Below are 112,050 nucleotides of genomic sequence, written 5' to 3'. Positions count from 1 at the left end.
GTCCCCTTGCAGCAGGTCGCCGACGAATCGGACGTATCGCAGCGGCAGCGGGTCCAGCAGGCCGTTCTCCAGCTGGAACTGGCGGATCTGCTCGGCGGTCGGGTTCGCGCCCTGGAAGTAGGCGTACTCCGGCTTGCTGTTGGAGAAGCGCATCACGATGAACACGAACGCGACGACGCCGAGCACCAGCGGGATCAGGATCAGCACCCGCCGCGCGAGCATTCTGGCGATCAGGATCATGGCGGCTCAGATGCGCTTGGCCTGGAGCAGGTTGATGCCGGGGTATGCCTGCGCCCGGACGCCGGAGACCTTCTTGGGGTCCCAGGCGGTCATCAGCTCGGTGTGGACGACGGGGTAGAGGACGGCCTGCTCGGCGATGACGTCCAGATATTTCTGGACCTTGGCGGCCTTGGCTGCCTTGTCCGGCTCCTTGGTGGCCTCGTCCATCATCGCGAACAGGGCCTTGGCGTCCTTGCTGCCGTCGAAGTGGGCGTACTTCATCCAGAGCCCGCCCTCGACGAAGTTGTAACGCAGGATCAGGTCGGCGTCCATGCCGAACTGGTTGGGGTTCGAGGCCGCCGCGACCACCTGGTAGTCCTGGAACTGGTCCATCTTGGTGAACAGCGCCGCCGTGTCCTGCGGCTCCAGCGTCGTCTTGACGCCGATCGCCTCCCACGAGGCGGCGATGGTCGGCAGGCAGTCGGCGATCCAGCTCACGTTGACGGCCATGAGGTTGACCGTCAGGTTGCTGACCCCGGCCTCCTTCAGCAGCGCCTTGGCCTTGTCCGGGTCGTAGTCGTAGACGACCGCGGCCCGCTTGTGGTCGGGGTGCCCCTCGTTGAGGAAGGAGCTGGAGGCGGTGCCGTGGCCCTTGAGCGCCACGTCGATCATCTTCTTCTTGTCGATCGCGTAGTGCAGCGCCTGCCGTACGCGCACGTCGTCGAACGGCTTGGTGCCCGTGTTGAACATCAGGAACATGTGGTTCATGCCCGCGCCGCCCTCGACCGTCAGCCCCTGCTGCTTGAGCTGGTCGACGTTGGCGTACGGGATGTTGTCGGCGATCTGCGCCTCCGCCGAGCCGCCGGAGATCTTCGCGACCCGGGCGGCCGCGTCGACGATCGTCAGCCAGTTCATCTGCTTGACCGTCGCGGGCCGGGGCCCGTTGTAGCCGTCGAACGCCTCGAACGAGGTGTTGGACTTGGGGTTGTGCGCGGTCATCTTGTACGGGCCCGAGCCGACGGCCTTGCCGCTCTTGGCCTGGTCCCACGCTCCCGGCTGGGAGAAGACGTGCTTCGGCATGATCTTGGCGATGGTGAGCCGGGGCGCCGCGTCCGGGAAGGCGAACTTGAAGACGAGCTCCACCGTGCGGTCGTCGACCTTCTTGACCTCCTCCAGCCAGGAGCGGAAGAAGTTGCCGACGAGCACGTTGGCCTCGGGGTCGAGCACCCGCTCGAAGGTGAACACCACGTCGTCGGCGGTGACCGGCTGCCCGTCGTGCCACTTGGCGCCCTCGCGCAGCGTGAACTTCCACGTGGTGGCGTTCAGGTCGTCGGGCAGGGCCGTGGCCAGCGCCGGGTACGGCTCGCGGGTGATGGGGTCGGTGTCGAGCAGGCCCTCGTAGATGTGGGTGATGCCGGCCATGGCGAAGGCCGAGGCGGTCTGCGTCGGGTCCCAGCTCTGGTCGTTGCCGTAGCCGATGACGGCGGTGATCAGGTCTTTGTTGGATCCCGCGCCGACCGAGCCGGTCGAAGCCGGGCCTCCGCTGCATGCGGCCAGAGTGGACGCGATGATCGCGGCCGCCCCTGTCGCTCCGCTGTAACGCAAGAAGTCGCGGCGGCTGAACTCAGGGCTCACGGATGCCTCCCGGGGGGTAGCCCAACGTAGAACGTGGGACATCCCATGTCCTATCTTTTGCGTAAGGTGGACGCTAGATGCGAGGCCTGGTTGCGGTCAACAGGAGGTTTCCGGAATGTTACGCACCAGTCCGCAGAGAAGGGATCTTTCATGACCACTGCCCCGCGCTCACGGCTCAGCCGTGCCGTCGAGGCCCAGGAGGGCGTCAAGGAGCTCATCCTCAAGCGCGGGCTCAAGGCGGGCGACCCCCTGCCCACCGAATCCGAGCTGATGGAAGAACTGCGCATCAGCCGCAACTCGGTCAGGGAGGCGCTGAAGGCCCTGCAAGCCGTCGGCATCGTCGACATCCGCCACGGCTTCGGCATGTTCGTCGGCCGCATGTCGCTCGCCGGGTTAGTCGACGAGCTGACCTTCCACAGCCGCATCACGCTCCAGAACGGCCGCAACGCCCTGGCCAACCTCATCGAGATCCGCGAGATCCTCGAAGTCGGCCTGGTCCAGCGGCTCATCGACCTGGGCGACGCCGCCGACCTCACCGCCGTCGCCGACGTCATGGCCCGCATGGAGGCCGAAGCGCTGGTGGACGACATCTCCCCCGAGACCGACCGGCTCTTCCACGACCTGCTCTACCGGCCGCTCGGCAACCCCGTCGTCAGCCAGCTCCTCGGCGCGTTCTGGGACGTCTACCACCAGTTGCGCGACCATCTCGGCGCCCCGGACGAGTCCCCCGCCGACGTCGCCCGCCGCCACCGCGACATCTACGTGGCGGTCCAGGCGGCCGACAAGCCGGCGGCGGTCACGGCCGTCATCGCCCACTTCGACGGCGTCCGCAACCGCCTGGCCCGCCTCACCCTCACCTGACCCCCGCCCCCGGCCTCCCTCGGCCGGGGGTGTCGTCACCAGCGCCGGTAGACCTCTTCGGCCCATCCGTACAGGCCGGAGATCTCCACGACCTCGCCGTCGTCGGCCACGACCGTGCCCTGGTAGTGGCCGAACGCCTGGGCCTCCCGGGTGCGCATGTAGAGGGCGCGCTTGATGTCGGCCTCGCGGACGTGCTCGGGGACGAACTCCAGGTCCACCCGGTCACCGGTGATGCGCCACGGCGCGTTCCAGTCGGTGGTGTCGTAGCGCCAGACCAGCTCCTCGCTGATCTTGTGCACCCGGCCGTCGAGGATGAGCGCGTTCTCGACGCTGCCGGTGCCGTCGGTCCACTTGCCGCCGAGCTGCACGGCCACGTCCCGGCCGCCGGGGCGGCCCGAGGCGGCGCCCCAGTTCCACAGGATCTCGCCGGGCCAGCGGCCCCGGCCGAGGTCGAGCGTGGCCAGCGCGTCGCCGGCGGCGAACGCGTACGTCCTGCCGTTGACGCGCACGGTGCCCTCGGCGGGGCGGCCCACGTCCTTGACCGTGTACTGGAAGCGGCGGGTGCTCCACGGCACCACCAGCGACAGGCTCTCGCGGCCCGGCACCCGGTGCACGAGCAGGTCGGCCTCCATCTCGGCGGACTTCAGCCGCAGCCGGGTGCCGTCGGCCGTCTCGTCCACGCTGATCCGCACCGGACCCGCGCCGATGCGGACGCTGCCCTCGCCGCTGCGCGCGGAGAACGACACGCCCCGGGCCGGGACGAGCAGGCCCTTGCTGGTCACCTGCTCGCCGGTGCGGCGGTCCAGGAAGAACGCCGACTCGCCCGCCAGGTAGTCGAGGCTGCTGGCGCTGAACGCGAACACCTGGCCGGGACTGGTCACGCACCAGTAGTCCCAGCGCATGGTGCGGCCCCAGCCTCGGAGGTTGGCGCGGTGCAGCGGGGTGCGGCTCCAGCCGACGGCGGCGGGGTTGAGCCGCCCGTCGGGCAGGCACAGGTCGACCCGGCTGGTGATCTCGCGCTCGGCGACCGCGCGCGGGCTCGTGTTCATCGTGCTCTCCGTCATCGCCCCAGCCCGATGCTGAGGTACTTGTACTCCAGGTAGTCGGCCACCCCGTGGTGCCCGCCCTCGCGGCCGTAGCCGCTGCTCTTCACGCCGCCGAACGGCGCCTGCGGCGGCGCGAGCGGCCCGCCGTTGACGGTGACCATGCCGAACTGCAGCTCCTCGGCCACCCGGACGGTCCTGCTCAGGTCGTTGGTCCACACATAGGCGGTCAGCCCGTACGGGGTCGCGTTGGCGCGTTCGACGACCGTGTCGCAGTCGTCGAACTCCAGCACCGGGGCGACCGGCCCGAACGTCTCCTCGCGGCAGACGAGCATGTCCTCGGTGACGCCGCCGAGCACGGTCGCCGGGTAGAACGTTCCAGCACCGCCGGGGTGGACCCCGCCGGTCAGCGCCTTCGCGCCGTGGGCCAGGGCGTCCTCGACGTGCCTGGCGACCTTGGCGACGGCCCGTTCGTCGATGAGCGGGCCCAGCTCGGCGGCCTCGGCCTGCCGGACGAGCTCGGCGGTGAAGGCGGCGCTCAGCGAGGAGTGCACGAAGATCCGGTTGGGCGAGGTGCACGCCTGGCCGGCGTTGAGGAACTTGCTGCGGGCCACGGCCCGCGCGGCGGCCACCGGGTCGGCGTCGGGGAAGACGAGCACGGGCGCATGCCCGCCGAGCTCGACGCTGAGCCGTTTGACGTCATGGGCGCTCTGCCTGATCAGCTCCCTGCCGACCTCGGTGGAGCCGGTGAACGACACCTTGCGCACGCGCGGGTCGGCCATCACGGCGGCCCCGAACGCGGCCGGGCGCGACGTGGTGACGAGGTTGAACACACCCGGCGGCAGCCCGGCGGCGACGAACGCCTCGGCGACGGCGACGGCCGACAGCGGGGTCAGCTCGGCGGGCTTGAGCACGACCGTGCAGCCCGCGGCGAGCGCCGGGCCGAGCTTGCGCGTGATCATCGAGACGGGAAAGTTCCACGGCGTGATGCCGGCGACCACGCCCACGGGCTCGGGCAGCAGCCAGATCCGGTTGTCGGCGTGCGCGCCCGGCACGGTCTCGCCGTAGAGGCGGCGGGTCTCCTCGGCGGCCCACAGCAGGTGGTCGGCGCCGGACAGCACCTCGCCGGTCGCCTCGGCGAGCGGTTTGCCCTGTTCGGCCGTCATGACCGCGCCGATCGCGCCGGCGCGGGCCGCCAGCTCCCGGGCGGCGGCGCGCATGAGGTCGGCCCGCTCGTGCGCGGGCATGGCCCGCCAGCCCGGCAGCGCGGCGCAGGCGGCGTCGATCGCCTGCCCGGTCAGCTCCGGGCCGCAGTCGGCGACCTCGGCCAGCGGCTCGCCGGTGGCGGGCGCGTACACGGTGAACGTGCCGCCGGCCTCCCGCCAGTCGGCCCCGATGAGCGCCCGTCGTGTGTCAGCCATGTGTCTCCTGGATTCCTTCGATCAGCGCCTTCATGGCGGCCATCTCGTGCGCGTGCTGCAGCTCGCTGGCCAGCGAGATGTCGCCGGCCACCAGGGCGTTCCTTATGGCGACGTGCTCGGCGTGCGATTCGGGCAGCCGCCACGGGACCAGGCGGAAGCCGCGCTGGGCGGTCTCCGTCCTGGCCCACAGGCCCTGCAGCATGCGGTGGGTGAGCTTGCTGTTCTCGGTGTCGCACAGCAGCGAGTGGAAGCGCCGGTTGAGCCGGGCGAACGCGGCCACGTCACCGGCGCCGACGGCGATCTCGCACTCGGCGAGCACCGCGTCGACCTCGGCCAGCCGCTCGCCGGCCAGCGGGCGGCCGTCCAGCTCCAGCGCGAGCGCGGTCAGCGCGGCCCGCACGCTGTAGAGCTCGCGCACGTTCTCGACGGTGAACGCGGCGACGACGGCGCCCACGTGCGGGCGTTCGACCAGCCACTCCTCCGAGCAGAGCTGCTTGATGGCCTCGCGCACGGGCGTCTCGCTGATGCCGACCGCCTCGGCCACCACCCGGGTGGTGATCTTCGTGCCGGGAGGCGCCTCACCGGTCATGATCAGGTGCTTGATGTGCTCGGCGGCCAGATCCGCCTTGGTGCGGAACGGGGAACGCGATTCGGCCATGGTGGGGAGCCCTTCAGACCCGCTGGACGGTGAGCGGCTCGATCGCCGCATGATCAAGCTCTACACCGAGTCCGGGTCCTTCCGGAACGGCTACGAGACCGGAGGAATCGGGCAGCAGCGGTGCGGTCAGCATGGCGTGGAACACCTCCGGGACGATCACCGGCGGATCGTAGGGGTACTCCAGCCAGTCGCAGTTCGGCAGCGAGGCGCAGAGCTGCAGGTTGCCGGCCACGCCGAGGCCGGTGGCCCAGGCGTGCGGGATCACCTTGCGCTGCCGGGCGGCGGCCATCGCGCCGAAGTCGCGCAGCGCGCCGATCTCCTCGCTCTCGTTCGCGTCCGGCTGGAAGATGTCGAAACAGCCGTCCTCCAGCATGCGCACGAGCTGGCCGATGCCGCGGTTGTGCTCGCAGCCCGCGATCGGGATCGGCGAGGCCGCGGTCAGCTCGCACAGCGTGCGGTAGTCGTGCCGGGGCAGCGGCTCCTCCAGCCAGGCGACGCCGAGACCGGCCAGCTCCCTGGCCGTGGTGAGCGCCCGGTCGTAGTCCCAGATCAGCCGGGTGCCATCAGGGGCGTAACGCCAGCGGGCGGCGGCCTGGTTGGCGTCGACCATGAGGGCCACGCCGGGGCCGACGGCCTCGCGCACGGCGGCGACCTGGGCCACGTCCTCGGCGATGGTCTTGGCGTGGACGCGCAGCTTGATGCCCTGGAACCCTGCGGCGACGGCCTTGAGGCTGTCCTCGACCCGCTGCTCGGGGGTGCGGACCTCGCCGAAGCTCGCGTAGGCGCGGACGGCTCCCGCGTGCCCGCCCCACAGCTTGTACAGCGGCTGCCCGCACGCCTTGCCGACGGCGTCCCACACGGCGACGCCGACGACCCACGGCCTCGGGAAGACGTACTCGGCCACGTACCGCAGCCGGTTGGCGACGTGCGTGGTGGCGAAGGCGTCCAGGCCCACGAGCTGCGGCCGGATCCAGCCGCGGATCGCCTCCAGCAGCATCGGCCCGGTGCCGTGGCCCATGTCGCCGCCGGACACGCCGACGATGCCCTCGTCGGTCTCGACCTCGACGATGACGGCCGACATGGCCCGGTGCGCGCCCTCCGGCGCCCACGACGGCACGAACGGCCGGGGGTAGGGCAGCTCGATGACGCGAGCGCGCACGTCTGTGATCCTCATCGGCCCATCACCCCTTGGTCGCGCCGTCCGCGAGACCCTTGATCAGGTACTTCTGCACGAGCAGCGCGAACACCACGACGGGCAGCACGGTCAGCACGCCGACCGCGGCCAGCGGCCCCCACATCCCGCCCTTCTCGGTGTCGGCCGCGATGCCGGCGATCGCCACCGGGATGGTGACCGCCCTGTCGTTGGTGAGGATGAGCGCGAACAGCAGCTCCTCCCAGGCCAGGATGATGCAGAAGATCAGCGTCGAGACCAGCCCGGTGATGCTCGTCGGCACGATGACGCGGAAGAACGCACCGAACCGGGAGCACCCGTCGATCATCGCGGCCTCCTCCAGCTCCTTGGGCAGGCCGCGGAAGAACGCCCGCATCAGCCACACCACGTACGGCACGAGGAAGGTCACGTACGCGAGGATGACGGTGATGTACTGGTCGGTGAGCCCGAGCTTCCTGGCGACCAGGAACAGCGGCACGACCAGCGCGATCGGCGGCACCGCGCGGGAGGCGAGGATGAGCCCGCCGACGACGCCGGCGCCGCGCATCCTCATCCGCGACAGCGCGTAGCCGGCCATCGAGCCGGCGATCATGGAGATGGCCGAGGCGCCCACCGCGATGATGATCGTGTTGACGATCCGGGGCAGGATGCGCGCCTGGTGGAAGTAGCTGACGTAGTTGTCGAGCGTGAACTCGCTGAGCCACCGGGGCGGCACCGTGAAGATGTCCTTGGGCAGCTTGAACGAGATGCTCACCATGTAGAGGACGGGGAACAGGAAGGCCAGCGTCACCAGGATCGCCCCGGCGATGGCCGCGTACCTTCTCACCATCGGTTCTCCAGACGCCGGCTCACGCGGAACAGGACAAAGGTGATGAGCATCGTGACGACGAGCACGATCGTGGCCATCGAGGACGCCGAGCCGAACTCCAGGCTCCTGAACCCCTTCTCGTAGATGTAGAGGTTGACCACGTTCGTCGCGTTCCCCGGCCCGCCCTTGGTGGCGGCCAGCGCGATGTCGAACATCTTGACCGCGCCCAGCCAGCGCACCACGAACGCCGCCGCCATCACCGGCACGAGCAGCGGCAGCGTCACGTGCCGCAGCGTGGCCCACCTGCCGGCGCCGTCGGACTTGGCCGCCTCGTACACGTCACCGGGCAGCGCCATGATCCCGGCGGAGGCGATCAGCACCACGAACGGCGTCCACCGCCACGTGTCGATGATGATCACGCTGGCCATCGCGAGCACCGGGTCGCCGATCCACTCGACGGGCCCGATGCCGACCAGCCCGAGCGTGTAGTTGACCACGCCCCAGAGCGGGTCGAGCAGCATCCGCCAGACGCCGCCCGCGACGACCGGCGCCACCACCATCGGGATGAGGAACAGCGCCCGCAGCACCCCGCGCCCCCGCCAGGGCACGTTCAGCAGGAACGCGATCGCGAACCCGAGCACCATCTGCAGCGGCAGCGCGATCACCAGGTAGACGGCCGTGACCCGCAGCGACTCCAGGAAGCCGGGGTCGTTCAGCACCGCCTCGTAGTTGCGCCAGCCGACCCAGCCCGTCGGCTGGAAGGTGGCCAGGTCGAAGTCGGACATGCTCACCCAGAGCGTGTAGAAGATCGGGTAGAGCAGCATGCCCGCCAGCAGGACCAGGGCCGGGGTGAGGAAGAGCCAGGCGGTGCCCGGCTCTCCCAGCCTCACGCGTCTCACTGGCCGTAGCCCTTGGTCTTCAGCAGCTCGGTGATCTCCTTCGCGGCCTGGTCGATCGCCTGCTGGGAGGTCGCCTGGCCGGACATGGCCCGGCTGGTCTGCAGCGCCAGGATCTGCTGGACGGCGTCGGACTCGGGCAGCCTGGGCCGCCACATCTGGCCCTTGCTCGCGACCTCGTAGCCGTCCTTGAGCGCCTGGTAGACCGGCCCGGCCCACTCGGCGGGCGGGGTGCCGTCGAGGGTGGAGTTACGCGCCGGGAAGGTGCCGAACTCCTTGCCGACGAACTGCTCGCCCTGCTTGGAGGTCACCCACTGCAGCCACGTCCAGGCGGCGGCCGGGTGCTCGGACTTCTTGGAGATGCCCGCCGACCAGATGCCGCGGTGCGCGCCGGGCCCGGCGGTGCCCGCGGGCATCGTGGTGATGCCGACCTCCTCGGGGGTCAGCGTGGTGGTCTCCTTGTCGACGGCCGTGCCCTTGAAGACGCTGCCCCACATGAACATGGTGGCCGTCTTGCCCTGCCGGAACGCCTCCAGCGGCTCGTTGAACTGGTAGGTGGAGGCCCCGGGAGGCGCGTACTTGAGCATGTCGACCTGCGTCTGCAGCGCCTTGACCCCGGCCTCGCCGGCGAAGGCGACCTGCATCTTGTCGTCGAGCAGCTTGCCGCCGTTGGAGTTGAGCACGGTCTGCCACACGGTGGGGGTCAGCGGGTCCTTGGTGAAGTACGTGCCCACGGCCCACGAGTCGGTCTTGCCGTCGCCGTCGGTGTCCTGGACGAGCTTCTGGGCGTCCGCGAAGTACTGCTCCCAGGTGGTCTCGGCGGTCGGCTCGGCGACCCCGGCCTTCTTGTAGAGCGACTTGTTGTAGAACATCAGCAGCAGGTTGGAGCGGACGGGCACCGCGTACTGCTTGCCCTCCCACTCCCCCGCGGCGAGCGGCGTCGCGTGGAAGTCGGCCCAGTCATACTCGGGGTCGTTCCACTTGGCCAGTTCCTGGCCCTTGAGGTCGTAGAGGGCGCCGGTCTTGGCGAGCTGCGGGATCCACGGGTCGTCGGCGAGCACCGCGTCGTAGGTGGCGGTGGTGCCGGTCAGCTCCAGCATGGTCTTGGCGAGCTGGTCGTTGTACGGGATGCCGTCGATGGTGACCTTGATGTTCGGATACTTCTTGTTGAACTCCGGCACGAGCTTGTCCTGCCACTGCTTGGCGAACGCGTCGTTGGCGATCACGCGGATCGACACGGGCTGCTGCGCGGTGCCGAGCCCGCCGCCGTCTGCCGGGACCTCCTCGGCCGACGAGCCGCAGGCCGCGACGGCCAGACCGAGCACGGCTACGGCCGCGACCAGGCGGGTGCTTTTCAAGACTTCTCCTCCGGGGGAAATGGGGGTTTACGCGGTGGGGTCGATCGCGAGCTTGACGACGTCCCTGCCGTCGAGGGCGTAGCCGCCGCCGAGGGCTTCGAGCGCCTCGCGGACCCTGCCGAGCGGCAGGCGGTGGCTCACCACCTGCTCGTACGGCCTGCCGCCGCGTTCGAGGATGGTCAGCGCCTCGTGGTAGCGGCGCTGCATGTCGGGGCCGGCGCCGTACACGCCGGCGATCGTGATGTCCCGCTTCAGCAGGTCGCTGTACGGGTTGAAGGGGATGGCGCCGCGGTCGGTGAAGTTGCCGAGTTCGGCGAGCACGCCGCCGTCGGCGACCAGGCCGAGCGCTTCGCGGAACGCCTCGGGCGAGCCCGCGGTGCCGATGACGGCGTCGGCGCCGTCGCGGCCCAGCGCGTCGAAGATCTCCTGGCGGCGCTTCCCGGGGCCGTCGCCGAGCCCGACCACGGCGTCGGCGCCGAGGCGGGCGGCCAGTTCGAGCCGGGCGCCTGGCGCGCCGACGGCGACGATCCGGGCGGCCCCGGCGGTGCGGGCGGCGGCCACGGCCATCAGGCCGATCGCGCCGGCGCCCTGGACCACGACGGTGGAGCCGATCCGGATCGCGGAACGTTCCACGCCGTGCAGCGCCACGGACAGGGGCTCCTGCAGCACCGCCACCTCGGGGGGCAGGCCGGTCCGGTAGAACACGGTGCCCGCGTTGGAGGCGTACAGGTGGGTGGCGAAGCCGCCGGTGAGGTGCGGCGGGCGGTCGGCGGGCGAGGCGAAGCCGTAGGAGGGGCGGCGGTCGGGGCAGTTGCCGGGCCGGCGCCGCACCTGGCAGTCGTAGCACCGGCCGCAGCTCAGGGACGGGAAGACGCCGACGCGGTCGCCGACCGACACCGGCCGGCCGGCGTGGTCGGTGGTGACGCCCTCACCGAGGGCGGCGAGGGTGCCGACGATCTCGTGGCCGAGCAGCGCGGGGAAGCGCACGCTGGCCAGCCGGCCCCGGTAGATGTGCGCGTCGGTGCCGCACATGCCGCAGAGCTCGACCTTGAGGACGAACTCCCCGGGGCCGGGGCGGGGCAGCGGGTAGTCGCGTACGTCCACCGGTCCCGCGACGTCGGTGACGATCGCCGCGTGTGCCGTCGCGTCCATCCACCGCCTCCACATTCTGCTTTCTATAGAATGCAGCAGACGTTAGTTTGTGGTGTTTTGGCCGGTCAAGGCTTGTTATCGGAATGTTTTCTGGCCCACTACGCTGGAGGACATGGCGGAGTTGGCAGTCCCCGACGGGGCGTGGACGTTCGACGGAGAGACGGTCCGGATCGTGCCCGGCAGCGGCCGCGAGGTGCACGAGCTGCGCAAGGCGCTCGGCGAGCTCGTCGTCCCGCTGGAGGCCGTCGCCGGGGCGACGTTCGAGCCGTCACGCAAGGGCGGCCACCTGCGGCTGCGGCTGCGCCGGGGCGCCGACCCGCTGACCGACGTGGTCGCCGGCTCGCTGACCGCCCCCGCCGACCCCTACCGCCTGGCCGTCCCCAAGGGCCGCACCGGCGCCGCCGAATACTACGCCGACGAGATCCGCGACGCGCTCGCCGCGTGGCAGACGCCCAGCGGGCCGACGGACGACTACCTGCTGCCCGGCCCCGACGTGCCGATCAGCGCGTCCGCCGGTGACGGCACCGTCGCCTTCGACGGCGAGCGCGTCCGCATCGAGTGGACCGCCTTCGCCAGCACCGCCAAGGACGAGGCCGGCCCGCAGGAGTTCCCGCTGACCGACCTGGTGGCCGTGGAGTGGAAGCCGCAGTCCGGCCTCGGCTACGGCACCCTGCGCTTCCGCGCCAAGGGCGACGGGCCCGACAAGCAGCCGCAGAAGGACCCGCGCTGCATCTCGTGGGGAGTGCAGCGCTTCGGCGGCACGACCGCGCTGGTCGCCGCCGCCGTGCACGCCCGCATCCCGCGCGGCGTCGCCGAGCTGCCCCCCGCCCCGGCCCCGGCGGGCGACGTGGACGTGGTCCTGCGCCACCTCGCCGAGCTCGGCGAGCTGCACCGCTCCGGCGTGCTCAACGACGAGGAGTTCGCCTCGGCTAAGCAGGCCCTGCTGCGCCGCCTGGAGTGAACCGCTCGTCCGGCACGCAGTGCGTCATCTTCAGCCCGGTGACGTCACGCGGCCCGTTCCTGCCCAGCTTGGCCAGCCGGTCCCGGTCCTCGTCCGTCAGGTCCTGCTTGGGCAGCGGCTCCAGCCCGGCCACGTCGTCCGGCGTGATGCCCAGGCCCTCGCCCACGCGCAGCCCCAGGTCGTCCTCCACCAGCAGGAAGTGCCACACCATGCGCTCCTGGATGCGCCGGTCGCACTGCTTGAGCTGGGTGACGAAGTTGTCCACCAGGTCGTCGCGCTCCCACTCCTCCATCAGCAGGTAACGCTGCCCGGCCTGCACGTAGTCGTTCGTGCGCGGGATGCGCCTGCGGGTGAGGCGGCCGGTGATGACCGGGCCCTCGATGTCCTCCGTCGGGTACTCGGCCTCGCGCAGCCCGCCCACCAGCGACGGCTCGTAGTTGATGTGCGGCGACTCGCCGCCGGTGTCGACGAAGTACGTCATCTGCCCGTCACGCTGGTTGGTGCGGATGCTCGCGTTCTTCGCCTGGTTGACCGGGAGCTGCAGGTAGTTGGGGCCGACCCGGTAGCGCTGCGTGTCGCTGTAGGAGAACGTCCGCCCGACCAGCATCTTGTCGTCGGAGAAGTCCAGCCCGTCGACCAGCACGCCGGTGCCGAACGAGATCTGCTCGTTCTCGGCGAAGTTGTTGTCCACGTTGCGGTTGAGCACCATCCGGCCCACCGGCCGCGCCGGGAACTCGTTCTCCGGCCACACCTTGGTGTCGTCCAGCGGGTCGAAGTCCAGCTCGGGGTGCTCGTCGTCGCTCATCACCTGCACGAGCAGCTCCCACTCCGGGTGGTCGCCGCGCTCGATCGCCTCGTGCAGGTCCTTGGTCGCGTGCCCCAGCTCGGTCGCCTGGATGATCGCCGCGTCGGCCGCCGTCATGCTGCGCACGCCCTGCTTGGGCATCCAGTGATACTTGACCAGGAACGACTCGCCCTGCTTGTTGGTCCACTTGTACGTGTTCACGCCGAAGCCCTGCATGTGCCGGTAGTCGGCCGGGATGCCGCGCGGGCTGAACAGGTTGACCAGCATGTGCATGCACTCGGGCGTCTGCGACATGAAGTCGAAGATCCGGTTCGGCTCCTGGCGGAACGTCACCGGGTCCGGCTTGAGCGCGTGGATCACGTCGGGAAACTTGATCGCGTCCCGGATGAAGAACACCGCCAGGTTGTTGCCCACCAGGTCCCAGTTGCCGTCCTCGGTATAGAACTTGACGGCGAACCCGCGCGGGTCGCGGGCCGTCTCCGCCGAGTCACGGCCGCCGATCACCGTGGAGAAGCGCACCGCGAGATCCGTGCGCTTGCCCGGCTCCTGGAACAGCTTGGCCCTGGTGTAGCGGCTGACCGGCTCGTCGCCGATCTTCCCGTACGCCTCGAAGAACCCGTAGGCGGTGGTCCCCCGCGCGTGCACCACCCGCTCCGGGATGCGCTCGCGGTCGAAGTGGCTGATCTTCTCCAGGAACTGGTAGTTCTCCAGCGTGGCGGGCCCTCGCGCGCCCACCGTCCGCTGGTTCTGGTTGTCGTAGACAGGGTGGCCCTGCCGGTTCGTCAGCACTTCGCGACGGTCACCAACGTCACTCATGTCACCGTTTCCTCTCCTCGGATGACCCCTTTCCCGCCCTGCCCTCAAGCCGCCGTGCGACACCGGCAAAGACTTCGCCCCTCTGGTCAGCCGCCCTTGCCCGCCAGGTCGAACACCTGCAGCGTCGCCCCCGCGCCGTCGACGCGCCAGAAGCGGGCGCGGCCCTGGCCGCCCTGCCAGACGCGGATCACCTCGGCCCGGCCGTCGCCGTCGTGGTCGCCCACCGACCACGTCCTGATCGAGCCGCGCTCCCAGTCCTTGAGCCGCTTGCCCGCCGGGCCGCGCTCGGGGCCCCGATGGCTGAACGACAGGCCGGGGCGGCGCACGCCCGCCGGGGAGCCGGTGAGGATCTCGGCCCCGCCGACGACCCGCGCGTGCATGCCGATGACCTCGCCGGAGACCAGGTCGTCGGCGCCGTCGCCGGTCAGGTCGCCGGCGTGCAGGCTGCCCCGGACGCCGTCGAGCACCTGCGGCTCGCGGTCCGCGCCGCCGTAGAAGACGCGGGTGATGCCCTCGACCGACGGGTCCTCCGTCTCCATGCCCGGCTCGTTGTTGCGTGCTCCGCTGTCGCCGATCGCCACGTCGCGGCGGCCGTCGCCGTCGAAGTCGCCGAACACCGCCGAGCTGCCCGTGGCCACCTCGCGGAAGTCCTTGCCGGTCAGCAGCCAGGCGTGGGCCTGCTCGCCGTCGTCGGGCCCGTACACGACCAGGTCCGGCCCGTACGGATCGGTGACCATCCTGCCGGGCCACTCGCCCTCGGGGAGCGGACGGCCGCTCCGGCGGGCGGGCTCGCCGGACCTGGTGAACGGGCCGTGCAGGCGGACGAGCCTGCCGCCGGTGCCGTCGGGACGCGACGTGGTCGCCAGCAGGTCGGCGGCGTCGTCGCCGTCGAGGTCGGCCACGCCGGAGTGACTCCCGTACGGCAGGACGGCGGCCGGGCCCCGGCCGCCCCAGAAGATCATCAGGGACCGGTCGGGGATGACGACGTCCGCGCAGCCGTCGCCGTCGAGGTCGGCGAACTGCGGGGGCACCTCGCCGGACATGGCGCCGTCACCGGCGACGTAGGCGGTGGCCGGGTCGAGCCCGCGCGCCGACCCGTGCACCACCACGAGCTGGGCCGGCTCCCGCCAGTCAGCGCCCGTCCGGACGAACGCCAGATCGGCGTAGCCGTCACCGTTCACGTCACCGGGTTCGGCCTTGCCGGAGCACCGGGGCCGCGACGGCGGCGCGGCGGCCGGGGTCACCGAGACCGGCACGGACTCCGGCGCAGACTCCGGCGCGGGCTCCGGCGTGGGCGGGCGTGTCGGCGCGGCGGGGCCCGGCCCTGCGGCGGCGCACCCGGCGAGCATCGACGACACGAGTAAGACTCCGAGCTTTCTCGCCATGGCCGCCCACTATGCCGCATCCGGCCGAGCAACTCCCTGACACGGACTGTAAGTGTACGATTACTCTCTGTGTCCGATGTCGTTACTCCGTGAAGGGGAGAACCATGCGTTCGCACTCCGCTCTGGCCGCCGCCGCCGGCGCCCTCATGCTGGTCCTGGCGGTTCCCGGCTCCGCCTGGGCCGCCACGGGCCAGTTCCGCTACTCGTACCAGACCGCCGACGGGTACGACGCCGTCGGCTTCATCAACAACCCGCCGAGCCGGACGTGCATCGACATCCAGGGCGCCGGCTCCGACGGCACGTCGGCCGCCTACGCGCCCAAGAACCTGACCGACGCGACGGCCACCGTCTTCCTGGAGCGCGGCTGCGCGGGCGACGTCTACTACAGCCTGCGCCCCGGCGCGGGAGCCTCGGACCGCCTCCTGGTGCGCTCCGTCGTCTTCTCCTGACCCCACGGCACGACGGAACCCCGGCCCGGCGATCCGAGCCGGGGTTCCGCTCGACAGACAAGGCCGCCTTCTCGCACACCAAGATATTTCACGTCGTAAAAGATGTTCGACGGAAAGAACAGGCATGGGTACCACCGGCCGGCCGGGCACACGGTGGAGTGGTCATCGGCTCGCCTCGTAGACGATCTCGACGCGCCGGTTGAGCGCCCGGTTCTCGGCGCTGGGCCGGTTGCCGACCATGTTGGGCACCCGCGGCCTGGTCTCGCCGTGGCCGGAGGCCCTCAACGTGACGGACCGCCCGGAGAGCAACCCGGCGAGGACGCCGCGCACGGCTTCGGCGCGACGCTGGGACAGGCGGCGGTTGTAGGCCTTCGAGCCCTGGTCGTCGGTATGCCCGGCGATCTCGATGACGCCGTCGGGCGCGTCGGTCCTGATGCTGTCCGCGATCCTCGCCAGCCGGGTCCTGGCTGCCCCGGTCACCTCCCACTTGTCGAAGGCGAAAAGCACGTCGCTGGTCAGGGTGACGGTGACGGTCCTGTCGTCGCGGGTCTCGCTCTCCGAGGCGTCCAGGGACTCCACGGTGAGCCGGACGTTCTCGACGAGGTGCCTGATGTCCTCAACGGGAAAGACGTCGTCTGCCCGGGTCCCGGCTGAGGCCGGGGTGTACGTGGTGAGCAGCAGCATCGACGCCGTTCCGAGGCTCAGAGCCAGCCGTCGGCGCGCCGCCCGGGCCTCGGTCACCGAAGTGGCCGTGACCGGCTCACGCGATCGGGACATCGCTCATGATTCCGAAGCCCGGGACCTCGACGTGCACCTTGGTGACGTCCGGGGGCGGAGCGGCGAACGTCGCGTAGAAGGGAAGGCTCTCGCCCTCGTCGATGACCACGCTGCCGCTGGTCGTGGAGCACAGACAGGCGAAGTGGCCGGTGCGTCCGGGCCGGTACCGCTTGGCGTTGCCGGCGTCCACCAGGGAGAGTCCGCCCACCGTGTAGTCGGTCGGTCCTTTGCCCAGGTCGTTGCCGATGCGCCAGGAGGGCCCGTCCTCGTTGCTGATCGTGAGGCTGAGCGTGGTCATCTTCCCCTCCCGCTGGAGCTGGGTGATGGTCACGGTCATGTCGCGCCCCTCACGCTCGAACCGCTGAGACGCGATCGGGGCAAGGGCTGACGGAGATACGGCCGGTGTGGTGGTGGTCGTCGTCTCGGGTGACGCCGACGAACTCGGCCGGGCCGCGGAGGTCCCGGTGGAGTTCGCCGCACGAGCGCCGTCCTGGCGCTCTCCACCGCCGCCGGGCCCGCCCACCGCACCGCAGGCCGTCAGGGCTATCACGAGAGCCGGAACCCCTGTCAGAGCTGCGACATGCCTTGTCATCGGGAGACTCCTCATCGCCTTTCACTTCATGCGCGTCCGGGAGATGCCATCGTCGTGGTCCGCCGCGACGCCGGCCATGGGGTTATCCCTAGATGTCGCCGCCCGGATGGCGGCTTTCGCCGACTTTGCGGTGGTAGTTGATGTCATGGGTGCCGATCGGCGTGATCTCTGCGAAGGAGGGTTCATGACATTCAGAACCAGGTACGGCATCGTGGCGCTGGCCGTTCTCGCCAGCGTCGTGTACGTCGCCGGCACCGGCTGGCTGGACGACCCGCACGCCGCGCCGCTCTGGGACCTGGCCGGGGTGGCGGGACCCTTATGGGCGGCATGGGTCTACATCGTCATGGGGCTGATCGTCTGGTCGCAGCGGCACGTGAGCTCGCTGGGGCGGCGGACGGTCGCGATCGGGTTCACCTGGTTCACGGCTGGATTGCGCTCCTTCGACCACCCTGTCCTGGCGGGGATCGGCGACCTGGCGCCCGGGGTGCTGTTCGTGGTCTTCGCCTACGCGGTCTTCGCCTCGTCGCCCGGCTTCCCCTTCACCGCGGCGGGGCTGCTCATCAGCCTCCTCGGCTGGCTGGCCGGCGGAGTGACGGCGATGGAGCTGTTCCTGCCCGTGCCCGGTCTCGGGCTGCTCCTGGCCGCGCTGGTGACCTGGCCGATCGAGGTCATGGTCCGGGTGATCTGCGCGGGCAACACGCGCGTACGCGGGCTGCTCGCGGAGAACGAGCACCTGCACGGCGAGGTGAAGGACGCCAGGGGCAAGGTGGTCGAGGCGATGGACGCCGGGCGCCGCAGCATCGAACGCGACCTGCACGACGGCGCGCAACAGCGCCTGGTGAACGTCGGCATGTCACTCACGCTCGCACGCACACGCCTGGCCGAACCGCCGGAAGCCGGGGCGGCGCTCAACCGGGCGATGATGGAGCTGGAGGCGGCCCTGGAGGAGCTGCGCGAGCTGGCCCGTGGCGTCTACCCGGCGATCCTGGCGGACGCCGGCCTCGGGCCCGCGCTGGAGTCGCTGGCCGAACGCGCGGCCCTGCCCGTCGTTCTGGAGGACCTGCCCGCGCGCCGGCTGCCCTCCCGTGTCGAGGAGACCGCCTACTTCCTCACCTCCGAGGCCATCGCCAACGCCGCCAAACACGCCAGGGCCTCGCAGGTCGTCGTACGGCTTCGGGACGAGGGCAGCCGGCTGGTCCTGATCGTGAGCGACGACGGCGCCGGGAACGCGGACCCGTCGGGCAGCGGCCTGCGCGGGCTCGCCGACCGGGCCGCCGCCATCGGCGGCCACGTGCGCGTGCACAGCCCCGCGAGTGCGGGCACCCGTGTGACAGCGAGCCTGCCCGTCCCTGACCCCGCGACACAGGGTTATCCCTCTGTTCACCACCCCGCACGCGAGCGAGCATGATCACACCGAGCCCGCCGGCGGTCGTGGGCAAGCCATCTCCCCTGGGTCCGACGCGTGCGCGTGACCGCCGTCGCCGTTCCACATCTGGAGGTTTCATGAGGATGAAGAGCGTTCTGACCGCGGCCGCCGCGTTCGCGGCCCTGAGCGTGCTCACGCAGGCCGCGGCTGCCGACGCCACCCCGCCGGACCCCGCTCCGGGCGGGCCGCAGCGGCCGTACGAGCCCGACGTCGAAGCCACGGACAACATCGACTCGCTGTCGGTGACGGCGACTCGCGGGGCCGGCCGGAGCGTGACGATCGCCTTCGACCGGCGCAGCCGCGCCGCGACCGGCGACGTCCCGGCCGGGCCACGGCGGTTCGTCTTCCTGTTCGATCGTTCGGTGAGCTTCAACCCCGAGGCGTTCCCCACGTGCGCTCGCGCCGTGATCGAGCAGCAGGGGGTGCGGGCGTGCCCGGCCGGGTCGCGAATCGGAGGCGGCCGTGGCGAGTTCCCGAGCGGCGAGCCGCAGGAGGTACACGCCTTCAACACGCGGATCGGGCGGTCACCCGGGGTGCTGGTGGTGCTGCCGGCTTCGGGGGTGATCCTGGAGCAGACGCTGGAACGGGTCACGTCCCCGTACCGGAAGGACTACCGATGGGCGCTGGACGAGATCGTGCCGCCCACGGCCGTCCCACCCCAGGACCGCGTGGGCACCACCCGTTTCCAGCTCTCCTTCGGCGCCACCCGCCGGCACCACGGGCGCACCGTCGGCTTCGCCGAGACCACCGCGAGAACGGGCGGGGAACTCCGCTTCGGCCTGTGGACCGAGTTCGTCACGGGGCAGGTCCTCCTGCCCACCGCCAGGACGCCGCTGAAGGCGGGCCAGAACGGCTGATCAGCGCCGTAGATACGCGAGGACCGCGAGGACCCTGCGGTTGTCGTCGTCCGTGAGCGCCAGGTGCAGCCGGTCGAAGATGTTGCGCACGTGCGCCTCGACCGTCTTGACGGTCACGCTCATCGCCTTGGCGATGGCCGCGTTCGTACGCCCCTCGGCCATCAGGCCCAGCACCTGGCGCTCCCGGCCGGTCAGCTCGTCGAGCGGATCTCGCGTCCGCCGGCGCCGCAGCAGCCGGTCGACCACCGACGGATCGAGGACCAGGCCGCCCGCCCCGACGCGCCGGACGCCGCTCTCCAGGTCGTCCAGCCGGTTGACCCGGTGCTTGAGCAGGTAGCCCGCGCCGCCGACTCCGCCGTCCTCTCCGAAGAGCTGACCGGCGTGGTGCGTCTCGACGTACTGCGACAGGACCAGCACGCCCAGCCCGGGATAGGCGTCACGCAGCTCCCGCGCCACGTCGAGACCTTCGGCCGTGTACGTCGGCGGCATGCGGACGTCGACCACGACCACGTCGGGCGGGTCCTGACGGACGAGGCTGATCAGCCACCCCGGGTCACCCGCCTGGCCCGTGACCTGGAACCCGCGTTCGGTGAGGAGCCGGGCGAGCCCTTCGCGGAACAGCAGACAGTCGTCGGCGACCATCACCCGCATCCGTTACCGGCCTTTCGCGCGCTGCTCGATCATGCTCAACCCTACGGCCGGGCCGCGCGCCCCGCGCGGACCGGGCGGGGCGACCAACGGGCGCCCGGGGTGACCAGGCCCGGCTCGTAGGCGTGGACGACCAGTTGGGCGCGGCCCCTTGCGCCCAGCCTGGACATCGTCCTGCTGACGCGGGTCTTCGCGGCGGCGTGGCTGATGGTCAGGTGGGTGGCGATCTCCTCGTTGGACAGGCCGGTCGCCACCAGCGTCAGGACCTCGCGTTCCCTGTCGGTCAGCCGGTCCGGACCGGGCCTGGCACCGGGCGGCCGACGACAGCGCGGTGCCGTCGGCTGTCGGCGGTCGAGCCTCCCGGAGAGGCCGTGGCCGCGCGCGTCTTCCTGGCGGTTCACCAGCGACTTCCACCATCCCGTGCACCTCCACCTGCTGACGCGCAACGGCGGACCGCCCCTGCCGACCGACGCCGGCTGGAAGGACACCGTGGACGTGCGCCCCTACGAGGTCGGCGTCTGACCGGATCGGCTCACGCCACCCGAAGCGTCTCCGGCCGACAGGCTGCGCTACCGGTGGAGGTAGCGCAGGCGGGATGGATCATGCCGCGCTCGCGCTGACAGGCTCGATCCGGTCGGCGGGCTCGGCGGAGCCCGCTCGCGATGGAGATCAGGGGGATCAGATGCGCGACCTCACACGGGACATCGACAGTTTGCCTTTCCTCGACGTGTACTCCGCTGACTACGTCTCGGACCCGCTGGGCATGATCGAGGCGCTCGGGCCGGGCGTCCCCGTCGCCCGGAGCCCGCGCGGGGTGGAGTTCCTCAGCTACGACCTGGCGCGGTCACTGCTGCGTGACGAGCGGTTCACGGTGGGCTTCGCCGAGCTGCTCACCGCCTGCGGGCTGAATCCGGGCGATGTCGCGTACCGCTACAGCGTCGCGAACACGGCGGCGCTCGAGGGTGAGGCCCACCGGCGCCAGCGCCGGCTGCTGGGGCCGCTGCTCGGCCCGGTGGTGATCGAGCGCTCCCGGGGCGTGGCGCGCCTGATCGCCGCCGGGCTGCTCGACAGCCTGCCGGGCGACGAGTTCGACTTCGCCAAGGCCGTCGCGCCCCACGTGCCGGCCGCGTACTTCTGTCATCTCATCGGCGCGCCCGCCGAGGACCACGAGCTGGTCGCGGCCTGCTCGGACATGCTGCTCAAGGCGTTCCGCGCCGATCCCCGCCATCGTGACGAGATCGAACGCGGCGCCCGCACGCTGGTGGACTACGCCCGCGCCCACATCGAACGCCGGCGCGCCGAGCCAGGCGACGACGTGCTCTCCCAGCTCCTCGTGGCGGAGCGGCGGGGCGAGACGACCACGGAGGAGATCCTCGAAATCCTCTTCACGCTGCTGACGGCCAGCACGGACAACACGAGCGCGGCCCTCTCGCACACCGTCATGGCGCTCGCCGCGCATCCGGACCAGTGGCGCCTGCTGCGCGAGGACCCCACACTGATCCCGAGCGCGGTCCAGGAGAGCCTGCGGGCGCGTCCGAACGTCTGGTCGGACCCGAGGCTCGGGAGCGCGGACCAGGAGTTCGCCGGGCTGGCGATCCCCTCGGGCACGTGGCTGTTCGCCTCGGTGATCGCCGCCAACCACGATCCGTCGGTCTTCACCGACCCGAAGCGGTTCCGGATCGGCCGTACGCATCCGAGACCCGTGCTGAACTTCGGCTCCGGGCGGCACGCGTGCCTGGGACGCCTGATCGCGCTCGTCGAGATCGAGGAGACCGTGCGGCTGCTCGTCGAGCGGTTCGCGAAGATCGAGGTCACCGGGCCGGTCGTCCGGGACGGGCAGCCGCACGGCGACTTCGTCCGCGCCCTGCCCGTCCGCCTCACACCCGCCCGCCCCGGCACGCGCTAGAGACGGGCGCCGCGGTCAGCCGAGGTAGGCGGCGCGGACGCGCGGGTCGGCCAGCAGGTCCGTGCCCGGCCCGGACATGGTGGTCCGGCCGAGGTCGATGACGTAGCCGTGGTCGGCCAGCATGAGAGCGGCCAGGGCGTTCTGCTCGACCATGAGGATCGTCGTCCCCTGGTTCCGGAGCAGGGCGATGGTGTCGAGGATGCGCCGGATCATGATGGGCGACAGCCCCATGGTGGGCTCGTCGAACATGAGCAGCGCCGGCCGGGCCATCAGGGCGCGGCCGATGGCCAGCATCTGCTGCTCGCCTCCGGAGAAGAGGCCCGCCCGTTGCGTACGGCGTTCCCCCAGGACGGGGAAGAGGTCGTAGACGCGGGTCATGTCCTTCGCGACGTGGCGGTCCCGGCGCAGGTGGCCGCCCAGGCGCAGGTTCTCCTCGACGGTCATGCCGGCGAACAGGCGACGCCCCTCGGGACAGTGCGCGACGCCGGCGGCGAGGACGGCGTGCGCCGGCAGGTGGTGGATGGGGCGGCCCCGGAGGCGGATCTCGCCGCGGTGCGGGCGGAGCAGGCCCGACACGGCCTTGAGCACGGTGCTCTTGCCCGCGCCGTTGGTGCCGACCAGGCAGACGATCTGCCCCTCCTGGACGGTGAAGCCGACGTCCTTGACCGCCTCGATCGCGCCGTACGCGACCGCGAGTCCGTTCACTTCGAGCATCAGGCCGCTCCTAGGTAGGCGTCGATGACGCGCGGGTCGGCGCGTACGGTCTCCGGCGGCCCGCTGGTCAGCAGGCGGCCGCGCACAAGCACGTGGACGTGGTCGCAGAGGGAGAAGATGAACCTGGTGTCGTGCTCGATCACGACCACGGAGATCCCGCGCCGGCGGATGGCGTCGATCAGGCGGCTGACGGCGGCCGTCTCGGTGGCGTTCATGCCGGCGGTCGGCTCGTCCAGCATGAGCACCGACGGGTCGCCCGCCAGCGCCCTGGCGATCTCCAGGCGCCGCTGGTCCCCGTACGCCAGGCTGCGGGCGGGGGCCTGACCGGCCGGGTCGAGCCCGACGAAGGCCAGTTCGGCGCGGGCGCGTTCGACGGCCTCCCTCTCGCTCCTGCGGAACCCGGGGCCGTGCAGGAGCGCGTTCAGCAGGCTCTGCCTGATCCGGGTGTGCCGGCCGACGAGCACGTTGTCGAGGACGGACATCTCGGAGAACAGGCGGATGTTCTGGAAGGTGCGCGCGATGCCGCCGCGGGCCGCCTCGGCGGCGTCGGCCACGAGCGGCCGCCCGTTCAGCACCACCTGTCCGGACGTGGGTGCGTACAGGCCCGTCAGGCAGTTGAAGAGGGTGGTCTTGCCGGCGCCGTTGGGGCCGATCAGCCCGACCACGCCGCCGTCGGGCACGGTGAGCGAGACGTCGTCCAGCGCGAGGAGGCCTCCGAAGGACATGAACAGGCGCTCTGCGACGAGAGTCATGAGGACACCAACCCCTTGGGCCGGAAACGCATGATGAGGATGAGGGCGAGCCCGAAGAGCATCAGCCGGTAATCGCTGAACTCGCGCAGCTTCTCCGGCAGCACGAACAGCAGCGAGGCGCCCACGAGCGCACCGGGCACCGTGCCCATGCCGCCGAGGATCACCGCTGCCAGCAAGGTGACCGATTCGCTGAAGTCGAAGCTCTCGTAGCCGACCGTGCCGAGCTTGTGCGCGAAGACCGCGCCCGCCAGGCCCGCCAGCGTGGCGCCCACCAGGAAGGCCAGGATCTTGGCCCGGCCGGTGCGCACGCCCATCGCCCTGGCGACGTCCTCGTCCTCTCTGATCGCCAGCCAGGCCCGGCCGGTGCGGCTGTGCTTGAGGTTGGCCAGGACCGCCATCGTGCCGGCGACCAGGAGCACGGTCAGCGCGTAGTAGAGGAAGCCGGCGGGCAGCCCGCCGACCGGCTGGTCGAAGCCCTGCCCGAAGAGGGTGATCGGCGGGATCCCCGGGATGGAGTTGGCGCCGCCGGTCAGCCCGCCGATGTCGTTCTGCGCGGCCCGGAAGAAGATCTCGCCGAACGCGAGCGTCACGATCGCCAGGTAGTCGCCCCGCACGCGGAGGGTGGGCGCGCCCACCACGACGCCGAGCAGGCCCGCCACCACCGCGCCCGCGAGCGCCGCGACCGGGAAGGACACCACGTGGGCCAGGTTCGCGGCGGTGAAGGCGCCGATGCCGAGGAAGGCCACGTAGCCGAGGTCGAGCAGCCCTGCCAGGCCCACGACGATGTTGAGCCCGATCGCGGTGGCCGCGTAGATGCCGATGGTGGAGGCCACCGTCATCCAGTAGCCGGTTCCGGCCTCGGTGAGCGGCAGGAGCATGGCGCAGGCCAGCAGGACGGTGAGGCTGAAGGCCCGGTGCCGTTCGGCCAGGGCCGAGAGCCAGGAGAGCACCCCGTACGCGGACAGGATGCCGAACAGGCCGACGGCGAATCCGAGGAACGACAGGAACTCGGCCCCTCCGTGCGGGTTGGTCGCCCGGCTCTGCCCGCCCGCCGTCAGCATCGCCGACACCGCCCACAGCAGGGCGGCGAAGGCCGCCACCAGGATCGGCCAGGCCAGCGCGCGGGACGGAAGCTTCCACGTGGGGGCCGGTTCCCTCCGGCCCAGCCAGATCAGCAGGGCGCCTCCGGCCAGCGTCACCGGCCCGCCGAACGACAGGACGCCGAGCGCGGCCAGGAACGCGGTGTGGACGAGCGCGATGACGGCCGCGCCCGCGCCCGCGGCCCGGCTCGCGCGGGGCAGCATCGCGGCCAGCCCCAGGAGCAGCAGGTGCAGGCGGAAGCCGGTGACCAGGTACGGGGCGTCGAAGAACTGCAGCGTGGCCAGGCCGGGATAGGCGCCGCCGGGGATGACGGCCGACGCCCACGGCGACAGCGCCCCGAGCAGCACCAGCGCGGCGCCCGGCGCGGAACGCCAGGCGGAGCGCGGCTCACGCGGGGACGGCGCTTCGGTGACCGGGCGGTCCCGGACGAAGGAGGACGTCATGCCCGCACCCTCTCCGGCCGGCCGAGGAAGCCCTGCGGGCGGAACATCAGGACCAGGATCAGCAGTGCGAAGACCCACACGTAGTCGTACTGGGCGCCGCCCCAGGCGTACTGGCCGGCCAGTGACTTCACCAGGCCGATGGAGAGCGCGCCGAGCATGGCGCCGCGGATGCTGCCGATGCCGCCGAGCACGGCCGCGGTGAAGGCGAAGATGCCGTTCTGGAAGCCGATGGCGGTGTCGATCTGCGTGTAGTGGATGCCGTACAGGACGGCGCCCGCCCCCGCGAGCGCCGCGCCGAGGACGAACGTCGCCAGGATCACCCGGTCCGGGTCGATCCCCATGAGCCGGGCGGTCTCGGCGTCCTGGGCCGTGGCGCGCATGGCGCGTCCCAGGCGGGAGCGCTCCACGTACAGGTGCAGCGCGGCGGCCAGCAGGGGGGCGACGGCGAGGGCCAGCACGCCGGTCCACAGGACCGTCACCGGCCCGAGCACCAGGTGCCCGTCGGGGAAGGCGCGCGGGAAGGCCAGCGGCGCGGTGGCGCCGGGGTAGAAGACCCGCACCACCTCCTGCAGCAGGATGGACACCCCGAGCGCGGTGATCAGCGGCGCCAGCTTGTGCGCGCCGCGCAGCGGCCGGTACGCCAGCCTCTCCACCGCGACCGCGACCGCCACGGAGACGGCCACCGCCGTCACGCACATGACCGGCAGCGCCGTGTACCAGGGCGTGTCCGCGGGCAGCAGACGCAGGGAGACGAAGTGGGCGCCGAACGCGCCCACCATGAACACCTCGCCGTGAGCGAAGTTGATCAACTGGACGATGCCGTAGACCATCGTGTAGCCGAGCGCGATCAAGCCGATCAGCGCACCCAGCACCAGACCGTTAACAATCTGCTGCGCCAGAGTGGACACGGCTTACTTCGCCTCGAACTGGTCACTCAGCACGTCCTTCCACGCACCGGACGTGACCTTGTACACGGTGAACATCTTGTTGACGCTGTCGCCGTACTGGTCGAATCCGATCGTGCCGTTGGCGCCCGAGTCGGTCCGGTACTCCTGGACCTGCTTGATCAGCTCGGCGCGCTGTTCGAGCCCGCCGCTCCAGCCGCCGCTCGCGGTCACCTTGCCGGCCGAGGCGACGATGACGTTGGCCGCGTCGAAGGCGAAGGCCCCGAAACCGCCGTACCCGTCGGAGAAGCCCTTCTTCTTGTACGCGTCCACGAACGCCTTGCCGCTGTCCAGCTTGTCGATCGGCGCGCCGACAGAGGTGGCGACGTCGCCGTCCTTGCCGCCGAGCGCGATGAACTGGGGGTCGAACAGGCCGTCGGTGCCCGAGACGGGCACGTTCAGCCCCAGGTCCCTGGCCTGCTTGCTGAGCGGGCCGGCCACGTGATACTCCGAACCGACGAAGATAGCCTCCGGGTTCAGCGTCTTGACCTTGGTCAGCACGCTGGAGAAGTCGCTGTCGTTCTCGTTGACCTTCTCGCGGATGACGATCTGGGCGCCGAGGCGTTCGGCCTCCTTGGCGAACTCCGTCGCGCTGCTCTCTCCCACGGCCTTGCCGTCGGTGATGATCGCCAGCTTCTTCTTCCCCTCCTTCTGCACCATGTAGCGGGCGTTGAAGGGGCCCTGGAGGTCGTCGGTGCCGACGACGCGGAAGTAGTTGCCGTACTGCCGTTTCGGCGCGGTGGCGAAGTCGGCGCCCCTGGACAGCACCGGGTCGGTGTTGCCCGGCGAGATGAGCAGCAGCTTGGCGGCGGCGATCTTCGGCTGGATCGCCCGCGCCACGCCCGAGTTGTACGAGCCGACGACTCCCACGACGTTGGGGTCGTCGGCGAAACGCTGGGCCGCCGCGGCGCCCTTGTCCGGGTTGGCCTCGTCGTCCTGCGCGTCCATCGCGAGCTGGTATCCCTTGACCGCGCACGCCGCGTTGGCCTGGTCGACGGCGAGCTGGACCGAGTTGCGGATGCCGAGCCCGATCGCCGACAGCTTGCCCGACATCGGCGCGATCACGCCCACGACGAGCGTGCCCTTGCTCGTGTCGCACCCCCCGGCGCTCCCGGCCGTCTCGGTCTTGCCCGCCGCGCACGCGCTGGTTCCCGTGGCCGCGACGACGGCCAGCAGCGCGGCCAGCACGCCGGTGGTCTTGCTCTTCAACGCAGACTCCCTCGTTCCCCTGCATCCCGACACCCCGTCGGACCGGAGGGACGCTAGAGTCCTCGGCTGTCCACGCGACAGACCCATTCACTGACCGAAAACTGTCCGGTGAGGGACGGCCCCGGCTCAGCCGAGCGCGGACCAGTCGCGGATGGGCCTCGGCCCTGTCAGCACCGAGTCCTCGTAGGCGACGTCGGTGACGCGGATCTTCATGTACCGGGTGCCCGAGAACACCCAGTAGTCGTTCGCCTCGCCCGGCACCGGCAGCATCTCGTCGATGCCCTGCCTGAACGCCGGGACCTTGTGGAACGTGCCGGGCCAGCCGTCGAGCCGCGCCGGGCCACGGGTGATCTCACCGCCGGGGCCCTCGCCGTCCAGCCTGGCCCGGACGTACCTGTCTCCGGAGAACACCCAGTACTGCTCCGGGTCGTCCGGGGTGCGCACCACCGCGTCGATGCCGTCGTCGGCGAGGTCGCCGAACGCGTCCGCCCAGTCGCTGAGGGGTCGCGGCCCCGCCACCAGCGTGTCGTCGTACGCCTGGCCGGGGCCCGCCAGGCGGATGCGGACGTACTCGCGGCCGGAGAAGACCCAGTACTCGTCGGGGGAGCCCGGGACCCGCAACGTCGCGTCGATCCGGTCCCGGAACGCGGGCAGGTCCTCGAAGGTGTCGTCCCACGTCCGGAGCGGCGTGGCGGCTCGCAGGATCTCGCCTATCGGGTAACCCCGGGTGGAGAGACGGGCCCGGACGTAGCGGTCGCCGGAGAACAGCCAGTAGCCGCTCGGGGCGTTCAGCTCGGGGTCGTCGGGGACGGGCATCACCGCGTGGACGCGCCGCAGGGGCTCGGCGGCCGTGGCGCTGGGGGTGGCGGACGGACTGGCGGGCTGGGTGGCTGGCTGACTGGCCGGCGGGGTGGCGGGGCTCGTCGTCGCCGCCGCGGCGGCGGGGGTGTCGTCCGGGGCGCGGTTCGTGAGCGCGACCGCGGCCACGGCGGCCGTGAGCACGACGGCGGCCGTGATCGCCACCAGGCCGGGCAGCCGGCGGCGCGGCACGGCGCGGGATCGTCGTCGCGGGTGGGTCGGCAGGTCGGGCACGGTCGGCGTCGTCGAGGCGAAGGGCCGCAGCATCGCGCTCGCCTCCGCGATGGACGGTCGGTGGGCCGGGTCCTTGCGGAGCAGGGCTTCGAGCAGCGGGGTCAGCGGCCCGGCGGCGGGCGGGAGGTCCGCCGCCTCCTGGGCGATGGCGTGCAGCACCCCGGCGGGCTCCGGCCGGGCGAACGGGGACCGGCCCGACACCAGCACGCACAGGGTGACGCCGAGCGAGAACAGGTCGCTGGGCGGCCCTCCGGGCTGTCCGCGGAGCCGCTCCGGGGCGATGTACTCGAGCGTCCCCACCACCGCGTCGGTCTCGGTGAGCGAGTCGGTCCCGGTCAGCGCCGCGATGCCGAAGTCGCACAGGACCACCCTGCCGTCGCGGCGCAGCAGGACGTTGGCCGGTTTGACGTCCCGGTGCAGCGCGCCGGCGGCGTGCACGGTCTCCAGCGCGGACAGCAGCTGCAGGCCGATCGTCGCGGCGTCGGCCGGGCTCATCGGGCCGGCGGCGGCGAGGTGGTCCTTCAGCGAGGGGCCGTCCACGTACTCCATCACCAGCCACAACCGCTCGTCGTGGATCAGGAGGTCGTGCACGCCGAGGACGTTCGGGTGCGAGATCCGGGCGATGACCTGGGCTTCCCGGTGGGCCCTGGTGAGCTGGGCGGCGCGGGTCTGGCCGGTCGTCCGGAGGTGCATCTCCTTCACCGCCACCGTACGGCCCAGGAGTTGGTCGGTCGCCCGCCACACGGTGCCCGTGCCGCCGCTGCCGAGCTGGTCCAGCAGTACGTACCGTTCAGAAAGCACGCGTGGTCCCCCGAGGTCGAAGATCGCCGTATGCCCCCATCTTCGGCCATTTCCGGGCGTTAGGCGGCTCGGATTGCCCAGGCGAATGGCTGCTGACTGCCACAATTCATGATGAATTCCTGCTGAGGTAACTAGTCCGGATATAGCCTGCTATACCGTTGCATGCCCGCCTGCTCCACCTCCGCGGAGCGTCCGGTCCTCAGTCGTGGGAGTGTGGATGACGGTCGACGATCGCGGGGATCGTCGGCGTCCGGGCGGACGCTGGGACGTGCAGGCCCGTGGCCGTGCCACGGTCGACGCGCTCGAACACCTCGTCGGCGGCATGGGCACGGGGATCGTCGCCATGATCGCGCTGCTGCTGCTGACCGCCACCGCGCTGCTGTGCCTGGTCGGCGTGGGGCTGCTGCTGGTGCCCGCCGCGCTGCGCGAGCTGCGGGAGGTCGCCGACCGCGAACGCCGGCGGCTCTCGCGCTGGGGCCCGGAGCTCACCAGCCCGGGCACGACCCCCTCCCGGCTGCGCGACGCGGCCGCCGACCGCACGGTCCGCCGCGAGCTGGGCTGGCTGGTGATCCACGCCGGGCTCGGGGGGCTCCTGGGACTGCTCGCCCTCACGCTGCCTCTCCAGGCCCTCAAGGTCGCCGCCCTCTCGCTGTGGTGGTTGCTGCTGTCGCCGGACCAGCCCGCTGTCGAATCCTGGGGATGGTGGACCGTCAAGGACGTGCCCAGCGCTCTCGGCGTCGCCCTGCTGATCCCGGTGTGGATCGCCCTCACCATGATCGCCGCGCCCGGCCTGGCCCGCTTACAGGCCTGGCCCGGGCGTCGGCTGCTGCGCCACGCCCCGGATTCCGCCGCGGATCTGACCTCGCGGGTGGCGGAGCTGACCGCGACGCGCGCCGCGGCCCTTGACGCGCACGCCACCGAGCTGCGGCGGATCGAACGGTCGCTGCACGACGGGACGCAGAACCGGCTCGTCGCCGTCAACGTGCTGCTCGGGGCGGCCCGCCGCGCGCTCGAACGTGATCCGTCCACGGCCGGAGAGCCCCTCGTGCGGGCCCAGGAAGCCGTCAGGCAGTCGCTCGACGAGCTCCGGGGGGTCGTGCGGAGCATCCTGCCGCCCGTCCTGATCGACCAGAGCCTCGCCGACGCGCTGACCGGCCTGGCCGCGACCAGCCCCGTGCCGTGCACCGTGGCCGTGGACCTCCCGGCCAAGGCCGCCGCCTCCGTCGAGGCCACCGTGTACTTCCTGGTGGCCGAGGCGCTCACCAACACCGCCAAGCACGGCCGTGCGCGGCACGTCGCCGTCGAGGCCCGCCGCGTGGGCGACCGGCTCCAGGTCCGGATCACCGACGACGGCCGAGGCGGGGCGGACGAGCGGCACGGTTCCGGGCTGCGCGGCATCCGCGGCCGGGTCGAGGCGCACGACGGGACGTTCACCCTGGACAGCCCGCCCGGCGGGCCCACCGTGCTGGCCGTGACCCTGCCCTTCGGGCCGTGATCCCCGCCGTTCCGGAGCCGGTACGGCCTGCTGTACCCGCAGGAGGCAGTGCGCGGGATCGCCCGCGCGCACCGGCGGCCCGTACCTTCGGTCCGTAGCGGTTGATCGAGGGGGAGCAAGGCGTATGCGCCTGGCGAGCGATTACGAACCGGAGCAACTGGGGCGACAGGTACACCTCGCGCGGGAGCAGGCCTTCGTCGGCCGGGGGGCGGAGCTGGCGGCCTTCCACGCGGCCCTGCACGGCAGCCACAGCGTCCTGTACGTGCACGGTCCCGGCGGCATCGGGAAGTCCGCGCTGCTGCGGCGGTTCGTCCAGGACGCCGCCGCGAACCGTCCGGTGGTGCACATCGACGGCCGTGGGCTCGTGGCGTCGCCCGAGGCGTTCGAGGCCGAGGCCGCGCCGGTGCTGCGCGACCCGCGCGCGGTCCTGCTGGTCGACGCCTTCGAGCAGCTTCAGGAGCTGGAGGAGTGGCTGCGGGAGGAGTTCCTGTCGAGGGTGCGGATGGGGGCGCTGGTCGTGCTGGCCGGCCGGCAAGCCCCGGACGTGCGCTGGCACGCCGATCCCGGGTGGGCCCGGGCCCTGCGGGTCATGCCGCTGCGTGACCTGCCGCCCGCCGAGGCGCGGGCGCTGCTCGACTCCTGCGGGGTGCCCGAGGAGTCGCGCGAGCGGGTGCTGACCTTCGCGGGCGGCCATCCGCTGGCGCTGCTGCTGGCCGCGGCGTCGGGGGGCGCGGAGCCGGAGCACGAGCTCGTGGCCGCGCTGCTGGACCAGCTCGTGGGCGAGGTGCCCTCGGCCGCGCACCGGCAGGCGCTGGAGGTCAGCGCGCACGCGTACGTGACGACCGAGGATCTGCTGCGCGCGGTGCTGCCGCACGACGCCGAGGAGCTGTTCCGGTGGCTGCGCCGGTTGCCGTTCATGGAGTCGAGCGCCTCCGGGCTGTACCCGCACGCCCTGGTGCGCGAGATCCTGGAGGCCGACTTCCGCTGGCGGGACCGGCAGGGGCACGCCGCCATGCACGAACGCGTCCGGGCCCACCTGGCCGGAAAGGTCCGGACGGCGGCCGATCCCGACGTGCCCGGCGCCGTGGCGGCCCTGCTCCACCTCCACCGCGGCGACCAGCCGGCGAGCGTACGCGACGCGCACTCGACGGCCGAGTTCCGCGAGGAGCCTCTGGCACCGGCGGACGTCGAGGCCCTGGTCGAGCTGGTCGCCGAGGCGGAAGGGGAGGAGGCCGCGGGCTGCGCCGCCTTCTGGGCCGGGCGCCGCCCGGAGGCGTTCCGCGTCTACCGCCGGGCCGCCACGGGCGAGCCCGTCGCCTGGTTCGCCTGGCTGCGGCTGCCGGGACCGGACCAGGAGGAACTCGCGGCCGACCCGGTCGTGGCCGCGGCGTGGGCGCACGCGCGGGCCTCGGCGCCCCTGCGCGCGGGCGAGCACCTGGCCGTCGCCAGGATGTGGCTGCCACGGGGACGGCCGGGCGGCAGGGCGGTGAGGGCGATGATGCGCTGGCGGGCCGTCGGGGAGTGTCTGCGGTCGGAGCAGATGGCCTGGTCCTACTGGGCGGTGCCGGAGTGCGAGGCGCACGAACACCTGTGGCGCTGCGGCATCGGCAGGATCGACGTCCGGCCTCGCGTCGGGGACGCGGCCTATGACCTGTTCGCCCACGACTGGCGGGCGGTGCCGCCCCAGGCGTGGCTGGAGCGCTTCGGCCGGACGACGGCCCCGGAGGCGGGCGGCGGGGCGGGGCGGCTGGCGGTGCTGTCACGGGCCGAGTTCGGCGAGGCCGTCCGGCAGGCGTTACGCCACTTCTCGCGGCCCGGCGCGCTGGCCGCCTCGCCGCTGACGCGTACCCGGCTGGTCGCCGAGCGGGCCGGGCGGGCCGGGCGTGATCCGGCGACCGCCCTGCACGACCTGCTCCGGGAGGCGATCGACGCCCTGCGCGACGACCCGCGCTCGGTCAAGCTGCACCGGGCGCTCGCCGTCACGTACGTGAGCGGCCCGCCCACCCAGCAGCTCGCCGCCACCCGGCTGGGCCTGCCCTTCACCACCTACCGCCGCCATCTGACGGCGGGCGTGGAGCGGGTCGGCTCCGACCTCTGGCACGCCGAGCTGTACGGCGTCGCCGGTCCCCGTCACCGGTTGTGAGCCTGACCCTCTCTTATGACAAAAGCCCTGACATGGTGACATGTCGGCTATAACCTGCGTACCTCCGGTGCTGATCAGCGAACGGCCCTTTGCGTGGCCGAGGAGGTACGTTCCCATGACGGTCGCTGAGGGCTGCCGGGCCGCGCGGCTGCCGCGGGCGCGATGGCGGACGCGATGGGCCTGGCGCTGGGACGTGTTCGGCCGGGGCCGTGCCACCCTGGACGCGCTCGAACACCTCGTCGGCGGCATAGGCACGGGAGTCCTGGCGCTGGCCGCGCTCCTCACGGTGATCGTCACCGCCCTGGCCTGCCTGGTCGGCGTCGGGCTGCCGCTGATGCCGGCCGCGCTGCGCGGGTTGCGCGCGGTCGCCAACCGGGAGCGGGCCCGGCTCTCGCGCTGGCACCCGGACGAGATCATCGCCGCGCCCCCGCCGCCGCCCGGGCTGCGCGCCGCCCTCGCCGACCCGCCCGTGCGGCGCGAGCTGGCCTGGGCGGTCGTGCACGCGTCCATCGGCATCCTCGTGGGCGTGCTCGCCCTCACCTTCCCGGTCCACGCGGTCCAGGACGCGACCTTCGCGCTGTGGTGGTGGGTGCTGCCGGCGGGGGACGCCACGGCCGCAACCTACGGGATGTGGGAGGTCAGCGACCTGCCCAGCGCCCTCGCCGTCGCCGTGCTGGCCCCGATCGAGATCGCGCTCACCCTGCTCCTCGCGCCCCGCATGTCCCGGCTGCAGGCGTGGTCCGGCCTGCGTCTCCTGCGGCCCGGCCCCGGCGTCGACCTGAGCCTGCGCGTGGCGCAGCTCACCGCGACCCGCGCCGCCGTCCTCGACGCGCACCTCGCCGAACTGCGCCGGATCGAGCGGTCGCTGCACGACGGGACGCAGAGCCGCCTCGTCGCCGTCGACGCTCTGATCGCGGACGCGCTGCGGGCGCTGGAGAGCGACACAGCCAGCGACACGGCCGGCGACACGGCCATCGCCATGACCTCGATCGAACGGGCACAGACCACCGCCGAGCAGGCGCTCGCCGAGCTCCGGGGCGTCGTGCGGAGCATCCTGCCGCCCGTCCTGACCGACAAGAGCCTCGCCGACGCGCTCACCGGGCTGGCGGCGGCCTGCCCGGTGCCCTGCGTCGTCGACGCCGGCCCGCCGGTCAGGGCCGCCGCCTCCGTCGAGGCCACCGCCTACTTCGTGGTGGCCGAGGCGCTCGCCAACGTCGCCAGGCACAGCCGGGCCCGGTACGCCGTCGTCAGCGTCCGCCACCGGGACGACCGGCTGTGCCTGCGGGTGGTGGACGACGGACGCGGCGGGGCGGACGAGAGCGGCCCCGGGCTCACCGGCATCCGCCGCCGGGTCGAGGCGCACGACGGGTCGTTCCTGCTGAACAGCCCGGACGGCGGGCCCACCATCCTCAACGTGACCCTGCCAGGACCGCTTCAGCGTTCGTCGCGCGAGCTCGACGCGGCTATGGCGGGCCCACCGCGTACGCCCGGATGACGGTCTGGGTGAGGGCGGCTCCGCCGGCCGCCTCGACCCGGACGCGCAGCGACACGTAGCCCGGTGTGCCCGGGTTGCGGACGGCGGCCTGCCAGGACGGACCCGCGCCGGAGGCGCGCACGGGCCGCCAGGTCGCGCCGTCGTCGGTGGAGGTCTCCAGGCGGACGCTCACCGGCCGGACGCCGCCCTCCAGCCGCATCGGCAGCCGGGTCAGCGATCCGGCGGGGGCGCGGTTGACCGCGCCGAGCCCGGCCGGGCCGAAGCGCATCGCCATCACGGGCAGCGGCCGTTCTTCCCCGGTGCGCGCGGAGGGCACCGTCCAGACGGCGTCCACGGCGGTGGACAGCGTCGCGGCCGGCCGGCGCGCGGACGCGCTGATCGTGTACGTGGCGGCTCCGGCCGGCAGCTTCGCCCGCATCTCGCAGGACGCCGGGGAGTCGATCCAGCAGCCGGCCAGGTCGGCGGTGGCGAGCACCTGCCCGTCCCTGGTGACGGTCGCCGTGCCCGTGGCCGCCTCGTCGCTCCCGGCCCGCCCGGCGGCGCCGTCGGCGAACAGGGCCGCCGGGCGGAACACCAGTTGGTCGCCGGTGCGCCGGGCGTGGATCCCGGCGAGCGACGGGCCCGTCACCGCGGCGTTCCACAGCTCTCTGGTGGAGCCTCGGCGTGCGATCCGCTCCTCGCCCGTGATCAGCGCGGTGCCGATCAGGAGCGCGCCGCTCCAGGCGAGGCCGGGTGTCCGGTACTGGGTCAGCGTGCCGGGCAGGTCCACGTCCTTGGGGGGCGCCAGGGGCATGCTGCTTGCGCTGCCGAGGCGCACCGTCGTCAGCGGGGTCGCCGTGCCCGCCGTGCCCGAGGCCCGGTAGGTCGAGGTCACCTTCGCCAGCTCCCGCCGTTCGGCCGCGTAGCCGGGATCGCCCGGGAGCCCGCCGACGTGACGCCGGGCGAGGTCGTAGAGGGAGCCGGTGGCCTCGTTCACCCACTGGTTCCTGATCAGGAACTTCAGGCCGGGCTCGCGGGCCGGGACGACGAACAGCCGGTCCGGGTACCTCGTGAACGCGAGCCAGGCCGTGGCCCATTTCCCGGACTCCAGCTGGAAGTCGAAGCCGTTGTCCTGGACCGCGCCCGGGTCGTCGATCGAGAACAGGAACTGCTTGCCGGCCCGCGCGTCCAGCGTCACCTCCTGGTCGGTCTCGCCCACGGTGACGACGGTGTGGGCGATGGTGGTGCCCTCGCGCTCGGAGGTGTCCGACAGCAGGCTCCACCGCCCCTTGGGCAGCCTGATCCCGGCGCGGCCGTCGGCGAAGGACAGCTCGTGCTGCACGCCGGTCTCCGGGTCGAAGGCGTGGACCAGCGGGTCGACGGGCGTGCCGGACCTGCCCAGGGCCGTGACGGTCACCAGGTGGGTCTCCGGTTCCACGTACGCGCCGACCGGCGTCCGGATCACCTGGTCGCCCGCCCGGGCGGTGACGACGCCCGGGCGGGCGCCGGTCGGCCTGCCGCTCGCGTCGATCGTCAGCGTGACCGTCGCCTGCCCGTGCGCGGGCACCTCGGCGCGGTCCGCGGAGAGGCGGAGCAGCTCGCCCTCGGCGGTCAGGCCGAGCGTGACCGGGGCGTCGCCGGTGTTGGTGTAGGTGATGGTCCTGGTCGCCACCCGCTCGGCCGTGCCGAAGGGGAAGAGCGCGTGCAGGCTGCCCGGTTCGGCCACCACGGGCTGGGCGAGCGCGCGGGCCACGTCGACCAGGCCGGCGCCCTGCCGGTACGGCGTCTCGTCCGCCGCGGGCGCCGCGCTGCCCATGAGGGCCGCCTTCAGCCGGGGGCCGGTCCAGCCGGGGTGGCGCTGGGCGAGGATCGCGGCGGCCCCGGCCACGTGCGGCGCGGCCATCGAGGTGCCGTCCATCGCGACGTGGGCGCCGCCCGCCTGCGCCGCCACGATCCCGACACCCGGCGCCGTGACGTCCGGCTTGATCGCGTGGTCGCCGAGGCGGGGCCCGGCGCTGGAGAAGGGGGCCAGGCGGCCGTCCCGGTCCACGGCGCCGACCGTCAGGGCAGCGTCGGCGCTGCCGGGGCTGCTCACCGGGTTGCGGCCGGAGTTGCCCGCGGCGACCACGAACAGCGCGCCGGTCCGCTCCGACAGCACGTTCACGGCCTGTTCCACGGGGTCCAGCTCGGGTGTGTCGGAACCGCCCAGGCTCATGTTGACGACCTTGGCCCCGACCTCGACGGCGGCCCACTCCATGGCGGCCAGCAGGGCCGATTCGGTGAACGTGCGGCTGCCCAGCTTGGCCACGGCGATCTCCGCGTCCGGGGCCACGCCCCGGTACTTCTCCCCCGCCCCCGCGATGGTCGACGTCACATGGGTGCCGTGGCCAATGTTGTCGCGGATGTCAGGTTCGTCGCTGAAGTTGCGTGACTGCTTGACCGCGTTCTTCAGGTCGGGGTGATCGGGGTCGTACCCGGAGTCGAGCACGGCGACCTTGACGCCCTTGCCGGTGAAGCCCTGGCTCCACGCGGTGGGCGCGCCGATCTGCTCGGCGCTGCGGTCGAGGGTGAAGGCACGGCGGCCGTCCAGCCACAGCTTGGCCGTCCCGGCGGCCAGTGACGGACCGCCCCCGCCCGCGAGGTCCCGCCAGGTCCGGGCGGCGCTCGCCTTGGGCAGTCGCGTCGTGGTCAGGCCGGCGGCGGCGAGGCGCCGGGCCGGCCCGGCGTCCCGCAGCCGGTCGGCGGTCTCGCTCGCCGACTGGACGATGAGCGGGATGTCCTTCCTGGTGGCATCGCCGTAGCCCCACTGGAGTAACTGGGTGACGTCGAACAGCCGCCGGTCGAGCACGCCCTTGGCGATCAGCGGGCGGGCGTCGGACGGGATCACGTGCAGGTGGCCCCCACGCACCTGCCCGGAGAAGCTGACCTCGCGGTCGTCCGCGGGCGTCACCCGGTATCCCCGGCCTGTCACCGTGACGCGGTCGCCGGTGATGAGCGTGACCTCGTCCGCGGCGGGAGCCGGGGGCTCGGCGCTCGCCCGCGCGGGCGGCGACGGCGTCACGACCGTGGCCGCCACCAGCAGCAGCGTAACCGCAGGCGCCCTCACGAGCCGCTTCCGTCGCCGTCGGAGCAGCCGTGCTTGCGGTCGATCGTCCGCTTGAGCTCCTCGTCCATCGGCTCCTCGCTGACGACGAGGAACGCCTTGCCGTACTCGGACAGCCCGCCGCCGGTCACGTACAGGGAGTCGGGCGCCGTCGTCGTGACCTCCGCGTCCTCGCCGTCCGAGCCGGGCTTCGTGATCGCGAACTCGGTGATCGTCACGCCGAGCGAGGCCAGGGTCCTGCGCACCTCGCCCACGCGGAGGTTGACGAACGGCTTGCAGTGCAGGAGCTCGCCCCGGCTGCCCAGCGAGGTGACGACCTGGTACTCCTCCCCGGGACGGCCTTCGCGGCCCAGCTTGAGCTCGGCGACGCCGGTGAAGTCCTTGGCGATGGTGAGCCCGATCGGGCAGCTCAGCGTGGGGGCGCATCCCTCCGGGCGGTCGATCGTCCTGATCTTGTCCGCGTGCGGGAACGGGCCCTTGCTCCACCCCGGGGTGTCGAGGTGGATCTCGCCCACGTAGGAAGGGGGGACGGGCACGACCTTGAGCGAGACGTTCAGGCCCGCCTCCTTGAGCTGGGCGGTGTAGACCTCGGGCCGGGCATACAGGTCCTTGACCTCGATCAGATAGTGGTCGCCGGCGTCCTTGATGTTCAGCGCGGAGGCGGGGGCGGCGCCCAGCACGGCCGTGAGCGACCAGCCTGCGGCGACCGCCGCCGCGAGCGGCAGCGCCAGGATCGGCCGCCGCCACAGCGGGCGCCGGGTGCGCGGCGCGGGCTCGGCGGTGTCCATGATCCGGGTCAGCATCTCCACGGCCGCCGGGGTGAGCCCGGGACCGGGGTCGGGGGCCAGGCTCTTGACGACCTCGTCGGGGGTCATGCGCTCTCCTTGGCAAGGCGTACGGCGCGCGTGCCGTACGCGCTCAGGTCGATGTCGTGGGCGGCCAGCTCGGCGGCCAGGCGCTTGCGCGCGCGGTGCAGGCGCTGGCGGACGGCCACGCGCGAGCAGCCCAGCACCTTGGCGATCTCACCGGTGTCCAGCCCTTCCCAGCCCACCAGCGACAGCAGCTCCCTGTCGTCCTCCGACAGGCGGGCGAACGCCGCCCCGGCGCCCGCCGGGACCCGGTCGGCCGCGGCGGCGCCGGCGGCGAGCTCTTCGCGAAGGCGCAGCGTCAGGGCCGTGTGGCGCAGGGCGCCGCGCCGATGGTTGGCCAGGACGCGCCGCGCGGTGCCGTACAGCCACAGCCTGGCCTCGTCACCGGCAGGCACGTCCGCCAGCCGCCGCCAGGCCGTGGTGAACGTCTCGGCGATCACGTCGGCGCAGTCGTCCGGGTGGTCGGTGCGACGGCGGACGTAACCGGAGACGGCCGCGTAGTGCTCCGTGTAGAGCTCTTCGAAGCGCTGCCGGGGCGCCACGGCTTCCTTCTGGTTCAGGAATGTCACATGAGAGTGAATGTCCGGCAATGTACCGGTGTGACAGGGCGGGCTTCGGACAGCAAGAAGCCCCAGCTCAGCGAACTGAACTGGGGCTCTGTCGGGGTGCGCCGCCAGGGACTCGAACCCCGGACCCGCTGATTAAGAGTCAGCTGCTCTGACCAACTGAGCTAGCGGCGCTTGCGACAGGTGTAACTGTACCAGCCGCCGCAGGCTGCCCGCACATCAGATCATCCGAGCCGGTCAGCCAGCTCCCGGTAGGTCCCCAGCACCAGCTCCCAGAACCGCGTCACGTCCAGCCCCGTCGCCACCAGCGCGTTCGGCTGCCGGTCGCGCAGGCGGAAGTCGACCACCGTCATTCCCCGGGTGAACTCGCCGATGGTCTCCACGTTCACCACCGCCGGGGTCTGCGTGACCAGCGACGGGTCCATCACGTACGCGACCGCGCAGGCGTCGTGGATGGCCGGGCCGCCGTCGGCGGTCACCTCGCCGTAGAACTGGGCGGCGGGGACCAGGAGTTCGGCGAGCCTGCCCAGCGGCCGCATGCGTTCCAGCACGCCGGAGGTGACGGTGGCGGTGAGCGTCACGTCCAGGCCGAGCATCTTGACCGTCCAGCCGGCCCCGAACACGATCTGGGCGGCCTCGGGGTCGGCGAGGATGTTGAACTCGGCCGCCGGGTTGTGGTTGCCGCGGGTGAACGAGCCGCCCATGATGACCAGGTCACGCGCCCATTCGACCACCCGGGGCTCGCGCAGCACGGCGAGCGCGATGTTGGTGAGCGGGCCGATGGCGACCAGGGTGATCTCGCCGGGGGCGGCGCGCAGGGTGTCGATGATGCGGTCGGCCGCGTGCCCGTCGGCGACGGTGAGGCTGGGGGCGGGCAGGACGACGCCGCCGAGGCCGCTCTCGCCGTGCACGGCGGCGGCCCGTACGGTGCGGCGCAGCAGCGCACCTGAGCTGCCGGCGGTGACGGGCACGTCGCCGAGGCCGAGGAACTCGCGCAGGGCGAGGGCGTTGGCGGTGGTAAGGGAGAGGTCGACGTTGCCGCCGACGGTGGTGATGGCGACGATCTCCAGGCCGGGGGCGCCGGCGGCGAGGGCGAGCGCCATGGCGTCGTCGATGCCGGGATCACAGTCAATGAGGACTTTGGTCACGAAACCGTACGATACGCAAGAATCGGGGCCGGGCAGCTTCCCCCAAAGACTGCCCGGCCCCGATCCGAAGGCGGTCCAGGCCGGCGCCTTCCCCCAAAGGCGCCGGCGGTCCCGCACTGGCAGACCGCGGTCCCCCTCCGCGTCCGCTCCGGTGTAGGTCCTCTCAGGCCGGTCGCACTGCTTCCGACCTGCTTCGACACTACCGAGCCCTATGCAACGGACGCGTCATAACGCAGTTTAATATCCGCCTAATCAGGGCTACGGGATGTCCAAACGGACCTCGGTGCCCTCCGAGAGCGAGGTGCCGACCGTGCAGTACTTCTCGTGCACCCGCGCCGCGACCGCCCTGAAGACCTCGTCGGCCTCCTCCGAGGGCAGCTCGACGTCGTAGGTGATGGTGACCGGGCCCAGGCGGTTGGGCTCGACCTTGTCCGCGGCGACGGTCATCGCCAGCCGCACCAGCCGGTGCCCGCGCTTGGCGGTGAGCGGCTCGACGGTCACGATGTTGCACCCGCCGACGGCCGCGAGCAGCAGCTCGACCGGGGTGAACACGCCCTCGTCGGTGCCGCCGCCCATGCGCACCTCGGCGCCGCGGGCGTTCGTCGCCCTGAACCCACCATCATCAGTCCGCTCAACACGCACGTTAGCCATGTTTTAGACCTTACTCAGATGGTTCTCATGTTCGGCACCCACAGTCGTGGACATGGCTCCTCTGCTGCTCTGCTCCGGCGTCGCGGCCGTCCTGCTCGGCACGTCGCGGCCCCTGGCCCTGCTCGTGTACGGCATCGCGGCGCTGATGACCCTGCGCGGGCACCGCGGGCCCGCCCGCACCCGGGGCACCGTGCTCATCGCCACCGGCCTGGAGCCCGGCGCGCTCCGCTCCCTGCTGGCGAGCCGGGACGACGCCACCGTGGCCGTCTACCGCACCGACCGGGTGACCGAAGAGCTGCGCGACCTCCAGGACAGGTACGGCCTGGTGCTGGTCGTCGGCCAGGAACACGACCCCCGGGCCAAGGAACGGGTCAGCGCCTCCGGCCTGAGCCGGCAGGTGCCCGACATCGCCGAGCGCGAGGTGGTGCTGGCCGGGCCGCGGCACTTCCAGCGGTACGTGCGCGGCGCCCTGGCGCGGCTGGCCGTGCCGGAGACCCAGGTCAGAAGCACCACCGTCAAGTCCCGGCAATAGGCTTAACACGACATTACGCGCCATATGGGACTGTAGCTGGGGACAAGGAGGCAAAGGTGACGACTTTCCCCGGAAGCGCTCGGGTCGAGACGGTCATGGGTACGCAGGTCAGCGTCGACATCCGCACCGCCCTGCCGCAACGCGAGCTCACCCCTCTGCTGGACGACGCCTTCGCCTGGCTGCGCTGGGTGCAGGAGACGTTCGGCGCCACCAGCCCGGACAGCCAGATCACCCGGCTGAACCGCGGCCAGACCATCAGGCAGATCCCCGAGCTCATCGAGGTGCTGCACCGCTGCGACGAGCTGAGCGAGGCGACCGGCGGCTGGTTCGAGGCCCGCAGGGACGGCGTCATCGACCCGTCCGGCTACATCAAGGGGTGGGCGCTGGAACGCCTCTCCCGCGCGCTGGCCAACGCCGGCGCCGTCGACCACCGCATCAACGCCGGCGGCGACATCCGGGTGCGCGGCTCGGCCGCGCCGGGCAAGCGCTGGCGGGTCGGCGTCCGCGACCCGCACACGGGGCTGGTGCGCCGGGTGCTGTTCGCCAACGACCTCGGCATCGCCACCTCGGGCGGCTCCGGGATCGTCAACCCGCGCACCGGGGAGCCGGAGACCACGCTCGGCTCGGTCACCGTGCTCGGCCCCGACCTGGGCGTGGCCGACGGCTACGCCACCGCCATGTACGCGATGGGACCCGTCCTGGCCCGGCGCTTCGCGCTGGAACAGGCGGCGGAGGGACCGTACGAGACATTGATCGTCAGCCGGGACGGACAGGAGTTCGGCACGCCCGGCCTGGCCGGCTACGGCGGGACGGAGACCCGCCTGGCCGGCTAGGCGTCGGGGTGCTCGCGCAGGTAGGCCAGGTAGACGGGGCGCAGCGCCTCGCCCAGCTCGCCCTCACCCGCGGCGAGGGCGTCGCTGAGCAGCGCCGAAACGCGGCTCAGGTCGGCCGTGGTCTCCTTCTCGTGGCCGGACGCCGCCTCGGCGGCGGGGATCACCTTCAGCAGGTTCCACAGGAATCCCAGATCCCCGTGGCGCACGGCGTAGCGCACCGCGCGGTCGTGCAGCTCGGCGGCCGGCAGCGATTCCAGATCAGTGGCTTCCATCTCACTCCCTCCCCCATGGGACGCACCTTTCCCTCGTCCGGGGGCCGATAACGTGGGAGGATCAATCAGCGTGAGATTCATCATCCGAACCCTGGCGGCAGCGGCCGCCCTCTGGGTGGCCCTCCAGCTCCTCGACGGCATCCGGATCACCGCCCCTGAGAACTCGCTCTCCTACTGGGGCACGCTGCTGATCGTGGCGCTGATCTTCGGCCTGATCAACGCCATCGTCAAGCCCATCGTCAAGGCCCTGGGGTGCGCGCTCATCGTGCTCACACTGGGCCTGTTCCTGCTGGTCATCAACGGCGCCATGCTGATGCTGACGAGCTGGATCTCCGGCCAGCTCGACATCCCCTTCCACGTGGACGACTTCTGGCCGTCGGCGATCGTGGGCGCGCTCATCATCAGCGTCGTGAGCTGGATCCTCGGCCTGATCATCCCCGGCGACGACTAGCCTGTCGCGGGTCCACGCGGAGAGCTGACCGGGCCGCGTGGGCCGGCGTAGGTCAGCTCGCACTTCCCGTCGGCGCACGAGCGCCGCAACCGGCCCATCGAGACCGTCTGGGCCAGCTGGATCGCCCAGCACGCCGGGCAGCCGCGCAGCGCCAGCAGCCCGGCGGGGGCCAGCAGCAGGCTGACCGGCCCGAGCAGCGGCAGCAGCGCCACCGCCCCGGCCAGCGCCCCGAACCCGGCCGCCCCGCGCAGCAGGTGGCGGGGCAGCGACGCGCTCGCGAAACTCCTGCCGTCAGACATCTCCGGCTCCCCTCTCCAGTGTGTGGTGGACGGCCGCCCTGGCCCGGTGCAGCCGTGACTTCATCGCCGGGACGCTGAGGCCCAGGGCGTCGGCGACCATCCGGCCACTGATCCCCTGCACGTCCCGCATGATCAGCACGCGCCGCTGGTCGGCGGGCAGCGCGGCGATCGCCGCCGCCACCCGCCCGGCCTCCAGGCGGTCCAGCACCTCCTCCTCCGCCGACCTCGCGGCGGTCTCCGGGGGCGGCGCGGGCGGCCGCCCCAGCATGCGGGCACGGCGCAGGCACTCGTTGCGGACGATGCGGAACATCCACGACGCCAGCGCCCCGGACGCCCGCAACGTCCCGATCTTCCGGTAGAGGATGATGAGCGCTTCCTGCGCGGCGTCCTCGGCGTCCTCCGGCGTCGCGCACAGCGAGCGGGCGAAGCGCCGCACGTGCGGGTGCGAGCCCGACACCAGCGCCGCGATCGACTCGGCGTCGCCCTCCTGCGCGCCCGCGATCAGCCTGGCGCCGGGCCAGGACTGCTCAGCCACGCGACCTGCTCCTGCGGCGCAGGACGAGCACGCACGTGCAGACGAGCACGGCCCCGGCGATGACGGCGGCGGCGACGATCATGACGACCTCCCTGGTCAATGGTTTCTCGGTCATAAGAGGCAGGGAGGCGGTCAAAGGATTCAGCGGGCGGCGACGGAGCCGCGCTCGCGGAGGGTGGGCTGCTGGACGACGCGGCGGCGCCGGGCCCCGCCGTCGGCCGCCTCCGCCATCAGGCGGACCGCGGCCGAGACGATCCCGTCGATGTTCCAGTCGACGGTCGTCAGCCCCGGTGTGAGCAGCCCGGACATCGGATGGTCGTCGTAGCCCAGGACCGACACGTCACCGGGGATCGACAGGCCCAGCTCCGCCGCCGCCGCGTAGACCCCGTACGCGATCGAGTCGGCGAAGCAGAAGACGGCGCTCGGCCGGGCGCCGGTGAGCAGGGCGCGGGCGGCGGCGGTGGCGGCGGCCAGGTCGTGCGGGGCGGTGGCGACCTCGATGTCGAGGCCCAGCCGGTCGCCCTCGGCGGTGACGTGCACGTCGGCGGGGCGGTCGGGGGTGCTGGGCCGGGTCGGGGTGAGCACGCCGACGCGGCGGTGGCCGAGGGCGCGCAGGTGCTCCAGGGCGAGCGTGACGCCGCGCCGGTTGTCGAAGACGACCTCGCCGGCCGTGCCCGCCAGCGAGTCGCCGATCGCCACGACGGGCAGCGACTCGCACAGCTCGGGCCAGAACTCCGCCGCCGGGTCGAGCGGCTGCACGATCATGCCGTCGACGCGCTGGTCGCGGAGCTGCTGGGCGAGGGCGCGCTCGCGGCCCGGGTCGCCGACGGCGTCGAGGATGAGCGCGTAGCGGTCCTTCTCACGCAGGCCGCGGCTGATGCCGACGGCCAGCGACTGCTGCCACAGGTCCTCCAGCGAGGCGCAGAGCAGCCCGATCATGCCGGTGCGGCCGCTGGCCAGGGCCCTGGCGATGGGGTCGGCCTCGTAGCCGAGCCGGTCGGCGGCGGCGCGCACGCGCTGCATGGTCTCCTCGGAGACCTGGAGGCCGCGCAGCGCGTAGGAGACCGCGGCGGGCGACAGACCGGTCGCCTGGGCCACTTCCCGGAGCGTCGCTCGCTTGCGGGGCATCCTGACACCCTAAACGGTGCCGGTGACAGAAGCTCCCCTAGTTTCATGTATTGTCAGTCGGAAATACAGGAAGGAGCCGTTCCGGTGAGCATCGACGTGCACCAGCATGTCTGGACGCCCGCGTTCGTCCGCGCGCTGCGCGCCCGCGCGACCCCGCCGCGCCTCGACGGCTGGACGCTGCTCCTGGACGGCGAGCCGCCCTACGAGGTGGACCCGGCGGCCCACGAGCACCGCGACACCACCGGCCTGGAGCTGGCGCTGGTCTCGCTGTCGAGCCCGCTCGGCATCGAGTCGCTGCCGCCCGGCGAGGCGTGGCCGCTGCTCGACGCCTACCACGAGGGCGCGCTGGCGCTGCCGCCGCCGTTCGGCGCCTGGGCCGCCACCTGCCACAGCGACCCCGACCCCGACCGGCTGGCCGCCGACCTCGACCGCGGCTTCGCCGGCCTGCAGATCCCGGCCACCGCCGGGTTCGACGACGCCCTGCTGGAAGTCCTCACCGACCGCGACCTGCCGCTGTTCGTGCACTCGGGCCCCGCCCGCGGCCCGGCGGACGGGCCCGGCTGGTGGCCCGCGGTCGTCCCGTACGTGCAGCAGATGCACGCCGCCTGGCACCGCTTCCACGCCGAGGTACGGCCCCGGCACCCGCGCCTGCGAGTGTGCTTCGCGCTGCTCGCCGGCCTCGCCCCGCTGCACACCGAACGGCTCATCGCCCGGGGCGGCGGCGGCCGGGGCGTGGTCGACCCCGACAGCTACGTGGAGACCTCCTCCTACGGGCCGCGCGCCATCGACGCCGTGGTCCGCGAACTCGGCGTCGACGTCGTCGTCAACGGCTCAGACGCCCCCTACGGCACCGCGCCCGACCTCGGGCTGGGCGCGGCGGCCGCACATGCCGTCCATGTCACCAACCCGCGCCGCCTGCTCGGCGGAAAGGAGTCATCAACGTGAGCGAGCACCTCGGCACCCCGATCCCCGAACGCACCCTGGACCGGCGGGAGCTGCGCGACCTGGTCGACCGGCTGGCCGCCGACCCCGCCGGCTGGCAGGACCAGGTCGACTTCCCTGCCGACGGCCGCAGGCACTACGCCTCGCTCTACCGGGACGCGTACGTGGACGTGTGGCTGCTGTGCTGGCGGCCGGAGGACGACACGGGCTGGCACGACCACGACGTGTCCTCCGGCGCGGTGCACGTGGTGGAGGGCGCGCTGCTGGAGTGCAACCCGCGCATCGGCGGTGAGCACCTGGAGACCGTGGTGCCCGAGGGGCGCTCGTTCTCCTTCGGGCCCGACCACATCCACCGGCTCACCGGCGCGACCGAGCGCAGCGTCTCGATCCACGCCTACTCGCCGCCGCTGTGGCGGCTCGGCCAGTACTCGATCGACGACAGCGGCGTCATGCGGCGCGTCTCGGTCAGCTACGCCGACGAGCTGCGGCCCCTCGACGGCGTCAGCGCTGTGGCCTGAGCACGCAGCAGCTTCCGCAGGCCTCCACGTCCGGCAGCGTGATCCACAGGCAGCACGTCCTGCGGAAGTAGCCGTCACCGGCGGGCTCGACGAGCCCGTCGACCGGCTTGCCGATCTCCTTGAGCAGCCCCATGTAGTCGGCCCGCTCGATCTGCGTCAGCGGGTGCGCGATCGCCTCGGCGGTCGAGCCCCACAGCGTCCGCTCGCCCACCTTGGCCATCGCGCTGAGCGCCCGGACGAGCGGGCGCTGCGACTCGGCGAGCGCGTCGCCGATCGCGGCGGGCGCGGAGTCGCCCGAGGCCCAGGTCACGCCGGTGGCGGCGATCGTCACCCCGGCGTCGGACACCTTGAAGTACGTGTCGGCCAGCCGCATGATCGGCACCCGCCCGTCCAGCGCCCAGCCGAGCGCCATCGGCAGCGTGTGCCAGTAGCCGTAGGTCTTCCAGAACAGCGCCGCGCCGACGTGCCGTGGCGCGTTCCAGCGGGCCGCCGTCTGGTCGACCAGCTCGCCCAGCAGCGTGTGGGGCTCACGGGCCAGCTCGGCGGCGGGGGTCCAGCTCTCGTCGGGATCGATGACCAGGCCCGGCTCGACACCGATCACGCCGCCGCGCGCGTCGGCCATCCGGGTGAGCACCTCGGTCAGCACGTTCGACCCCTTCGCCTATAGGTAAGCCTTGCCTAAGGTAGCAGGGCGTCCGGCGAACCAGCCAGCGACCAGTTGCAGCCCCACCATCGCCAGCCCGAACACCAGCGGCGCCGTCCACCCGCCCGACTCCTGCCGCAGCAGCCCGAACACCAGCGGTCCCACCGCCGCCAGCAGGTAGCCCGCCGACTGGGCCACGGCCGACAGCGCCGTCACCTCGGCCGGATCGGCCGGCCGCATCGCGATGATCAGCAGCGCCAGCGCGAACGACGCGCCCTGCCCCACCCCCAGCACGATCATCGACAGCCACGGCAACGTCGCCGGCGCCACCAGCACCGCCACGTAACCCGCCGCCGTCAGCAGCGTCGCCGCCATCACGTACGGCACCTGCGACGGCCGCCGCCCGGCCAGCACCGGCACCGCCAGCGTCGCGCCCACCTGCACCAGCGTCGTCAGGCTGAGCAGATAGCCCGCCTGGTCCGCGGGCAGCCCGGCGTCCAGGAAGATCTTCGGCAGCCAGGCCAGCATCACGTAGAAGGTGAGCGACTGCAGGCCCATCCAGGCGGTCACGTACCAGGTCACCCGGCTGCGCACCACGGCGCGGAACGGGCGCGGGCCCTGCCTCGGCGCCGCCCGCCCGCCGAACGCCTGCGGCAGCCACAGCAGCGCCGCCACCAGTGCGGGCACCGCCACCAGCGCCGACACGCCGCGCCAGCCGTAGCCGGTGACCTGCTCCAGCGGCACCACCAGCGCCGACGACGCGGCGGCCCCGCCCACGATGCCGGCGCTGTAGACGCCCGTCAGCAGGTTGACCCGGCCCGGGAAGTGCTGCTTGACGAGGCCCGGCATGGCGACGTTCATCACCGCGATGGCCGTGGCCGCGACGGCGGCGCCCGCGTACAGCACGAGCGGGCCGTCGAGGCCGCGCACCGCCACGCCGCCCGCCAGCACCAGCAGGCCCGCCAGCAGCGTGCGGTCCAGCCCGATCCGCCCGGCCAGCATCGGCGCCACCGGCCCGAACACGCCCAGGCACACCACCATGACCGTCGTGATGCCCCCGCCGCCCGCGGGCGTCAGGCCGGTGTCGGTCATGATCTCGTCGAGGAGGGGGGAGATGCCGGCGATGGCCGGGCGCAGGTTCAACGCGGCCAGCACGAGCCCGGCCACGAGGAGAGCAGCTCTCATAGCGGATCTACCTTCCCATATCCGTTGACAACGTTGTCTGCGCCGGATCGGTGCGGCAGTATCCAGTCGTGAGACCGACGATGAAGGACGTCGCCTCGGCGGCCGGCGTGGCCCTCAAGACCGTGTCCCGCGTGGTCAACGGCGAACCCGGCGTCCACCCTGCCACCGCCGACCGCGTGCGCGCCGCCATCGACACGCTCGGCTACAGCCGCAACGAGAGCGCCCGCGTCCTGCGCCGGGGCCGCACCGCCACGATCGGGCTCGTCATCGAGGACGTCGCCGACCCGTTCTACTCCTCACTCGGCCGCGCCGTCGAAGACGTCTCCGCCTCCCACGGCTGCCTCCTGCTCAGCGGCTCCTCCAGCGAGGAACCCGCCAGAGAACGCGAGCTCGTGCGCACCTTCTGCGCCCGCCGCGTCGACGGCCTCATCATCGTCCCCGCCGGCGCCGACCACACCTACCTGCGGCCCGAACTCGACGCCGGCACCCCCGCCGTCTTCGCCGACCGGCCCCCCGGGCCCGGCGTGGACGCCGACACCGTGCTCAGCGACAACACCGGCGGCGCCGCCCTCGCCACCCGCCACCTGCTGGCCCACGGCCACACCCGGATCGCCTTCCTCGGCGACGACCCCGCCATCTTCACCGCCGACCGGCGGCTGCACGGCTACCGCGCCGCCCTCGGCGACCGCTACGACGAACGGCTCGTCGCCATGCGCACGCCCGACCTCGATTCCGTACGGGCCGACCTGCGCCGCATGCTGGCCCTCGACCAGCCCCCCACGGCGGTGTTCACCGGCAACGGCCGCCTCACCGTCACCGCCCTGCGCGCCCTCGCCGGGCAGCCGATGGCGCTCGTCGGGTTCGACGACTTCGAACTGGCCGACCTGCTCGTCCCCGGCGTGACCGTCGTCGCCCAGGACCCCGCCGGCATGGGCCGCACCGCGGCCGACCTGCTGTTCCGCCGCATGGCCGGCGACACCGGGCCCTCCGAGCACCCGCTGCTGCCCGTCCGCCTCATCCCCCGCGGCTCCGGCGAGCTAGTGCCGTGACCAGAAGGGTTCACGCGCCTGGCCGTCCCCCACCTCCACGTGGTGCCCCGCCTCCTCCAGAGCGATGACGGCCTGCCGCTCGCTCAGCTGGGGAACCAGAACCAGGTCGCTCACCCGACCGGCGTCGCCACCCGGCGCGGCGGGCGCAGCGAACCCGCCAGGGCGAACGCCACGGCCACGCCCGCGGCGCCCGCGGCCACGATCGCCACCTGCGGCGAGAACACCTCGCCCAGCACCCCCACCAGGGCCGCGCCCGCCGCCTGGCCCGTCATCAGACCCGCCGACAGCAGGCCGAACGCCTGACCGCGCACCTCCTCCGGGACCGCCTCCAGGAAGCGGCGCTGCAGGCCCAGCTGGTACGACAGGCCCGCCGCCGCCACCGCCGCCAGCACCGCCGCCCAGCCGGCACCCGGACCCGCCACGAACCCCAGCCACGGCACCCCGAGCAGCACCGCGAGCGGCAACGACAACCGCTCCCGCAGCAACGGCGCCGCGAACCTGCCCACGGCGAACTCCCCCACCGCCATGCCACCGGCCGCCGCCGCCAGCACCACGCCCGCCTCCCCCTGGCCGCCCAGATACGGCACGATCATCGCCTCCGCCCCGGCCAGCCACAACGTCGGCACCCACGACGCCAGCAACAACCCCCGCACCCGGGGGTCGGCCACGAGCATCCGATTCACCCGCAACGTCTCCCGCACCGCCCCCGCCGACCCCCCACCGAAGCCGACCCGCCTTGCGGAGGCGCCCCGCCCACCGGCGACGACCCGCTCCCCAGGGGCGGCGGCCGGCTCCTCGGGCTTGGGGTGGGCGGGGGAAGCGGTGTGGTCGGGCGGCGTGGCCCGGGAGAGGGTGACGGGCTTCGGGAGGGGGGTGCGGCGGGGGGTGTGGTGGGGGAGGCCGAGGCGGAGGATGAGGGCGGCGACGGCGGAGAGGGCGGCCGTGGCGGCGAGGGCCGTGTGGGGCCCGGCGGCGGCGAGGAAGGCGCCGCCGACGGCGAGGCCGGCGATCTGGGCCGAGGCGGAGGTGACGCCGAGGAGGGAGCGCCCGAGGACGAAGGCGTCGCCGGGCAGCACCTCGGGCAGCAGGGCGCTGCGCGCGGCGCCGAAGACGGGCGAGAACAGCCCGGTGACGAGGACGAGCGCGAGCATCGCCCAGATGGGCAGTCCGGCGTAGGCGAGCAGCAGGCAGACGACGACGCGGACGAGCTCGCCGGCGATCATGAGGCCGCGGGCGGGGAGCCGGTCTGCGAGGGAGAGCAGGAAGAGCCCGCCGAAGATGTAGGGCAGCCAGCCGGCCATGTAGGCGGCGGCGGACAGCCCGGGTGACCCGGTCTGGGCGAAGACGAGCACGGACAGGGCGAGCATCTTGATGGAGTCGCCGGCCACGAGCAGCGCGAAGCTGCCGAACAGGACCCGGAACTCGCCTACCGCGAACACCTCTCGGAAGGTGGCACCGCGTTCGGTGGACTCGGTGGACAACGTACGGCTCCTTCACGGGCTGGGGGCGGCCCCGAGGGAGGGTGGGGCCGCCGGGTTCGATGGTGGCGGGCGCGGGCGTACGGAGACGATGCTTTCGGATATAACCGAAAGGTGGGTGTGAGCATTGAGGTGACCCCGCAGGACGTGGCGGCGAGCAGGTTCGCGATCTCGCCGCTGATCGAGACGATGCACGCGCAGTGGGTGCTGAGCGGCCGGATCGGTCCGGGGCCGCATCGGCGCTGGCTGGAGCGGTGGCGGGGGGCGTACGAGGAGCTGGAGCGCCGGCATCCGGTGCTGGAGGCGATCCTGTACGTGGCGGCGAACAAGGGGCAGGAGAACGTGGATTTCGTGGCGCCGCCGCCGGCCGGGTTGAAGGTGCCGTTCGAGGCGGAGCTGGCGGCGGTGCGGGTGACGCCGGTGGAGCAGGCGCACGCGGAGATCGCCCGGGTGCTGGCGGCGCGGGCGCCGGTGCCCGCGCCGGCGCGGGAGCTGCTGCTGGGCGGCGACGTGGTGCGGCTGGTGGCGGACGCGTTCGAGGAGTTGTGGAGCAGGATCGTCCGTCACAGCTGGCCGTTCTTCCACGCGATCCTGGAGCGCGACGTGGTGCAGCGGGCCGGGCGGCTGGCGACGTACGGCTGGGCGGCGGCGCTGGAGGACCTGAGCGCGCAGGTGCGCTGGCACGACGACGGGCACATCACGGTGCGCGTGTCGGGGCGGGAGCGGCATCGGCTGGGCGGCCGGGGGCTGCTGTTCGTGCCGTCGGTGTTCACCACGGGGGTGGGCGCGTATCTGGCGGAGGCGTGGCCGTACGCGCTGGTCTATCCGGCGCGCGGCACGGGCGTGGTGCCGCCGGGGGCGGACGGCGCGGGGCTGGTGGCGCTGATCGGCCGGACGCGGGCGCGGATCCTGGCGGAGCTGGCCACGCCGGCGACGACGACGCACCTGGCCGCGCTGCTCGGGCAGAGCGTGGGCGGGACGGGCGGGCACGTGGCGGCGTTGCGCGGCAGCGGCCTGATCTCCGGCACCCGGACGGGGCGCAGTGTCCTGTATGCGCGGACCGCGCTGGGGGACGCCTTGATCGCGGGTTCCCTCTAACCTTTCCTCTGGAGAGCACGAAGGTATAGTCAAAGCGCATCCGTTCAGCAACAACGTTCACGATCCAGGGGGCGCGCGCCATGAACGACGACGCCGTACAGGAAGCCCGCTTCCCGCACGAGCTGATGTACGCGGCGGCGTCGCAGTACTACCTCCAGGACGCCACGCAGGCCGACATCGCCAAGCGGCTCGGGGTGAGCCGGGCGACGGTGAGCCGCCTGCTCACGGAGGCGCGCAAGCAGGGCATCGTGGAGATCCGCGTGCACCGGCCGGCCACGCTGGCCGAGGGCCCGCTGGCCGGCGAGGTGGCCGACGCGCTGCGGCTGCGGCGCGTCTACCTGGTGCCGCGGGTGAGCGGCCCGGCGCTGGGTCCGTGGCTGGCTCCGGGCCTGGCCAGGGCGCTGGCGGGGGCGGAGCTGAAGTCGGGCGACGTGGTGCTGGTGTCGTCGGGCAGCACGGTGTACGAGTGCGCCCGCGAGTCGCTGGGCCGCTATCCGGGCGTGACGATCGCGCCGGCGGTGGGCGGTCAGCAGGATCCGCAGCCGTGGTTCCAGACGAACGAGACGACCAGGCTGCTGGCCGAGCGGGTGGGCGGCGTGCCGAGCTACCTGTACGCGCCCGCGCTGCCGGGCCCCGAGCTGTTCTACTCGCTGCGGCACGAGCCGTCGGTGCGCCGGGTGATGGACCAGTGGGCGCACGCGAAGTGCGCGATCGTGGGCGTGGGGTCGCCGCCGCTGATGCGGCAGGTGGTGCCCGCGTTCGTGCCGCGTGACGCGCCGAGCCTGCGTGAGGCGGTCGGCGACGTGTGCTCGCGCTTCTACGACCGCGACGGTGAGCCGGTGGGCTATCCGGGCAGCGAGCGCCTGGTCGCGGCCGGTCTGGAGGAGCTGCGGCGCATCCCTCACTCGATCGCGGTCGCGGTGGGCGCGGAGAAGGTGCTGTCGATCGTCGCCGGGGCCAGGGGTGGCTACTTCAACCAGCTCGTCACCGACGCGCTCACGGCCGAGAGCCTGCTCGCCGCCACTCGCTGACCCTTCCTCCGGGTGAACCCCAGGTCACAGCCATGCCAATTCCGTGAACAGAATTGCTGGACAAATATTCTGAGCCGGGCTAGCGTGAGGCGCACCACAGGACGTGACCCTGCGTGAGGGGGCGTCCCTGGTCGCACTCGGGGGACGCGACGCAACGAAACCGTCCGTGAGGACGTAGCGAGTGAGGAATGATCCCGTGAACACAACCAAGATCCGGATCGCGGCCGTGGCGGTCCTCGCGACTTCCGCGCTCGCCGCGTGCGGCTCCGGCTCCACCGGCGGCGACGCGGGCAGCGGCGGCACCGGCGGCGGCGTCGAGAACGCCAAGGTGGCCTTCCTCATGCCGGACCTCGCCTCCACCCGGTACGAGCTGCAGGACCGGCCGCTGTTCGAGGCCAAGGTCAAGGCCCTCTGCCCGACGTGCAGCGTCATCTACCAGAACGCCGACTCCGACGCGGCCAAGCAGCAGCAGCAGGCCAACTCCGCGCTCGCCCAGGGCGTCAAGGCGATCGTGATCGACCCGGTCGACTCCGCCGCCGCGGCCACCATCGTGAAGTCCGCGCAGTCGCAGGGTGTGCCGATCATCGCCTACGACCGGCCGATCCCGGCCACTCCGGCCGACTACTACATCTCCTTCGACAACGAGAAGATCGGCGCCATGATCGGCCAGTCGCTGGTCGACCACCTCAAGGCGGAGAAGGCCGAGGGCGGCCTGCTGCAGGTCAACGGCTCCCCCACGGACGCCGCCGCCGGCCTGATCAAGAAGGGCATCCACTCGGCCATCGACAACAGCGGCTTCAAGCTGCTGGCCGAGTACGACACCCCCGACTGGCAGCCGGAGAAGGCGCAGACCTGGGTCAGCGGCCAGATCACCCAGTTCGGCGACGACATCGCCGGCGTGGTCGCGGCCAACGACGGCACCGGCGGCGGCACGATCGCCGCGTTCAAGGCCGCGGGCAAGGACGTGCCGCCGGTGACGGGCAACGACGCCGAGGTGGCCGCCGCCCAGCGCATCATCAAGGGCGACCAGTACAACACGATCTCCAAGCCGATCAAGATCGTGGCGGAGGCCGCGGCGGACGTCGCGTTCAAGTTCATGAAGGGCGAGAAGCCGGCCGGTGAGGCGACGCTGTTCAACACGCCGTCGCAGCTGTTCACGCCGACCGTGGTGACGCGGGAGAACATCAAGGAAGTGCTGTTCGACAGCGGCATCATGAAGGCCGCCGACGTGTGCACGGCCGAGTACGCCGAGGGCTGCACCGAGCTCGGCATCAAGTAGGGGAGTCTCGTGAGCGTCCTGTCCCTGCGCGGGATCAGCAAGACCTTCGGCGCGGTCGCCGCGCTCACCGACATCGCGCTCGACGTCGCCGCCGGCGAGGTCGTGGCGGTGGTCGGCGACAACGGGGCCGGCAAGTCCACGCTGGTCAAGATCCTTTCCGGGGTGCACCCGCCGGACTCGGGGACGATCACGTTCGCCGGGCGGCAGGTCGAGATCCCCACCCCGGCGGCGGCCCACAAGCTGGGCATCGCCACCGTCTTCCAGGATCTCGCCCTGTGCGAGAACCTCAACGTGATCCAGAACCTGTTCCTGGGCCAGGAGATCCGCCCGCTGCGGCTGAACGACGTGGCGATGGAGACCCGCTCGTGGGAGCTGCTCCGGCAGCTCTCGGCGAAGATCCCCAGCGTGCGGGTGCCGGTCGCGGCGCTGTCCGGCGGGCAGCGGCAGACGGTGGCGATCGCCAGGTCGCTGCTCGGCGACCCGAAGATCATCATTCTGGACGAGCCGACGGCCGCGCTGGGCGTGGCCCAGACGGCCGAGGTGCTCAACCTGGTCGAGCGGCTGCGCGAGAACGGCCTCGGCGTCATCATGATCAGCCACAACATGGCGGACGTGAAGGCCGTGGCCGACACGGTGGCGGTGCTCCGGCTCGGCCGCAACAACGGCGTCTTCCCCGTGAAGGACGTTTCCGCCGAGGACATCATCGCCGCGATCACCGGCGCCACCGACAACGTCGTGGCCCAGCGGGCCGCGCGCGGGCAGGAAGGACAGCAGCCGTGACGACGACCACCGACCGCCAGGACGAGCGGTTGCAGAGCCGCGACGGCCTGCGCGGCGCGCTCACCGACGTGGTCGAGCGCGCCCGCGGCGGCGACCTGGGCATGATCCCCGTGGTCGTCGGCCTGATCGTCATCTGGACCGTGCTGCAGATCCTCAACCCGGTCTTCCTGTCCAGCGCCAATCTGGTCAACCTCACGCTGGAGTCGGCCGCCGTCGGCGTGATCGCGCTCGGCATCGTGTGCGTGCTGCTCGTCGGCCAGATCGACCTGTCGGTCGGCTCGGTCAGCGGGCTGTCGGGCGCGGTCCTGGCGGTGCTGTTCGTCGTCAAGGGGCTGCCGGTCTGGCTGGCGATCCTCGCCGCCGTCGTGCTCGGCGCGGTGGTCGGCTGGCTGTACGCGCAGCTCTTCAACCGGTTCGGGGTGCCGAGCTTCGTCATCACGCTGGCCGGCCTGCTGGGCTTCCTCGGGCTCCAGCTGTACGTGCTCGGCACCAACGGGTCGATCAACCTGCCGTTCGACTCCGGTCTGGTGAGCTTCGCCCAGTTCTCGTTCGTGCCCGACTGGCTGTCCTACACGCTCGCGGTGGTCGCCTCGGCCGCCCTGTTCGTCAGCGGCTACCTGCACGCCAGGGAGCGGCGCAAGGCCGGGCTGTCGGCCAGGAGCGTCACGGCGCTCGCCGTCAGGAGCGCGGCGCTGCTGGTCGCGCTCGGGTTCGTGGTCTGGTACCTGGGCCAGACGCGCGGCGTCGGCTGGATGTTCGTCTTCTTCGTCGCGCTCGTGCTGGTCATGCACTACCTGCTGTCGCGGACGAAGTGGGGCAGGTCGGTCTACGCGGTCGGCGGCAACGTGGAGGCCGCGCGCCGCGCCGGCATCAACGTCAAGACCGTGTTCACCTCGGTGTTCGTGCTCTGCTCGACGTTCGCGGCCGTGGGCGGCATCATGGCCGCCGCCCGGCTGGCCGCGGTCAACCCGAGCAGCGGCGGCGGCGACGTCAACCTCAACGCGATCGCCGCGGCGGTCATCGGCGGCACCAGCCTGTTCGGCGGCCGGGGCTCGGCCTTCGGCGCGCTGCTCGGCGTCGTCGTCATCCAGTCGATCTCCAGCGGCCTGACGCTGCTGAACCTCGACTCGTCCATCAGGTTCATGGTCACCGGGGCCGTCCTGCTGCTGGCGGTGGTCGTCGACTCCGTCTCGCGCAGGTCGAGGACCTCGCACGGCAGGGCGTGATGGCCGCCATCTGCGTCGACGCCGGCACCACGGTGATCAAGGCGGTCGGCTACGACGAGGCCGGCGCCGAGGCGGTCGTGGTCCGGCACGACACCACGGTGTCCCGGCCCGCGCCCGGCCACGCCGAGCAGGACATGGACGCGGTCTGGGACGCGGTCGCCCGCGCGGTGCGCGAGGTGGCCGCCCAGTTGTCCGGTCCGGTCCGGTTCGTCGCCGTGACCGCGCAGGGTGACGGCTGCTGGCTGGTCGACTCCTCGGGGGTGCCGACCGGCCCGGCCATCCTGTGGAACGACGGCCGCGCCGCCGCCGTGGTCGACGGCTGGAACCGCGCCGGCCTGGCCGAGGCCGCCTTCCGGGTCAACGGCTCGTCGGCCGCCTCCGGGCTGCCGCACGCGATCCTGACCTGGCTGAAGGAGCACGACCCGGACCGGCTGGCCCGCTCGGCCGCGATGCTGACGTGCGGCGGCTGGATCTTCGCCCGGATGACCGGGGTGCGGGCCGCCGACGAGTCCGACGGCTCGGCCCCGTTCATGGACCTGCGGACCCGCCGCTACTCCCCCGAGCTGCTGGAGCTGTTCGGGCTCGGCTGGGCCGAGCGGCTGCTGCCGGAGCTGCGTGACGACTCCCGCCGCACGGCCCCGCTCACCGCGGGCGCGGCGTCGGCGCTCGGCGTGCCCGCCGGGACCCCGATCGTCATGGCCCCGTACGACATCGCCGCCACCGCGATCGGCGCCGGGGCGGTGAGCGCCGGGCAGGCGTGCGCCATCCTCGGCACCACCCTGTGCGTGGAGAGCGTCGTGGAGCGGCCCGCCCTCGACGGCGACCCGGTCGGCATCACGATCGCGCTGCCCGGCGGTTACCTGCGGGCCTTCCCCACGTTCGCCGGGACCGAGGTCGTCCAGTGGGCCTGCCGCCTGCTCGGCCTGGACCACCCGGCCGAGCTGAGCGAGCTGGCCGAGCGGAGCGAGCCGGGCGCGCGCGGGCTGGCGCTCCAGCCGTACTTCTCCCCCGCCGGCGAACGGGCCCCGTTCTCCGACCCGCTGGCCAGGGGCGCGTTCCTGGGGCTGTCCGTCGAGCACGGCCGCGAGGACGTGGCGCGGGCCGTCCTGGAAGGGCTCACACTGGTCGTCCAGGACTGCCTGGCCGCCTCCGGCCCGCCGCCGCGCGAGCTGCGGGTGTGCGGCGGCGGCTCGGGCAGCGCGCTGTGGCTGCGGCTCATCGCCGACGTGACCGGCCTGCCGGTGCTGCGCCCGGCCGACACCGAGGTCGGCGCGAGGGGCGCCTTCCTGGTCGGCCTCGCCGCCACAGGCGCCGACCTGAAGACGGCCGCCGACCAGCACGTACGCCTGCGCCCGGCCGTCGAGCCGCGGCCGGGCCCGTACGAGCACGCCTACCGCGACTTCCTCGCGCTGCGCGAGACCACCGCCGGAACGTGGCCGCTGCTGGCCGGGATGCGAGGCCGTCCATGAGCGTCCACCTGGGCATCGACCTCGGCACGCAGAGCGTGCGCGCGATGGCGGTCGACGGGACCGGGCGGGTGCTCGGCGCGGCGAGCCGCCCCCTGACCAGCCGCCGCGACGGCCCCCGCCACGAGCAGGACCCCGAGGAGTGGTGGCACGCGCTCGCCGGGGCCACCCGCGAGGCCCTGGACGGCGTGACCGGGCCGGTGGCGGGCCTCGCCGTGGACGCCACGTCTGGAACGCTCCTGCTGACGGACGGCGCCGGCGCGCCTCTGACCCCGGCGCTCATGTACGACGACCGCCGCGCCGCCTCCTTCGCCGACCGGGTCAACGAGGCGGGCTCGGCCGTCTGGGAACGCCTCGGCTACCGGCGCATGCAGCCGAACTGGGCGCTGCCGAAGCTCCTGTGGCTGCTGGAGTCGCAGCCGGCGGGCGGTTTCCTGGCCCACCAGAGCGACTTCGTCAACCGCCGCCTGACCGGCGGCCCCGTCGCCACCGACCTGAGCAACGCGCTCAAGACCGGCGTCGACCTGATCGAGGAGCGCTGGCCGTACGAGGTGCTCGACGAGCTGGGCGTGCCCGCCGGGATGCTGCCCGAGGTGGTGCGGCCCGGCACCCGCATCGGCACGGTGTGCGCCGAGGCCGCCCGCGTCACGGGCATCCCCGAGGGCACGCCGGTGATCGCCGGGACCACCGACGGCTGCGCCGCCCAGCTCGGCGCCGGCGCCCTGACGCCGGGGAGCTGGAACTCGGTGCTGGGCACCACCCTGGTGCTCAAGGGCGTCACCCGTGACCTCATCCATGACCCGCTCGGCGTCGTCTACTCGCACCGCGCGCCCGACGGCTCCTGGCTGCCGGGCGGCGCGTCGAGCACCGGCGCCGGGGTGCTGGCCCGCGACCTGCCCGGCCGCGACCTCGACGCGCTCGGCGAGCAGGCCCAGGCCCGCTACGACGGGCGGGGCGGCCCGCCGATCACGTATCCGCTGGTGTCGCGGGGCGAGCGGTTCCCGTTCGCGGCGGCCGGGGCCGAGGGCTTCACGCTGGGCGAGCCCGCCGACGACGTCGACCGCTACGCCGCGATCCTGCTCGGCGCGGCGTTCGTGGAGCGGCTCTGCTTCGACTACCTGGACCTGCTCGGCGCCCCCGTGGACGGCGAGATCATCCTGACCGGCGGCGCGACGCGGAGCGCGTACTGGAACCGGCTGCGCGCGGACGTGCTGGGCCGGCCCGTGACGCTGCGTGAGAACGCCGAGCCCGCCCTCGGCATGGCCGTGCTGGCGGCGGGCGCGCGGGCGGGCGGGATGGTCCGCACCCGCGCGGTGATCGAGCCGTCCGGGGCCGATCACCGCGAGCCGTATCTGCGGTTCGTCGCCGAGCTGGAGAACCGGGGCTGGCTGCCGTCGCAGGCCGCCGCCCACGCGCGTGAGAGGAGCGCCCGATGACGGACCTGGTGCTGGTGCGCCACGGCGAGACCGTGTGGCACGCCGAGAACCGCTACGCCGGCGTCAGCGACGTCGAGCTGACCCCGCGCGGCCACGAGCAGGCCGAGCGGCTGGCCCGCTGGGCGCGCACCGCCGGGCTGGACGCGGTGTGGGCCTCGAACCTGAGCCGCGCCCGCATCACCGCCGCCGGGAGCGCCGAGGCGGCGGCCGTGGAGCTGCGGGTGGACGAGCGCCTGCGCGAGCTCGACTTCGGCAAGGGCGAGGGGCTGACCGCCGAGGAGATGCGCGAGCGCTTCCCCGGGGCCCGCGCCGCCTTCGAGGCCGACCCGGGCGCGAACCCGCTGCCCGGCGGGGAGCGGCCCGGCGACGCCGCCGACCGGTTCACCGCCGCGCTCCGCGACATCGCCGCCGACCGGCCCGGCGGCCGGGTGCTGGTGGTCGCGCACACGACCGCGATCAGGATCGCGCTGTGCCGGCTGATCGGCGTGCCGCTCGGCGAGTACCGGCGGCTGTTCCCGCGCCTGGACAACTGCGCGCTCACCGAGCTGCGGCTGCGCGGCGAGCAGGTCGCCATCCTGAAGTACAACTCCCCGATTGGAGCTCTGCGTTGACCATCCGAGTCCTGGCCGCCGGTGACCATTTCGTCCGCAACGACCTGCTCATCGACGCGTTGCGCCGCGAGGTCCCCGGCGAGGTGCTGACCGGCGAGCTCACGCTGCCGTGGCCCGTGGTGCCCTTCGGCCGGGTGGGCGAGGTCGACGAGGCGTCGGACGTGGAGGACGAGCTGATCGAGGCGCTGCAGGGCGTCGAGGCGTGCGTCACCCAGATGGCGCCGCTCACCCGGCGCGTCCTCGACGCCTGCCCCGACCTGCGGCTGTTCGCGGTGAGCCGGGGCGGCCCGGTGAACGCGAACCTGGCGGCCGCCACCGAGGCGGGCGTGGCCGTGACGTTCGCGCCGGGCCGCAACGCCGTCGCCACCGCCGAGCACACGCTGGCCATGCTGCTGGCCGCCACCCGGCGCGTCCCGCAGACGCACGCCGACCTGGCCGGAGGCGTGTGGCGCGGCGACTACTACGTCTACGACAACGTCGGCCCGGAGCTGGAGGGCAGCACGGTCGGCCTGGTCGGCTACGGCGCGATCGGCCGCCGGGTGGCCCGGATGCTGGCGGGGTTCGGCGCCGAGGTGCTGGTCTTCGACCCGTACGTGGACGTGCCCGGCCGGGTGGAGCTGGACGAGCTGCTGTCGCGGTCGCGGTTCGTGTCGCTGCACGCCCGTGCCACCCCGGAGACGGCCGGCATGATCGGCGCCGCCGAGATCGCCCGCATGCCGGCCGGGTCGGTGCTGGTCAACTGCGCGCGCGGGGCGCTGCTCGACTACGACGCGCTGTGTGACGCGCTGGAGTCGGGTCACCTGTTCGGCGCGGCGATGGACGTCTTCCCCGAGGAGCCCATCCCCGCCGGGTCCCGGCTGCTGACCGCGCCGAACCTGGTGATGACGCCGCACCTGGCCGGGGCGAGCAAGGAGACGGCCGCGAAGGCCGCCTCCATCGTCGCCGCCGACGTGGCCCGCTACGTGCGCGGCGAGCCCCTGCTGCACTGCGCCAACCCGGCCGTCACCCTTTCAGCGCGCCAGCCATCAGGCCGCGCATGAAGAAGCGGCCCAGCAGCACGTAGATGAGCATGGTCGGGATCGAGGCCAGGATCGCCGCGGCCATCTGCTGGCTGTAGGGGGTGGCCTGGGCGCCGGCGATGTTGTTCAGCATCACCGTGGTCGGCCAGCTCGTCGGCCCGGTGAGGAACACGGCGAACAGGAAGTCGTTCCACAGCGAGGTGAACTGCCAGATGATCACCACGGCGATCGCCGGGCCGGACACCGGCAGCACCACCGACCAGTACGCGCGCAGCATCCCGGCCCCGTCGACCCGTGACGCCTCGATCAGCTCGTCCGGGATCGTCACGTAGTAGTTGCGGAAGATCAGCGTGCAGATCGGGATGCCGTACACCACGTGCGCGAGCACCAGGCCGGGGATGCCGCCGTAGAAGACGCCCTGGAGCCCGGTCAGCTCGTTCAGCCCGACCAGGAGCTGCACCAGCGGGATCATCACCCCCTGGTACGGGATGAACATGCCGAACAGGAACAGCGTGAACAGCACGTCCGCGCCGGGGAAGCGCCACTTGGACAGCACGTAGCCGTTCATGGAGCCGAGCGCGCACGACAGGATCGAGCCGGGCACCGCGAGCAGCACGCTGTTCCACAGCCCGGGGGCGAGCTTCTCCCACGCCACGCCCCACGCCTCGAACGTCCAGGTCTCCGGCAGGTTCCACGCCTGGCCGGGGTCCGCCTCGGTCAGCGGCTTGAAGCTGGTGACCAGCAGCACGTAGATGGGGACCAGGAAGACCACCACGAACGCGATCAGCAGGACGAGCCGCACCCAGGAGCCCGCGTGCCTCATGAGCGCCTCTCCTTGCGGACGGACCAGATCAGGTACGGGATCACGAACACGGCGACGCTGAGCACGATGTACGAGGCGATGGTGGCGCCCTTGGCCGGGTCGTGGGAGTCGAACACCGCCACCCACATGAACACGGCGGGCACGTCGGTGACGATCTGCTTGCCGGAGACCGCGACGATCAGGTCGAAGACCTTGAGCGAGATGTGGCCGAGGATGATCAGCGCGGACAGCGTCACCGGGCGCAGCAGGGGCAGCACGACGTGCCGGTAGACGCCCCACTCGGTGGCGCCGTCGACCCGGGCGGCCTCCCGCAGCTCCTCGGGGACGCCGCGGAACCCGGCGAGAAACAGTGCCATGACATATCCGGACATCTGCCAGACGGCCGGCAGCGCCATCGCCGCCATGCCCCACTCCTGGTTGCGGAACCACTCCCACTGCGGCAACCCCACCGCGTCGAACAGCCGGTTCAGCCCGACCGCCCGCTCGTCCATGCCCGAGTTCATCAGCCATCGCCACACGATGCCCGTGGCGACGAACGACACGGCCATCGGGAACAGGTAGATCGCCCGGAACGTCCCCTCGCCCCAGATGCCCTTCTCCATCAGGAACGCCAGGAACCAGCCCAGCACCAGCGCCCCGGCCACGAACACGACCGTGAACACGATCGCGTGGTTCACCGACAGATGCCACCTGGCCTGGTCCCAGATGTCGATGAAGTTCCGCAGCCCGACGAAACCGCCCTCGGACACCTCGTCGTGCTGGTCCGTCATGGCCAGCCGGAAGTTCCAGCCCAGCAGGCCGTACACGAACACGCCGATCGCCACGATCGACGGCGTGACCAGGAGCAGCCCCGGGAGCCAGGCGCGCACCCGTCTCAACGATTGCCTCCCTCTCCGAAGGGGGTACGGCGGGCGGCCCCGCCGTACCCGCCGATCACTGGGCGTTCGCCGTCGCGGCGGCGGCCAGGCCCTTCTGCAGCTCGGCCACGTCCTGGGTGCCGATGAACAGCCCGACCGCCTCGTTGATGGCGGCCAGCCACGGCTGGTTCACCGCCACGCCGTGCTGGATGGAGCCGGCCAGCTTGTTGCCCGACCAGTCCTTCAGCGCGTCGGCCAGGTAGTCGGTGTAGAGGGACTGGTCGGCGTCCTTGCGGGCGGGGATGGAGCCCTTCTTCGGGTTGAAGGCGTCCTGCCCCTCCTTGCTGGCCGCGACCTTCAGCCAGGCGACGGCCCCGTCACGGTTCTTGGCGCCCTTGGGCAGGGTGAAGCTGTCCGACAGCCACAGGTAGGTGCCCTCGGTGCCGGGCGCGGGCGCCCAGTCGAAGTCCGTCTTCGACTTCTTGCCGAGGCCGCCGTCCGGCGGGTTGTGGAAGTAGCCGTACGCCCAGTCGCCCATGATGTTGAACGCGGCCTCGCCGTCGGCCACCTGCTTGGCCGCGGGCTGCCAGTCGTCCTGGGGGCTGCCCGCGTACGACATGATCGTCTTGAAGTTCTCCAGCGCCTTGGCCACCTGGGGACTGTTCCAGTCGGCGCCCGGCTTGAACAGCGCGTTGTAGGCGTCGGTGCCGAGCGAGCCGAGCAGCACGCTCTCCAGCAGGTGGGTGACCGTCCACTCCGACCCGATCGACAGCGGGATCTTGCCCGTGGCCTTGACCTTCTCCAGGGCGGCGACGAACTCCTCGATCGTCTTGGGCGCGCCCGTGACGCCCGCCTCCTTCAGCACCGACGGGTTGAACCACAGCACGTTGGACCGGTGGATGTTCACCGGCACCGAGTAGATCTTGCCGTCGACGCTGATCTGCTCGACGAGCTGCGCCGGGAAGGCGTCGGCGAGCTTGAGCTCGTCGTAGAGGAAGTTGAGCTCCTCCAGGTCACCGGCCTTGATGTAGCCCTGCAGCTCGGCGCCCGCGTGCCCCTGGAACGTGTCGGGCGGCGTGTCGGCCTGCAGCTTCGAGGCGAGCAGCGCCTTGGCCTTGTCGCCGGAGCCGCCCGCGACCGCGGCGTCGAAGAACGTCAGGTTCGGATTCTGCTGCTCGAAGATCTCGCGCATCGCCTTCAGGCCGTCGGCCTCACCCGGCCCGGTCCACCAGGAGAACACCTCGACCTGCTGCTTGCCGCCACCGCCGTCGCCGCTCGCGGCGGGCTCGGCCGGGGAGCCGCCACCGCCGCACGCCGACAGCCCGAGCAGGCCCGCCAAAGTGATCGCGACGGTCGCCGTCCACCGTCGTCTCATCGCACACCATCCCTTCGAGAAAACCCCCGAGCTGGTGACTTGACAACGTTGTCAGTAGGGCCATCAACGCACTTTGCCCACTTCTGCGTCAAGGAGTGCACGGATAACAGGTCCGCATACCACGAGAACTGTCAGTGCCCGCGGGCACACTCCAGGTATGGCCGACGAGCCCCTCGAACTGGGCGAGATCTCCCTCTCCGACTGGCACGCTCACAACGACACGATGGCCGACGTGGGGTTCCTCGTCATCGCGAGGCGGCTTCCCTCACTCGTCCGCCAGGCCATGAGCATGGCCTGGCGCGCCAGCCCCCGCGACACCGCCGCCACGGTCGGGCTCAGCCTGCTCGGCGGCGTCTTCACCGCCTTCGGCCTGCTGGCCACCACCGGGGTGCTCAACGCGCTGTTCAGCGAGGGGCCCACCCCCGACCGGGTGATCGCCGCGCTGCCCAGCCTGGCCCTGGTCGCCGCGATGGCGACGCTGCGCACCTCCGTCCAGGCCGGCGCGGGCTGGGCGCAGTCACGCCTCGACCCGCAGGTGACCCGGCTGACCGAGGAGCGGCTCTACGGCCTGACCAGCCGCGTCGAGCTCGTCGCCTACGACGACCCCGACTTCCACGACGCGCTCCAGCGGGCCCGCAGCCGGGGCGTCCAGATGGCCGACATGGTGGTGACCTCCGCCATCAACGTCGTCACGGCCGCCGTCGGCATCGCCGCCGTCGCGGGCGTGCTCGGCGTGCTCCACCCGGTGCTGCTGCCCCTGCTCCTGCTCGCCGTGCTGCCCGACGCCTGGGCCGCCGTGCGCAGCGCCCGGATGCGCTACACGACGATGTTCTCGCTCATCCCCGCCATCCGCCGCAAGTGGATCATCGCCGAGCTGCTGGCCGACCGCGACCCCGCCGCCGAGGTCCGCTCGTTCACCATGCGCGGCTTCCTGCTGCGCATGTACGACGCGGTCGCCAAGGCCGAGCAGGACGTGATGCTCGGCCTGGCCAGGCGGCAGACCATCGCCAGGCTCGTCGGCGAGGCGCTGGGCGGCGTCGGCAGCGCCCTCGTCTACGTGGCGCTCGGCGTGCTGCTCGCGATCGCCGCGATCCCGCTCGCCGTCGCCGGCACCGCCGTGCTGGCCATCAGGTCCGGCCAGAGCTCGCTGGCCAACCTGATGTACGCCACCAACCGGCTCTACGAGGAGGGCCTCTACTTCACCGACTTCCTGGAGTTCTGCGACTCGGCCGAGCGCTGGCTGCCCGGCGCCGCCCGCACGACGGCCCCCGAGCGCTTCGAGCGCATCAGCGCCGTGGACGTCACGTTCACCTACCCAGGCTCCGACGAGCCCGCCCTGCGCGGCGTGTCGGTCGAGATCAAGCGCGGCGAGGTGATCGCCTTCGTCGGCGAGAACGGCTCCGGCAAGACCACCCTCGCCAAGATCCTGTCCGGCCTGTACGAGCCCGACACCGGCAGCGTGCTGTGGGACGACGTCGACCTGCGCACGGTCAGCCCGGAGGACCTGCGGCTGCGCACCGCGGTGATCGCCCAGGACCACACCCGCTGGCCGCTCGCCGCCCGCTACAACATCACGATGGGCACCGACAAGGGCCAGGACGCCCTCGACGCGGCGGCGGCGGTCGCCGGGGCCGACGAGGTCGTCGCCGGCCTCCCCCACGGCTACCGCACCCTGCTCGACCGGCGCTTCAAGGACGGCCACGAGCTGTCCGGCGGGCAGTGGCAGCGCATCGCCGTGGCACGTGGCTTCCATCGCGACGCCTGCCTGCTGATCTGCGACGAGCCGACGGCGGCTCTCGACGCCCGCGCCGAGCACGCCCTGTTCGAGCGCATCCGGGGCCACTCCGACGGCCGCACGGTCCTGCTCATCACCCACCGCCTGGCCAGCGTCCGCTACGCCGACCGCATCTACGTGCTCGACCACGGCCGGGTCACCGAGGAGGGCGACCACGCCACGCTGATGGCGCTCAACGGCCTCTACGCCGAGCTCTACACCCTCCAGGCGTCCGCCTACCGGTGATCAGTGGCTGGCGAACGCCTGCGTCCAGTGGCCGCCGGCGAAGCCGACGCCGATGTGGGTGTAGGCGCAGGTGAGGATGTTGGCCTTGTGGCCGGGGCTGTCCATCCACCCGGCCATGACCTCGGCCGCCGTGCGCTGACCGGCCGCGATGTTCTCGCCCCAGGAGCCGATCGGCGCGAAGCCGGCGTCGCGGATGCGGTCCTCGGGCCCGTCGCCGTCCGGGGCCTCGTGGTCGAAGAAGCCGCGGGCGGCCATGTCCTTGGAGTGGGCCAGCGCCGCCGCCCGGAGTTCGGGGTCGTGCTTGAGCGGCTTGCATCCGGCCTTGGCCCGGGCGGCGTTGGTGAGCTTGACCACCCCGTTCTCAGCGGCCGTGCCCACGGCGCCCCCGGTGCCCACGGTGGCGCGCTGCTCGGTGCGGGCCGGGGTCCGGGTCCGGGTGGGGGTCGGCTTGGGCTCGGGCTTGGGGCTGCTGGTCGTGCGGGCGGGCTTCGGGGTCGGCTTCGGGGTGACCGGCTTGCTCTTCGTGGGAGTGGGAGTCGGGGTGGGGGTGGGCGTCGGGGTCGGGGTGGGGGCCGGCGCAGGGGAGGTGGTGGTCGTCGCGGCGACGATCTCGGTCGCGGGGCTGCGGTCGGGCGCGGGGGCTCGGGTGGCGAGGATGACCGCCAGTCCGGCGACGGTGCCCACGATGACGGCGAGGGTGGCGAACAGGAGCTTGCGGGCTGTGGTCATTGATCACACAATGGGGGTTTTGGTCCAATAACTAGCACAATGTCGGAGTTTATCCAGATTTACGGTGACAGCAATGGCTAGGACAGCACCGCCTGCATGATCGTGCGGGCGATGGGCGCCGCCGGGCCGGGACGTTCCAGCACCACCCCCACCGCCACCTCCGGCGCGCCCGCCGGGGCGAACGCCGTGAACAGCGCCGGACCGCCCGGCCCCGCCGACTTGGCCGCCACCGATATCCCCGGGATGGCCGCCGCCGTGCCCGGCCCGCCCGGCCGGGTGATCGTGGTCATCATGGCCGTGAGCTGCCCGGCCAGCTCGGGGACCAGCGTCGTGCGGTACGGCGCCGGCGCGGCCCGCCGGATGACCGAGCCGTCCCGCAGCCGCACCTCCTCCACCAGGTACGGGCGCATCAGCGTGCCGTCGTTGGCCACGGCCGCCGACAGCATGGCGACCATGAGCGGCGTGACGCGCCCGCCCGGCCCGCCGATGGCCGCCAGGGCGGTGTGGGACCGGTCCGCGGCGCCGTCGAACGAGCTGGGCGTCACGGGCAGCGGGATCGTCAGCTCCGGGGCGTTGAAGCCGAACGCGTCCGCCTGGTCCCGCAGCGTGTCCTGGCCGAGTTGCAGGCCGATCCCGGCGAAGGCCGTGTCGCAGGAGCCCTGGAAGGCGCGGGCCAGCGTCGGCCGGGCGTCGCGGCCGCACGGCCTGCCGTCGGCGTTGTGCACGTACCGGGTCGTTCCGGGCAGGCGCAGCCTGGCGGGGCCGGGCAGCTCGGTGGCGGGCCCGTACTCGCCGGTGGCCAGCGCGGCGGCGGTCGTGACGAGCTTGAACGCCGAGCCGGCCGGGTAGGTCTCGGCGGTGGCCCGGTTCAGCAGCGGGCTGCCGGGCGCGCGGTTCAGCCGCCGCTCGACGCGCGCCAGCGCGGCGGAGTCGAACGTGGCGAAGGCGTTCGGGTCGTAGGACGGGTAGCTGGCCAGGGCGAGGACGGCGCCGGTCGCCGGGTTGATCGCGACGGCGGCGCCGGGCGTGCCGGCGGCCCGCAGGCTCTGGTAGGCGGCCCACTGGGCCCGGTCGCTGATCGTCAGGCGGACGTCTGCGGCCTGCTCGGTGCCGATCCTGACCAGCGACTGCATCTTGACCTTGGCGTCGGTGCCCGACAGCGCCGCCTCCAGGGCCCGCTCGACGCCGGTCGCCGGCCCCGCCGTCAGGTGCCCGGTCACGGGCGCGAACATCTCCCCGTGCGGGTAGAAGCGGCGATAGCGGTACGGCCCGCCGTCCGTCTCCCGGCTGGTGGCCACCACGGTGCCGTCGAAGCTGAGGATCGCGCCGCGCGGCTCGTCGAACCGGGCGATGCGGGCCCGCTCGTTGCGCGGATCGGCGTTGAGCGACCTGGACGAGAACGCCTGGACGAAGGTCAGGTGCGCCAGCAACGCGAACAGCATCCCCGCGCAGATCCGTGCCACGCGGCGCAGCGTGCCGTTGATCCTTCTCGCCCTGGTCATGGATTCCGGTTTTAGCAACCGGAGATCCAAGCCCCGGCTAGAGGACGCTGCGGTAGTAGGAAATCTTGTCGCTGACGTAGCGCTTGCGCTCGATCAGGTTGCCGATCTGCGCCTCGACGCGGCGATCGTGCTCTTCGAGGAGCGCGATGCGGTCGGCGATCGTGTGGTCGCCGGCGCGGACCAGCTCGGCGAAGCGCAGCATCTCGGCGATCGGCATGCCGGTGTCGCGCAGGCAGCGGATGGTGCCGAGCCAGCCGACGTCCTCCTGGCTGAACCTCCGCTGCCCGGCCGCGTTGCGCTCGACCGGTTCGAGCAGCCCGATCTTCTCGTAGTAGCGCAGGGTGTCGAGGGAGAAACCGGTCTCCTCGACCACTTCGGCGGGGGTGTAGACGCTCACGGGAGCCAAGCATGGCACCTGGAGTGGGCTCCAGGTCAACCATTTGACATGGAGTCCACTCCAGGTCGCACAGTTCGGTCCATGAACATCGCACTCGGCACGATTCCGTTCGGCACCAGCGTCAGCCGTGAGGACACCTTCGCCATCCTGGACCGCTTCGTCGAGGCGGGCGGCAGCATGCTCGACACGGCCAACAACTACCCGTTCTGGGTCGAGGGCCGCACCGGGGACGAGAGCGAGCAGACCATCGGGGCCTGGCTCGCCGCCCGGGGCAACCGCGACCAGGTGTTCCTGAGCACGAAGGTCGGCGCCCGGCCGACGGTGCCCGGTGACGTCACGCTGGACTCGGCGGAGGGCCTGTCGGCGCCGGCCGTGCGGGCGGGCGTCGAGGGCAGCCTGCGCCGCCTCGGCACCGACCACGTGGACCTCTACTGGGCGCACATCGAGGACCGGTCGGTGCCGCTGGAGGAGACCCTGGGCGCGTTCGACGAGCTGCACCGCCAGGGCAAGATCGGCAAGGTGGGCGCGAGCAACCTGCCGGCCTGGCGGCTGGAGCGGGCCAGGAACGTCTCGGCCGCGCACGGCTGGCTCCCCTACACGCACCTGCAACTGCGCCACACCTACCTGCGCCCGCGCCCGTACACGCGCCCGGCCGAGACCGGTCACCGCGTGACGGGCGACGAGCACCTGGAGTACGCGCAGGAGGCCGGGGTGACGCTGTGGGCGTACAACACGCTGATGTTCGGCGCCTACACCCGCGCGGACCGGCCGATCCCGGAGATCTACGACCACCCGGGCACCACGCGGCGGCTGGCCGCGCTGCGCGAGGTGGCGGGCGAGCTCGGCGCGACGCCGAACCAGGTCGTGCTGGCCTGGCTGATGGCCGGCGGGCACGTGCCGATCGTCGGCGTGAGCACGATGGCGCAGCTGGAGGAGGCGATCGGCGCGGCCGACGTCAAGCTCGACGACGAGCTGCGCCGCCGCCTGGACGAGGCCGTCTGATCACGGCAGATGGTCGGCCAGGTAGCGGCGGACGAGCTGCTTGCACTCGGCGATCAGGTCGGGGTCGCCGTCGGGGTGCGCCCGGAAGGCCAGCTTGAGGACCGCGTCGCAGGCCTCGACCGCGACGAGCAGCGCCCGGTCGAGGCCCGGTCCCCGGGGGGCGCCGAGCAGGTCGACGGTGAGGGCGCGCAGGCGGTCGGCGACGATCGCGTTGTTCTCCAGCGCGGCGTCGAGCGTGTGGTTGGCGCCGTCGGAGGCGTGGCCGCCGGGCGCGGCCAGCGCCTCGCCGAAGTCGACCACGCCGAACCCGGGCGTCGTGCGTTTCATCGCCACGAACTCGTCGATGGCCAGCTCGACCAGGTCGGTCCAGTGGCCGAGCTCGGCCTCGGCGATCCGCTCGGTCACCCGGCCCAGGAACGCCTCCAGGTTGCGCAGGGCCAGCGCCCGCACGAGCCCCTGCTTGTCGGGGAAGAACTGGTAGAACGTGCCGATCGGCACCTCGGCGCGGCGGGCGACCTCCTTGGTGGTGACGGCGTCGTAGCCGACCTCGTCGAGCAGGAGCGCGCACTCGTCGAGCATCCGCTCCACCCGCTCCGCGCTGCGACGCTGGGCGGGGCGGCGGCGCAAGGTACTCGTCATGCCCTCATCTTGGCCCATTACCAACAAGTAGAGGTTAACATGAGCCCGACTCGCGAAACTTGAGGAGCACGGCATGTTCCTGTGGGGCACGGCGACGGCGGCGTACCAGATCGAGGGCGCGGCGGACGAGGACGGCCGGGGCCCGTCCATCTGGGACACCTTCTCCCACGAGCCCGGCCGCACCCGCGACGGGCACACCGGCGACGTGGCCTGCGACCACTACCACCGCTGGCCCGAGGACGTCGCGCTGATGTCGGAGCTCGGGGTCGGCGCCTACCGCTTCTCCATCGCCTGGCCGCGTGTCCAGCCCTCCGGCGCCGGCCCGGCCAACCCCAAGGGTCTCGACTTCTACGAACGCCTGGTCGACGCCCTGCTCGCGGCCGGGATCACGCCGGTGCCGACACTGTTCCACTGGGACCTGCCGCAGGCCGCCCAGGACCGCGGCGGCTGGCTGAACCGCGACACCGCGCACCGCTTCGCCGACTACGCCGCCCTCGTCGCCGGCCGGCTGGCCGACCGCGTGCCGATGTGGATCACGCTCAACGAGCCGTTCGTGCACATGGCGTACGGCCACGCCCTCGGCCTCCACGCGCCCGGCCAGGCCCTGCTCCTCGACGCGCTGCCCGTGGCCCACCACCAGCTCCTCGCCCACGGCCTGGCCACGGCGGCGTTGCGCGCGGCGGGCGCCGGGCAGGTCCTGCTCACCAACAACTGCACGCCCGTGTGGGCCGCCTCCGACGCGGCCGAGGACGTGGCCGCCGCCGAGGCGTACGACATCCTGCACAACCGCCTGTTCAACGACCCCGTCCTCACGGGCGCCTACCCCGACCTGTCCGCGTACGGGGCGAAGGAGCTCGGCTTCGTCCGCGACGGGGACCTCGCGGTGATCGCCGCGCCGCTCGACGGGCTCGGCGTCAACTACTACAACCCCACCCGCATCGCCGCCCCCGCCGGGCCCGGCCTGCCCTTCACCGACGCCGGCGTCACCGGCCACCCCACCACGGCCTTCGGCTGGCCGGTCGTCCCCGACGGCCTGCGCGAGCTCCTCACCGGCCTGCACGCCCGCTACGGCGACGCCCTGCCGCCCGTCTACGTCACCGAGAACGGCTGCTCCCAGCCCGACGTCCCCGGCCCCGACGGCACCGTGGACGACCAGGACCGCATCGCCTACCTCGACCAGCACATCGCCGCCGTCCACGCGGCCCGGCGCGAGGGCGTCGACGTGCGCGGCTACTTCGTCTGGTCACTGCTGGACAACTTCGAGTGGGCCGAGGGCTACCACCAGCGCTTCGGCCTGGTCCACGTCGACTTCGCCACCGGCCGCCGCACCCCCAAGGCCTCCTACCACTGGCTCAGGGCCCACCTGGCGACGCCCTAGAAGACCGAGACGTGGACGTGGTCGTAGTGGTTGGCGGTCGCGCCACCTCGGTCGGACATGGGGTCCCAGCCCCCGCCTGAGCGGATGTCGTAGTAGCGCTGCTTCCAGATGATGTACATGACGCCCATGCGCTGACCGTTCTTGATCAGGTAGTTGGAGATCGCGTCGCCGTTCGCGGCGTCGAAGCCGCTGGCCACGGAGCCGCCGGTGGACATCATGAAGTCGCAGGCCCGCCCCTTGCCGTGCTCGCCGGGGTCGCCGGGCCGCAGGCAGCCGACGCTCTTCACCGGGAAGTTCTGCATGATCTCGGCGCGTACGGAGATCATGCGGGGAGTCAGGCCCTCGCCGCCGCCGGGCTGCTGGAAGCCGTACTTGGCGAGGAGGCGGTCGAGCTCGGCGCGCCGGCTCTTGATCGCCTTGATCTCCTTCTGCATCTTCTTGATCTTGTCGTTGGCCGCGAGCTTCGCCTTCTGGGAGTCGGCGATGAGCTTCTGCACGTGGGCGACCTGGCCGGCGCGGACCTGGGCCATGAAGTTCATGTTGGCGGCGTGGCCGAGCGTCTTGTACGGGTCGACCTGGGTGGCGAAGAGCTGGGTGCCGTCGATGGGGCCGAGCATGTAGCTCGTCTGGGCGATGGCGGCGAGCTTGCCCTGGGCGTCGGCGAGCCGCTTCTGCAGGTGGCCGGAGGTGTCGAGGGCCTTCTTGGCCTGGACCTTGATCTCTTCGAGGCTCTGGATGGAGCCGCGGTAGCGGTTGTTGAGCGCGGCGGCTTCCTTGGTCAGCTTGCGCAGCTGGGCGGGGGTCGGATCGGCGGAAACCGGCTGCGGGGTGAGCAGGGCGGCAAGGACCACGGCGAACACGGCAAAGCGCCCGGTCTTCACGCCACGACCTCCCCTCGTAGACGGTCGAGACTATAGAAGATGATCTTCAAGCCTGTCACCTGAACAGTGGAACTCGTGCCTCATTGACCCTCCAAGTGCCCATTTGTCCGATATAAGCGTTATATAAAGTTGGGCCTTGCCGAGAGCGTGAACCCGGATTGAGATGGCGGTCGAACTCGTCTCTGCGAAGGGGCAGACCCGTGTCTCGATCACTCACCATCGTCTCAGCCGTCATCATCGGCTTAGCCACGTCCATGGTCGCCCTGGAAGCCCAGGCGGCCGTGGACCCGCTGCCGCCCGGCGACAGGATCGAGCTCTACCAGCTCGACAGCCCGCCGGGCACCGCCCAGACCCTCCGGGAGCAGGGCTTCGACGTCGTCCAGCAGGAGATCAAGGACGGTCGGGAGCACGTCGAACTGACCGCCGCCCAGGCCGACCTGGCCGGGCTGAAGAAGCTCGGCCTCAAGCCCGAGCCGGTGCGCAACCCCCAGGGTCAGACCCAGCTGGAGGCCGCCAGGACCCAGGCGGCCGGCGGCTACACCGTCTTCAGGTCGTACTCCGAGCCCGGCGGCATCGCCGACCAGCTCAGGGCCATCGCCGACGCCAACAAGGACGTCGTGAAGCTCCAGTCGATCGGCAAGACCGTCCGGGGCCAGGACATCCTCGCCGCCAAGGTCAGCACGATGGCCCGGCTGCTGCCCGACGGGATCAAGCCCGCCTCGCTGTTCTCCGCCACCCAGCACGCCCGCGAGTGGATCGCCACCGAGGTGGACATGCGGCTGCTCAAGCACGTGGTGGCGCACAAGGGCGAGCTGCGCGACCTGCTGAACAGGACAGAGCTGTGGTTCGTGCCGGTGGCCAACCCCGACGGGTACGACTTCACCTTCACCGAGGGCAACCGGCTGTGGCGCAAGAACCTGCGTGACGTGAACGGGGACGGGCAGATCACGCTGGGCGACGGCGTGGACCCCAACCGCAACTTCCCCACGAACTTCCACTACGACGAGGAGGGCTCCTCCTCCATCCCGAGCAGCGAGACCTACCGGGGCGCCGGCCCGGCCAGCGAGCCGGAGACCAGGGCCATGGACGGGCTGATGCGGCGCGTCCGGTTCGAGACGCAGCTCAACTACCACTCCTTCGGGCCGCTGCTGCTCTACCCGAGCGGCTTCCAGATCGCCACGGAGACGGCCGACAACCCGATCTACGAGGCGCTGACCGGCACCGACGACCGGCCCGCGGTGCCCGGCTTCGACCCTGACCTGGGCGCCGAGCTCTACACGACGAACGGCGACACCAACGACCACGCGCACCGCCAGTACGGCACGCTGTCGTGGACCCCGGAGCTCAACGAGGGCTGCGACGGCTGCGGCTTCGTCTTCCCCGACGACGAGGCGCTGGTGCAGGCCGAGTTCGAGCGCAACCTGCCGTTCGCGCTCGACGTGGCGCGCTCGGCCGTCAACCCGGTGGAGCCGGTCACCCACCTGGGCAACAGGACGCCGGACTTCGTCGTGGACGCCTTCGGCACCAGCCACGGCCGCACCCAGGCCGTCCAGGTCAACGCCAAGCGCAAGCTCGGCCCGGTCTTCCTCAGCTACCGGGTCAACGGGGGCCGTACGAAGACCGTCCTGACGCGCGAGTGGCGCGGCGGCGAGCGCTACGGCGACGGCTACGACCGCTACTACCACCGGATGCGCGGCACGGTCACGGGCACCCGGCCGGGCGACAAGGTGGAGGTCTGGTTCAGCGCGTTCGGCAAGAAGAGCGACGCGTTCACGTACGAGGTGGCCGCGGACATCGGCGGCAAGGTGCTGGTGCTGGCGGCCGAGGACGTGACGGGGATCAGCCCGGCGCAGGGCGTGACCGAGGCCAAGTACGCCGACGAGTACGCCAAGGCGCTCGACGAGGCGGGTTACAGCTCCGACGTGTACGACATGGACAGGAACGACCGGAAGGCGCCGCACCCGCTGGGCGTGCTGAGCCACTACGACGCGGTCGTCTGGGAGACCGGCGACGACATCATCCCGCGCAGCGTGGGCCAGGCCCCCGGCACCACCTCCAAGGCGGGCGTGGACGTCGAGCTGGCCGTGCGCGACTATCTGAACGAGGGCGGCAAGCTGCTGCACGCGGGCAAGTACCCGTCCTACGCGGCCAACGCCAACGGGTCCTACTACTACCAGCCCGACCAGCCGGCGCGGCCGGAGTGCGGCGAGCCGAGCGACCCGCCGTGCATCCCGGTGTTCAACGACTTCCAGCAGTACTGGCTGGGCGCGTACGTGTTCTTCGACAACGCGGGCAGCGACGCGGCCGGGCAGCCGTTCGCGCTGGGCGGGACCGGCGGCCGGTTCGAGGGCTTCTCCGCCACGCTGGAGCCGGACGTGCACACGAACTCGTTCGTGGCCACCTCGGCGATCCTGCCGCCGGATCAGTTCCCGCTGTTCGCCAGCTCGGCGCCGGTCAAGTGGGTGCGGCCCGGCGGCCCGTTCGACCCGCACACCGGCTCGTGGGACGTCTACAGCGGCATCGCCGACGTGTCGTGGAAGCGGCTGACCAGGACCGTCGACCTGACCGGCAAGAGCAGCGGCGAGCTGACGTTCTGGACCTCCTACGACACCGAGTCCGCCTGGGACCACCTCATGGTGGAGGCCAGGACGGCGGGCGGCGACGACTGGACGACGCTGCCCGACGCCAACGGGCACACCACGCAGGCGACCGGCAGCAGCTGCCAGTCGGGCTGGAGCGACATCCACCCGCACGTCCTGCGCTACCAGGGTCCGCAGTGCGAGTCGACCGGCACGTCCGGCTCCTGGAACGCGGCCTCCGGCAACTCGGGCGGCTGGCAGCAGTGGAAGATCGACCTGACCCCGTACGCGGGCAAGACGGTCGAGCTGTCGATCTCGTACGTGAGCGACTGGGGCACCCAGGGCGCCGGCGTGTTCCTCGACGACGCCACGGTGACGCTGGACGGGGCGACGGCCGAGGAGACGTCGTTCGAGTCGGACCTGGGCGGCTGGACCGTGGCCGGGCCGCCGGAGGGCAGCGCGCCGTCGATCAACAACTGGTTCCGCACCGACCAGGTCTTCGAGGAGGGCGCGGGCATCGTCACGAAGGACACCGTCTACCTGGGGTTCGGCGCTGAGAGCGTGGTCGATCAGGCCGCGCGGGCCGACCTGGTGAAGCGGTCGATGCAGCACCTGCTGGGCAGCCGGCGCTGACCGTGATGAGGGGCGCGGCACGCGGTGCCGCGCCCCTCTTGCGCGCCCGGACAGAACATGGTTCGGTCGAGAGCATCACCACCGGTCAAGCAGGAGGCACACGACATGCGCCGGCACGACAAGCTGTTCATCGGGGGCGAATGGGTGGCCCCGGCGGGCACCGGGACGATCGACGTCATCTCCCCCCACACCGAGGAGGTCGTCGGCCAGGTCCCCGACGGCACGGCCGAGGACGTGAACCGGGCCGTCGCCGCCGCCCGGGAGGCGTTCGACCACGGGCCGTGGCCCCGCCTGAGCTTCGCCGAACGGGCCGAGGCGATCGGCAGGCTGGCCGAGATCTACACCGCCCGGCAGGGCGAGCTGGCCGCGCTCATCACCGAGGAGATGGGCTCGCCGATCACGTTCTCCAACCTCGCCCAGGCGCCGCAGCCGCTCGCCATGCTGCAGTACTACGCCGAGTACGGCCGCACCTTCGAGCAGGAGGAGCAGCGGCCCGGCCTGTTCGGGCCGGTGACCGTGCGGCGCGAGCCGGTGGGCGTGGTGGCGGCCGTGGTGCCGTGGAACGTCCCGCAGTTCGTCACCATGACCAAGGTCGCGCCCGCGCTGCTGGCCGGGTGCGCGATCGTGCTCAAGCCCGCCCCCGAGACGCCGCTGGACGCCTACCTGCTGGCCGAGATGGTCCAGGAGGCCGGCATCCCGGCGGGCGTGCTCAACATCGTGCCCGCAGGCCGCGAGGTCAGCGAGCACCTGGTGTCCCACCCGGGCGTGGACAAGGTGGCGTTCACCGGGTCCACCGCGGCGGGCCGCCGCATCGCCTCGATCTGCGGCGAGCAGCTCAAGCGCGTCAGCCTGGAGCTGGGCGGCAAGTCGGCGGCCATCGTGCTGGACGACGCCGACCTGCCCTCGTCGATGGGCATGCTGGCGATCGCCTCGCTGATGAACAACGGCCAGGCGTGCGTGGCGCAGACCCGCATCCTGGCCTCGCGCAACCGCTACGACGAGGTCGTGGAGGCGGTGGCCGGCATGGTCACCTCCCAGGCCGTCGGCGACCCCGCCGACCCGGCCACGGGCATCGGCCCGCTGGTCGCCCGGCGGCAGCAGGAGCGCGTCGAGGGCTACATCAGGGCGGGCATGGAGGAAGGCGCCAAGGTCGTCGTCGGCGGCCTGGACCGGCCCTACGACCGCGGCTGGTACGTGGCGCCGACCGTCTTCGCCGGCGTCTCCAACGACATGCGCATCGCCCGCGAGGAGATCTTCGGCCCGGTCCTGGCGGTGATCCCGTACGAGGACGAGGCCGACGCGATCAGGATCGCCAACGACAGCGACTACGGCCTGGCCGGGACGGTCTGGACCGCCGACGCCGACCACGGCATGGAGGTGGCCCGCCAGGTCCGCACCGGGACGTACGGCGTCAACTGCTACATGATCGAGCCGAACGTGCCCTTCGGCGGCTACAAGGCGAGCGGCGTCGGCCGCGAGCTCGGCCCCGAGGGGCTGGCCGGCTATCTGGAGCACAAGACGATCGCGCGGCTCGGCTGACGACGCCGGTGGTGGCCCAGCGAGCCCCCGCAACGCTGGGCCACCGACCGACTACAAGAAGTATGTCCCAGTCCACCACCGGCGGCGGTTTCCTTCCCCAGGGACTTTCTCCTGGCGGATTCTTACCTTCCGCCCTAGGTAGACGCTTATTACTCAGGAAAAGTTGGAAGAGATCCACTTTCCGATGCGACGGATGAGTTCGGGGGTCGCCGCGGACTCCGCATGGCCGAAGCCGGGCTCGATCCAGAGCTCCTTCGGCTCCCGCGCGCCCTCGTGGAGCTGGTGCGCGTGGTCCAGCGGGAAGAACGCGTCGGCGTCGCCGTGCACGACCAGCAGCGGCACCGGCGAGATCAGCGCCGCGGCCTCGTGCGGCGGCATCGGCAGCGGGTCCCACCGGCCGCTGGAGATCCTGGTCCGCTTCGCCATCCGCGCCGCCCACCGGCCCACCGGCCGCTCGATGGCCCAGTGCACCTGCCGCATCGGCCGGGTGCCCCGGTAGTACCAGCGCGCCGGGCCGCTCACCGCCACCACCGCGTCCACGCCGCCGCGCAGCGCCGCGTGCCGCACGGCCACCGCCGCGCCCATGGAGAACCCCACCACGGCGATCCGCCGGTAGCCGATCACCCGGGCGTGCCGCACGGCGGCGTCCACGTCGAGGATCTCCAGGTCCCCCACCGTGCTCCGGCCGCCGGAGCGCCCGTGGCCGCGGAAGTCGAACGCCACCACCCCGCCGGTCTCGCTCAGCACGTGCACGATGCGGCGCGCCGTGCGCTCCCGCCACGACCCGGTGAACCCGTGGGCCACCACGATGCCGATCTCCTGGCCGATCTCCTGGCCGGCCGCCGCCGCCCCGGTGGGCGCCGTGTGCGCGGCGTCGATCCGGACGCCGTCCTCGGTCCTGAGCATGACGGGGAAGTGGGGCGCGAAAGGCATGCACCCGAGCTTAGAACGGGCCGTCACGCAGGTCGGCGACGCCCAGCACGACCCGTACGCGCGACTCGTCGGCCGCCTCCCTGACCGCGACCAGATCCGTGATCAGGACGCGGGCGCGGCTGGCCCGGATCCGGTCGCGCAGCAGGCCGGGCTCCAGGTCCGGCGACACCGGCCAGGCGATCCCGCCCGCGGCGATCACCGCGTCGGCCGCCACCAGCAGGTCAGGGCCCACCGGCAGGCAGACGAGGACCGTGTCGCCCGCGCGCACCCCGCGCCGCCGCAGCACGACGGCCGCCGCCGCCGACCTCTCGTCGAGCTGCCGTTCGGTGATGGTCCGGCCGGTGCCGGGATCGACCATGACGATGCGCTCCATACGGGCCAACGTTAGGCAGGCCGCTCCCCCGGATACATGGGGCGGAATATGCAGATCCCTATGCAGAAGGCTGCTCGGCCGCCCAAACGGCGATCTGCGCGCGGGAGGTGTAGCCGAGTTTCTCCATGATGTTGGCGATGTGCCGCGCCACCGTCGCCGGGCTGATCACCAGTTCTTCGGCGATCGCCCGGTTGGACAGGCCGCCGGTGAGCAGCCCGGCGATCTCCCGCTCGCGGGCGGTCAGCGGCGAGTGACCGACCGGCAGCGCCGCGACCAGCGGGCCGGCGGCCGACGGGGTGATGGCCAGTGGCATGGCGCCCGGCGGGGCAGGCGGGCCCGGGTCGGCCTCGGGGGGCCGGACGCCCTCCAGGACGAGCCGCGCGGCGTCGTCGGGGCTCATCCGCCCGCCCCGCGCCCACAGCGCGGTCGTGCGGCCCTCGCCGAGCTTGGCGCGGGCGCGGCCCAGCAGCTCCTCGATCCGGGCCGTGCCCGACCGCTGCCCGATCGACTCGCGCAGCGCGGCGGCCGCCGCCGCGGCAGGCACCGCGCTCTCCAGGTCGCCCTCGGCCTCGGCCAGCACCGACAGCCCCACCAGGCAGCGGGCCACCCCCTGGCGCTGGCCGGTGCGCCTGCTCAGCTCCAGGCTCGCCGCCAGCCGCTCGCGCGCCGTCGCGAACTCCCCCAGCAGCGCCGCCACCCGCCCGATCCTGGCCAGCACGCGCGCCAGGTCGACGCCGCCGCCCAGCTCGTCCAGCCAGGGCACGGCCAGCTCATAGCGGGCCTTGGCGGTCGCCAGGTCGCCGCGCGCCTCGGCCACCGCGCCGAGCTGGGTGGCGGCCCTGGCCATGATCCACCGGTGGCCGTGCTCGCACGCCCTGGCCAGCGCCTCGTCACCGTGCCGCTGCGCCTCGCGCAACCGGCCGCGGACCAGCGCGACCGCCGACAGGCCCGCCAGCCCGGCCGCCTGGTTCCACGTGTCGCCGGCCGCCGTGGCCAGCGCCAGGCCGAGCTCGGCGTGGTGGGCGGCCTCGCCTGCCCGGCCCATGCGCAGCAGCACCATGACGAGCAGGCTGTGCATGACGCACCGCTGGAAGCCCTCGTCCAGGTCCTCCAGGCTGCGCAGCGCGTACTCCAGCGAGCGGCCCAGCTCGTCCCTGGCCTCCAATCCGTAGGCGAGGAACCCGTCGGCCTGGGCGACGCGGCCGGGCGTCACGCCGCTCAGGTCGAGCGCCAGCAGCCGCTCGATCCACCCGACGATCTCCAGCGGGTTGCCGCTGACCGGCAGCAGCCCCGTGCTGGTCGAGCAGAGCCGCAGCGCCCGGTCGACGTCGCCGGACTCGGCGGCCCAGTCGAGCGCGGCCCGCTGGTCGTCGAGCAGGCCGCGGCTGCGCGTCAGCGCCTCCAGCCGGCGCGGCCACGGCACGCCGGGCTCGACCAGCTCGGTGGCGAAGTAACGCTCCTGCAGCTCGCACAGCACGGCCAGGTGGCGCTCCCGCAGCGCGTCGTGCTCGCCGGCCTCCCGCAGCAGCCCGGCCGCGTAGTGGCGGATGGTGGCCAGCAGGCGGTAGTGGCTGCGCGACTCGTCGCAGAGCACCAGCGACTTGTCCACCAGCGCGCCCAGCAGGTCGACCAGCTCGGACCCGGCGATCGGCGGGCCGCCGCACACCTGTTCGGCCAGGTCCAGGTCGAACGGCCCGGCGAACACCGACAGCCTGCGCAGCAGCACCTGCTCGCGCTCCGACAGCAGGTCGTAGCTCCACTCGACGGCCGCCAGCAGCGTGCGCTGCCGGGCCGGGGCGGTGCGCTCGCCGGTCGTGAGCAGCGAGAACCGGTCGTGGACGCGGTCGGCGATCTGGCCGGGGCTGAGCAGGCTGGTGCGGGCCGCCGCCAGCTCCAGCGCCAGCGGCAGCCCGTCGAGCTCCCGGCACAGCCGTACGACGTCGGGCAGGCTGCCGTCGTCCAGCCGGGTGCCCGCGGCGGCGGCCCGGTCCAGGAAGAGCCGCACCGACTCGGCCCGCGCCTGCGCGCCCTCGGGCAGGTCGAGCGGCGGCACCCGCCAGACGAGCTCGCCCGCGATGCGCAGCGGCTCGCGGCTGGTGGCCAGGATCGCCAGCTCGTCCCAGGAGGCCAGCAGCGCGGCGGCCACCTCGGCGCACTCGTCGATCAGGTGCTCGCAGTTGTCGAGCACGAGCAGGCAGCGCCCGTCGCGCAGCCGGGCGGCGACGGTGCCCAGCAGCGGCCTGCCGCGCTCCTCCCGCACGCCCAGCGCGCGGGCGATCTCGCGCACGACCAGCTCGGGCCGGCTGATCCTGGCCAGCTCGGCCAGCCACACGCCCTCCGGGTAGGCGGGCGCGCACTGCGCGGCCACCCGCAGCGCCAGCCGGGTCTTGCCGATGCCGCCGATGCCGCACAGCGTCACCAGGCGGGCGTCTCCGACGAGCCGGCACAGCTCGCCGATGTCGCGCTCGCGGCCGACGAAGCTGTTGGGCTCCGCCGGGAGGTTGTGCCGGGGGGCTTCTCGCATGTGGTCACCCTGCGTCGCGGAAGGATCACACTCTCCCACAGTGTGACACTTTCCACGCGACGAGCCAGCTTTCCAGGGGATGGCCGAGCCTTCTAGGGGATGAGGAAGTCCGCTAGGGGATGAGGGAGTCGACCAGGGCCCGTTCGTCCAACACCCGCAGCGACGAGTCGCCCAGGAGGCGCTTGGCCAGGTCGTGGGGGGCGACGGCGAGCGTGGCGCGGCGCTCCTGGGCCAGCACCCGGCAGCCGATCAGCGTCGGCTCGTGGGCGACCACGACGTGCGCGCCCACCATCAGCGCCAGGTCGAGCAGCCGCAGCCCGGTGAAGACGTCGCTGACCGCCGCCAGCACCACGTCGCTGCTTCTCACGCTCAGCCGGGCGGGCAGCACGCGCAGGTCGCGGCCCAGCTCGGTGTGGTCGAACACCCGGCCGCCCAGCGCCAGCGCCGGCCCCGCCAGCGGCCCGAACTCCAGCTCGCCGTGCCCGCGCAGCTCGCCGAACGGCGGAGCCCCTGGCTCGGCCCGCACCGCGAAGACCCGCTGCGCTCCCCCCGCGGCGGCGGCGTCGGTCGGCCCCTGACCGATCACGAGCCGCGCGTCGGCGGAGGCGTCGAGCGAGGCGATGCCGCCCGCCCAGGCGACGCCGTGGACGGCGACGGGGAGCGACGCCCCGACGGGCAGGCGCACCAGCACGCGCTCGCCGCGCCGCAGTCCGTGGCGATGCAGACCGGCCGCCACCTGCTTGACCCGGCTCGCGAAGACCGCGTAAGACAGCACCTCACCGCTGCGGACGTCGCTCACGGCCGGCCGGTCACCTCGCCTCGGCGCCGCCCCCATCACCAGTTCAGACCAGGTCATGCGGTCAATGTAGGGACCCCGGCGGGCTTCGCCATGCGCACAAATGTGCAACACCATATGTATGTCGCGGCATCACCATGTGTACGCCCACCCGTCAGGTGGTCCTGCTCTTGCCATTCGAGGGGATCAACTAGACTTATAAGGTCGCGACATCGCGCGGCCGCCTCCACGAACACAGAGCGAGACCTCATCATGCCTTTGAACAGCCGCGACGACCTGCGGAACATCGCGATCATCGCGCACGTCGACCATGGCAAGACCACGCTCGTCGACGCCATGCTCTGGCAGTCCGGGGCATTCCGCGCGAACCAGGATGTCGATGACCGCGTCATGGACTCCAACGACCTCGAACGCGAGAAGGGCATCACCATTCTCGCGAAGAACACCGCCGTCCAGCACGGCGGGATGACCATCAACATCATCGACACGCCGGGCCACGCCGACTTCGGCGGCGAGGTCGAGCGCGGCCTGTCGATGGTCGACGGCGTGGTGCTGCTGGTCGACGCCTCCGAGGGGCCGCTGCCGCAGACCCGGTTCGTGCTGCGCAAGGCGCTGTCGGCCAAGATGCCGGTCATCCTGTGCATCAACAAGGTCGACCGGCCCGACGCGCGCATCAAGGAGGTCGTGGACGAGGTCTACGAGCTCTTCATGGACCTCGACGCGACCGAGGACCAGATCGACTTCCCGATCGTGTACGCCTCCGCGAAGGCGGGGCGGGCGTCGCTGGCGCGTCCCGAGGACGGCGGCATGCCCGACTCCACCGACCTCGAGCCGCTGTTCGACATCATCAAGTCGACGATCCCGGCGCCCACCTACGACCCGGCCGCGCCGCTCCAGGCGCACGTCACCAACCTCGACGCGTCCTCCTACCTGGGCCGCATCGCGCTGTGCCGGATCCACCAGGGCGTGATGCGCAAGGGTCAGCAGGTGGCCTGGTGCCGCACCGACGGCTCGATCCAGAAGGTCAAGATCACCGAGCTGCTGATGACCGAGGCGCTGGAGCGCAAGCCCGCCGAGGAGGCCGGGCCCGGCGACATCATCGCCATCGCGGGCATCCCGGAGATCATGATCGGTGAGACGCTGGCCGACCCCGACGACCCGCGCCCGCTGCCGCTCATCACCGTCGACGAGCCGGCCATCTCGATGACCATCGGCACCAACACCTCGCCGCTCGTCGGCAAGGTCAAGGGCTCGAAGGTCACCGCCCGCATGGTCAAGGACCGCCTGGAGAAGGAGCTCGTCGGCAACGTCTCGCTGCGCGTGCTGCCCACCGAGCGGCCCGACGCCTGGGAGGTGCAGGGCCGTGGCGAGCTGGCGCTGGCCATCCTGGTCGAGCAGATGCGCCGCGAGGGCTACGAGCTGACCGTCGGCAAGCCGCAGGTCGTCACCAAGGTCATCGACGGCAAGGTGCACGAGCCGGTCGAGCGCCTGACCGTCGACTGCCCCGAGGACTACCTCGGCTCGGTCACCCAGCTCCTGGCCGTCCGCAAGGGCCGCATGGAGCACATGACCAACCACGGCACCGGCTGGATCCGGATGGAGTTCGTGGTGCCGGCGCGCGGCCTGATCGGGTTCCGCACCGAGTTCCTCACCGAGACGCGCGGCACCGGCCTGGTGCACCACGTGTTCGACTCCTACGAGCCGTGGTTCGGCGAGCTGCGCACGCGCAACAACGGCTCGCTGGTGGCCGACCGGTCCGGCCCCGTCACCGCGTTCGCGATGCTCAACCTCCAGGAGCGGGGCACGCTGTTCGTGTCGCCGACCACCGAGGTCTACGAGGGCATGATCGTCGGCGAGAACTCGCGCTCCGACGACATGGACGTGAACATCACCAAGGAGAAGAAGCTCACCAACATGCGCTCCTCCACGAGCGAGGAGACGGAGAAGGTGATCCCGCCGCGCGTCCTGTCGCTGGAGCAGGCGCTGGAGTTCATCCGCGAGGACGAGTGCGTGGAAATCACTCCTGACGCGGTCCGTATCCGCAAGGTGGTGCTCGACGCCGCGACCCGTGGCCGTGCCGCGGCCCGCGCCAAGCGCGCTTGACAGTCGCATTGACTTAGGGCTTGACCGGCCCGGGACATGGGGAAACATTGATTTCCCCATGAAATCTCTCTAGCTAACCACGTCGGTTGACTAGAGAGATTTCTCATTTGGGCGGGACAAATACGGACCTTTGTCAAGACCGAAGCAGCTGTAATCACACCGTTACCGTATGAGATGGAACATCCGGCCAACCGCGTGAATCATCCAAACTGTGGAGAGGATCCGGGCGGTCATCGCGTTCGGGCTGGCCGCGATTTCGGTCGGGGCCGTTGCCTGGTGCACGGTGGTGGCCGGGCCCGTACCCGGGCTTGACCCGCCGCCCTCCGTGGCGGCCGCCGACCCGTGGGACCTGTCCGCCGCCGCGCCCGCCGTCGAACGCGGCCGGCAGGCCGCCACCGAGGTGATCCTCGCCAGAGCCGGCCCCGACGACCTCGGCCCCGTCCCCGAAGGCCGGCTCGACGAACGCCGCCGGCAGCTCAAGGTCACGATCACGCACCGGCTCCAGATGGACGAGTCCGACACCCTCGCCGAGACGCTGCGCCGCGGCGACGGCTTCCCCCAGGACATGCAGCGCTTCACCGACGACGGGTTCGGCGCGATCAAGGTCAGCGGCACCACGCTGGCGCCCGCCCGCCGCCTGGCTCCCGTCCTCACCACCGCCGGCGGCCGCACCACCGTCCGCTTCACCGTCACCCTGCTCCGGCAGGTCGAACCCGGCGAACTGGTGCAGATCGACTTCAACGCCCCCACCGCCCGGCCCCTGCTCATCGTCTACCGCAAGGTCACCGTGCTGCCCGGCGACTGGACCGTGGCCCGCGCCGTGTCGATCAGGCCCGACCGCGAGGAGGCCAAGCGGCTGGAGTTCACCGTCGGCCTCTACCCCGTCAGCCTCACCCTCGCCCAGGACTCCTACGGCTTCCCCGACGTGCCCGAAGAGGACGACTTCTCCTGGGAGACCGCGCTCGGCCTGCTCACCGCCGTCGTGCTCGCCGGCATGCTGCTGCGGGCGCTCGGCACCGGCTGGTGGCTGCGCCCGCCCAACCGCGAGCTCGTCGCCGGGCTCGCGCTCTGCGCCCCCCTGCTGATCGTGCCCGTCCTCGCCGAAGGCTGGACGGTGCCCGCGTACGTGATCCTCTTCGGCGTCGTGCCCGCGCTCGCCGTCCGCCACGCCAGCCGCATCCTGCCCACCAGCCCCCGCTGGACGTCGCACGACGTCCTCGGCGCCACCGGCGTCGGCGTGCTCGTCGCGATCGGCATGCTCTCCTGGTCCTACCTGTACGGCCAGCTCCCCGGCCACACCCTGCTGGCCGGCGGCGCCCTCGCGGCGGTCACGGCCGCCGGATCGGCCGTGGCGTTCAGCGTCGACCTCGGCGTACGCATCGTCATCATCCGCCTCGCCGCGCTCGCCGCCGGCGCCGCCATCGGACTGCTGGCACTGGCCCTGTGGGTCAAAGCCATGATCACCGGCGCCTACCCGCCCGACAGCGTCAGGCTCGTCCTCGCCTTCGGCTGGGCGCTCATCCCCGTCGCCGCCGTCGCCGTCGCCACCAAACGCTGGACCCGCGGCGCCGTCGTCGTCGCCGTCGTCGTCAGCCTCCTCGTCCAGGGCTGGCCCACCGAATGGCTCGACGCCGGATCATGGAGCCGCGCCGTGCCCGGACAGCGGGTCCCCAGCATCGGCGACCTCCAGCTCACCCCGCTCGTCCGCGGCGTCATGGGGCTGCTCCTGCTCGGCTTCCTGCTGCTCGTGCTCCGCCTCAAACGGCTCGGCGCCACGGTCGAGGGCGCCGCCTCCCACACCGCGCAGGCCACCGTCATCATCTGCCTCATGGTCGTCTACCTGACGCCCCGCGGCAGCGCCACCATCGCCGACATCAACGTGCCGCTGCCCATGCTCGCCATCACCTCCCTCATCGCCTGGGTGACCGCCCTCTGGCTGCTCGACCGGCCCCACCCCTCCATCGTCGAACCCGCCGACCAGGCCGCGCACCGCCACCTCATCCGCACCGCGCTCCACCGGCGCCTCCTGCTCGTCGCCGAACAGGAGCTCTACCGGATCGGCCGCGGCAAACTCGGCAACGGCGACCTGTCCATGGACGACTTCGACCAGCAGCGCCGCGCCCTCGAAACCGCCCTCCACCGGCACGGCGGCCACCCCGAGACCGCCTTCGCCACCTCCGCCGGATGCACCCCCTGGCACAACGGCGTCCACGCCTTCGTCGTCAGCCTCCTGCTCAGCCTGCCGTTCCTGTTCGTGTACGGGCTGCCGACCGGGCTCGACCTGAGCAGCTTCGTCTTCGAAGCCCGGTCGCTGATCGCGCTGCCCGCCTACGGGTTCGTGTTCGGCTACTTCTACTCGCGGGTGCGCGGCACCCAGCCCATGACCAAGGCCCTCCACCTCATGGCCGCCGCCCTCGTCACCGAACTGTCCGGCTACCTGTCGGCCCTGGTCGAACCCGACATCGGGCCCGACGCCAAACTCCAGGTCGTGGCCATCGTCGTGGGCGAGGTCGCGCTGGTGTGCATCGGGCTGGGGCTCTACTGGGAGTGGCGGCTCATGCACCTCGCCGGGGAGCCGTGGGGGCGCGTCCGCAACATCCGCAGCCTCCGCAGCCTGGCGACGCCGCTGCTGGCCATCGTCATCGCCGCCGTCACCACGGCCGCCACCCAGGCAGCCGGCCAGACCGTCGACCGCATCCTCCGCGGCGACCAGGAAACCTCCCAACGCCCCTGACCTCCCCCGGGCCCGGGAGACCGTCTCCCGAGGTTCTCCCCAGACCCGACGCTTCCCGGAGTGCGGGGCCTCCCGACCTCAACGGTGTACGGGGTCAAGCACCTCCCCCAGACCCCGCTCCCTCCCCGGAGGCGCGGGCCAGCCGCACGTGGGAGGCGGCGCTTTCGGTCGGGCGGGCCTCTCCCCTCCGGTGAGGCGCGGGACGGGGGCGCGAGAGGCCGCCCCCCGGTGGGGCTGCCCGCGCCCCTCTACGGTGGCGCGGGCCCGGCCAGGGCCACGCGCGGGAGGCCGCGACGGGCCTCCCGCCGGGCACGGCCCCCACCCCGGACGGGCGGCGCTTCCCGGAGGCCGGGGCCCCTCACGACCGCGGCGGCGTACAGGGCGCGAGCCTCCCCAGACCCGCCTCCCCCTCTTACGGAGGCGCGGGCCGGGCGCACGTGGGAGGCCGCCCTTCGGCCCGGCGGCCCGCTCCTCCGGTGAGGTGCGGGCGGATTGGCCGGGGCGCTACCCCGGGGGGTGGGTGCCGCTTACGGGCGGCTGGGGTCAGCGGCGGGGGAGGGTGGTGGTGTGGACGTGGGCGCAGAGCCAGTCGACCAGGGGGCCGAAGGCGCGCCAGGAGCGCTGGACGTGCCCCAGGACGTCGGCCGTGTGGATCCAGGGCTCGGGGTCGTGGCGGCGGCCGGCGTAGAGGGTCCGGTGGCGCAGGAGGTCGATGCGGGGGTGGTCGGCCGGGTAGTCGCGCGGCCGGGTCTTGAGCCGGTCGCCGCCGATCTCGTAGCCGCCGGCGCGCAGGGTTTCGACGATGCTGTCGAGGGGCTTGCCGGTCAGGGGCTCGGCGACGGCGGCGCGGTAGCGGGCGAGCTGGTCGGCGGCCTGGGAGTAGAGGCCGCCGGCGACGAAGAGCCCGGCGGCGCTGATCTCGACGTAGAGGCCGATGGCGGGCAGGAGGTCGACGAAGGCGCCCTGGTGGACCTTGTAGGGCGTCTTGTCCTTGGAGAAGCGCACGTCACGGTAGGGCCGGAACAGGTGCGCCTCGCCGAACTCGGGCCCGAGCTCCTCCACGAGCGCCAGCATGGGTGCCCGTACGGCCTCTTCGTAGAGCGTCTTGTGCCGGGTGAAGTAGGTCTTCGAATTGTCCGCCTCCAGCCCCTCGTAGAAGAGGAAAGCCTCGTCGGGGAAGCCGGTGAAACCCATGTGACCAGCCTCCCATGCGGCACCGACGGTTTCAGCGGCGGCGTAGCTGCTCGTACCTGCGGCCGGGGCGCAGCCGGTCGCCGTACAGTTCGGTCACGGTCACGAACGAGTAGCCGCGGTGGTCGAGGGTGTCGAGCAGCCGGGGCACGGCCTTGACGGTCGTGGGGTGGATGTCGTGCATGAGCACGATGGACCCGGGCCGTACGTGGGCGCCGCGTTTGGCGACGAGGGCGGGCACCCGGTCGCGCCAGTCGAAGGTGTCGACGTTCCAGAGGATCTGGGCGAGCCCGCGGCGGCGGGTCTGTTCGGCGACGGCGCGGTCGGTCGCCCCGTACGGCGGGCGCATGACGCGCATGCGTACGCCGGTGACGCGCCGGACGAGGTCGCCGGTGTGGCCGATCTCGTGGGCGAGCCGCTGCCCGGACAGGCCGGTGAGCATGGGGTGGCTCCAGGAGTGGTTGCCCAGTTCGTGGCCTTCGGCGACGATGCGGCGTACGGTGGCGGCTCCGTGTGCGGCGGCGACCATCTGGCCGACGACGAAGAACGTGGCTTTGGCGCCTTTCTCCCGCAGGATGTCGAGGAGCCTGCCGGTGTGTTCGCCGGGCCCGTCGTCGAAGGTGAGGGCGACGCACTTGTCGTGGGTGCAGTCGGGCTGTCTGGGCCAGGCGGGCTGCATGGCCTCCAGCCGTTTGACGAGCGATTCGGGGGCGACGGCGAGCGACGGCGGCGCGGGGACGGCTTCGGGGGGTTTGGGGGCGGGGGCGGCGTCACATCCGGCCCCCGCCGGAAGAACCGCCAAGGCCAGCAAAACCACGCAAGCCCGCATATATCCCCCCGAAACCACCGGAACGGAGGGTTACCAAAACACCCGGCCCAGATCCCCCCGCACGCCCTCAGCCAGGTCGTCCCACCAGGATCGGATATCAGCCCGTAGTTCCTGGTAGCGACGCGCCACCCTTATGCCACATCCAGCCGGATCGGTGCCCAGATGGCGACGTTTCGGCGTCACTGGTCTCCCACGTCGCGCGGCTCGGCCACGACCATGACGAACCTGAGCTCCCGATCGCCCTGGTTGGAGTAGCGGTGGGGGCGGTCGGCGGTGAAGAGCACCGCGCCGTCGGCCACGATGACGTGGTCGCGGCTGTGCACGGTCAGCGTCAGCTCGCCCTCCAGCACGGTCAGCATCTCGCGGGTGCCCGCCGGGTGCGCGTCGCCGTCGTGGTGCTCGCCGGGGGCCAGCCGCCAGTCCCACAGCTCCAGGATCATCGGCGAGTCGGCGCCCACGAGCAGCTTGGCCCGCACGTCGCCCTGGTGGAAGGTCACGGCGTCGGCCGGCTCGACGATCCGCACCATCGGCACGTCGCCCACCTCGACGAGCCTGGCCACGGTCACGCCGAGCGCGGAGGCGATCCGGGTCAGCGTGGACACGCTCGGGTTGGTGCGGCCCTGCTCGACCTGGACCAGCATGCCGCGGCTGACGCCTGACCTGGCGGCCAGCGCGTCGAGCGTGAGCCCCCGATGGGTGCGCTGGGCGCGCACGTTGGTGGCGATCGCCTGGTTGATCATCTCAGGATCCTGCACGAGTGCAGTGTAGTGGAAAGAATTTGCACTGTGGTGCACTCTGTGTGTTGTACTAGGCGTCCACTCCATTGAACTTTCGCAGGGAGGCAAGACGTGACCGCGGTGATCCTGGCGACCGCCTGCGCGGTGGTGTACGGCACGGCCGACTTCTTCGGCGGGCTGGCCACGCGACGCTCGCGCGTGCTGTCCGTCGTCGTGCTCTCCCAGGTGGCGGGCCTGGCGCTCGTGCTGGTGCTGCTCCCGGCGCTGCCCGGCCTGCTCAGCGGCGGCGCGCTGGCCTGGGGGCTGGCGGCGGGGCTGTCGGGGGCGGCGGGCCTGGTGCTCTTCTACCGCTCGCTGGCGACCGGCGTGATGTCCGTGGTGGCGCCCACGACCGCGGTCACGTCGGCGGCCCTGCCCGTGACGTTCGGGCTGGCGACCGGCGAGCGCCCGGAGGTCCTGGCGCTGGCGGGCATCGCGCTGGCGCTCGGCTCGGTGGTGCTCATCAGCCAGGAGCGGACGGCGGGCGGGAAGGGCTCCTCCGCCGCGGTGCTGACGTCGCTGGCGGCCGGCGCCGGGTTCGGCGGCTTCTACATCCTGCTCGCGATGGCCCCGCACGAGGCCGGGCTGTGGCCGCTGGTGGGCGCGCGGGCGTCGTCGATCGGGGTGGTGGTCCTGCTCGCGCTGGCGCTGCGGCGGACGCTGCGGCCCAGCTCGGGCTCGCTCGGCGTGATCGTCGCCGCCGGGGTGCTCGACATGGCCGCCAACGTGCTCTACCTGCTGGCCAAGCAGCACGGCCTGCTCAGCCTGGTGGCGGTGCTCGTCTCGCTCTACCCGGCCAGCACGCTCCTGCTGGCCAGGCAGGTGCTCGGGGAGCGGCTGAGGGCGATCCAGCTCACCGGCGTGGCATGCGCGCTGGGTGCGGTCGCGCTCATAGCCGTTGCGTAGCCGCCACGCCCTTGTTACGTTTCGCCCGTGCCCCACGACCGGGCCCCCTCCTCCGGCGAGCCGTCGCAGCACGTGGCCGTGCCGTACGGCTCCGATGAGGGTTTTCTCGACCTGGCCGTCCCACGCGTCCGGCAGGCGCTGGCCGGCGGCAGGCGGGTGCTGGTCGTCACCCGCCCGGCGCTGCTGTCGCTGCTGGCCGAGGCCCTGGGCGACGACTGGCGCGAGGTCGACCGCCGCGACTCGGGCTCCTGGTACGTCCATCCGCAGCGCGCGCTGGCGAGCTGCTACGACTACGCGCACGGCAGGCCCACGCTGCTGGTCGGCGAGCCGGTCTGGGCGGGTCTGGGCGAGATCGAGACCCGCGAGTGGATCCGCTACGAGTCGGTGCTCAACACCGCGCTGTCCGGCGTCCCCACCCGCGCGCTCTGCTTCTACGACGTGCGTACGGCGCCCGCGGACGTGCTGCGTCACGCGGAGACGACCCACCCGGTGATCCTCGGCCCCGGCGGCGAGCGGCCCAGCCCGCGCTACGTCAGGCCGGACGAGCTGGTGCTCAACGGCGACCGCGGCCCCCTCCCGGAGCCGACCGGCCGGGTGCGCTCGGTGCGGTTCACCGCCGACCGGCTCAAGGAGATCAGGCACGAGGTGGCGGGCTACGCCGGGGCCGCCGGCATGGACCGCGACCTGATCGCCTCGCTGGTGCTGAGCGTGTCGGAGATCGCCGCCAACAGCGTCGAGCACGGGCCGGGTCACGGCCTGATCAGGATGTGGAGGGGCGGCAGGGGCGTCGTCTGCGAGATCAGCGACCCCGGCGGCCCGCTGGAGGACCCGTTGCCCGGCTATATACCACCAGAGCCCGGATCCCTGCGAGGATACGGGCTCTGGATCAGTCGTCAGCTCTGCGACCTCGTCGAGCTGCGGGCGGACGACGGGATGCTCCGCGTCCGCCTGCACATGCGGCTGCGCCCCTGAGGGTCAGGCCGCGCGCTGGGCGGGCAGCCGCACGGCGCCCTCCTCGCGCACGTAGTCCTCCAGCATGCCGCGGAGCTGTCGGCGGCCCCGGTGCAGCCGGGACATGACGGTGCCGATGGGCGTGCCCATCCGGTCGGCGATCTCCTTGTACGGGAAGCCTTCGACGTCGGCGAGGTAGACGGCGATCCGGAAGTCCTCGGGCAGCGAGCGCAGCGCGTTCATCACCACGTTGTCGGGCAGCCGGTCGAGCGCCTCGTTCTCGGCCGAGCGCAGACCCGTCGAGGTGTGGGACTCGGCGGCGTGCAGCTGCCAGTCCTCGATGTCCTCGGCCGCCGACAACTTCGGTGAACGCTGCTTCTTGCGATAGTCGTTGATGAAGTTGTTGGTGAGGATCCGGTGCAGCCAGGCCTTGAGGTTGGTGCCCTCACGGAACTGGTGGTAGGAGGTGTAGGCCTTGGCCACGGTCTCCTGCACGAGGTCCTCGGCGTCGGCGGTGTTGCGGGTCAGACGCATGGCGGAGGCGAACAGCTGCGACGTGACGGGCACGACGTCGCGCTCGAACCAGTCCTGACGCTGCTCATCGGTCATGGTGATCAATTCATTCCCCCTTGCGCTATCCCCCGTCGGCATCCAGCCGTCTGACAGCGATTCCATGCTCCCAGGCCCCTCGTAAGGGCCGCGTTAGGGCTTCCGCACTGGTCAGCGGGGTGAACAGTCCATCTGCTCGCGGCGTGCGTCATCACGTCCACGGCCGGACAGATTTCATAATCATAACACTATCCCCTCAATTTTCCGCAAAGTGTGGCCAGCTTCACATGGGATAGCGTATGGGCCATGGAATACCTGGACCGGCATGACTCGGGGACTCGGTCGTGGGTGGCGGAGGCCATCCGCAAGGTGGAGGCCGACGCCAACCGTAGTTGCGATACTCACCTGCACGTCTTTCCGCTGCCCTCGCACTGGGGGGTAAACCTCTATCTGAAAGACGAGTCGGTGCACCCCACCGGTTCACTGAAACACCGGCTGGCTCGCTCACTTTTCCTGTACGGGCTGGCGAACGGCTGGATCGGCCCCCGCACCACGATCGTCGAGGCGTCCAGCGGCTCCACCGCCGTGAGCGAGGCGTACTTCGCCCGGCTGCTCGGCCTGCCGTTCATCGCGGTCATGCCCGCGTCCACGTCGCCGGAGAAGATCCACCTGATCGAGTTCCACGGCGGCAAGTGCCATCTGGTCAGCGACCCCGGCACGATCTACGCCGAGTCCCGGCGGCTGGCGGCCGAGACCGGCGGCCACTTCATGGACCAGTTCACCTACGCCGAGCGGGCCACCGACTGGCGCGGCAACAACAACATCGCCGAGTCGATCTACAACCAGATGGCGATGGAGCCGTACCCGGAGCCCGCCTGGATCGTGGTCGGCGCGGGCACCGGCGGCACCTCCTCGACGATCGGCCGCTACATCCGCTACCGATGTCACGCCACCCGGCTGGCCGTCGTCGACCCTGAGGGCTCGGCGTTCTACCCGAGCTGGGTGTCGGGCGACGGCGCGGCCACCGCGCCCGGCTCGCGCATCGAGGGCATCGGACGGCCGCGCGTCGAGCCGTCGTTCCAGCCGACGGTCATCGACCGGATGGTCGCCGTGCCCGACGCCCGCTCGATCGCGGCCATGCACTGGGTGCGCGAGGTCACCGGCCGCGACGTGGGCGGCTCCACCGGGACCAACGTGGCCGCCTGCGTGGAGCTCATCAGGGAGATGCGCGAGGCCGGTGAGCGGGGCAGCGTCGTCACGCTGATCTGCGACAGCGGCGACCGCTACCGGGGCACCTACGGCGACCCCGCGTGGCTGGCCGGCCAGGGCCTCGACATCGAGCCCCACCTGGCCGACCTGCGCGCGTTCCTGCCCAGCTAGACCGTCACGCCTTGGCCGGGTCCACCTTGAAGAAGCCGGCCAGGTCGTCGAGCATGCTGTGAGCGCCCTGGAGCCCCACGGCGCTCATCCACGTCAGGTCGCTGACCTCGTGCTTGACGCCCTTGAGCTTGCCCCACAGCGGGTTTCCGGTGAACTTGGCCTTGGGCTCGTCGGCCGTCGGGTCCGGGTAGGTGGCGACGAAGATGTGGTCGGCGTCCACGTCCGCGATCCGCTCCTCGCTGATCTCCACCATGATCGTCTCCGTGGTGCTCGGCTGGCCCTCCGGGCGGGGAAAGCCGACGTCCTTCAGGACCAGGCCGGAGTAGGAGTTCTCCACGTAGAGGCGGGCGGTGGGCTCACCGGCGAACCGCACGACCGAGACCGTCGGCAGCTTCCCGTCCTTCTCCTTGATCGCGGCGCCGATCTTGCCGGCGCGGTCCTCGTACTCCTTGATCCTGGTGTCGGCGAGGTCCTCCTTGCCGAGGGCCTGCCCGACGAGGCGCAGGTTGTCCTTCCAGATGGCGCCGGTCGTCTCGCTGAAGACGGTCGGGGCGATCTTGGAGAGCTTGTCGTACAGGGCCTCGTGGCGGACCTTGGCCGAGACGATCAGGTCGGGCTTGAGCGCCATGACCTTCTCCAGGCTCGGCTGCTCCAGCGTGCCGACGGAGGTGGCCTCCTTGCCGTACTGCGCCAGGGCCGGCCCCAGGTAGTCGGGCAGCTTGTCGTCGATGGCCCGGTAGGTGGTGTAGCCCACCACGGGCGTCTCCAGCGTGAGCACGGCGTCGACGAAGCTCTGGTCGAGCGCGACGACCCGCTTGGGCTGGGTGGGGATGACGGTCTCGCCCATCGCGTGCTTGATGGTGCGGAACGGCTCGGCGGCCTTCTGCGTGGTGGCCGCAGGCTCGCTCGCACCGCAGGCGGCCAGCCCGGCCACCAGGACGGCGCCCACCAGCGCGCGCAACGATCTCATCGGAACCCTTTCGACGATCAAGTAAGGCAAACCTAAATTAGGTTAGCCCTGCCTAAGCTGGCATACTGCACCAGGGTCAGGCAACTTCGGAGGAGGACGGGTGAGTGCGACCGCCGTGGCGCCGCGCCTGCACGGCATCCGTCACCACAGGATCACCGTCCTCGCCGTCCTGGCGGCGGCCGTGCTCGCCGGGGTGGTGCTGAGCATCACGGTCGGCTCCCGGTCCGTGGCGCCGCTCGACGCCTGGCACGCGCTGACCGCCCCTGCCGACACCGAGAGCGACATCATCATCCGCTCCCTGCGCGTCCCCAGGACCGCGCTCGGCGTGCTGTCCGGGCTCGCGCTCGGCGTCGCGGGCGCGCTCATGCAGGGCCACACCCGCAACCCGCTCGCCGACCCCGGCCTGCTCGGCGTCACCCAGGGCGCGGCGTTCGCCATGGTGGCCTCGATCATGTGGCTGGGCGCCTCCAGCCTGCTCGCCTACATCTGGTTCGGCCTGGCCGGCGCGCTCGTCGCCAGCGTCGGCGTGTTCGCCCTCGGCATGGTCGGCGGGCGCGGCGGCCCGACCCCCGTGACGCTCGCCCTGGCGGGCACCGCCGTCAGCGCCTTCCTGTACGCCCTCACCTCGGCCCTCGTGCTGCTGGACGAGCAGGCGATGGACGTCTTCCGGTTCTGGCAGGCGGGCTCGATCGCCGCACGCGGCCCCGACGTGGTCTGGCAGGTGCTGCCGTTCATCGCCGCCGGGCTGGTGCTGGCCATGATCAACGCGCCCGGCCTCAACGCGCTGTCGCTGGGCGAGGACGTCGCCCGCAGCCTCGGCCAGCACATCGCCCTGACCCGCACCGTCGGCGTCGCCGCCGTCACCCTGCTGTCCGGCGCCGCCGTGGCCGCCTGCGGCGCGCTCGCGTTCGTCGGGCTCATCGTCCCGCACCTGGCCAGGGCGCTGTCCGGCACCGACCACCGCTGGCTGATCCCGTACTCGGGGCTGCTCGGCGCCGCGCTGGTGCTCCTCGCCGACGTCGTCGGCCGGGTGGTGGCGCCGCCCGGCGAGCTGGAGGTCGGCGTGGTGCTCGCGCTCATCGGCGCCCCCTTCTTCGTCGCGCTCGTCCGGCGCAGGAAGCCGGTGCGCCTGTGACCTCGATCCCGCTGCGCCTCGGCGGCCTGTCGTGGCGGATCAGGCCGCGCGGCGTGGTCGTGACGACCGCCGGGCTGGCGCTGCTCGCCCTGCTCATGGCGCTGAGCATGCGCATGGGCGACATCGAGCTGACGGTCGCCCAGGTGCTCGCCGCCACCTTCGACCCGGCCGACCCGGCCCACTTCGTCATCATGGAGCTGCGCCTGCCCCGCGCGCTCACCGGCGCGCTGGTCGGCGCGGCCCTCGCGCTGTCCGGCGCGATCATCCAGTCCATCGCCCGCAACCCGCTCGCCAGCCCGGAGATCCTCGGCGTCACCAACGGCGCCTCCGTGCTCGTCGTCGCCGGGGTCGTCGCCAGCGGCAGCGCCTACGGCGGCACCAGCGGCCTGCTCACCAGCCTCGGCGTCCCCGCGCTCGCGTTGCTCGGCGGCCTGATCGGCGCCGTCATCGTCTACGGGCTCGCCTGGCGGCGCGGCCTCGACGGCTACCGCCTGGTGCTCGTCGGCATCGGCGTGGCCGCCGTGTTCACCAATGTGAAGTTCTGGCTGCTCACCGTCGGCGACGTCAACGACACCGGCCGCGCGATGGTGTGGATCAGCGGCTCGCTCCACGGCCGGGGCTGGGAGCACGTCCAGCCCGTGGCCGTCGCCCTGGCCGTGCTCGTGCCGCTGGCCCTGACCGGCACCCGGTCGCTGAACGCGCTGCGGTTCGGCGACGACACGGTGACCGCGCTCGGCCTCCGCATGAACCGCGCCCGCGCGGCCATGATCCTGGCCGCCGTGCTGCTCGCCGCCGTGGCCACCGCCTCGGCCGGGCCCATCGCGTTCGTGGCGCTGGCCGCGCCGCAGATCGCGCTGCGCCTCACCAGGTCGGCCCAGCCGCCGCTGCTGTCGTCGGCCGCCGTGGGCGCGGTGCTCATCACCGCCGCCGACCTGCTCGCCCGCACCCTGTTCGCGCCGGTCGAACTGCCGGTCGGCGTCGTCACCGCCGTCCTCGGCGCCCCGTACCTGATCCACCTCATCTGGAGGGCGAGGAAATGAGGCTCCAGGCCGCCGCCGTCAAGCTCGGTTACGGCGACCGCACCATCGTCGACGGCCTCGACCTCGGCATCGAGGCGGGCACCGTGACCACGATCATCGGCCCCAACGGGTGCGGCAAGTCCACCCTGCTGCGCGCCCTCGGCCGCCTGCTCAAGCCGCAGGGCGGCGAGGTGCTGCTCGACGGCAAGCGCATCGACCGCATCCCCACCCGCGAGGTGGCCAAGGTCCTCGGCGTGCTCCCCCAGGCGCCGACCGCGCCCGAAGGGCTGACCGTCGCCGACCTGGTCGCCCGGGGCAGGCACCCGCACCAGACCTGGTACCGCCAGTGGTCGACGGACGACGAGTCGGCCGTGGCCGAGGCGCTGACCATGACCGGCCTGGCCGACCTGGCCGAACGGCCGCTGGACGAGCTGTCCGGCGGGCAGCGGCAGCGGGCGTGGATCTCGATGGCGCTGGCCCAGGGCACCGACCTGCTGCTGCTCGACGAGCCGACGACGTTCCTGGACCTGGCCCACCAGGTCGAGGTGCTGGAGCTGGTCCGGCGGCTGCACCACGCCTCGGGCCGGACCATCGTCATGGTCCTGCACGACCTCAACCTGGCCGCCCGCTACGCCGACCGCCTGGTGGCGATGCGCGGCGGCCGGGTGATCGCCGCCGGGGAGCCGCACGAGGTGCTCACCGAGGAGCTGCTGCGCGAGGTGTTCGAGCTGGACGCCAAGGTCATCCCGGACCCGGTGGCGGGCACCCCGCTCGTCGTCCCGATCGGCACCCACCGCCAGACCTCCTGAGCGTCACTCCCCGGCCAGCGCCCGCTCGATGTCCTCGTCGCCCGGCGCCAGCTCCCTGGCCCGCAGCAGGTCCTGCCTGGCCTGCTCGGCCCGGCCCGCCGCCCGGTGCGCCACCGCCCGGTTGAACAGCAGCTCGGCCGTCTCGCCGAGCTCCAGCGCCCGGGTGAGGTCGGCGACCGCCCGGTGGTGCTCGCCGCGCTCGAACGCCAGCTCTGCGCGCCCCGCCCACGCGGCCGCCAGCCCGGGATCGGCGGCCAGCGCCTTGTCGTAGGCCGCCAGCGCCTCCTCCGGCCTGCCCCGCGCCGCCTCCACCTGCCCGAGCACGGCCAGCAGGTGCGTGTTGCCCGGGTCGGCCGCCAGCCCGCGCGCCACGTCGGCCCGCGCCGCCTCGTACTCCCCCAGCCCGGCCAGGATGCCCGCCCGGTTCACGTACGCGGGCCCGAACCCCGGGTCCAGCTCCAGCGCGTGGTCCAGGTCGGCGCGTGCCCCGGCGAGGTCGCCCGCCGCGAAGCGGATCTCCGCCCGGTTGTAGTAGGGCTCCGGGAACGGCGGCCCGAGCCGCATCGCGCTCTCGTAGTCGGCCAGCGCCTCGGCGACGCGGCCCAGCTTGTGCAGCAGGTTGCCCCGGTCCAGGTAGTAGTCCGGGTAGCCGGGGTCCATCGCGATCGCCGTGCCGTAGCCGATCAGCGCCTCGTCGGTGCGCCCCGCCTGCGCCATGAGCTGCGCCCGGTTGGCGTGCAGCACCAGCCGGTGGATCGGGTGGGCCGGGGCGAGCTCCCGCTCCCCCAGCGCCAGCGCCTCCTCCACCAGCTCCAGCGCCTGCGCGAACCGGCCCAGCCGCACCGACACCAGCGCCTTGCCGTTCAGGTCGAAGCCCAGGTGGAACGCCCGTTCCCGGGGATCGGCCAGGCTGCCCGCCAGCGCCACCGCCCGGTCGATCCACTCCATCGCCTCGGCCGGGTCGCGCCGGGCCGGGTCGTGGTGCCTGACGAGCAGCATCGCGGTCGCGTACGCCGCCGTGGCGAGGTTCTTGGGGTCGTGGCCGACCCGGCGGGCCAGGTCCAGCAGGTCGCGGGCCTCGTCCTCGCGTTCGAGCGCGGCCAGCGCGGTCGTGGTGCGGTGCAGCAGCGTCCACCACTCGTCGCCGCCTTCCGGCAGCCCGGGCAGCAGCGCGGCCCCGGCCTCGGCCATCGCGTGGTGGAAGCCCTCGTTGCGGTAGCGGTCGAGCTCCGGCCCGAGCCGGTGGACGGGCCCAGGATGCGGCGGCCCGTGCTCCTCGCGGACCACGGTGAGCGCCGGCACCCGCCGCTCCAGCACCGCCAGCAACTCGATATCGGTCGGGTCCGCTTCGGCGAGGTTGACCACCCGCAGCTTCAGCGGCCCCGCTGCCTCCAGATGATCGCGTACGAACTCCGCCACCCCGTTCGCCAGCCGGAGCGTGCGCAGGGGCGCCGGGATGAGGATCCGCTCCTCCTGCGGCAGCCGGTCGGCCAGCGAGGACCGCCGGACCGGCAGGTTCAGCATGGGCGCGACGGCCCTGAGCTCTATGTCGTGGGCGGCGGCCAGCTCCGGCGCCGCTCCTGGAACCAGCGCCGCGGCCAGCCCGGCCGCCATGGTGTAGGGGCCGAGCAGGCCGCGGTGCGCGTCAAGCGTGATCTCGTGCAATTTCCCCGTCCGCCAAGAGAATGGGCCGGCGCATCCACCGCAATGCGCCGGCCCTCTGCCATGGAGGAGGTTAGGCCGCGTGCTTCGGAGTCGCCGCTCCGGTCAGCTTGACGGTGCCCGGCTTGTGAACCACAACCTTCTTCATGTGCACTCATTCCAGGTCAAACGAAAAGGACCGCTCAATATCAACACGAAAGCGGTCAAACAACAAGGGATGACCTGGTAAGGGAAATTTCCTAGGGGTTTAAGGATCAATCGCCCAGGATGGCGTCGACGAACACCTCTGGGTCGAAGGGGGCCAAATCATCCGGACCCTCGCCCAACCCGACCAGTTTGACCGGGACACCCAGCTCCCGCTGGACCGAGATGACGATGCCGCCCTTGGCCGTGCCGTCGAGCTTCGTCAGCGCGATGCCCGTGATGTTGACCACCTCGGCGAACACCTGCGCCTGCCGCATCCCGTTCTGGCCCGTGGTGGCGTCGAGGACGAGCAGCACCTCGTCGACCGTGGCCTGCTTCTCGATGACGCGCTTGACCTTGCCCAGCTCGTCCATCAGGCCGGTCTTGGTGTGCAGGCGGCCCGCCGTGTCGACGATGACCACGTCGGCCTGCTCCGCGATGCCCCGGGCGGTCGCGTCGAAGGCCACCGAGGCCGGGTCGCCGCCCTCGGGACCGCGCACCACGTCGGCGCCGACCCGGTCGCCCCACGTCTGGAGCTGGTCGGCGGCGGCGGCGCGGAACGTGTCGGCCGCGCCGAGCACGACCTTCTTGCCGTCGCCGACGAGCGAGCGGGCGAGCTTGCCGGTGGTGGTGGTCTTGCCGGTGCCGTTGACGCCCACGACCAGCACCACGGCCGGCCGCTCGCCGTGCTTGGCGGTGTGGAGGGTGCGGTCGAGGTCGGGGTTGACCTGGATGAGAAGCTGCTCGCGCAGCAGCGCCCGCACCTCCTGCGGCGACCGGCTGCCGAGCACCTTGACCTTGGTGCGCAGCTCCTCGACCATGACCTGGGTCGGCGCGACGCCGACGTCGGCCGTGATCAGGCGCTCCTCGATCTCGTCCCAGACCTCGTCGTCGAGCCGGTCACGCGACAGCAGCTCCAGCAGGCCGCGGCCGAGCGCGCTCTGCGACCTGGCCAGCCGCGAGCGCAGCCGCACCATGCGTCCCTCGGACGGCGGCGGCACCTCCACGGGCGGCGCCACGACGGCGGGCTCGGCGGGCTTGGCCGGAGGCGGCAGCGTGGTGGTGGCGCCGTCGGCCTCGTCGGCCGAGGCGGGGCGCGTCTCCGTCTCCTCCGGGAGCGGCGGCGCCTCCGGAGGCTTGACGGGCGGCGGGGCCGCCTTGCCGCCCGGCCGGAAGAGCAGGAAGAGGCCGCCTGCCGCCACGAGGGCGACAAGCACCACGATCACTATGACGCCGAGGTAACCATCCACAAGATGTCAGTTTTCCAGATCGTCCGGCATGCTCATGCCCAAGGCCACGCCAATCACGCCGTTTCGCGCTCGCGAAGCCGCTGGCTGACGACCTGAGTGACGCCGTCGCCGCGCATCGACACGCCGTAGAGGGCGTCGGCGATCTCCATCGTACGCTTGTTGTGCGTGATGACGATCAGCTGCGAGCTCTGCCGCAGCTCCTCGAACAGCGTCAGCAGCCGCTGGGTGTTGGTGTCGTCGAGCGCGGCCTCGACCTCGTCCATGACGTAGAACGGCGACGGCCTGGCCTTGAAGATGGAGATCAGGAACGCGACCGCCGTCAGCGACCGCTCGCCGCCCGACAGCAGCGACAGCCGCTTGACCTTCTTGCCCGGGGGGCGCGCCTCCACCTCGATGCCGGTGGTCAGCATGTCGTCGGGGTCGGTCAGCACGAGCCGCCCGTCGCCGCCCGGGAACACCCGGCCGAAGATCTGCTCGAACTCGCGCGCCACGTCCTCGTACGCCGACGAGAACATCAGCTGCACCCGGTCGTCGACCTCCTTGACCACGGTCAGCAGGTCGCGCCGGGTCTTCTTCAGGTCCTCCAGCTGCGAGGTCAGGAACGCGTGGCGCTCCTCCAGCGCCGCGAACTCCTCCAGGGCCAGCGGGTTGACCTTGCCGAGCTGGTTCATCTGGCGCTCGGCGGCGCGGGCCCGCTTCTCCTGCTCCTCGCGCACGTACGGGACGGGCGGGTCGCCCGGCACCGGGGCGTCGGGGCCGTACTCGGTGAGCAGCGTGTCGGCCTCGACGCCGAACTCGTCCATGGCCCGCTGCTCCAGCTGCTCCAGCCGGAGGCGCTGCTCGGTGCGGGCCACCTCGCTGCCGTGGACCCGGTTGACCAGCTTGTCGAGCTCCTGGCTGAGCTCGCGCACGTGCAGGCGTACCTGCTTGAGCTCGGCGTCGACGGCGACGCGGGCGAGGTCGGCCTCGTCGCGCTCGCGGGCGGCGAGCTGGATGGAGGCCGCGAGGCTCGTCAGGACGCGCTTGGCGCCCTCGGCGACCGCCTGGGCCAGGACGGCCTGCTCACGGCGGCGGGCGCGCTGTGCGGCGGCCTGGGCGCGTTCCTGGCGCTCGCGGGCGGCGGCGCGGATGAGGCCGTCGGCGCGGCCCTCGACGCCCTTGACCCGCTCCTCGGCGGTGCGGACCTGGAGGCGGGTCTCGACCTCGCGCTGCCGGGCGCTCTCGCAGACGGCGGCGAGCTCGTCGCGGGCCTCGGTGGTGGGCTCGGTCTCCAGCTCCTGGGAGTATTCGGCCTCGGCCAGCCGGACCTCCAGCTCGGCCAGCTCCTCCAGGCCGTCGGCGCGGGCCTCGCGGGCGGCGGCGACGCTCTGGCCGAGCCGTTCGGCCTCGGCGCGGGCGGCCTCGGCCGCGGCCTCCAGCTGGGCCAGCCGCTTGGCGGCGGCGGCGTCGCGCTGGTCGGCCTCCCGCTGGCGGGCCCTGACCTGGTCGAGCGTGCCCTGCGCGGAGCTGACCCCGGACTGGGCGGCGCTGACCGCGCTCTGGGCCTCGGCGACGTGCGCCTGGGCGGCCTCGAACGCGGCCTGGGCGGCCTGCTCGGCGGCGGCCGCCTCGGTCAGCGCGGCGGCGGTCTCCTCGGCCCTGGTCCTGGCGTCGGCCAGGTCGGCGACGGCGTCGTCGAGCGCGGCGCGGACCTGGAGCACGGACGTGCCGCCCTCGGAGCCGCCGCCGGCGACGTGCGCGCCGACGAGGTCGCCCCCCACGGTGACGGCGCGCAGGGCGGGGTCGGCCTCGACCACCCGCCGCGCGGTCTCCAGGTCGTCGACCACGACGACCCCGCCCAGCACGTGGTCGAGGGACGCGCGCAGCCGGTCGGGCACGCTGACCAGCTCGGCCGCCCACCGCCCGCCGCCGGGCGCGCCGCCCGGCGAGCCGGGCCCGGCGCCGTCGCGGGAGCCGGCGACCAGGAGGGTCGCCTGGCCCGCCTCCTTGACGCGCAGCAGCTCCAGCGCCTCGACGGCGGTGCCGAGCGACGTGACGGCGATGGCCTCGGCGACCGGCCCGAGCACGGCGGCGACGGCCACCTCGGCCCCGGGCGTCACCTGGAGTGACGCGGCGAGCGGCCCGAGCACGCCGGCCAGGTCGGCCTCCAGCAGGGCCGCGCCGCCGTCGCCCTTGGCCAGGCCCAGCTCCAGGGCGTCGCACCGGGCCTGGAGCGCGGCGACGGCCCGCTGCGCGTCCTGGTCGGCGGCGCGGGCGGTGCCGACGCCCGACTTCGCGGCCTGGAGGGCGGCGCGGGGCGCGTCGAGCGCGGCCTTGGCCTCCTCGACGGCGGCGCGGGCCGCGTCGGCGGCCAGCTTGGCCTCCTCCACCAGCGCCTGCGCGGTGGCGAGCTCCTCGGCCAGCGCGGGGTCGGGGGCGGGCTCGTCGAGCCGCTGCGCCTCCAGGTCCTCACGGGCGCGCCGCTCACGCTCGGCCGCGTCGGCGACCGCCCGCTCCAGCCGGCCGATCTCCTCCTCGGCGGCCCGTGACCTGCTCCGTACGGAGTCGACCTGGCCGCGGAGTTTGGCCAGGCCCTCGCGGCGGTCGGCGGCGGCCCTGGCGGCCATCGCCAGCCGGCGCTCCTCGGCGGCCAGCTCGGCCTCGACGGCGGTGCGGCGCTCGACGGCGTCGTCGAGCAGCTCGCGCGCCTGCTCCAGCTCGGCCTGGAGGATCAGCTCCTGCTCGCGCGCCTCGGCGGCCTCGCGCTCCAGCTCTTCGGGCTCGCGGCCGCGGCGTTCGATGGAGGCGGCGTCGACGGCGTGGCGGTGGCGTTCGGCGGCGAGCTGGGCCAGGCCGGTGATGCGCTCGCGCAGCGACGACAGCCGGAAGTAGGTCTCCTGGGCGGCGCTCAGCCGGGGCTGCGCCTCGGCCTCGGCGGCCTCCAGCAGGGCCTCGCGCTGCTGCCCCTCGGCCAGCCCGGCCTCGACCTGGGCCCGCCTGGCGAGGATCGCGGCCTCGTCGGCGGCCTCGCGCTCCAGCGTGGCGCGCAGGATGCCGACGTCGTCGGCCAGCAGCCGCAGCCGGGCGTCACGCAGGTCGGCCTGGATGACGGCGGCCTTGCGGGCGATCTCCGCCTGGCGGCCGAGCGGCTTGAGCTGGCGGCGCAGCTCGGTGGCGAGGTCCTGGACGCGCGTCAGGTTGGCCTGCATCGCGTCGAGCTTGCGCAGCGCCTTCTCCTTGCGCTTGCGGTGCTTGAGGACGCCCGCGGCCTCCTCGATGAAGGCGCGGCGGTCCTCGGGACCGGCGTGGAGGACGGCGTCGAGCTGGCCCTGGCCGACGATGACGTGCATCTCCCTGCCGATGCCGGAGTCGGACAGCAGCTCCTGGATGTCGAGCAGGCGGCAGGTGTCGCCGTTGATCGCGTACTCGCTCTGGCCGGACCGGAACATCAGCCGGCTGATCGTGACCTCGGTGTAGTCGATCGGCAGGGCGCCGTCGGTGTTGTCGATGGTCAGCGTCACCTCGGCGCGGCCGAGGGGCGGCCGGGAGGAGGTGCCGGCGAAGATGACGTCCTCCATCTTGCCGCCGCGCAGCGACTTGGCGCTGTGCTCGCCCATGACCCAGGCCAGGGCGTCGACGACGTTGGACTTGCCGGAGCCGTTGGGGCCGACGACGCAGGTGATGCCGGGCTCGAAGCGGAGGGCGGTGGCCGAGGCGAACGACTTGAATCCGCGCAGCGTGAGGGTCTTCAGGTACAAAGCGCGGACCCCCTACTCCTGGACGGAACTCCGGGAAAGCCTACTGGCCCCGGCTGCCCGTCGCTGGCGGGCGCAGTCAGGAGGTGAGGAGGGTCTTACGCAAAACAACGGTCCCGCGGAAAATAACAAGGGACGCCTCGGTGAGACGTCCCTGATCTTGCGCTCCGATCACTCTCAGGTGAGTGCCGGCTCGCGCTCCTGCATGCGGCTGATTGCCTCATCGCGGGTTTGCGCCGCAAGAGCGTCATTCTGGGCCTGGAGTCGGATGAGTTCTGCCTCCAGGTCACGGATCCGCTGCTGCAATCGCCGCATCTCCGAGACCATTCGAGGGTCAGGACCGCCGACGTGGCCGAGTAGAGCCTTCGCCATGGTAAAGGGTCCTCCACGCTGAGTGACCAGACTGGTTCGCGCACTTCTATTCCGCGGGAGGGGTGCGCGTGGTACCTAACAAGAGTCGCACCGGCCGTGTGGGCGGTCAAGTCGAACGCACCGCTCTGCCCTACCGACAGGCACTCCCGACATATAACTATACCCTATTTGAGCCGTTTAACGAAACGGGTCACCGCTCCACAAATCCGCCCAAGCTACCTCGGGGTTCGCTCCAGCGTTCCACTACTCCATCCACCCTGCCCGGCGTGTCGCAACCTCTGAGCAGGTCGAGGAGCTTGACGCACGACTCGCGCGGCCCCTCGGCGACGACCTCGACCCGGCCGTCGTCGGTGTTCCTGGCCCAGCCGGTCAGGCCCAGCTCCAGCGCTCTGGCCCTGGTCCACCAGCGGAACCCCACCCCTTGCACCCTGCCCCGCACCCAGGCGGTCATACGCGCGTCGTCCATGATTCCTCCCTGCTGACGTCACGCGGCCACGAGCCTCAGCGCGTGACCGGCCGCCGCCGCCGCGAACGCCCTGATCGCCGCGGTCTCCGCCGCCTTGACCCAGGCCAGGCCGAGCACCGACGGCGGCAGCCCGGTGACCGGCACGAAGCTCACGTCGGGCCGCCTGTGGTGGGCCGCCGTCGGGGTGCAGAACAGCATGCCGCCCCGGCCGAGCGCCACCTGGGTCAGGCCCTCCTGGCTGGTGGCCACCGTACCCGCCTGGGGAATCGGCTGTCCGGAAGGGGTCACGGTGGGTGCCGCCCGCTCGCGCCACCCGCGCGGCGCGGGCCCGTCCAGCCCGATCAGCGGCACCCCGGCCAGCTCCTCCGCGCCGATGCTGACCCGTCCGGCCAGCGGATGGCCGGCGGGCAGCCCGAGGTGGTAGGGGACGCGGTTCAGGGCCTCGCCGGTCGCCAGGTCGGGCTCGTCCACCGGCAGCAGCGTGAACGCGACGTCGACCTGCCCGGCCCGCAGCCTGCCGAACGGGTCGGACAGCGGGATCTCCACCAGCTCGACCGACGAGCCGGGATGGCCGCTCTCGAACGCCAGCACGCTGCCCGTGACCACGTCCGTCGGCGTGGCCAGGAACCCCACCCTGAGCACGCCCGTGACCTCCCGCGCCGCGGCCTTGGCCCGGCTCACGGCGCTCGCCAGCCCGGCGTAGGCGGGCCTCAGGTCGGCCAGGAACCGCTCGCCGAGCGGCGTGAGCCGCACCCGCCTGCTGGTGCGCTCGAAGAGCCTGCCGCCGATCCTGGTCTCCAGGGCGCGCATGAGCTGGCTCACCCGCCCCGGCGACAGGTAGAGGCGCTCGGCCGTGCGCGCGAAGTGCAGCTCCTCGCTCAGCACGACGAAGCACTCCAGCTCCCTGAACTCCATCCCCGCCTCCCGCATCGCTTAGCCTGCCTAAACCAAGGCTTCGCCGTTCGTCATTGTTCCCCACGCGCGCCGCCGCGAGGCTGAGCGGCATGACGACGACTGACGCACCCGCCGCCGCTCCGGCGCGCTGGCTCGCCGTGACCTCGGTCGCGGCGGGCACCTTCACCCTCGTGACCAGCGAGATGCTGCCCGTCGGCCTGCTGACCGAGATCGCCGCGTCGCTCGGCGTGTCGGACGGCACGGCCGGGCTGATGATGACGGCCCCCGGGCTGGTGGCCGCCGCCTCGGCGCCCGTGCTGGCGTTCACCACCCGGCGGCTGGACCGGCGGATCATGCTGCTGGCGTTGATGGCGTTGCTGGCGGCGGGCAACCTGATGGGCGCGCTCGCGCCGAACTACCCGGTGATGCTGGCGGCCCGGGTGCTGACCGGGGTGAGCATCGGCGGGTTCTGGGCCATCGCGGCCGGGCTGGGCCCGCGCCTGGTGCCGGAACGGGCGGTCGGCCGGGCCACCTCCGTCATCCTGTCCGGCGTGGCGGTGGCCTCGGTGCTGGGGGTGCCCGCGGCGACGTTCGTGTCGTCGTTCGCGGGATGGCGCACGGCGTTCGCCGCCATGGGCGCCGGCGCGCTCGTCCTGCTCGCGCTGCTGGCCGCCACGCTGCCGCCGCTGCCGGGGACCGACAGCCGCAGCGCGCTGTCCGGCGCGTTCTCGGGGCCGCTCAGGCTCGTCCTCGTGCTGACCGTCCTGATCGTGGCCGGCCATTTCGCCGCCTACACCTACGTGCGGCCGTTCATGGAGCAGGTCACGCACGCCGGCCCGGTGCTGGTCGGCGTCGCGCTCCTGCTGTACGGCGCGGCGGGCGTCGCGGGCAACTTCGCCGCCGGCGCGCGGGCCGCCAGGAACCCGGCGGCGGTCCTGATCACGCTGGTCGCGCTCATGGTCGCGGGCATGGCGGCGCTGCCGCTGATCGGCCTGCCGCTGGCCGTGCTCGTCGTCTGGGGGCTCGGCTACGGCGGCGTGGGCGTCACCCTGCAGCTGTGGATCATGCGGGCGGGCGGCGGCGAGCTGGGCACGGCCTTGTTCGTCGGCGCGTTCAACGTCTCCATCGCGCTCGGCGCGCTCGCCGGCGGCCGGGTGGCCGACGGCGTCTCGGTGACCGCCGTGATGTGGCTGGGCGCGGCGCTGACCGCGCTGGCGGCCGTCCTCATCGCCGTACGGGGCTCACGGGCGCAGCAGCCGGCCGTGACGCCCGCCGGTGAACACGCCTGACTCGACCGCCACCCGGCCCTCCAGCAGGACGTGCACGATGCCCGTCGGCCGGGCGGACGGCTCGGCGTACGTCCCGGCGTGGCCCACGCTCTCCGGGTCGAACACGCACACGTCCGCGTACGCCCCCGGCACCAGGCAGCCCCGCCCGCGCAGCCCGAACTGGGCGGCGTTGGCCGAGGTCATCTTGCGCACCGCCTCCGCCCAGCCGACCACCCCGCGCTCGCGCACGTACACCCCGAGGAACCGGGGGAAGCACCCCCACGTGCGGGGGTGCTCCAGCCCGGCCGGGGCGCCGTTGTCGGAGCCGATGCCGATCAGCGGGTCGGCCATGATCTCGGTCACGTCGGCCTCGGCCATCATCTCGACCACCATCTCGGCGGCCGGATCGGCCGACACCAGGTCGCACAGCGTCTCCCAGGCGTCGCCGGAGGCGGCCACGTCCGCGAGCGTGCGGCCGGCGTACCCCGGCTCGGCGTGCGAGGTGATCAGCACGCCCTCGGGGACGGCGTCGCGCCAGAGCCCGGAGCCCGAGCCGCCCGCCTCGGCGCGGGCCCGCAGCCGGGCCCGCTCGCCGGGCGAGGCGAGCGTGTCGCGCACGCCGCCGCCGGCCAGCGCGGCCGGCGGCAGCAGCGCCGCCAGGACGGTGGAGCCCGCCGTGTAGGGGTACTGGTCGCCGCGCACGTCCACGCCCGCCAGGCGGGCCTCGCGCAACTTGCCGAGCAGCATCCCGGCCCCGCCGTGGTTGGCGCGGCCGGCGACCTTGCAGTGCGACACCTGAAGGCGCACCCGCGCCCGCCGGGCGATCTCGACGGCCTCGTCCAGCGCCTGCCCCAGCGCCGACCCCTCGTCGCGCAGGTGAGTCGTGTACGGGACGCCGTAGCGGTGCGCGACCCTGGCCAGGGCCACCAGCTCGTCGGTGTCGCCGTAGCTGCCCGGCGGGTAGATGAGGCCGCTCGACAGCCCGCACGCGCCCGCCTCGAACGCCTCGGCGGCCAGCTCGCACATCCGCTCCAGGTCGCCGGGCCGCAGCTCCGGCTCGAACCCGGCCACCGCTCCGCGCAGCGTCGAGTGTCCGACCAGCGTGGCCACGTGGTTGGTCGGCCCGGCGTCCGCCACGGCCGCCAGGTAGCCGGCGAACGTCCAGTCGGGCACCCCGTCCCCGGTCAGCTCCTCCAGCCGGGAGGCATCGGGCGCGTAGGAGAAGCCGCAGTTGCCGTTGATCTCCGTCGTCACGCCCTGGAGCAGCTTGAACGGCTGCGCCCGCGGCATGAGTGGCACCAGGTCGGAGTGCGCGTGCGGATCGACGAACCCGGGCGCGACCGCCAGCCCCGTCACGTCCAGCACCCGGCGGGCGGCGCCCAGGTCACGGCCGACGGCCACCACCCTGCCGCCCTCGACGGCGACGTCCGCCGTCACGGCCGCGGAGCCCAGCCCGTCGTACACCGAACCACCGCGCAACAGCAGATCCACCATGAGACCCACCCAACACCGTCAAGGCCGCCTCGCGCTTGGTGTCAGCGGCCCAACACCGGGCCCGAGGTTGGTCCGCTGCGACGATGATCGAGGCGACGCCCTCGGATCAGCGCGGCCGCCGCTGGCACTTCGGGCAGGAGTAGGACGACCGGTTCATGAACGGCTCACGCCTGATCGGGGTGCCGCAGCGCGAGCAGGGCTGGTCCTGCCTGCCGTACACCTCCAGCGAGCGGTCGAAGTAGCCGCTCTCGCCGTTGACGTTCACGTACAGGCTGTCGAAGGACGTGCCGCCCTGCTGGAGCGCGGCGCCCATCACCTCGCGCACCGCGGCCACCAGCTCGGCCACCTTGGGCCGGGTGAGCGTCTGCGCGGGCCGCGCCCAGTGCAGCCGGGCCAGCCACAGCGCCTCGTCGGCGTAGATGTTGCCGACGCCGCTGATCAGCGACTGGTCGAGCAGCGCCCGCTTGATCTCCGTCTTCTTCGCGCGCAACGCGGCGGTGAAGGCGGCCTCGTCGAACGACTCCTCGAACGGGTCCGGCGCGATGTGCGCGATCGGCTCGGGCACCCCGTTCACCAGCGTGGTGAGCATCACGTGCCCGAACGTCCGCTGGTCGACGAAGCGCAGGTCGGAGCCGCCGTCGGCGAACCTCAGGCGCACCCGCAGATGCTTCTCCGGCGGCGCGTCCGGATCGACCACCAGCAACTGGCCGCTCATGCCCAGATGCGCCAGCAGCGCCTCCTCCGGCCCCGACAGCGGCAGCCACAGGTATTTGCCGCGCCGTTCGGCCGACTTGACCAGCCGCCCGCGCAGCCGCGCCGCGAACTCGTCGGCGCCCGGCAGATGACGCCGGATCGCGCGCGGGTGCAGCACCTCGGCGGAGGCGATCTCACGGCCGGTCACCCACTCCGCCAGACCGCGGCGGACGACCTCGACCTCGGGAAGCTCGGGCACCTAGCCCGCCGGCTGGCTCTCGCGCTGCTCGCGGCGGGCCCGGATCCGGGTCCACGCCGCCTCGGCCGCCTGCTGCTCGGCCTCCTTCTTGCTGCGCCCGCTGCCCTCGCCGTAGGGCTCGCCGCCCACCCGCACCACGGCGGTGAACGACTTGGCGTGGTCGGGGCCGCTCTCCTCGACGTGGTATTCGGGCACGCCCAGCGCCTCGGAGGCGGTCAGCTCCTGCAGCGAGGTCTTCCAGTCGAGCCCGGCGCCCAGCGACGCCGAACGCACGATCAGCGGGTCGAACAGCACGTGCACGACCCGGAACGCCTCGTCCAGCCCCTTGTCGACGTAGACGGCGCCGATCAGCGCCTCCAGCGTGTCGGCCAGGATCGAGGACTTGTCACGGCCCCCGGTGCCCTCCTCGCCCCGGCCCAGCCGCAGGAACCGGCCCAGGCCCAGGCCGCGCGCCACGTCGGCGAGCGCGCGCATGTTGACCACCGCCGCCCGCAGCTTGGCCAGCTGGCCCTCGGGCAGATCGGGGTGGTTGCGGTAGAGCGTGTCGGTGACCACCAGGCCCAGCACCGAGTCGCCGAGGAACTCCAGGCGCTCGTTGGTGGGCAGGCCGCCGTTCTCGTACGCGTAGGAGCGGTGCGTCAGCGCCCGCTCCAGGATGTCGGAGTCCAGGCCGACCGCCAGGACCCGCTCCAGCTCTTCTCTGGCGACCTCCACGGCCACCGGCTTAGGACCTGCGCCCACGTGCTTTCCTCCTCGGAACATCTTCACCAGGCACGACGGCTGCGGAAGATGCCCGAAAACGTGGTGGGCGTCGGGGGGAACAGGCCCCGGCGTCCACCACGACCGCGGGCGAAACCGTAACCGCACGCATCTGAGACGGTAACGCCGACCGGGGCACAATGGCACCCGGTCGGCATCACGTCAACTCAGCGAGATCAGGCAGACGGCTCGATGACCTGACGGCGGTTGTAGGTGCCGCAGGTGGGGCACGCGATGTGCGGCTGCTTCGGCGAACGGCACTGCGGGCAGCTCACCAGGGCGACAGCAGTCGTCTTCCACTGGGAGCGACGGGCGCGGGTGTTGCTCCGCGACATCTTTCGCTTCGGGACGGCCACGTCACTTCTCCTGATCGTTATCGTTCTCGGTAACCAGACCTTGCAACGACGCCCAGCGGGCGTCGATCTTCTCGTGCCGGTGATCGTCGCCGGCCTCGGCCAGCTTGATCCCGCACTCCGTGCAGAGCCCCGGGCAGTCCTCGCGGCAGACGGGGCTCAACGGCAGTGCGAGCACCACCGCGTCACGGAACGTCGGCTCGAGGTCGAGCAGCTCTCCGTCGAGCAGCGAGTCGTCCTCCGAGGCGTCCTCGTCGGAGTAGAAGAACAGCTCCTGCAGGTCGACCTCGATCTCCGAGGTCAACGGGTCAAGGCACCGCGCGCACTCCCCGGCGAGCGGGGCCTGCGCCGTGCCCGAGACGAGCACGCCTTCCATCACTGCTTCGAGCCGGAGGTCCAGCTCGACTTCGGCGTCCTTGGGAACGCCGATCATGTCGACGCCGAGATCCGCCGGAGCCGGAAGGGTCAGGGTGATCTCTCGCATCGTGCCCGGCCGCTTTCCCAGGTCGTGAGTGGAGATCACCCAAGGGGAGCGGGGGTTGAGGTGCTGAGTCATCCTGCTCTCGCTAGGCATGGCGATAACGCCGTCGTACAAGGCCGAAATGAAAGGATACCAGGTCGCCGTCAGCCTCTGAGCCGCTCGACGAGCAGCTTGTGCACCAGGTCCGGCACCAGGCCGGACACGTCTCCGCCATAACGGGCGATCTCCTTCACCCGGCTCGACGACAGGAACGAGTATTCGGGGTTCGTCGGCATGAACAGCGTCTCCACGCCCGACAGCCGGTAGTTGAGCTGGGCCATCTGCAGCTCGTAGTCGAAGTCGCTGACCACCCGGATGCCCTTGACGATCGCCGGGATGTCGTTCTGCTTGCAGAAGTCGACGAGCAGGCCGTGGAACTTCCTGACCTTGACGTTCGGGTACTCCTTGGTCACGGTCTGCAGGATGTCGATCCGCTCGTCGACCGTGAACAGGCTGCTCTTCTCGACATTGATCAGTACGGCCACCGTCACCTCGTCGTACAGCCGGGCGGCCCGGCCGATGATGTCGAGATGACCGTTGGTGATGGGGTCGAACGACCCCGGGCAGACAACGCGGCGCAACACGCCTCCCAGGTCTACGGGTGGTCTACGGTTTCCCCGGCGGCGCGACCGTACCAAACGGACGCTTCACCATATCGACGGACCCTCTCCTCAACGTACCCGTCAGGCCACATCAGGGCCTTCCCCCTGCTTTCCCTCTCGAAAGCCACCAAAGCCCCCGGGACCAGCCACCCGTTGTCCCGCAACGCCACCAGCACCCGCCCCACCTCGTCATCCGACACCGCGTACGGCGGATCCGCGAACACGATGTCGAACGGCTCCTCCCCCGCCCTGGCCAGCACCCGCTCCACCCGATCGGCCACCACCCGCGCCCCGGCCAGACCCAGCGACGCCACGTTCGACCTGATGACCCGCACCGCCTTCGGGTCCGACTCCACCAGCACCGCCTCGGCCGCCCCCCGCGACAGCGCCTCCAGCCCCACCGCCCCCGACCCGGCGTACAGATCCATCACCCGCGCCCCGTCGAGCCCGTACAGCGAGTCGAGCGTCAAGAAGACGCCTTCCCTGGCCCTGTCACTGGTCGGCCTCGTCCCGCGCCCCGGCGGCGTCTCCAACCGGCGCCCACCCGCGCTCCCCGCGATGATCCGAGTCATGCGCCCCATTGTTCCGCATGTCCGCCCAGGTCAAGAGTGGACAAGTGTCTGCCTCGACTGCGCAAGGGTGATTCACATCGGGGGGCCCAGTGAGCAAGATGAGTCCTGCGGCCTTCGAGGTGACCCACATGAAGGCCGACCGGCGTGATCGTGAGCCCTTCCGCACGCCGGTTCCCTCGGCACCTGACCCGAGGGTGGGCCCAGCCGGGGACGGCATTCGGGGGGAGGCCGTCCCCGCGGCTGGGCCCTGGGCACCCCCTCCCCACACACCTGACGGCGCCGTCCGCCCGTGCCTCAACCCTTGGCCCTTCCACGGCCCCAGCCCCTGGCCCTTCGCGCCGTACGCGCCCGTCAGCCCGTGGCCCCATCGCGCTGGCTCCAGCCGCCCCGCCTCCCCCCTTCCGCGCCGTACGCCTTGCGCCGACCTCCGCCGTACGCCCTCTCGCCGCACCGGCGCCGGGGGGTGGCCTCCCGCAG

General features: G+C 72.3%; 102 protein-coding genes, 1 tRNA gene and 1 pseudogene (1 of these 104 running past the window's edge). 38 read left to right on the top strand and 66 right to left on the bottom strand.

The genetic code is table 11. The annotated features are described in order from the left end of the window. Positions 1–240, bottom strand: partial view of an ABC transporter permease gene (locus tag AB0J53_RS25080; protein ID WP_364176335.1) — the beginning only. 720 nt of this gene lie to the left of the window's left edge; 240 of the gene's 960 nt are visible here — the first part of the coding sequence; the start codon lies at positions 238–240; the stop codon falls past the left edge of the window. Positions 241–246: 6 nt separating this feature from the next. Continuing rightward, positions 247–1,854 (bottom strand): ABC transporter substrate-binding protein, encoded by a 1,608-nt coding sequence (locus AB0J53_RS25075; RefSeq protein WP_364176332.1) that lies wholly within the window; start codon positions 1,852–1,854, stop codon positions 247–249. 150 nt (positions 1,855–2,004) lie between these two features. Between AB0J53_RS25075 and AB0J53_RS25070 the strand changes: the two genes are divergently transcribed. Beyond that, positions 2,005–2,715 (top strand): FCD domain-containing protein, encoded by a 711-nt coding sequence (locus tag AB0J53_RS25070; protein ID WP_219510550.1) that lies wholly within the window; start codon positions 2,005–2,007, stop codon positions 2,713–2,715. A gap of 35 nt (positions 2,716–2,750) precedes the next feature. Here the strand turns inward: AB0J53_RS25070 and AB0J53_RS25065 are convergent, their stop codons facing one another. Genes AB0J53_RS25065 through AB0J53_RS25030 form a run of 8 tightly spaced genes read right to left on the bottom strand, consistent with a single transcriptional unit; the run spans position 2,751 to position 11,222 of the window. Continuing rightward, positions 2,751–3,764 (bottom strand): DUF2804 domain-containing protein, encoded by a 1,014-nt coding sequence (locus AB0J53_RS25065; protein WP_364176329.1) that lies wholly within the window; start codon positions 3,762–3,764, stop codon positions 2,751–2,753. A gap of 11 nt (positions 3,765–3,775) precedes the next feature. Beyond that, complete coding sequence (locus AB0J53_RS25060; RefSeq protein ID WP_364176326.1) at positions 3,776–5,179, bottom strand: NAD-dependent succinate-semialdehyde dehydrogenase; 1,404 nt, start codon at positions 5,177–5,179, stop codon at positions 3,776–3,778. After that, a complete protein-coding gene (locus AB0J53_RS25055; protein WP_219510553.1) occupies positions 5,172–5,837 on the bottom strand; it encodes a GntR family transcriptional regulator in 666 nt (221 codons plus the stop codon). Before AB0J53_RS25055 ends, AB0J53_RS25060 begins: the two co-directional genes overlap by 8 nt. A gap of 13 nt (positions 5,838–5,850) precedes the next feature. Next, entirely contained in the window at positions 5,851–7,011 is a 1,161-nt protein-coding gene (locus tag AB0J53_RS25050; protein WP_364176323.1) for a mandelate racemase/muconate lactonizing enzyme family protein, read from the bottom strand. Positions 7,012–7,018: 7 nt separating this feature from the next. Beyond that, a complete protein-coding gene (locus AB0J53_RS25045) occupies positions 7,019–7,837 on the bottom strand; it encodes a carbohydrate ABC transporter permease (protein ID WP_364176320.1) in 819 nt (272 codons plus the stop codon). Beyond that, on the bottom strand, positions 7,831–8,706 hold the full coding sequence (locus tag AB0J53_RS25040; RefSeq protein WP_308126029.1) for a sugar ABC transporter permease: 876 nt from the start codon (positions 8,704–8,706) through the stop codon (positions 7,831–7,833). The genes AB0J53_RS25045 and AB0J53_RS25040 overlap by 7 nt, the downstream gene beginning before the upstream one ends. A gap of 5 nt (positions 8,707–8,711) precedes the next feature. Continuing rightward, the gene (locus AB0J53_RS25035) at positions 8,712–10,070 is read right to left on the bottom strand and encodes a sugar ABC transporter substrate-binding protein (RefSeq protein ID WP_364176316.1); all 1,359 of its coding nucleotides are present in this window, start codon (positions 10,068–10,070) and stop codon (positions 8,712–8,714) included. A gap of 27 nt (positions 10,071–10,097) precedes the next feature. After that, positions 10,098–11,222, bottom strand: coding sequence for an alcohol dehydrogenase catalytic domain-containing protein (locus AB0J53_RS25030; RefSeq protein WP_364176313.1), 1,125 nt, complete (start codon positions 11,220–11,222; stop codon positions 10,098–10,100). Between the two features lie 112 nt (positions 11,223–11,334). Between AB0J53_RS25030 and AB0J53_RS25025 the strand changes: the two genes are divergently transcribed. Beyond that, positions 11,335–12,183: a DUF4429 domain-containing protein gene (locus AB0J53_RS25025; RefSeq protein ID WP_364176310.1), complete on the top strand. Its 849-nt coding sequence runs from the start codon at positions 11,335–11,337 to the stop codon at positions 12,181–12,183. On the opposite strand, the gene AB0J53_RS25020 is transcribed toward AB0J53_RS25025, so the two are convergent. Together AB0J53_RS25020 and AB0J53_RS25015 are read right to left on the bottom strand one after the other, a co-directional pair. Continuing rightward, positions 12,152–13,804: a catalase gene (locus AB0J53_RS25020; protein ID WP_364176307.1), complete on the bottom strand. Its 1,653-nt coding sequence runs from the start codon at positions 13,802–13,804 to the stop codon at positions 12,152–12,154. The genes AB0J53_RS25025 and AB0J53_RS25020 overlap by 32 nt on opposite strands. A gap of 86 nt (positions 13,805–13,890) precedes the next feature. Beyond that, a complete protein-coding gene (locus AB0J53_RS25015; RefSeq protein ID WP_364176304.1) occupies positions 13,891–15,189 on the bottom strand; it encodes a VCBS repeat-containing protein in 1,299 nt (432 codons plus the stop codon). 104 nt (positions 15,190–15,293) lie between these two features. On the opposite strand from AB0J53_RS25015, the gene AB0J53_RS25010 reads away from it, so the two are divergent. Then, positions 15,294–15,638 carry a hypothetical protein gene (locus tag AB0J53_RS25010; RefSeq protein ID WP_219510563.1) on the top strand — a complete coding sequence of 115 codons (345 nt, stop codon included), beginning with the start codon at positions 15,294–15,296 and terminating at the stop codon, positions 15,636–15,638. Between the two features lie 162 nt (positions 15,639–15,800). On the opposite strand, the gene AB0J53_RS25005 is transcribed toward AB0J53_RS25010, so the two are convergent. Continuing rightward, positions 15,801–16,415, bottom strand: coding sequence for an OmpA family protein (locus AB0J53_RS25005; RefSeq protein ID WP_364176300.1), 615 nt, complete (start codon positions 16,413–16,415; stop codon positions 15,801–15,803). Beyond that, positions 16,399–16,752: a hypothetical protein gene (locus tag AB0J53_RS25000; RefSeq protein WP_364176297.1), complete on the bottom strand. Its 354-nt coding sequence runs from the start codon at positions 16,750–16,752 to the stop codon at positions 16,399–16,401. Before AB0J53_RS25000 ends, AB0J53_RS25005 begins: the two co-directional genes overlap by 17 nt. A gap of 439 nt (positions 16,753–17,191) precedes the next feature. On the opposite strand from AB0J53_RS25000, the gene AB0J53_RS24995 reads away from it, so the two are divergent. Then, on the top strand, positions 17,192–18,415 hold the full coding sequence (locus AB0J53_RS24995; RefSeq protein ID WP_364176294.1) for a histidine kinase: 1,224 nt from the start codon (positions 17,192–17,194) through the stop codon (positions 18,413–18,415). A 101-nt stretch (positions 18,416–18,516) separates the two neighbouring features. After that, positions 18,517–19,290, top strand: a complete 774-nt coding sequence (locus AB0J53_RS24990; protein WP_364176291.1) for a hypothetical protein — start codon at positions 18,517–18,519, stop codon at positions 19,288–19,290. Here AB0J53_RS24990 and AB0J53_RS24985 read toward each other — a convergent pair whose 3' ends face one another. Then, entirely contained in the window at positions 19,291–19,941 is a 651-nt protein-coding gene (locus tag AB0J53_RS24985; RefSeq protein ID WP_364176288.1) for a response regulator transcription factor, read from the bottom strand. It abuts the gene before it with no gap. A 41-nt stretch (positions 19,942–19,982) separates the two neighbouring features. Then, positions 19,983–20,240 (bottom strand): annotated as a pseudogene (locus tag AB0J53_RS24980) (helix-turn-helix transcriptional regulator); the annotation flags it as partial. Between the two features lie 380 nt (positions 20,241–20,620). Here AB0J53_RS24980 and AB0J53_RS24975 point away from each other — a divergent pair. Next, positions 20,621–21,844 (top strand): cytochrome P450, encoded by a 1,224-nt coding sequence (locus tag AB0J53_RS24975; protein ID WP_364176285.1) that lies wholly within the window; start codon positions 20,621–20,623, stop codon positions 21,842–21,844. A gap of 15 nt (positions 21,845–21,859) precedes the next feature. Here the strand turns inward: AB0J53_RS24975 and AB0J53_RS24970 are convergent, their stop codons facing one another. The 6 genes from AB0J53_RS24970 to AB0J53_RS24945 all read right to left on the bottom strand — a co-directional run bounded on the left by AB0J53_RS24970 (position 21,860) and on the right by AB0J53_RS24945 (position 28,900). Further along, on the bottom strand, positions 21,860–22,558 hold the full coding sequence (locus AB0J53_RS24970) for an ABC transporter ATP-binding protein (protein ID WP_364176282.1): 699 nt from the start codon (positions 22,556–22,558) through the stop codon (positions 21,860–21,862). Next, complete coding sequence (locus AB0J53_RS24965; protein ID WP_364176280.1) at positions 22,558–23,310, bottom strand: ABC transporter ATP-binding protein; 753 nt, start codon at positions 23,308–23,310, stop codon at positions 22,558–22,560. Before AB0J53_RS24965 ends, AB0J53_RS24970 begins: the two co-directional genes overlap by 1 nt. Continuing rightward, a complete protein-coding gene (locus AB0J53_RS24960) occupies positions 23,307–24,854 on the bottom strand; it encodes a branched-chain amino acid ABC transporter permease (protein WP_364176278.1) in 1,548 nt (515 codons plus the stop codon). Before AB0J53_RS24960 ends, AB0J53_RS24965 begins: the two co-directional genes overlap by 4 nt. Next, positions 24,851–25,762, bottom strand: a complete 912-nt coding sequence (locus AB0J53_RS24955) for a branched-chain amino acid ABC transporter permease (protein WP_364176275.1) — start codon at positions 25,760–25,762, stop codon at positions 24,851–24,853. Before AB0J53_RS24955 ends, AB0J53_RS24960 begins: the two co-directional genes overlap by 4 nt. A 3-nt stretch (positions 25,763–25,765) precedes the next feature. Then, positions 25,766–27,007 carry a branched-chain amino acid ABC transporter substrate-binding protein gene (locus AB0J53_RS24950; RefSeq protein ID WP_364176272.1) on the bottom strand — a complete coding sequence of 414 codons (1,242 nt, stop codon included), beginning with the start codon at positions 27,005–27,007 and terminating at the stop codon, positions 25,766–25,768. Between the two features lie 126 nt (positions 27,008–27,133). Further along, positions 27,134–28,900, bottom strand: coding sequence for a serine/threonine-protein kinase (locus AB0J53_RS24945; protein WP_364176269.1), 1,767 nt, complete (start codon positions 28,898–28,900; stop codon positions 27,134–27,136). 217 nt (positions 28,901–29,117) lie between these two features. Between AB0J53_RS24945 and AB0J53_RS24940 the strand changes: the two genes are divergently transcribed. From AB0J53_RS24940 to AB0J53_RS24930, 3 genes are all read left to right on the top strand, one after another. Continuing rightward, positions 29,118–30,395 (top strand): sensor domain-containing protein, encoded by a 1,278-nt coding sequence (locus AB0J53_RS24940; RefSeq protein WP_364176266.1) that lies wholly within the window; start codon positions 29,118–29,120, stop codon positions 30,393–30,395. A 124-nt stretch (positions 30,396–30,519) separates the two neighbouring features. Beyond that, a complete protein-coding gene (locus AB0J53_RS24935; RefSeq protein WP_364176264.1) occupies positions 30,520–32,538 on the top strand; it encodes an ATP-binding protein in 2,019 nt (672 codons plus the stop codon). Between the two features lie 115 nt (positions 32,539–32,653). Then, on the top strand, positions 32,654–34,033 hold the full coding sequence (locus AB0J53_RS24930) for a sensor domain-containing protein (RefSeq protein WP_364176261.1): 1,380 nt from the start codon (positions 32,654–32,656) through the stop codon (positions 34,031–34,033). On the opposite strand, the gene AB0J53_RS24925 is transcribed toward AB0J53_RS24930, so the two are convergent. The 6 genes from AB0J53_RS24925 to AB0J53_RS24900 all read right to left on the bottom strand — a co-directional run bounded on the left by AB0J53_RS24925 (position 34,002) and on the right by AB0J53_RS24900 (position 40,349). After that, the gene (locus tag AB0J53_RS24925) at positions 34,002–37,118 is read right to left on the bottom strand and encodes a S8 family serine peptidase (protein ID WP_364176258.1); all 3,117 of its coding nucleotides are present in this window, start codon (positions 37,116–37,118) and stop codon (positions 34,002–34,004) included. The two genes, AB0J53_RS24930 and AB0J53_RS24925, sit on opposite strands and share 32 nt — an antisense overlap. Continuing rightward, entirely contained in the window at positions 37,115–37,990 is an 876-nt protein-coding gene (locus AB0J53_RS24920) for a hypothetical protein (protein WP_364176255.1), read from the bottom strand. The genes AB0J53_RS24925 and AB0J53_RS24920 overlap by 4 nt, the downstream gene beginning before the upstream one ends. After that, positions 37,987–38,553, bottom strand: a complete 567-nt coding sequence (locus AB0J53_RS24915; protein ID WP_364176252.1) for an RNA polymerase sigma factor — start codon at positions 38,551–38,553, stop codon at positions 37,987–37,989. The genes AB0J53_RS24920 and AB0J53_RS24915 overlap by 4 nt, the downstream gene beginning before the upstream one ends. 97 nt (positions 38,554–38,650) lie before the next feature. Then, positions 38,651–38,724: transfer RNA gene (locus AB0J53_RS24910), tRNA-Lys, on the bottom strand. A 50-nt stretch (positions 38,725–38,774) separates the two neighbouring features. Further along, positions 38,775–39,698 carry a nucleoside hydrolase gene (locus tag AB0J53_RS24905; protein WP_364176249.1) on the bottom strand — a complete coding sequence of 308 codons (924 nt, stop codon included), beginning with the start codon at positions 39,696–39,698 and terminating at the stop codon, positions 38,775–38,777. Positions 39,699–39,956: 258 nt separating this feature from the next. Beyond that, positions 39,957–40,349 (bottom strand): OsmC family protein, encoded by a 393-nt coding sequence (locus AB0J53_RS24900; RefSeq protein ID WP_219506913.1) that lies wholly within the window; start codon positions 40,347–40,349, stop codon positions 39,957–39,959. Between the two features lie 52 nt (positions 40,350–40,401). On the opposite strand from AB0J53_RS24900, the gene AB0J53_RS24895 reads away from it, so the two are divergent. After that, complete coding sequence (locus AB0J53_RS24895; RefSeq protein WP_364176246.1) at positions 40,402–40,881, top strand: hypothetical protein; 480 nt, start codon at positions 40,402–40,404, stop codon at positions 40,879–40,881. 95 nt (positions 40,882–40,976) lie between these two features. Then, on the top strand, positions 40,977–41,714 hold the full coding sequence (locus tag AB0J53_RS24890) for an FAD:protein FMN transferase (protein WP_364176243.1): 738 nt from the start codon (positions 40,977–40,979) through the stop codon (positions 41,712–41,714). Here AB0J53_RS24890 and AB0J53_RS24885 read toward each other — a convergent pair. Next, on the bottom strand, positions 41,711–41,986 hold the full coding sequence (locus AB0J53_RS24885) for a hypothetical protein (protein ID WP_219506919.1): 276 nt from the start codon (positions 41,984–41,986) through the stop codon (positions 41,711–41,713). The genes AB0J53_RS24890 and AB0J53_RS24885 overlap by 4 nt on opposite strands. A gap of 70 nt (positions 41,987–42,056) precedes the next feature. Between AB0J53_RS24885 and AB0J53_RS24880 the strand changes: the two genes are divergently transcribed. Beyond that, complete coding sequence (locus AB0J53_RS24880) at positions 42,057–42,437, top strand: phage holin family protein (protein WP_219506921.1); 381 nt, start codon at positions 42,057–42,059, stop codon at positions 42,435–42,437. Here AB0J53_RS24880 and AB0J53_RS24875 read toward each other — a convergent pair. Genes AB0J53_RS24875 through AB0J53_RS24860 form a run of 4 tightly spaced genes read right to left on the bottom strand, consistent with a single transcriptional unit; the run spans position 42,434 to position 44,399 of the window. Beyond that, a complete protein-coding gene (locus AB0J53_RS24875; protein WP_364176238.1) occupies positions 42,434–42,736 on the bottom strand; it encodes a hypothetical protein in 303 nt (100 codons plus the stop codon). The genes AB0J53_RS24880 and AB0J53_RS24875 overlap by 4 nt on opposite strands. Then, positions 42,729–43,271, bottom strand: a complete 543-nt coding sequence (locus tag AB0J53_RS24870) for an RNA polymerase sigma factor (protein ID WP_364176235.1) — start codon at positions 43,269–43,271, stop codon at positions 42,729–42,731. The genes AB0J53_RS24875 and AB0J53_RS24870 overlap by 8 nt, the downstream gene beginning before the upstream one ends. Continuing rightward, entirely contained in the window at positions 43,264–43,386 is a 123-nt protein-coding gene (locus AB0J53_RS24865; RefSeq protein ID WP_364176232.1) for a hypothetical protein, read from the bottom strand. The genes AB0J53_RS24870 and AB0J53_RS24865 overlap by 8 nt, the downstream gene beginning before the upstream one ends. A gap of 26 nt (positions 43,387–43,412) precedes the next feature. Then, positions 43,413–44,399, bottom strand: a complete 987-nt coding sequence (locus AB0J53_RS24860) for a LacI family DNA-binding transcriptional regulator (RefSeq protein ID WP_364176229.1) — start codon at positions 44,397–44,399, stop codon at positions 43,413–43,415. Positions 44,400–44,483: 84 nt separating this feature from the next. On the opposite strand from AB0J53_RS24860, the gene AB0J53_RS24855 reads away from it, so the two are divergent. Both AB0J53_RS24855 and AB0J53_RS24850 read left to right on the top strand, forming a co-directional pair. Beyond that, entirely contained in the window at positions 44,484–45,344 is an 861-nt protein-coding gene (locus tag AB0J53_RS24855) for an amidohydrolase (RefSeq protein ID WP_364176226.1), read from the top strand. Beyond that, complete coding sequence (locus AB0J53_RS24850) at positions 45,341–45,859, top strand: cysteine dioxygenase family protein (RefSeq protein WP_308125826.1); 519 nt, start codon at positions 45,341–45,343, stop codon at positions 45,857–45,859. The genes AB0J53_RS24855 and AB0J53_RS24850 overlap by 4 nt, the downstream gene beginning before the upstream one ends. Here the strand turns inward: AB0J53_RS24850 and AB0J53_RS24845 are convergent. Both AB0J53_RS24845 and AB0J53_RS24840 read right to left on the bottom strand, forming a co-directional pair. Next, positions 45,843–46,505, bottom strand: coding sequence for a (2Fe-2S)-binding protein (locus AB0J53_RS24845; RefSeq protein WP_364176222.1), 663 nt, complete (start codon positions 46,503–46,505; stop codon positions 45,843–45,845). The two genes, AB0J53_RS24850 and AB0J53_RS24845, sit on opposite strands and share 17 nt — an antisense overlap. Before the next feature lie 15 nt (positions 46,506–46,520). After that, positions 46,521–47,687, bottom strand: coding sequence for an MFS transporter (locus tag AB0J53_RS24840; RefSeq protein ID WP_219506933.1), 1,167 nt, complete (start codon positions 47,685–47,687; stop codon positions 46,521–46,523). An 80-nt stretch (positions 47,688–47,767) separates the two neighbouring features. Between AB0J53_RS24840 and AB0J53_RS24835 the strand changes: the two genes are divergently transcribed. Further along, positions 47,768–48,736, top strand: a complete 969-nt coding sequence (locus AB0J53_RS24835) for a LacI family DNA-binding transcriptional regulator (RefSeq protein WP_364176475.1) — start codon at positions 47,768–47,770, stop codon at positions 48,734–48,736. 110 nt (positions 48,737–48,846) lie between these two features. Here AB0J53_RS24835 and AB0J53_RS24830 read toward each other — a convergent pair whose 3' ends face one another. After that, the gene (locus AB0J53_RS24830; protein WP_364176219.1) at positions 48,847–50,217 is read right to left on the bottom strand and encodes an MFS transporter; all 1,371 of its coding nucleotides are present in this window, start codon (positions 50,215–50,217) and stop codon (positions 48,847–48,849) included. A 117-nt stretch (positions 50,218–50,334) separates the two neighbouring features. On the opposite strand from AB0J53_RS24830, the gene AB0J53_RS24825 reads away from it, so the two are divergent. The 9 genes from AB0J53_RS24825 to AB0J53_RS24785 all read left to right on the top strand — a co-directional run bounded on the left by AB0J53_RS24825 (position 50,335) and on the right by AB0J53_RS24785 (position 60,181). Then, entirely contained in the window at positions 50,335–51,312 is a 978-nt protein-coding gene (locus AB0J53_RS24825; RefSeq protein WP_364176216.1) for an ArsR family transcriptional regulator, read from the top strand. A gap of 80 nt (positions 51,313–51,392) precedes the next feature. Further along, positions 51,393–52,343 (top strand): sugar-binding domain-containing protein, encoded by a 951-nt coding sequence (locus AB0J53_RS24820; protein ID WP_219506943.1) that lies wholly within the window; start codon positions 51,393–51,395, stop codon positions 52,341–52,343. A gap of 196 nt (positions 52,344–52,539) precedes the next feature. Beyond that, positions 52,540–53,622, top strand: a complete 1,083-nt coding sequence (locus tag AB0J53_RS24815) for a sugar ABC transporter substrate-binding protein (protein WP_219506945.1) — start codon at positions 52,540–52,542, stop codon at positions 53,620–53,622. Between the two features lie 9 nt (positions 53,623–53,631). Next, positions 53,632–54,402 (top strand): ATP-binding cassette domain-containing protein, encoded by a 771-nt coding sequence (locus AB0J53_RS24810; protein ID WP_219506947.1) that lies wholly within the window; start codon positions 53,632–53,634, stop codon positions 54,400–54,402. Continuing rightward, a complete protein-coding gene (locus AB0J53_RS24805; RefSeq protein WP_364176211.1) occupies positions 54,399–55,628 on the top strand; it encodes a sugar ABC transporter permease in 1,230 nt (409 codons plus the stop codon). Before AB0J53_RS24810 ends, AB0J53_RS24805 begins: the two co-directional genes overlap by 4 nt. After that, a complete protein-coding gene (locus AB0J53_RS24800; RefSeq protein ID WP_364176208.1) occupies positions 55,628–57,097 on the top strand; it encodes an FGGY-family carbohydrate kinase in 1,470 nt (489 codons plus the stop codon). The genes AB0J53_RS24805 and AB0J53_RS24800 overlap by 1 nt, the downstream gene beginning before the upstream one ends. Further along, entirely contained in the window at positions 57,094–58,530 is a 1,437-nt protein-coding gene (locus AB0J53_RS24795) for an FGGY family carbohydrate kinase (protein WP_364176205.1), read from the top strand. Before AB0J53_RS24800 ends, AB0J53_RS24795 begins: the two co-directional genes overlap by 4 nt. Next, positions 58,527–59,141 (top strand): histidine phosphatase family protein, encoded by a 615-nt coding sequence (locus AB0J53_RS24790; protein WP_219506953.1) that lies wholly within the window; start codon positions 58,527–58,529, stop codon positions 59,139–59,141. The genes AB0J53_RS24795 and AB0J53_RS24790 overlap by 4 nt, the downstream gene beginning before the upstream one ends. Further along, a complete protein-coding gene (locus AB0J53_RS24785) occupies positions 59,138–60,181 on the top strand; it encodes a 2-hydroxyacid dehydrogenase (RefSeq protein WP_219506954.1) in 1,044 nt (347 codons plus the stop codon). Before AB0J53_RS24790 ends, AB0J53_RS24785 begins: the two co-directional genes overlap by 4 nt. Here the strand turns inward: AB0J53_RS24785 and AB0J53_RS24780 are convergent. The 3 genes from AB0J53_RS24780 to AB0J53_RS24770 form a co-directional block, all read right to left on the bottom strand. After that, positions 60,144–60,983, bottom strand: a complete 840-nt coding sequence (locus AB0J53_RS24780) for a carbohydrate ABC transporter permease (RefSeq protein WP_364176201.1) — start codon at positions 60,981–60,983, stop codon at positions 60,144–60,146. The two genes, AB0J53_RS24785 and AB0J53_RS24780, sit on opposite strands and share 38 nt — an antisense overlap. After that, positions 60,980–61,852 (bottom strand): sugar ABC transporter permease, encoded by an 873-nt coding sequence (locus tag AB0J53_RS24775; RefSeq protein WP_364176472.1) that lies wholly within the window; start codon positions 61,850–61,852, stop codon positions 60,980–60,982. The genes AB0J53_RS24780 and AB0J53_RS24775 overlap by 4 nt, the downstream gene beginning before the upstream one ends. Before the next feature lie 64 nt (positions 61,853–61,916). Further along, positions 61,917–63,215 carry an ABC transporter substrate-binding protein gene (locus tag AB0J53_RS24770; protein WP_364176198.1) on the bottom strand — a complete coding sequence of 433 codons (1,299 nt, stop codon included), beginning with the start codon at positions 63,213–63,215 and terminating at the stop codon, positions 61,917–61,919. Positions 63,216–63,372: 157 nt separating this feature from the next. Here AB0J53_RS24770 and AB0J53_RS24765 point away from each other — a divergent pair, with 157 nt between their 5' ends. Beyond that, complete coding sequence (locus AB0J53_RS24765; protein ID WP_364176195.1) at positions 63,373–65,235, top strand: ABC transporter ATP-binding protein; 1,863 nt, start codon at positions 63,373–63,375, stop codon at positions 65,233–65,235. Here AB0J53_RS24765 and AB0J53_RS24760 read toward each other — a convergent pair whose 3' ends face one another. The 3 genes from AB0J53_RS24760 to AB0J53_RS24750 all read right to left on the bottom strand — a co-directional run bounded on the left by AB0J53_RS24760 (position 65,236) and on the right by AB0J53_RS24750 (position 67,863). Further along, positions 65,236–65,964, bottom strand: a complete 729-nt coding sequence (locus AB0J53_RS24760) for a CAP domain-containing protein (protein WP_364176193.1) — start codon at positions 65,962–65,964, stop codon at positions 65,236–65,238. A 77-nt stretch (positions 65,965–66,041) separates the two neighbouring features. Then, the gene (locus AB0J53_RS24755) at positions 66,042–67,466 is read right to left on the bottom strand and encodes a penicillin-binding transpeptidase domain-containing protein (protein ID WP_364176190.1); all 1,425 of its coding nucleotides are present in this window, start codon (positions 67,464–67,466) and stop codon (positions 66,042–66,044) included. A 37-nt stretch (positions 67,467–67,503) separates the two neighbouring features. Next, positions 67,504–67,863: a MerR family transcriptional regulator gene (locus AB0J53_RS24750; RefSeq protein WP_219506967.1), complete on the bottom strand. Its 360-nt coding sequence runs from the start codon at positions 67,861–67,863 to the stop codon at positions 67,504–67,506. Positions 67,864–67,944: 81 nt separating this feature from the next. Between AB0J53_RS24750 and AB0J53_RS24745 the strand changes: the two genes are divergently transcribed. Further along, positions 67,945–68,865, top strand: a complete 921-nt coding sequence (locus AB0J53_RS24745) for an aldo/keto reductase (RefSeq protein WP_364176186.1) — start codon at positions 67,945–67,947, stop codon at positions 68,863–68,865. Here AB0J53_RS24745 and AB0J53_RS24740 read toward each other — a convergent pair whose 3' ends face one another. Further along, positions 68,866–69,504 (bottom strand): TetR/AcrR family transcriptional regulator, encoded by a 639-nt coding sequence (locus AB0J53_RS24740; RefSeq protein ID WP_219506969.1) that lies wholly within the window; start codon positions 69,502–69,504, stop codon positions 68,866–68,868. It lies immediately after the preceding gene. A 73-nt stretch (positions 69,505–69,577) separates the two neighbouring features. Here AB0J53_RS24740 and AB0J53_RS24735 point away from each other — a divergent pair, with 73 nt between their 5' ends. Beyond that, entirely contained in the window at positions 69,578–70,882 is a 1,305-nt protein-coding gene (locus tag AB0J53_RS24735) for a GH1 family beta-glucosidase (protein ID WP_364176182.1), read from the top strand. On the opposite strand, the gene AB0J53_RS24730 is transcribed toward AB0J53_RS24735, so the two are convergent. After that, entirely contained in the window at positions 70,879–71,763 is an 885-nt protein-coding gene (locus AB0J53_RS24730) for a hypothetical protein (RefSeq protein ID WP_364176179.1), read from the bottom strand. The genes AB0J53_RS24735 and AB0J53_RS24730 overlap by 4 nt on opposite strands. Before the next feature lie 200 nt (positions 71,764–71,963). Between AB0J53_RS24730 and AB0J53_RS24725 the strand changes: the two genes are divergently transcribed. After that, the gene (locus AB0J53_RS24725) at positions 71,964–74,975 is read left to right on the top strand and encodes a M14 family zinc carboxypeptidase (protein WP_364176176.1); all 3,012 of its coding nucleotides are present in this window, start codon (positions 71,964–71,966) and stop codon (positions 74,973–74,975) included. A gap of 105 nt (positions 74,976–75,080) precedes the next feature. After that, positions 75,081–76,514 carry an aldehyde dehydrogenase gene (locus AB0J53_RS24720; protein WP_219506973.1) on the top strand — a complete coding sequence of 478 codons (1,434 nt, stop codon included), beginning with the start codon at positions 75,081–75,083 and terminating at the stop codon, positions 76,512–76,514. A 153-nt stretch (positions 76,515–76,667) separates the two neighbouring features. Here the strand turns inward: AB0J53_RS24720 and AB0J53_RS24715 are convergent, their stop codons facing one another. The 4 genes from AB0J53_RS24715 to AB0J53_RS24700 all read right to left on the bottom strand — a co-directional run bounded on the left by AB0J53_RS24715 (position 76,668) and on the right by AB0J53_RS24700 (position 81,200). Then, positions 76,668–77,447: an alpha/beta fold hydrolase gene (locus AB0J53_RS24715; RefSeq protein ID WP_364176173.1), complete on the bottom strand. Its 780-nt coding sequence runs from the start codon at positions 77,445–77,447 to the stop codon at positions 76,668–76,670. Positions 77,448–77,457: 10 nt separating this feature from the next. Then, positions 77,458–77,820: an AMP-binding protein gene (locus tag AB0J53_RS24710; RefSeq protein ID WP_219506974.1), complete on the bottom strand. Its 363-nt coding sequence runs from the start codon at positions 77,818–77,820 to the stop codon at positions 77,458–77,460. Positions 77,821–77,878: 58 nt separating this feature from the next. Beyond that, on the bottom strand, positions 77,879–80,344 hold the full coding sequence (locus tag AB0J53_RS24705; protein WP_364176169.1) for a LuxR C-terminal-related transcriptional regulator: 2,466 nt from the start codon (positions 80,342–80,344) through the stop codon (positions 77,879–77,881). Between the two features lie 112 nt (positions 80,345–80,456). Then, positions 80,457–81,200, bottom strand: a complete 744-nt coding sequence (locus AB0J53_RS24700; protein WP_364176166.1) for an AMP-binding protein — start codon at positions 81,198–81,200, stop codon at positions 80,457–80,459. A 192-nt stretch (positions 81,201–81,392) separates the two neighbouring features. On the opposite strand from AB0J53_RS24700, the gene typA reads away from it, so the two are divergent. Together typA and AB0J53_RS24690 are read left to right on the top strand one after the other, a co-directional pair. Continuing rightward, on the top strand, positions 81,393–83,243 hold the full coding sequence (gene typA / locus AB0J53_RS24695; protein WP_357586953.1) for a translational GTPase TypA: 1,851 nt from the start codon (positions 81,393–81,395) through the stop codon (positions 83,241–83,243). Between the two features lie 211 nt (positions 83,244–83,454). Beyond that, a complete protein-coding gene (locus tag AB0J53_RS24690) occupies positions 83,455–85,977 on the top strand; it encodes a hypothetical protein (protein WP_364176162.1) in 2,523 nt (840 codons plus the stop codon). 543 nt (positions 85,978–86,520) lie between these two features. Here the strand turns inward: AB0J53_RS24690 and AB0J53_RS24685 are convergent. The 3 genes from AB0J53_RS24685 to AB0J53_RS24675 form a co-directional block, all read right to left on the bottom strand. Next, entirely contained in the window at positions 86,521–87,171 is a 651-nt protein-coding gene (locus tag AB0J53_RS24685; RefSeq protein ID WP_364176159.1) for a DUF2461 domain-containing protein, read from the bottom strand. Between the two features lie 31 nt (positions 87,172–87,202). Further along, positions 87,203–87,970 (bottom strand): polysaccharide deacetylase family protein, encoded by a 768-nt coding sequence (locus AB0J53_RS24680; RefSeq protein WP_364176156.1) that lies wholly within the window; start codon positions 87,968–87,970, stop codon positions 87,203–87,205. Positions 87,971–88,176: 206 nt separating this feature from the next. After that, positions 88,177–88,752, bottom strand: a complete 576-nt coding sequence (locus AB0J53_RS24675; protein WP_219506993.1) for a helix-turn-helix domain-containing protein — start codon at positions 88,750–88,752, stop codon at positions 88,177–88,179. A gap of 93 nt (positions 88,753–88,845) precedes the next feature. On the opposite strand from AB0J53_RS24675, the gene AB0J53_RS24670 reads away from it, so the two are divergent. Together AB0J53_RS24670 and AB0J53_RS24665 are read left to right on the top strand one after the other, a co-directional pair. Then, on the top strand, positions 88,846–89,679 hold the full coding sequence (locus AB0J53_RS24670) for a DMT family transporter (protein WP_364176153.1): 834 nt from the start codon (positions 88,846–88,848) through the stop codon (positions 89,677–89,679). Between the two features lie 27 nt (positions 89,680–89,706). Next, positions 89,707–90,651: a sensor histidine kinase gene (locus AB0J53_RS24665; RefSeq protein ID WP_364176150.1), complete on the top strand. Its 945-nt coding sequence runs from the start codon at positions 89,707–89,709 to the stop codon at positions 90,649–90,651. Between the two features lie 3 nt (positions 90,652–90,654). Here the strand turns inward: AB0J53_RS24665 and AB0J53_RS24660 are convergent, their stop codons facing one another. Continuing rightward, a complete protein-coding gene (locus tag AB0J53_RS24660; RefSeq protein WP_364176147.1) occupies positions 90,655–91,239 on the bottom strand; it encodes a sigma-70 family RNA polymerase sigma factor in 585 nt (194 codons plus the stop codon). A 246-nt stretch (positions 91,240–91,485) separates the two neighbouring features. Here AB0J53_RS24660 and AB0J53_RS24655 point away from each other — a divergent pair, with 246 nt between their 5' ends. Further along, entirely contained in the window at positions 91,486–92,559 is a 1,074-nt protein-coding gene (locus AB0J53_RS24655) for a PLP-dependent cysteine synthase family protein (protein ID WP_219506998.1), read from the top strand. A 4-nt stretch (positions 92,560–92,563) separates the two neighbouring features. Here AB0J53_RS24655 and AB0J53_RS24650 read toward each other — a convergent pair whose 3' ends face one another. Next, complete coding sequence (locus AB0J53_RS24650; protein ID WP_364176144.1) at positions 92,564–93,529, bottom strand: iron-siderophore ABC transporter substrate-binding protein; 966 nt, start codon at positions 93,527–93,529, stop codon at positions 92,564–92,566. A 100-nt stretch (positions 93,530–93,629) separates the two neighbouring features. Between AB0J53_RS24650 and AB0J53_RS24645 the strand changes: the two genes are divergently transcribed. Genes AB0J53_RS24645 through AB0J53_RS24635 form a run of 3 tightly spaced genes read left to right on the top strand, consistent with a single transcriptional unit; the run spans position 93,630 to position 96,492 of the window. Then, the gene (locus tag AB0J53_RS24645; RefSeq protein WP_364176141.1) at positions 93,630–94,664 is read left to right on the top strand and encodes an iron ABC transporter permease; all 1,035 of its coding nucleotides are present in this window, start codon (positions 93,630–93,632) and stop codon (positions 94,662–94,664) included. After that, on the top strand, positions 94,661–95,704 hold the full coding sequence (locus AB0J53_RS24640; RefSeq protein WP_308125828.1) for an iron chelate uptake ABC transporter family permease subunit: 1,044 nt from the start codon (positions 94,661–94,663) through the stop codon (positions 95,702–95,704). Before AB0J53_RS24645 ends, AB0J53_RS24640 begins: the two co-directional genes overlap by 4 nt. Then, positions 95,701–96,492 carry an ABC transporter ATP-binding protein gene (locus AB0J53_RS24635; protein ID WP_364176137.1) on the top strand — a complete coding sequence of 264 codons (792 nt, stop codon included), beginning with the start codon at positions 95,701–95,703 and terminating at the stop codon, positions 96,490–96,492. Before AB0J53_RS24640 ends, AB0J53_RS24635 begins: the two co-directional genes overlap by 4 nt. 3 nt (positions 96,493–96,495) lie before the next feature. On the opposite strand, the gene AB0J53_RS24630 is transcribed toward AB0J53_RS24635, so the two are convergent. From AB0J53_RS24630 to AB0J53_RS24605, 6 genes are all read right to left on the bottom strand, one after another. After that, a complete protein-coding gene (locus AB0J53_RS24630) occupies positions 96,496–98,157 on the bottom strand; it encodes a tetratricopeptide repeat protein (protein WP_364176134.1) in 1,662 nt (553 codons plus the stop codon). Positions 98,158–98,408: 251 nt separating this feature from the next. Beyond that, the gene (gene ftsY / locus AB0J53_RS24625) at positions 98,409–99,587 is read right to left on the bottom strand and encodes a signal recognition particle-docking protein FtsY (RefSeq protein WP_364176131.1); all 1,179 of its coding nucleotides are present in this window, start codon (positions 99,585–99,587) and stop codon (positions 98,409–98,411) included. Positions 99,588–99,640: 53 nt separating this feature from the next. Then, the gene (gene smc, locus AB0J53_RS24620; RefSeq protein ID WP_364176128.1) at positions 99,641–103,324 is read right to left on the bottom strand and encodes a chromosome segregation protein SMC; all 3,684 of its coding nucleotides are present in this window, start codon (positions 103,322–103,324) and stop codon (positions 99,641–99,643) included. A gap of 174 nt (positions 103,325–103,498) precedes the next feature. Next, the gene (locus AB0J53_RS24615) at positions 103,499–103,693 is read right to left on the bottom strand and encodes a hypothetical protein (RefSeq protein WP_049556952.1); all 195 of its coding nucleotides are present in this window, start codon (positions 103,691–103,693) and stop codon (positions 103,499–103,501) included. Between the two features lie 190 nt (positions 103,694–103,883). Beyond that, positions 103,884–104,159 (bottom strand): acylphosphatase, encoded by a 276-nt coding sequence (locus tag AB0J53_RS24610; RefSeq protein ID WP_219507004.1) that lies wholly within the window; start codon positions 104,157–104,159, stop codon positions 103,884–103,886. An 18-nt stretch (positions 104,160–104,177) separates the two neighbouring features. Then, positions 104,178–105,074, bottom strand: a complete 897-nt coding sequence (locus AB0J53_RS24605; protein WP_364176124.1) for a LysR family transcriptional regulator — start codon at positions 105,072–105,074, stop codon at positions 104,178–104,180. 89 nt (positions 105,075–105,163) lie between these two features. On the opposite strand from AB0J53_RS24605, the gene AB0J53_RS24600 reads away from it, so the two are divergent. Then, positions 105,164–106,342, top strand: coding sequence for an MFS transporter (locus AB0J53_RS24600; RefSeq protein WP_364176122.1), 1,179 nt, complete (start codon positions 105,164–105,166; stop codon positions 106,340–106,342). Here AB0J53_RS24600 and AB0J53_RS24595 read toward each other — a convergent pair. The 7 genes from AB0J53_RS24595 to rsmD form a co-directional block, all read right to left on the bottom strand. Continuing rightward, the gene (locus AB0J53_RS24595; protein WP_364176119.1) at positions 106,295–107,815 is read right to left on the bottom strand and encodes a D-aminoacylase; all 1,521 of its coding nucleotides are present in this window, start codon (positions 107,813–107,815) and stop codon (positions 106,295–106,297) included. The genes AB0J53_RS24600 and AB0J53_RS24595 overlap by 48 nt on opposite strands. A gap of 106 nt (positions 107,816–107,921) precedes the next feature. Beyond that, complete coding sequence (gene mutM, locus AB0J53_RS24590) at positions 107,922–108,767, bottom strand: bifunctional DNA-formamidopyrimidine glycosylase/DNA-(apurinic or apyrimidinic site) lyase (protein WP_364176116.1); 846 nt, start codon at positions 108,765–108,767, stop codon at positions 107,922–107,924. Further along, positions 108,768–109,481 carry a ribonuclease III gene (gene rnc / locus AB0J53_RS24585; RefSeq protein WP_364176469.1) on the bottom strand — a complete coding sequence of 238 codons (714 nt, stop codon included), beginning with the start codon at positions 109,479–109,481 and terminating at the stop codon, positions 108,768–108,770. Positions 109,482–109,702: 221 nt separating this feature from the next. Continuing rightward, entirely contained in the window at positions 109,703–109,882 is a 180-nt protein-coding gene (rpmF, locus tag AB0J53_RS24580) for a 50S ribosomal protein L32 (RefSeq protein WP_033409409.1), read from the bottom strand. Between the two features lies 1 nt (position 109,883). After that, positions 109,884–110,435: a YceD family protein gene (locus AB0J53_RS24575; protein ID WP_219507014.1), complete on the bottom strand. Its 552-nt coding sequence runs from the start codon at positions 110,433–110,435 to the stop codon at positions 109,884–109,886. A gap of 68 nt (positions 110,436–110,503) precedes the next feature. Further along, positions 110,504–110,980, bottom strand: coding sequence for a pantetheine-phosphate adenylyltransferase (coaD, locus tag AB0J53_RS24570; RefSeq protein WP_364176113.1), 477 nt, complete (start codon positions 110,978–110,980; stop codon positions 110,504–110,506). Between the two features lie 14 nt (positions 110,981–110,994). After that, on the bottom strand, positions 110,995–111,573 hold the full coding sequence (gene rsmD / locus AB0J53_RS24565; protein ID WP_219507016.1) for a 16S rRNA (guanine(966)-N(2))-methyltransferase RsmD: 579 nt from the start codon (positions 111,571–111,573) through the stop codon (positions 110,995–110,997). Between the last annotated feature and the right edge of the window lie 477 nt (positions 111,574–112,050).

Origin of the sequence: Nonomuraea sp. NPDC049725 (genome assembly GCF_040674795.1) — a bacterium.
GTDB lineage: Bacteria > Actinomycetota > Actinomycetes > Streptosporangiales > Streptosporangiaceae > Nonomuraea > Nonomuraea ceibae.
This window is presented reverse-complemented; position numbering and strand designations above follow the sequence as displayed.

What these genes read in the sequence shown, in the direction of transcription:
- AB0J53_RS25070 (WP_219510550.1), top strand. Translation starts at nt 2,005, where the DNA reads ATGACCACTGCCCCGCGCTCACGGCTCAGCCGTGCCGTCGAGGCCCAG.
- AB0J53_RS25065 (WP_364176329.1), bottom strand. Translation starts at nt 3,764, where the DNA reads ATGAACACGAGCCCGCGCGCGGTCGCCGAGCGCGAGATCACCAGCCGG.
- AB0J53_RS25060 (WP_364176326.1), bottom strand. Translation starts at nt 5,179, where the DNA reads ATGGCTGACACACGACGGGCGCTCATCGGGGCCGACTGGCGGGAGGCC.
- AB0J53_RS25055 (WP_219510553.1), bottom strand. Translation starts at nt 5,837, where the DNA reads ATGGCCGAATCGCGTTCCCCGTTCCGCACCAAGGCGGATCTGGCCGCC.
- AB0J53_RS25050 (WP_364176323.1), bottom strand. Translation starts at nt 7,011, where the DNA reads ATGAGGATCACAGACGTGCGCGCTCGCGTCATCGAGCTGCCCTACCCC.
- AB0J53_RS25045 (WP_364176320.1), bottom strand. Translation starts at nt 7,837, where the DNA reads ATGGTGAGAAGGTACGCGGCCATCGCCGGGGCGATCCTGGTGACGCTG.
- AB0J53_RS25030 (WP_364176313.1), bottom strand. Translation starts at nt 11,222, where the DNA reads ATGGACGCGACGGCACACGCGGCGATCGTCACCGACGTCGCGGGACCG.
- AB0J53_RS25025 (WP_364176310.1), top strand. Translation starts at nt 11,335, where the DNA reads ATGGCGGAGTTGGCAGTCCCCGACGGGGCGTGGACGTTCGACGGAGAG.
- AB0J53_RS25020 (WP_364176307.1), bottom strand. Translation starts at nt 13,804, where the DNA reads ATGAGTGACGTTGGTGACCGTCGCGAAGTGCTGACGAACCGGCAGGGC.
- AB0J53_RS25015 (WP_364176304.1), bottom strand. Translation starts at nt 15,189, where the DNA reads ATGGCGAGAAAGCTCGGAGTCTTACTCGTGTCGTCGATGCTCGCCGGG.
- AB0J53_RS25010 (WP_219510563.1), top strand. Translation starts at nt 15,294, where the DNA reads ATGCGTTCGCACTCCGCTCTGGCCGCCGCCGCCGGCGCCCTCATGCTG.
- AB0J53_RS25005 (WP_364176300.1), bottom strand. Translation starts at nt 16,415, where the DNA reads ATGTCCCGATCGCGTGAGCCGGTCACGGCCACTTCGGTGACCGAGGCC.
- AB0J53_RS25000 (WP_364176297.1), bottom strand. Translation starts at nt 16,752, where the DNA reads ATGACCGTGACCATCACCCAGCTCCAGCGGGAGGGGAAGATGACCACG.
- AB0J53_RS24995 (WP_364176294.1), top strand. Translation starts at nt 17,192, where the DNA reads ATGACATTCAGAACCAGGTACGGCATCGTGGCGCTGGCCGTTCTCGCC.
- AB0J53_RS24990 (WP_364176291.1), top strand. Translation starts at nt 18,517, where the DNA reads ATGAAGAGCGTTCTGACCGCGGCCGCCGCGTTCGCGGCCCTGAGCGTG.
- AB0J53_RS24985 (WP_364176288.1), bottom strand. Translation starts at nt 19,941, where the DNA reads ATGCGGGTGATGGTCGCCGACGACTGTCTGCTGTTCCGCGAAGGGCTC.
- AB0J53_RS24975 (WP_364176285.1), top strand. Translation starts at nt 20,621, where the DNA reads ATGCGCGACCTCACACGGGACATCGACAGTTTGCCTTTCCTCGACGTG.
- AB0J53_RS24970 (WP_364176282.1), bottom strand. Translation starts at nt 22,558, where the DNA reads ATGCTCGAAGTGAACGGACTCGCGGTCGCGTACGGCGCGATCGAGGCG.
- AB0J53_RS24965 (WP_364176280.1), bottom strand. Translation starts at nt 23,310, where the DNA reads ATGACTCTCGTCGCAGAGCGCCTGTTCATGTCCTTCGGAGGCCTCCTC.
- AB0J53_RS24960 (WP_364176278.1), bottom strand. Translation starts at nt 24,854, where the DNA reads ATGACGTCCTCCTTCGTCCGGGACCGCCCGGTCACCGAAGCGCCGTCC.
- AB0J53_RS24940 (WP_364176266.1), top strand. Translation starts at nt 29,118, where the DNA reads ATGACGGTCGACGATCGCGGGGATCGTCGGCGTCCGGGCGGACGCTGG.
- AB0J53_RS24935 (WP_364176264.1), top strand. Translation starts at nt 30,520, where the DNA reads ATGCGCCTGGCGAGCGATTACGAACCGGAGCAACTGGGGCGACAGGTA.
- AB0J53_RS24930 (WP_364176261.1), top strand. Translation starts at nt 32,654, where the DNA reads ATGACGGTCGCTGAGGGCTGCCGGGCCGCGCGGCTGCCGCGGGCGCGA.
- AB0J53_RS24920 (WP_364176255.1), bottom strand. Translation starts at nt 37,990, where the DNA reads ATGACCCCCGACGAGGTCGTCAAGAGCCTGGCCCCCGACCCCGGTCCC.
- AB0J53_RS24900 (WP_219506913.1), bottom strand. Translation starts at nt 40,349, where the DNA reads ATGGCTAACGTGCGTGTTGAGCGGACTGATGATGGTGGGTTCAGGGCG.
- AB0J53_RS24895 (WP_364176246.1), top strand. Translation starts at nt 40,402, where the DNA reads ATGGCTCCTCTGCTGCTCTGCTCCGGCGTCGCGGCCGTCCTGCTCGGC.
- AB0J53_RS24890 (WP_364176243.1), top strand. Translation starts at nt 40,977, where the DNA reads ATGGGTACGCAGGTCAGCGTCGACATCCGCACCGCCCTGCCGCAACGC.
- AB0J53_RS24885 (WP_219506919.1), bottom strand. Translation starts at nt 41,986, where the DNA reads ATGGAAGCCACTGATCTGGAATCGCTGCCGGCCGCCGAGCTGCACGAC.
- AB0J53_RS24875 (WP_364176238.1), bottom strand. Translation starts at nt 42,736, where the DNA reads ATGTCTGACGGCAGGAGTTTCGCGAGCGCGTCGCTGCCCCGCCACCTG.
- AB0J53_RS24865 (WP_364176232.1), bottom strand. Translation starts at nt 43,386, where the DNA reads ATGACCGAGAAACCATTGACCAGGGAGGTCGTCATGATCGTCGCCGCC.
- AB0J53_RS24860 (WP_364176229.1), bottom strand. Translation starts at nt 44,399, where the DNA reads ATGCCCCGCAAGCGAGCGACGCTCCGGGAAGTGGCCCAGGCGACCGGT.
- AB0J53_RS24840 (WP_219506933.1), bottom strand. Translation starts at nt 47,687, where the DNA reads ATGAGAGCTGCTCTCCTCGTGGCCGGGCTCGTGCTGGCCGCGTTGAAC.
- AB0J53_RS24835 (WP_364176475.1), top strand. Translation starts at nt 47,768, where the DNA reads ATGAAGGACGTCGCCTCGGCGGCCGGCGTGGCCCTCAAGACCGTGTCC.
- AB0J53_RS24820 (WP_219506943.1), top strand. Translation starts at nt 51,393, where the DNA reads ATGAACGACGACGCCGTACAGGAAGCCCGCTTCCCGCACGAGCTGATG.
- AB0J53_RS24800 (WP_364176208.1), top strand. Translation starts at nt 55,628, where the DNA reads ATGGCCGCCATCTGCGTCGACGCCGGCACCACGGTGATCAAGGCGGTC.
- AB0J53_RS24795 (WP_364176205.1), top strand. Translation starts at nt 57,094, where the DNA reads ATGAGCGTCCACCTGGGCATCGACCTCGGCACGCAGAGCGTGCGCGCG.
- AB0J53_RS24790 (WP_219506953.1), top strand. Translation starts at nt 58,527, where the DNA reads ATGACGGACCTGGTGCTGGTGCGCCACGGCGAGACCGTGTGGCACGCC.
- AB0J53_RS24780 (WP_364176201.1), bottom strand. Translation starts at nt 60,983, where the DNA reads ATGAGGCACGCGGGCTCCTGGGTGCGGCTCGTCCTGCTGATCGCGTTC.
- AB0J53_RS24770 (WP_364176198.1), bottom strand. Translation starts at nt 63,215, where the DNA reads ATGAGACGACGGTGGACGGCGACCGTCGCGATCACTTTGGCGGGCCTG.
- AB0J53_RS24765 (WP_364176195.1), top strand. Translation starts at nt 63,373, where the DNA reads ATGGCCGACGAGCCCCTCGAACTGGGCGAGATCTCCCTCTCCGACTGG.
- AB0J53_RS24760 (WP_364176193.1), bottom strand. Translation starts at nt 65,964, where the DNA reads ATGACCACAGCCCGCAAGCTCCTGTTCGCCACCCTCGCCGTCATCGTG.
- AB0J53_RS24755 (WP_364176190.1), bottom strand. Translation starts at nt 67,466, where the DNA reads ATGACCAGGGCGAGAAGGATCAACGGCACGCTGCGCCGCGTGGCACGG.
- AB0J53_RS24745 (WP_364176186.1), top strand. Translation starts at nt 67,945, where the DNA reads ATGAACATCGCACTCGGCACGATTCCGTTCGGCACCAGCGTCAGCCGT.
- AB0J53_RS24740 (WP_219506969.1), bottom strand. Translation starts at nt 69,504, where the DNA reads ATGACGAGTACCTTGCGCCGCCGCCCCGCCCAGCGTCGCAGCGCGGAG.
- AB0J53_RS24735 (WP_364176182.1), top strand. Translation starts at nt 69,578, where the DNA reads ATGTTCCTGTGGGGCACGGCGACGGCGGCGTACCAGATCGAGGGCGCG.
- AB0J53_RS24720 (WP_219506973.1), top strand. Translation starts at nt 75,081, where the DNA reads ATGCGCCGGCACGACAAGCTGTTCATCGGGGGCGAATGGGTGGCCCCG.
- AB0J53_RS24715 (WP_364176173.1), bottom strand. Translation starts at nt 77,447, where the DNA reads ATGCCTTTCGCGCCCCACTTCCCCGTCATGCTCAGGACCGAGGACGGC.
- AB0J53_RS24710 (WP_219506974.1), bottom strand. Translation starts at nt 77,820, where the DNA reads ATGGAGCGCATCGTCATGGTCGATCCCGGCACCGGCCGGACCATCACC.
- AB0J53_RS24705 (WP_364176169.1), bottom strand. Translation starts at nt 80,344, where the DNA reads ATGCGAGAAGCCCCCCGGCACAACCTCCCGGCGGAGCCCAACAGCTTC.
- AB0J53_RS24700 (WP_364176166.1), bottom strand. Translation starts at nt 81,200, where the DNA reads ATGACCTGGTCTGAACTGGTGATGGGGGCGGCGCCGAGGCGAGGTGAC.
- typA (WP_357586953.1), top strand. Translation starts at nt 81,393, where the DNA reads ATGCCTTTGAACAGCCGCGACGACCTGCGGAACATCGCGATCATCGCG.
- AB0J53_RS24685 (WP_364176159.1), bottom strand. Translation starts at nt 87,171, where the DNA reads ATGGGTTTCACCGGCTTCCCCGACGAGGCTTTCCTCTTCTACGAGGGG.
- AB0J53_RS24660 (WP_364176147.1), bottom strand. Translation starts at nt 91,239, where the DNA reads ATGACCGATGAGCAGCGTCAGGACTGGTTCGAGCGCGACGTCGTGCCC.
- AB0J53_RS24655 (WP_219506998.1), top strand. Translation starts at nt 91,486, where the DNA reads ATGGAATACCTGGACCGGCATGACTCGGGGACTCGGTCGTGGGTGGCG.
- AB0J53_RS24650 (WP_364176144.1), bottom strand. Translation starts at nt 93,529, where the DNA reads ATGAGATCGTTGCGCGCGCTGGTGGGCGCCGTCCTGGTGGCCGGGCTG.
- AB0J53_RS24635 (WP_364176137.1), top strand. Translation starts at nt 95,701, where the DNA reads ATGAGGCTCCAGGCCGCCGCCGTCAAGCTCGGTTACGGCGACCGCACC.
- AB0J53_RS24615 (WP_049556952.1), bottom strand. Translation starts at nt 103,693, where the DNA reads ATGGCGAAGGCTCTACTCGGCCACGTCGGCGGTCCTGACCCTCGAATG.
- AB0J53_RS24610 (WP_219507004.1), bottom strand. Translation starts at nt 104,159, where the DNA reads ATGGACGACGCGCGTATGACCGCCTGGGTGCGGGGCAGGGTGCAAGGG.
- AB0J53_RS24605 (WP_364176124.1), bottom strand. Translation starts at nt 105,074, where the DNA reads ATGGAGTTCAGGGAGCTGGAGTGCTTCGTCGTGCTGAGCGAGGAGCTG.
- AB0J53_RS24600 (WP_364176122.1), top strand. Translation starts at nt 105,164, where the DNA reads ATGACGACGACTGACGCACCCGCCGCCGCTCCGGCGCGCTGGCTCGCC.
- AB0J53_RS24595 (WP_364176119.1), bottom strand. Translation starts at nt 107,815, where the DNA reads ATGGTGGATCTGCTGTTGCGCGGTGGTTCGGTGTACGACGGGCTGGGC.
- AB0J53_RS24575 (WP_219507014.1), bottom strand. Translation starts at nt 110,435, where the DNA reads ATGACTCAGCACCTCAACCCCCGCTCCCCTTGGGTGATCTCCACTCAC.
- rsmD (WP_219507016.1), bottom strand. Translation starts at nt 111,573, where the DNA reads ATGACTCGGATCATCGCGGGGAGCGCGGGTGGGCGCCGGTTGGAGACG.